Origin of the sequence: Streptomyces sp. NPDC059989, from assembly GCF_042736975.1 — a bacterium.
In the GTDB taxonomy this organism is placed as follows: Bacteria; Actinomycetota; Actinomycetes; order Streptomycetales; family Streptomycetaceae; genus Streptomyces.
Genome location: NZ_JBHWUO010000005.1, coordinates 130,621 through 243,246, shown reverse-complemented (window position 1 = coordinate 243,246; position 112,626 = coordinate 130,621). Strand labels below are relative to the sequence as shown.

Below are 112,626 nucleotides of genomic sequence, written 5' to 3'. Positions count from 1 at the left end.
GCCAACCAGTGGCCCGAGGACGTCGTCGACTACTTCGGGGACTTCGCGAAGGGCGGGGACGAATGCCACATGGCCTTCCACTTCCCCGTCATGCCGCGCATCTTCATGGCCGTGCGAAGAGAGTCCCGCTACCCCGTCTCCGAAATCCTGGCCAAGACCCCGGCGATCCCGGACCGCTGCCAGTGGGGCATCTTCCTGCGCAACCACGACGAGCTCACCCTCGAAATGGTCACGGACGAAGAGCGCGACTACATGTACGCCGAATACGCCAAGGACCCGCGGATGCGGGCCAACATCGGCATCCGGCGCCGGCTCGCCTCGCTCCTCGACAACGACCGCAACCAGATGGAGCTGTTCACCGCCCTGCTGCTGTCGCTGCCCGGCTCGCCGGTGCTGTACTACGGCGACGAGATCGGCATGGGCGACAACATCTGGCTCGGCGACCGCGACGGCGTCCGCACGCCCATGCAGTGGACCCCGGACCGCAATGCCGGTTTCTCCTCCTGCGATCCGGGCAGGCTGAACCTGCCGGTCATCATGGACCCGGTCTACGGGTACCAGGTCACCAATGTCGAGGCCGCGATGGCATCGCCCTCCTCACTGCTGCACTGGACCCGCCGGCTGATCGAGATCCGCAAGGCGAACCCCGCCTTCGGGCTCGGCTCGTACACCGAACTGCCCTCGTCCAACCCGGCGGTACTCGCGTTCCTGCGCGAGTTCGGGGACGACCTGGTGCTGTGCGTGCACAACTTCTCGCGCTTCGCGCAGCCCACCGAACTGGACCTGAGGTCGTTCAACGGACGGGTCCCGGTGGAGCTCACGGGTGATGTGCGCTTCCCGCCGATCGGCGAGTGGCCGTACCTGCTGACCCTGGCGGGCCACGGCTTCTACTGGTTCCGGCTGCGTACGGAGCAGCGCGCCGAGCAGTAGCCGGGTACGGGGCGGGCAGCTCGAACGGGTCAATCGCCCGCCCCTGTACGGACCATCCTGACCCGACACTCGCACTTACCGGAGAAGCAACTGCCGCGCATCCGGGACACTCTGCGCACTCTGTGACGGCCCGGGGAAAGGACGCGACGCCATGTCGGAGGCTGCATCCGCCCGGAGCCGGCTGACGGCCGACCGGGCCGCCGGGATCGGCCCGCTGGAACCGATGCTGCGGGCCTGGCTGCCCACCCAGCGCTGGTTCGCGGGCAAGGGCCGCCCCATCAGCAGGCTCAGGGCCGTCTCGACGGCCGACCTGCTGCCCCCGGGCTCCACCCCCGGACTGCTGCACCTGCTCCTCGACGTGGACGGGGACTGCTACCAACTCCTCCTGGGCATCCGGCCGTCGCTGCCGCCCGCCCTCGCGCCCACGCTGATCGGCCACGCCGGGGACGGCCCGTACGCGGGCCGCGCGGTGTACGAGGCGCTGGGCGATCCGCGCCTCGCGGCCATGCTGCTGGAACGGTTGCGCTCCCCCGGCGCCCTCGGCCCGCTGCGCTTCGACCGGGACCCGGACGCGCCGATCCCGGCCGGGCTCACTCCCCGGCAGCTGTCCGGCGAGCAGACCAACTCCTCGCTGATCTACGGGGATTCGTACATCCTGAAGGTGTTCCGGCGGGTCGGCCCCGGGGTCAATCCGGACCTGGAGCTGCCCAGAGCCCTGGCCGCCGCCGGCTGCGCCCGCGTCCCGGCGCCCGTCGCCTGGTACGAGGCCGAGCTGCCCGGGAGCGAGCCGCTGACCCTGGGCGTGCTCCAGCCCTACCTGCGCGGCTCCGACGACGGCTGGCAGCTGGCGCTGCGCCGGCTCGGCGCCGGGGCCGACTTCACCGCCGAGGCGCACGCGCTGGGGCGGGCCACCGCCGAGGTGCACAGTGCGCTCGCCGCCGCCCTGCCCACCCTCGCGCTCGGCCCGGAGCAGACGGCCCGGCTCGCCGCCGGGATGACGGCCCGGCTGGCCGCCACGGCCCGCGAGGTGCCCGCGCTGCGGCCCTACGAGTCGGGACTGCGGGGGGCGTTCGACGCGCTGGCCGCCTCCCGGGGCGCCGGGGTGCCCGCCCAGCGGATCCACGGTGACCTCCATCTGGGTCAGACCCTGCGCACCCTCGACGGCAGCTGGTCGTTGATCGATTTCGAGGGCGAGCCGGCCCGGCCCCTGGCCGACCGGCGCCGCCCCGAGCCGGCGGTGCGGGACATCGCCGGGATACTGCGCTCCTTCGACTACGCCGCGCGCTCGCACCGGCCGTTCGCCCCCGCCTGGGCGGACGACTGCCGGGCCGCCTTCTGCGAGGGCTACGCCCGCACCACGGGCCGCGACCCCCGCGAGGACCCCGTACTGCTGCGGGCGTACGAGACCGACAAGGCGGTGTACGAGGCGCGCTACGAGTCCCGGCACCGCCCCGACTGGCTGCACGTCCCGATGGCCGCGATCCGGCGGCTCTCGGAGCCGCAGCGGCCCGCCCACCGCATGCCGCCGACCCCGCCCGCCCCCGGCTCCATCGCCCCGCACACCACCCCCCATCAGAAGCCCCCGAGGAGGCCGCTCGCGTGAGCGCCGCACGACAGCCGTCACCGACCGTCCGCGACGAAGCCGCACCCACCGCCCCGGCCGCGGCGCGCAAACCGCGCGCGCCCCGGGCCCGCCGCGCCGCCCCTCCGCACGGGGTCCGGCGGGCGCCCGCGCTCGGCGGGGAGGAACGGGCCCGGCTGCTGGAGGGCCGGCACCACGATCCGCACGCGGTGCTCGGCGCCCGCACCCAGCGGGGCGGGGTGGCCTTCCGCGTACTGCGCCCGTACGCCAAGGCGGTCACGGTCATCGCCAAGGGGCTGCGGGCCGAGCTCTTCGACGACGGCGACGGGCTGTTCTCCGGGCTGCTGCCGCTGACCGGGGTGCCGGACTACCGGCTGCTGGTGGCGTACGACAGCGACGAGGTGGAGGTGCACGACCCGTACCGGTTCCTGCCCTCGCTCGGCGAGCTGGACCTGCACCTGATCGGCGAGGGCCGGCACGAGCAGCTGTGGAAGGCGCTGGGCGCCGAGCCGACCGAGCACCAGGGGGTGGCCGGGACCCGGTTCACGGTGTGGGCGCCGAACGCCCAGGGGGTCCGGGTCACCGGCGACTTCTCGTACTGGGACTCCGTCGCCTACCCGATGCGCTCGCTGGGCGCGAGCGGCGTGTGGGAGCTCTTCCTGCCCGGTGTGGGCGCCGGCGCGCTGTACAAGTACGACATCACGCGCCCCGACGGCAGCCACACCCTGCGCGCCGACCCGATGGCCCGCTCCGCGGAGGTGCCGCCGGCGAACGCCTCGGTGGTCACCGCCTCCCGGTACACCTGGGAGGACGCCGAGTGGATGGCGAACCGCGGCGCCCGGCCCCCGCACCAGGCCCCCTTCTCGGTGTACGAGCTGCACCTGGCCTCCTGGCGGCCCGGGCTCTCGTACCGGCAGCTCGCCGAGCAGCTCCCGGCGTACGTGAAGGAGCTCGGCTTCACGCACGTCGAGCTGATGCCGGTCGCCGAGCACCCCTTCGGGGGCTCGTGGGGCTACCAGGTCACCGGCTTCTACGCGCCGACCTCGCGGATGGGCACGCCGGACGACTTCCGCGCCCTGGTGGACGCGCTGCACCGGGCCGGGATCGGGGTGATCGTCGACTGGGTGCCGGCGCACTTCCCGCGCGACGACTGGGCGCTGGCCGAGTTCGACGGGCGGGCGCTGTACGAGCACCAGGACCCGCGGCGGGCGGCGCACCCGGACTGGGGGACGCTGGAGTTCGACTACGGCCGCAAGGAGGTCCGCAACTTCCTCGTCGCCAACGCCGTGTACTGGTGCGAGGAGTTCCACGTGGACGGCCTGCGCGTGGACGCGGTGGCCTCGATGCTCTACCTCGACTACTCGCGCGGCGAGGGCGAGTGGGTGCCCAACGAGCACGGCGGGCGGGAGAACCTGGACGCGGTGGCGCTGCTCCAGGAGATGAACGCGACGGTGTACCGGCGCTGCCCGGGCGTGGTGACGATCGCGGAGGAGTCCACGGCCTGGGAGGGGGTCACCCGGCCGACGGACTCGGGCGGCCTGGGCTTCGGCCTCAAGTGGAACATGGGCTGGATGCACGACACCCTGCGCTACATGTCGAAGGAGTCGGTGCACCGCAAGTACCACCACCACGACATGACCTTCGGGATGGTCTACGCCTTCAGCGAGAACTACGTGCTGCCGATCTCGCACGACGAGGTGGTGCACGGCAAGGGCTCGCTGGTGTCGAAGATGCCCGGGGACGACTGGTGGCAGAAGCGTGCCGCGCACCGGGCGTACCTGGGCTTCATGTGGGCCCACCCGGGCAAGCAACTCCTCTTCATGGGGCAGGAGTTCGCCCAGGGCTCGGAGTGGTCGGAGGTGTACGGCCCGGACTGGTGGCTGCTGGACTCCTCCTACGCGGCGGCCGGCGACCACCGGGGCGTACGGACGCTCGTGGGCGACCTGAACCGCACCTACACGGCGGCGCCCGCCCTGTGGGAGCGGGACAGCGTGCCGGAGGGCTTCGCCTGGGTGGAGGCCGACGCCGCGGAGGACAACGTCTTCGCCTTCCTGCGGTACGCGCAGGACGGCTCGCAGCTGCTGTGCGTGTCGAACTTCTCGCCGGTGGTCCGGCACGGCTACCGGATCGGGGTGCCGGAGGAGGTCCCGCTGTGGCGGGAGGTCCTCAACACGGACCGGGAGCAGTACGGGGGCAGCGGCGTGCGGCACCTGCAGCCGCTGCGCCCCGAGCCGGTCCCGGCGCAGGGCCGGCCGGCGAGCCTGCGGCTGACGCTCCCGCCGCTGGCCACGGTCTGGCTCAGGCCGTAGCGGTCGCCCCGGCCGGGGCGAGGTGCTCCTCCAGCTCCTGGAGCAGCTTGCGCTTGGCCCGGGCCCCGACCATCTGCCGGACGGGCTCTCCGTCGCGGAAGACGAGCAGGGTCGGCATGGACAGCACCCCGTACCGCGTGACGGTCCCCGGGTTGCTGTCCGCGTCGATCTGCACGACCTTGAGGCGGTCGGCCTCCTCGGCCGCGACGGCGGACAGCACCGGCGCGAGCTGGCGGCAGGGGCCGCACCAGTCCGCGGTGAACTCGACGAGGACGGGCCTCCCGCGCTCGCCGAGCACCTCGGCCTCGAAGTCCGCGTCGGTCACCTCTGCCACACCCTGTGCGTGGATCATGTCGTTCTCCCTCTCATGTCGTGTCGCGTCCCATGTCGTTCCGTGTCTCATGCCGTCGGCCCGTCGGCGGTCATCTCGCAGCGCGGCGCCGCGTCCGCCCCGGCGGTCTCCTCGGCCGCGGCCAGCTGCCGCGCGACCTGGTCCCGTACGTCGGCCAGCTGGCCGATCAGCCCGTCCAGCTCGGCGAGCTTGCGCCGGTAGACGGCCAGCGAGGCCGGGCAGGAATCCCCGGCCGGATGGCCCGCCCGCAGGCAGTCCACGAAGGGCCGGGTCTCCTCCAGCTCGAAGCCGAAGTCCTGGAGCATCCGGATCTGGCGCAGCAGGCGCAGGTCGTCCTCGTCGTACGTGCGGTAGCCGTTGTCCGCGCGCCGGGCGGCCAGCAGCCCGCGCGACTCGTAGTACCGCAGGGTCCGCGTGCTGGTCCCGGCCCGCTCCGCCAGTTCGCCGATTCGCATGCCCCGACGCTAATCCTTGACGCCGACGTCAAGGCAAGGCGGTCACAATGTGGAGGGGCTGTGAGGGGTCTTGCGCCGAGGGCTCCTGGCTGAAACCGTACGCAGTAATGGATCTTCAGTGCACCGATTACCGGACAGTCGCCCGGAAACCCGCGAAAAACCCCTAACTCCATAGGACGTTCCTACGAGTTATGGGCTTGTTTGTTTGGTCTGTAGTCGTCACGGCCTGGCCACTTCTACGGTGTGCCGTGTGCACTCCAGCCCACCTTTCAATGCCCCCGCCGCGCGTCGACTGCGCGCGGCCCTGGGCATGGCTCCCGGTCATGTCGCCTATGGCCTGCGCGCCCAGTACGGACTGATCGTCGCGCCCGAGACCGTGATGGCGTGGGAGCGTGGCGAGATTTCACCCACCCAGGCCGAGCTCACGGCGCTCGCCGGCGTCCTGTGGTGCTCGCCCGGGGAGCTGCTCGCCGAGCCGGTCACCCTGCGGGAGCACCGCATCTCCAGGGGGCTGTCCGCAGAGGACCTCGCCCGGCGTCTGGGTCTGGAGACGAACTCGTACCAGAAGATGGAGGACACCGGGCGCTGGAAGGGCAACGAGCGGCAGTCCGCCGCCCTCGCGACGGTGCTGGGGCTGACGCTGGCCCAGTTCGTGACGGCCACCGGCAAGGAGGACGAGCTGGCGGACCTGCTGCGCAGCGCGGTGACCACCCGCTGGCAGGCGTACGTCAAGCCGCTCGCCAAGCTGCTGCCGATCCCCAAGGGCCACCTGGAGTCCGTGCTGGAGCGGCTGCACGGCGACTACCAGTCGCGGATGGTGGCCACCCTGAGCTGGGGCGGCGGCGGGGGCGGGGCCGCAAGCGGGGACGCTGGGCGGGAGTTCCTCGCCGAGATCGTGGACCGCTTCTGGCACCTCGCGGGCGGTGCGTCGTAGGACACGTCCGGGCGGACCGGGCGCTCGCGCGAACGGCCCCGGACCGTCCGCGAGGGGACGGAGCCGGGGCCGTTCGGCCGGAGAATCGGGGGCGGAAGTCCCGGAAGTCCCGGGAGTCCCGAAGGTCCCGGGTGTCCCGCGTGTCCCGCCCCTGCTGCGCGTAGCGGGTGCCTAGAAGACCGACTCGGCCTCGTACATGCGGTTCTCGGGGACCGTCTTCAGCTCGGTGACGGCGGAGGCCAGCGGGGCCATCACGATGTCGGTGCCGCGCAGGGCGGTCATGTTGCCGAACTCTCCGCGGTGGACGGCCTCGACGGCGTGCCAGCCGAAGCGGGTCGCGAGCACCCGGTCGTAGGCGGTGGGGGTGCCGCCGCGCTGGACGTGGCCGAGGATGACCGGGCGGGCCTCCTTGCCCAGGCGCCGCTCCAGCTCGACGGCGAGGCGGTTGCCGATGCCGGCGAAGCGCTCGTGGCCGTACTGGTCGATGGCGCCCTTCTCGTACGGCATGGAGCCCTCGGCCGGGTGCGCGCCCTCGGCGACGCAGATGACGGCGAACTTCTTGCCGCGGGCGAATCGTTCCTCGACCATCTTCACCAGGGCGTCCACCTCGAAGGGGCGCTCCGGCAGGCAGATCCCGTGGGCGCCGCCGGCCATGCCGGACTCCAGGGCGATCCAGCCCGCGTGGCGGCCCATGACCTCGACGACCATCACGCGCTGGTGGGATTCGGCGGTGGTCTTCAGGCGGTCGATGGCCTCGGTGGCGACCATGACGGCGGTGTCGAAGCCGAAGGTGCGGTCGGTGGAGGAGATGTCGTTGTCGATGGTCTTCGGCACGCCGACGACCGGCATCCCGGCGTCCGACAGCATCCGGGAGGCGGTCAGGGTGCCCTCGCCGCCGATCGGGATGAGCGCGTCGATGCCGTAGCGCTTCGCCAGCTCCGCGGCGTTCTCGGCGGCCTCGTGGAGGCGGGCGCGCTCCATGCGCGCCGAACCGAGGATCGTGCCGCCGCGGGCGAGAATGCCACTGACGGCATTGATGTCGAGGGGGCGGAAGTTGCCGTCGAGGAGGCCCTTGAAGCCGTCTTCAAAACCGATGACCTCGTCCCCGTGCCCGACCAGGGCGCGGTGTACGACCGACCGGATGACAGCGTTGAGGCCCGGACAGTCGCCGCCTGCGGTGAGAACTCCGATACGCATCGTGCTGTGTCTCCTGCTCCTGGTCGTACCTGGCCGCATCCGTGGGTTGCGCGCGGCCGTGCAGCCGTACATATGAAGGGCGTATTGGTGAAGCCTGTCCGATTGTTCCACGGGCCGAGGGTGGGGCGCGCTCTGTGCTGCTCCGCCCCCAGGGCCTTTCGACCCCCGCGCACAGGCCCATTTTCCCGCGGGCGCCCTATCCAGCCACAGAGGTATTGTCAAGAGGTCAAGCCCACCCTAACTGGGTCAATCGACTCCCAGGCACACATGGACGGAGAGCACGCGTGACGCGCAGCGTGTACGTGACCGGTATCGAGCGGGGGGACGGCCGCCAGGTCGTCGAACTGGGGATCATGGAGCTCCTGACCCGGCAGACGGGCCGGGTCGGCGTCTACCGTCCGCTGCTCCACGACGGACCGGACCGGCTCTTCGATCTGCTCAAGGCGCGCTACCGGATCGACCAGGACGCCGCGACGGCCTTCGGCATGGAGTACCAGGAGGCCTCGGCGATCCTGGCGGAGAAGGGCACCGACGAGCTCGTCTCCCGACTGGTCGACCGCTTCCACCGGGTGGCCCGCGACTACGAGGTCATGCTGGTCCTCGGCACCGACTACGCCGACACCAACCTCCCGGACGAGCTGGCGCTCAACGCCCGCCTCGCCAACGAGCTGGGGGCGGTGGTCGTTCCCGTCGTGGGCGGCACCAAGCACCTCGCCGAGGCGGTGCGCGCCGAGGCCCGCAACGCCTACCGCGCGTACGAGAGCCTGGGCTGCCACGTCGTCGCGATGGTGGTCAACCGGGTGGCTCCCGAGGACCGCGACGTCATAGCCGAGCGGCTCGCCGCCCGGCTGCCCGTGCCCTGCTACGTGCTCCCGGACGACAAGTCGCTGTCCGCCCCGACCGTCGCCCAGATCACCCGGGCGCTCGGCGGCGAGGTGCTCCTCGGCGACGAGGCCGGGCTGGCCCGCGACGCCCTGGACTTCGTCTTCGGCGGTGCCATGCTGCCGAACTTCCTGAACGCCCTGACCCCCGGCTGTCTGGTCGTCACCCCCGGGGACCGCTCCGACCTGGTCGTCGGCGCGCTGGCCGCGCACACCTCGGGGACCCCGCCGATCGCCGGCGTGCTGCTGACCCTGAACGAGCGCCCGGCCCCGCACATCCTGGAGATGGCCTCGCGGCTGGCTCCCGGCACCCCGGTCGTCTCGGTGGCCGGCAACAGCTTCCCGACCGCCGCCGAACTCTTCGCGCTGCAGAGCCGGTTGAACTCCGCGACCCCGCGCAAGCTGGAGACCGCGCTCGGCCTCTTCGAGCGGCACGTGGACACCGGCGAGCTGCGCGACCTGCTGTCGGTGGCCCGCTCCGAGCGCGTCACGCCGATGATGTTCGAGCACGAGCTGCTGGAGCGGGCCCGGTCCGACCGCCGCCGCGTCGTGCTGCCGGAGGGCACCGAGGAGCGCGTGCTGCGCGCCGCGGACGTGGTGCTGCGCCGGGGGGTCTGCGACCTGACCCTGCTGGGCGAGGAGCAGGCGATCCTGAAGAAGGCCGGCGACCTCGGCATCGACATCTCGGGCGCCCAGCTCATCGACCCGGCCACCTCCCCCCTGCGGGAACGTTTCGCCGAGTACTACGCGAAGGCCCGCGCCCACAAGGGCATGACCGTCGAGCTGGCCAACGACGTGGTCACCGACGTCAATTACTTCGGCACCCTGATGGTCCAGGAGGGCCTGGCCGACGGCATGGTCTCCGGCTCGGTGCACTCCACGGCCGCGACCATCCGCCCGGCCTTCGAGATCATCAAGACCAAGCCCGAGGCGTCCATCGTCTCCTCGGTCTTCTTCATGTGCCTGGCCGACAAGGTCCTCGTCTACGGCGACTGCGCCGTCAATCCGGACCCGAACGCCGAGCAGCTCGCCGACATCGCCGTCCAGTCGGCCGCCACCGCCGCCGCCTTCGGCGTCGAGCCCCGGATCGCGATGCTCTCGTACTCGACCGGCTCCTCGGGCAGCGGCGCGGACGTGGACAAGGTCCGCAAGGCCACCGAGATCGTCCGCGCGCAGCGCCCCGACCTGGCCGTCGAGGGCCCGATCCAGTACGACGCGGCCGTGGAGCCCTCGGTCGCCGCGACCAAGCTGCCCGAATCCGATGTGGCCGGCCGGGCGACCGTGCTGATCTTCCCCGACCTCAACACCGGCAACAACACGTACAAGGCCGTGCAGCGCTCGGCGGGCGCGGTGGCGGTCGGCCCGGTCCTCCAGGGCCTGCGCAAGCCGGTCAACGACCTCTCGCGCGGCGCGCTGGTGCAGGACATCGTCACCACCGTGGCCATCACCGCGATCCAGGCGCAGGGCGCGCCCGCGCCGACCGCCTGACCGGACCGACCTCCCACCGAAAAGGAAAGACCCCCACCGTGACCGCATCGCGCGTACTCGTCCTCAACTCCGGCTCCTCGTCGGTCAAGTACCAGCTCCTCGACATGGCGGACCGCTCCCGGCTCGCCGTCGGCCTCGTGGAGCGGATCGGCGAGGAGACCTCCCGGCTGGTGCACGAGCCGCTGACCGGGCCGGGCGCCGCGGGCGGCAAGCGGGAGACGCTCGGCCGGATCGCCGACCACGAGGCGGCGCTCAAGGCGGTGGCGGCGGAGCTGGCCGCCGACGGGATGGGCCTGGACTCCCCGGAGCTGGCCGCGGTGGGGCACCGGGTGGTGCACGGCGGGACGAGGTTCACGCAGCCGACCGTCATCGACGACGAGGTGCTGGCGGAGATCCGGAACCTGATCCCCCTCGCCCCGCTGCACAACCCGGCGAACGTGACGGGCATCGAGGTGGCGCGCGAGCTGCGCGGGGACATCCCGCAGGTGGCCGTCTTCGACACCGCCTTCCACTCCACGATGCCGGAGTACGTGGCGCGGTACGCGATCGACGCCGCGACGGCCGAGAAGTACTCCATCCGGCGGTACGGCTTCCACGGCACCTCCCACGCCTACGTCTCGCGGGCGACGGCCGCGCTGCTGGGCCGTCCGGTGGAGGACGTGAACGTGATCGTGCTGCACCTGGGCAACGGCGCCTCGGCCTCGGCCGTCCGCGGCGGGGTGTGCGTGGAGACGTCCATGGGCCTGACCCCGCTGGAGGGTCTGGTCATGGGCACCCGGTCGGGTGACCTGGATCCGGCGGTCATCTTCCACCTGGCGCGGGTGGGCGGCCTCTCGGTGGATGAGATCGATTCGCTCCTGAACAAGAAGAGCGGTCTGCTGGGCATGTGCGGCGACAACGACATGCGCGAAGTGCTGCGGCGGGCGGGCGAGGGCGACGAGGCGGCGAGCACCGCCTTCGCGGCCTACGTCCACCGGCTGAAGAAGTACATCGGGGCCTACTCGGCGGTGCTCGGCCGGGTGGACGCGGTGGCGTTCACGGCCGGGGTCGGCGAGAACGCCCACCAGGTCCGGGAGGCTGCGGTGGACGGTCTGGCCGAGCTGGGCCTGGCGCTGGACCTGGAGGCCAACGCGGTGCGGTCGCCCGAGCCGCGGCTGGTCTCGGCGGAGTACGCGCGGGTGGCCGTCGCCGTGGTCCCGACGGATGAGGAACTGGAGATCGCCACCCAGGCGTACGCGCTGGTTACCCGTTAGTCACTTGGACTTTCCACCAGACGGAATATTCCGCTACGAAACAAACCGATAGGATCCGCTCCATGCGCCGTTCCAAAATCGTCTGCACGCTGGGCCCCGCCGTCGACTCGTATGAGCAGCTGAAAGCGCTCATCGAGGCAGGTATGAACGTGGCCCGATTCAACTTCAGCCACGGATCCCAGGCAGAACACCAGGAGCGGTACGACCGCGTCCGGAAGGTCTCCGAGGACACCGGGCGTGCCGTCGGCGTCCTCGCCGACCTCCAGGGCCCGAAGATCCGTCTGGAGACCTTCGCCGAGGGTCCCGTCGAGCTGGTGCGCGGTGACGAGTTCACCATCACCACCGAGGACGTCCCGGGCGACAAGTCCATCTGCGGAACCACCTACAAGGGCCTGCCGGGTGACGTCGCCAAGGGCGACCAGATCCTGATCAACGACGGCAACGTCGAGCTGCGGGTGACCGAGGTCGAGGGCCCGCGGGTCAAGACCATCGTCATCGAGGGCGGTGTCATCTCGGACCACAAGGGCATCAACCTGCCGGGTGCGGCCGTGAACGTCCCCGCCCTGTCGGAGAAGGACGTCGACGACCTCCGCTTCGCCCTGCGGATGGGCTGCGACATGGTCGCCCTGTCCTTCGTCCGCGACGCCAACGACGTCAAGGACGTCCACAAGGTCATGGACGAGGAGGGCCGCCGGGTCCCCGTCATCGCCAAGGTGGAGAAGCCGCAGGCCGTCGAGAACATGGCGGCCGTGGTCGACGCCTTCGACGCGGTCATGGTGGCCCGTGGCGACCTGGCCGTCGAGTACCCGCTCGAAAAGGTCCCGATGGTCCAGAAGCGGCTCATCGAGATGTGCCGCCGCAACGCCAAGCCGGTGATCGTCGCGACCCAGATGATGGAGTCGATGATCACCAACTCCCGCCCGACCCGCGCGGAGGCGTCCGACGTCGCCAACGCCATCCTCGACGGGGCCGACGCGGTCATGCTGTCCGCCGAGTCCTCGGTCGGCGCCTACCCGATCGAGACCGTCAAGACGATGTCGAAGATCGTCACGGCGGCCGAGGAGGAGCTCCTCTCCAAGGGCCTCCAGCCGCTGGTCCCGGGCAAGAAGCCCCGTACCCAGGGCGGCTCCGTCGCCCGCGCGGCCTGCGAGATCGCGGAGTTCCTCGACGGCAAGGCGCTCATCGCCTTCACCCAGTCCGGTGACACGGCCCGCCGCCTGTCGCGCTACCGCGCCACGCAGCCGATCCTGGCCTTCACCACGGACCCGCACACCCGCAACCAGCTCACGCTGAGCTGGGGCGTCGAGTCCTACATCGTCCCGCACGTGGACACCACGGACGCGATGGTCGACCTGGTGGACGGCGAGCTGCTCAAGCTCGGCCGCAACAACGAGGGCGACACCGTGATCATCACCGCCGGCTCGCCCCCCGGCGTCCCCGGCACCACCAACATGGTCCGGGTCCACCACCTGGGCGGCGGCGCCCGCGACTGACCTCGCACCACCGCCTCACACTCTGCCGCACAGAGGCCGAGGGCGGCACCCCGCAGCGATGCGGGGTGCCGCCCTCGGCGTTTTTCGTCTGTGCCCGGTCCGGTCGTACGGGACTACTCCGGCGGGCCGATGTAGTTCTTCAGGCCCGGCACCGTGAGGGTGCCGCCGAACTGGCCGGCCTGGACGACCTTGACGTCCGTGAAGAAGGCGAACGGGACGTTCAGGGGCGGCGGGCTGTTCGGGGTGAACTCGATCGGGATCAGGCCGAAGAGGTTGCCCTTGAGGCTCTCGGTGTACATCGTCACCGTGCCGCCGCGGATCTTGGAGGTGGAGCCCGGGCGGGACTTCAGGTGGGCGACGTTCCCCGTCGTTCCGACCGTCTGGTACAGGTCCTTGATGTCCAGCGAGTCCGCGGTGAACTTCAGGACCTTCTTGGTCTTGCCGCCGGCCGTCTTCACCTCGACGATGCCGTGGTAGTCCAGGCCGTAGAGGGTCAGCAGGGAGCTGTCGAGGTACCAGGGCTCGTCCGGCAGGAGCGGGATGCCCGGCTCCAGTTCGGCGTCGGCCAGGGCCTTGGCGTCGTAGGTCGGGCAGGGGAAGGGTTCCTTCCCGTTCGCGTCCTTCGTCGCCTCCGGCGTGGCCCCGTCCTTGTCGTCGGCCTCGTCGTCGGCCTTGTCCTCGTCCTCGTCGGCCGTCTTGCCCGTCTCGTCCTTCGGGGTCTTGGTGGTGTCCTTGACCGCGTCGGGGAGCTCCTCGACGGATGCGCCCGCCTTCTTCGCCGCCTCGCGGATCGCGTCCGCGGACGGGTCCGGGGCCGGAGTGGTCGGGGCGCCCGTCGTGGTGGGGGTGGGCGTCGGGGTCGCCGTCGGCTTCGGCGCGAGGGGCTTGCCCAGGCCGTCGACCAGGCCCTTGAGCGCGTCGCCGACGCCCAGCGGGTCCAGCGGGTTCGTGCTCTTGGTCGGCGTCGCCGTCGGCGCGGGGGCCTGGGCCGGGGCCTTGGGGTCCGCCGCGGGCTTGGTCGCCGTCGGGGACGGGGAAGTGCTCGGCTTCGGCTTCGCGGAAGTCGACGGCGAAGGGCTCGCGCCGGGCGCCGCACTGGCGCTCGCGCTCGGCGAAGGCGTCGTCGAAGCCGTCGGGGACGGCGACTGCGTCGGCTCGTCGGACCGCGTCACACACGGCCCGGGGGCGAACGGGATGTCCTTCTCGTCGGCCACGGCCAGCTTGGGCGCCATGCCCATCCCGACGAACACGGCCGTCGGCATGGCCGCCAGCGCCATCGTCTTGCCGACGGGTATCTGAAGCTTGTTCAGCAGCGATTTCCTGGGCGCCGCATGACGCGGCCCCTTGATCTCGCGGGACTCTGCGCCTGGGGCCACGCCCCGCTGCGTCTCGTCACCCCGCACTGTTCCTCCCGCCATCGGCGTGGGCAGTCGTCTCGCTCGCGTATGCCGGCGTGTCCGTTTCGCGCTGTCCCGGTACGCCGTGGGGGCCCGCCATCGTCTCCGTCTTGCCCAGGTCGACCGCGGCCGGCCGGCCGTCCGCCGGAGCCTCCTCCGACGGCTGCCCCGGGACCCAGGCGAGCGCGAGGGCACCGCCGAGGAGCGCCGGGACGAAGCCCAGCCCGAAACCGCCGAGGTTGGACACCGGCAGCGACACCAGGGCCAGCAGGATCGAGGCGACGCCCGCGAAGACCCGGATCGCCTGCTGGAACCAGAGCGCGAGCCCCAGCGTGATCAGCAGGATCCCGATGATCAGTGCGCCCGCGCCGCCGGTGGTGGCCATCGCGAGGCTGAGGTTGCCGAGCCGGAGGTCCGCGTACGGGAAGTACGCGATCGGGAAGCCGCTGATGAGGGTGAACAGCCCGGCCCAGAAAGGACGGCGGCCGCGCCAGGCGTAGAAGTGGTACCACACCATGGTCAGCCAGGCGTCGTCTTCGGCGCGAACGTAAACCGGGGCCTGGGGGTTCATGGACAACAGCTCCCTGGAAACGGTGGTACGGAAATCTGTGGAGCCCGGACGGGCGGGCGGCGACCCGGAATCGTGCCGCCGACCGCCCTCCGGTCACTCGCCGGGACGGACTACTTCTCGTCCTGGTAGCACGGCTGGTCGCCGCCGAGCAGGCGCAGCTTCAGGTCGGGCAGCTTGAAGGTGCCCGCCGTCGTCGCCCACGCCTTCTGGCGCACGTTCGTCAGCACGGCCTTGTCGGCGCGCTGCGAGAACGCGTACGGGCTCGCGACCGTACCGGCCTGCGGCTTGGTCTTGTGGCTCGCGTCGCCGACCGCGACACCGATGTCCAGGTTCTTGAACTCGGCGTCGGTGTCGAGCTCCGCAACATCCAGGTAGATGTTGTCGGCGACGGCCGGCTTGCCCTTGTGGCCCGTGCGCAGCTGCAGCGTGATGTTGCCGAGCGGCGTCGGGGTCACCAGCGACTGGCACATGTTGGTGATTTCCGCGTGGCTGAACCCGGAGATGGTGACCGGGTGGTGCTGCGCGTTGCCCTTGAGGTCGTGACCCTCGGCGATACCGCCGTACTGAATGAGGTTGTCACCGTCGAGCTTGTCGGCCGAGACCTTGAAGTCCTGGCCGGAGACGCTGAAGGACGCCGCGAGGGCACCCTGCGCCAGACCCACACCGACCGCGGCCGTGGCCGCGATGCTCGGCACCATGACGAGCGCGAAGCGCTTCCATCTGGTCCCGCCACGAACCTGAGAACTCATTTCGTTCCTCCTTCTCGGACGTACATCTCCGGTCCGGGCCGTGCCCGTCCTGGGATGGGAGAAGTGCTACGTCCTCGGGAAGGAGCGCAGGCGGCCGGGCCGCGGCTGTGCCACGTCCGATACACCGGCGATCACCCCCGAGCGACAACCACTGGGCCACGCGTTCGCGCAACCTGGAGGACAGGCCCCGCCGTGTGGCGGAGACCCCCCTGTCCCACACCCGGTGCCACTGCCACCGGGCGGCTCGGTGGGGACCCTCCACCGCGGCTCCGGATGAGCGGCTCTGCGGGAAGGACCGAGCGTCGCCGATCGTGGTCCATTCCCGGCCGGGGCACAAGGGGGTTCGTTACTGGCGGGTAACGGCCAGATAACCAGAGCACGACCCGCCGCCATCGGGCAGCAACACAGGGTGTAACCGAGGGCCACGACAGATCGGCGGAAGAGTGAACACACCGGACAGTTCACGGGGTTCGACTTACTACGAGTAACAGCGGCCGCGATTGCCAAGTTTTGGCAAAGCGCGGCCGCTGTTTGTCTCCGTGTCAACAAATCGTCGGCACTCCGCCGACGCCCGGGTGTCCCCGGAGGCCCGCCCCTAGAAGAGCACCCGGGCCAGCGCCGTACGCGCCGCGGTCACCCGCGGGTCGTCCGTTCCGATGACCTCGAACAGCTCCAGCAGGCGCACCCGCACGGCGTCGCGTTCCTCACCGAACGTCACCCGCACGGTGTCCACCAGACGCCCGAAGGAGTCCTCCACGTGACCGCCGGCCAGGTCCAGATCGGCCGCGGCCATCTGCGCCGCCGGGTCGCGGGGGTTCTCGGCGGCCGCGGCGCGCACCGTCTGCGGGTTCATGTCCTGGACCCGGACCAGGAGCTCGGCCTGCGCCAGGCCCAGCTTGGCCTCGGTGTTGCCCGGGTCGTCGGAGAGCACGTTCTTGTACGCCTGCACCGCACCGCCCAGGTCACCGGCGTCGAGCGCGACGACGGCCGCCTCCAGCAGGGCGTCGTACGGGCCGGCCGGCGCCTCGGCCGGAGCCGCCGGGGCGGCCCCTTCGGCGCTCGGGTCCACCTCGACGCCGATGATCCCGAAGCGCTCCTCGGCGACCTGGACCAGCTGGGCCAGGGTCTCGCGGATGTGCTGCTCGGGGGCCCCGCCCTGGAAGAGCGGCAGCCCCTGGCCGGCGACGACGGCGAAGACGGTCGGGACGTTCTGGACGCCGAACTGCTGCAACAGCGCCGGGTTGGCGTCGACGTCGACCCGGCCGAGCACGAGGCGACCGGCGGCCTCGATGATCAGGCGCTCCAGGAGCGGCGTGAGCTCCTGGGACTGCTCGCTCCACTGGGCGCGGAAGTCCAGGACGACCGGAACCTCGGCGGAGAGCTGGATCACGCGTTCAAAGCCGGCCTCGTCTACGTCGATGACGAGCGCGGAGGTCGGCAGGGCGCCGGCGGCCGGACCGGCGCCGCCGCCCTGGGCCGCCTGTCGTGCCGCTTCGGCGCGGGCCTGCTCGGCCTTGGCCTTGGCCTCGCCGGCCGCCTTCACCGCGGCGAGGTCGACGACGCCGCTCATGGACATGTTTCTGGGCTGCATGCGTACATCCTCCCCCGTGTGCGCGCGCCGATGAAAAAGATCGCGTGAATTGCCGTGGTCTCGCGGCCGTCCTGCGTTGCGGCACCGGGTCCCCACCTGGTGCCTGTAGCCCTTCGCGTGGTTGTCGCTCTTACGCTACGAGCCGTAGCGTAACTCCTCGCGGGCCTCCGGCGCCCCGTGATCTGAACCACAGCCCTCGGGAATCCGGCCCGTCGGCTACCGGCGGGTATGGTCTCGGCCATGCGCAACCCCAGTCCCGGCTCCAGCCCCGCCCGCACCGGCCGCCCCCGCAGCGCCGCCGCGGACGCCGCCATCCTCGCCGCGACGCGGGACGCGCTGGTGGAGCTGGGCTGGTCGAAGCTGACGATGGGCGACGTCTCGACCCGGGCAGGCGTCGCCAAGACCACCCTCTACCGGCGCTGGGCGGGCAAGAACGAGCTGGTCGTGGACGCGGTCGCGGAACTCTTCGACTCCCTCGAACTCCCGGACCGTGGCTCCCTCGAAGCCGACATCGAGTACGTGGTCCTGCAGTTCGCCTCGCTGCTGCGGCGCCCGGAGGCCCGTACGGCCCTGATGGCCGTGGTCGCCGAGTCCACCCGGGACGAGGCGCTGCGCGACCGTATCCGGTCGGCCATCGTGGACCGGCAGAAACGTCTCGTCGTACTGGGTCGCGAACGGGCCCAGGCCCGCGGGGAACTCCCGTACGAGGAGGACGAGGACCTGGCGTGCCGCACCACCGACCTGATATTCGACGTGATCGCGGGCACGGTGGTGCACCGCGCCCTGGTCAGCTCCGAGCCGGTGGACGAGCTGTGGGTGGCCACCTTCACGGCCCTCCTGATGCACGGCCTGCGGGGGCCGGCCACGGCCTGAACGCCCGAAGGCCGCTCGCGTCCGCCACCGTACGGGGCGGACACGAGCGGCCTTCGTGAGTCCGTTCGCGGGTCTGTTCGCGGGGTCTCAGAAGCCCGGCGGCTCGGTGTAGGTGCCCCACTCGTCGCGCAGGACGTTGCAGATCTCGCCGAGGGTGGCCTCGGCCCGCACCGCGTCCAGCATCGCCGGGATCATGTTCGACCCGTCCCGGGCGGCGTCGAGCATCGCGGCCAGCGACTCCGACACCTTCGCGTCGTCGCGCCGGCCCTTGCGCTCGGCCAGCTCCCGCACCTGCACCTTCTCCACCTCGTGGCTGACCCGCAGGATCTCCAGGTCCCCGGTGACCGAGCCGTGGTGGACGTTGACGCCGACGACCCGCTTGTCGCCCTTCTCCAGCGACCGCTGGTACTGGAAGGCCGATTCGGCGATCTCCCCGGTGAACCAGCCGTCCTCGATGCCGCGCAGGATGCCCGAGGTGATCGGCCCGATGGGGTGCTGCCCGTTCGGGTGGGCGCGCAGGCCGCGCTCCTTGATCTGGTCGAAGATCTTCTCGGCGTCCGCCTCGATGCGGTCGGTGAGCTGCTCGACGTACCAGGAGCCGCCCAGCGGGTCGGCCACGTTGGCGACGCCGGTCTCCTCCATCAGCACCTGCTGGGTGCGCAGGGCGATCTCGGCGGCCTGCTCGCTCGGCAGTGCGAGGGTCTCGTCGAGGGCATTGGTGTGCAGGGAGTTCGTGCCGCCGAGGACGGCCGCGAGGGCCTCCACGGCGGTGCGCACGACGTTGTTGTACGGCTGCTGCGCGGTGAGCGAGACCCCCGCGGTCTGGGTGTGGAAGCGCAGCCACATGGACTTGTCGCTCTTCGCCCCGTAGACCTCCTTCATCCAGCGGGCCCAGATGCGGCGGGCGGCGCGGAACTTGGCGATCTCCTCGAAGAAGTCGAGGTGCGCGTCGAAGAAGAAGGAGAGCCCGGGGGCGAAGTGGTCCACGTCCATGCCGCGGGAGAGGCCCAGCTCCACGTAGCCGAAGCCGTCCGCCAGGGTGTACGCGAGCTCCTGCGCGGCCGTCGCCCCGGCCTCGCGGATGTGGTAGCCGGAGACGGAGAGCGGCTTGTAGGCGGGGATGCCCTTGGCGCAGTACTCCATGAGGTCGCCGATGAGGCGCAGGTGCGGCTCGGGTTCGAAGAGCCACTCCTTCTGGGCGATGTACTCCTTGAAGATGTCGGTCTGGAGCGTGCCGTTGAGGAGGGCGGGGTCCACGCCCTGCCGCTCGGCGGCGACCAGGTACATGCAGAAGGCGGGCACGGCGGGGCCCGAGATGGTCATGGAGGTGGTCACGTCGCCGAGGGGGATGTCCTTGAACAGGACCTCCATGTCGGCGGCGGAGTCTATGGCGACCCCGCAGTGGCCGACCTCGCCGAGGGCGCGGGGGTCGTCGGAGTCCCGTCCCATGAGGGTCGGCATGTCGAAGGCCACGGAGAGCCCGCCGCCGCCGGCGGCCAGGATCATCTTGTAGCGCTCGTTGGTCTGCTCGGCGTTCCCGAATCCGGCGAACTGCCGGATGGTCCAGGTCCGCCCGCGGTAGCCGGTGGCGTGCAGGCCCCGGGTGTAGGGGTACTCCCCCGGCCACCCGATGCGCTCGAACCCCTCGTACGCGTCGCCGGGCCGGGGCCCGTAGACCGGATCGACGGCATCGCCGGAGAGCGTGGTGAAGTCGGCCTCGCGCTTGCGGGCCTTGTCGTAACGGGCCTGCCAGCGAAGGCGGCCTTCTTCGATGGCGTCTGCGTCCATACCCATGAATTTACTAGGACGTCCTAGTAAATGTCGATGGGCAACCCCCGGGGAGATGTCCCCGGGGGAGATTCGCCCTAGTGGCGCACTAGGCCTTCGCGGTCGCGAGACCGTCGGCGACCAGCGGTTCGACCTCGGCGCGGACCTTGCGCTCGACGAAGAACGCGGCCAGGGGGATGGTGCCGCTGACCATGACCCAGAGCATCTTGCCGAAGGGCCACCTGGCCTTGGAGCTCAGGTCGAAGGCGAAGACCAGGTAGATCATGAAGAGCACACCGTGGGCCTGGGACACCACGAAGGTCAGATCGGCGCCCTTGTCGAAGCCGTACTTGAAGACCATGCAGGTGCAGAGCACCAGCAGCATCACGGCGGTCGCGAAAGCCATCACCCGGTAGCGGGTCAGCACACTGCGTTTCATGGCGTCGAGCCTAACCGTCCGCTTTGCGCGATCTTGAGCGGGGCCGCCGGTCCGTAGCGGGCTCAGCTCTCCTCGAAGTCCGCGGCGGCGACGCGCAGGGGGCGCAGCAGGGCGAAGATCTCCGCGCACTCCTCGGCGTCGTAGGCGCCGAGGCCGAAGTCGATCTCCATCAGGTCCCTGGTGGCGGCCTCGACGACCTCGCGCCCCTTGTCCGTGATGGAGGCGAGGGTGCCGCGACCGTCGTTCGGGTTGGGCCGCTTGTCGACGAGCCCGGACCTCACCAGCCGGTCGACGGTGTTCGTCACCGACGTCGGGTGGACCATCAGGCGCTCGCCGATCTTCGACATGGGCAGCTCGCCGGCCTTGGAGAAGGTGAGCAGCACCAGGGCCTCGTAGCGCGCGAAGGTCAGTCCGTACGGCTTGACCACCGCGTCGACCTCGCCGAGCAGGATCTGGTGCGCCCGCATGATCGAGGTGATGGCGGCCATCGAGGGCACCGGCCCCCAGCGCTGCTGCCAGAGCTCGTCGGCGCGGGCGATGGGGTCGAAGGGAAGGCTGAGCGGCTTGGGCACGCAACAGACCCTACCGGGCGGTCATATGACCGGGAGCCCCGTCTCACGCCTCGGCCGCCGCTGCCTTCGGGGTGGTGGCGCGGAGTTCGGCGAGGAGCAGCAGGACGACGACCGTGCCGGTGATCCCGGCCCCGGTGACGACCACGTGCACCGGCAGGAACTCGGCGGCGAGACCGGCCAGGGCCATGCCGACGCCCTGGAGGGTCATCAGACCGGTGCCGAGCAGGGTCATCGCGCGTCCCCGCAGGTCATCCGGGACCGCGTCGACGTACCACTGGTCGAGCCCGAGGGTGTGGGCGTGGGCGAGGCCCGCGAGCAGCAGGGCGGCGAGGACCACGGGCACGCCGGGCCGGGCGGCGTACAGGAGCAGCGGCAGCAGCCCGACGGCGGCGAGCGGTGCCGTGATCCGGGAACGCGTTCGGGCGGTGAGTGCGGAGCCGGCCCAGAGTTCACCCGCGATGGTGCCGACGGGCAGGGCGCACATCAGCAGTCCGAGCACGGCGGTGCTCGCGCCGGTGCCGGCGGCGTACGGGGCGAGCAGGGCCTCCGGTACGACGACGAAGACGGGCGGCAGCCAGAAGAGGAGGGTGAGCGCGCGGATCCGGCGGTCGCCGAGAACGGCCCGCAGCCCGTGGAGCGGGGACTCGCGGGAGCCCCCGCGGGCGGGGCGGGTGGTGGTGCCGAGACGCAGGAGCAGGGCCGATCCGAGGAATCCGGCGGCGGTCAGGGCGATGGCGCCGCGCGGCGCGAGGACGGTGAGCAGCAGCCCGCCGAGGCCGAAGCCGATGAGCTGGGCGCTCTGGGCCACCATGCGCAGGAGCGAGCGGCCGAGGACGAAGGCGTCGCCGGATCCGAGGACGTCGGCGAGGGAGGCACTGCGGGCGCCCTGGAACAGCGGGGCGACGAAGGCCATGGCGCAGCGCAGTACGAGGAGCAGCGCGACGGGCGTGCCGGGCAGGGCCATGGCCGCCGCACAGGCGGCACAGACCAGATCGCACCCGACGAGCACGCGCCGCGCGGGGTACCGGTCGGCGAGCCCGGCGAGCAGGGTGCCGCCGAGGGCGTACGGGAGGAACCCGAGGGCGAAGGTGAGGGCGCTCATCAGGGGCGAACCGGTGGCGCGGTACACGAGGACGGTGAGCGCGATCTCGGCGACGACCACCCCGAGCACGGACACCAGATGCGCGGCGAAGACGGCCCGGAACTCCCGTATCCGGAACACGGTCCGGTATCCGGCGGCGGCCGGGGCGCTGATCTGCTGAAGGTTTGCCATGCGGGGCAGCTTCGCGGCGGCCAGCCCGACCCCAGTAGAGATTCGCCCTGATCCGAATCTCCCGAGGTGCGCCGGCGAGGCCCGGTTCGCCTCCGGCGGCGCCTCAATCGCCGGCGGGGCTGAAATTGCCCTGCGGGCAATCCAGCCCGCCTGAACGCAAGGCAGCGCTACGCGCACTCACAGGCTGAGGCCGCCCACATCCAGCCCCGCCGGCGATTGAGGCGCGGGGTCCGGGGCGGAGCCCCCGATCATTAAGGCCCGCCGGCCCACCAGGCCGGGCCACACTCCAGCCCCGCCGGCGTTTGAGGCGCGGGGTCTGGGGCGGAGCCCCAGGTCTTTGAGGCGCGCGGGCCCACCCGGCCGCACCACCCCCAGCCCCGCCGGCGATTGAGGCGCAGGGGCCCGGGGGCTGTGACCCCGGCGGCGGGGCCGGACACGACGGAGGAGCAGACGCATGGGGTACCACTTCCGCTTCGGCGCCGCCGACCTGCTCCGCTGCCGCTTCTCCCTCTCCCCCCGCTGGGAAACCCAAGAGGCCGTCCGCGTCCTCCTCCGCCCCCACCGCCAGACGTACCACCTCCCCTGGCTCCGCCAGGTCCGCGCCGCCGCGGAAGGCCTCGACCTGCGTCCCCTGTGGCTCCTGATGCCGAAGAAGGGGCACAATCCGGACTTCCTCAGCCCACCCCCGCTCGGCCCCTCCGTCACCTTCGAGGAGGAGCTGGCCCGGGTACGGGCCGCCGATCCCGAGCCGGTCCAGGAGGACCTGCGGCGCTCCCTGGCCTGCACCCCCGGCGCCCTCGACAGCGACATCGGGCAGCGGATGCTGGCGGATCCGGCCCGGGCCGTCCGGGAGTTGGCCGATCTCTACGAGCAAGCCTGGGCGGCCCTGATCGCCCCCCACTGGCCCCGGCTGCGCGCGCTCCTGGAGGCCGACATCCTGTTCCACTCCCGCCGGCTGGCGGCCGGCGGCCTGGAGTCGCTGTTCGACGGCCTGCATCCGGAGCTGCGGTGGCAGGGGGACAGCGACACCCTCACCATCGACAAGCACGGCCACCACGACCGCACCCTCGACGGGCAGGGCCTGCTGCTGATGCCGAGCGCCTTCGTCTGGCCGGAGGTGGTCGGCGGCTACGACCCCCCGTGGCAGCCCACCCTCGTCTATCCGGCGCGCGGCATCGGCGCGTTGTGGACGGCCCCGACGGCGGGGACCCCGGACGCGCTGGCCCGCCTGCTGGGCCGGGCCCGGGCCGACGTGCTGTGCGCGCTCGGCGAACCGGCCTCCACCACGACCCTGGCCCACCGCCTGGGCCTGGCGCCCTCCTCGGTCTCCGCGCACCTGCGGGTCCTGCGCGGGGCGGGCCTGCTCGTCTCCGCCCGCCACGGCCACCAGGTCCTGTACGAACGCACCCCGCTGGCCATCGCCCTGACCACGGGCGGCTCCGCCGCCTGAGGCGCCCGGTGTCGTACGGGGATGCCAACTGCCCCTTATGTCACGATATCCCGAGTCCGCTGCCCGACCCTTCGTCCCGAGGAAGCCGGATGCCGAACGCCGCCGCCGTCCGTAGACGCCGCCCCGCCACCGCCCTCGGCCTCCTCCTGCTCCTCGCGGCCGCCCCCGCCTGCACCGGCGGGCCCGCGCCCGGAGCCGGGAGCCCCGCCGCCTCGTCCACGGCTCCCGCCGCCGACGCCGCGGCCGGCGAATCCCCGTTCTGGGTGGACCCGAAGAGCGCCGCCGCCCGGCAGGTCGCCGCCTGGGAAGCGGCGGGCCGCAACAGCGACGCCCAGGTGCTGCGCAGGATCGCGGACCGGCCGATGGCCCTGTGGGGACCGGGCGGCGATCCCGGCCCCGAGATCCGCCGGGCCGGGGCCGGCGCCAAGGCCGCCGGGCGGACGATGGTGCTCACCGCGCACAACATCCCGTACCGCGACTGCGGGCAGCGCGCGGCCGGCGGGGCCAAGGACGCCCGCGCCTACCGCAGCTGGATCGGCGCCTTCGCCGGCGCCATCGGCGACGGCAAGGCCGTCGTCATCCTGGAACCGGACGCCGTCCCGCACATCGTGGACGGCTGCACCCGGGCCGACCACCACGCCGAGCGCTACCGGCTGCTCTCCGAGGCCGTCGACCGGCTCAAGCGGAACCGGAACACCAAGGTCTATCTGGACGCGGGCGATCCGGCCCGGATCCCGCATCCGGCGGACCTCGTGGCGCCCCTGCGCAAGGCGGGCCTGGAGCACGCGGACGGCTTCGCCGTCAACGTCTCCGGCTTCCAGTCCGAGGCGGCCGCCCGGGCGTACGGCGCCGAGATCTCCCAGGGGACCGGGAACAAACACTTCGTCATCGACACCGGCCGCAACGGCGACGGCCCGCTGCCGGGCGGCCTCGGGCAGACCCGGTGCAATCCGCCCGGCCGCTCCCTCGGGGTGCCGCCGACCGACCGGACGGGCGACCCGCTCGTGGACGCGTACCTCTGGATCAAACGGCCCGGCGAGTCCGACGGGCCCTGCCGCGGCGGCCCGGCGGCCGGCACCTGGTGGCCGGACTACGCCCTGGGGCTGGCCCGCCGGGCGCGGGACTGACGCGGTACCGGCCATTCCGGCGCCGTGGGGCGGGGCGCCCCCGTGTGCGCCCCGCCCCCGCGGCCTCCCCAGGGGTCGTGCCGGCCGTGCTCAGTGCCAGATGGTGCAGGCGATGTTGTAGCCCCACTGGGGGTTGTTGTACGGATTGCCGATGTTCGGGTTGGCCGCACAGGCCCGGATCCAGTAACCGGGGCCGTCGTAGTGGCTGTTCGAGGTGCTCGCGTACACCCCGGTGGGCACCTGGTAGTCGACGAACGGCGTCCAGTTGGCGCCGCCGTTGCGGGAGACGTCCAGGTACAGGGCCTCGCCGACGCCGTTCAGCCAGGCCTCGCCCCACGCCCAGTCGTGGCCGTCGGAGCCCTTGAAGATGTTCATCCGTACCGTGCTGGTCCAGCCGCCGGGCGAGAACGAGGCGCTGTAGCTCGCGTTGACGGCCGCCCCGGAGGCCAGCAGCCTGTCGGCGACGCCCGCCGCCAGCTCCTTCGGCTTGGTCGTCACGTGCCGCAGCCCGGACGGTCCCGCCTCCCCGGTCGGGGCGGGCACGCTCACGCCCGCCAGTGCCGCGGCCTCGGCCTCGGACCCCTTGACCGGGCCGCCGCCGGCGGTGTCGGTGGCGTGGACCGGGCCCGTCAGGGCGATGCCGGCGATCAGTGCGGCCCCGAGGGCCAGCGCGCCGGTGCGTTTCAGGGACATGGTCGCTCCTTCTTCTCTCATTGCCTGTTTCGAGACACCGAGCCAACTCGGCTGTGGACGGTGGACGGCCGCCGGTGTTCCCTGGCCGGTCCGGGGCACACGCTGCCCCGCGGCGGATTTGACCGGCCGGGCCGGAACGGATCCGCGCAGGTCACCGGGTACGCAGGGGGCGGACAACCCCGTTGTCCGCGGACATCAGGGGGGCACCATGGGGAAGGCAGGCCGTCCACAGGGGGCGATGAAGGGGCAGACGGACGCGGCGAACGCACTGGCGCGCTTCCTGCGGACCATGACCGACTCGCTGACGGTCCGTGAGCTGGCGGAGCGCTACGGCGGCGGCAAGACGCTGTGGGGCGAGTACCGCTCCGGAGCGCGGATCATCCCGCTCGGCCGGCTCAACACCGTCGTACGGGACCGCGTACGCGACGTGCGCGGGCGCGAGGCCATGCTGGAGCAGGCCCGGCGGCTGCACGACGGCGCGCTGACCGCGGAGGTGGCGCGCACCCCCGCACCCGCGCTCGACGAGGCGCTGCACCGGGCCGAGCGCGATCTGGCCGAGTCGGGGCTGCTGGTGAACCGGCTGCTCGCCATCATCACCATGCTGCTGAAGATGCCCGCGCCCGTCGGGCCGCCCGCCCCGGAGCCGCCGGGGCAGCGGGTGCGCGAGCACCTGGACGAGGCCTTCGGCCAACTGGACACGGCCTGGTCCGTGCAGACCGCGGCGCGGCGGGCCTACGCCGGGGCACGGGCGGAATCCGCCGCCGGCGCCGGACCGGAGGCGACGGCGGGCCCGGAACTGTCGCTCGCGCTGGCGCTGGTGGGCAGCGCCCTCGAACACCGGCGGGCGGAGGCCCTGCGGCTGTGGGAGGGGATACGGGAGGACGGCTACGACCGGGCCGCCCCCGGCCTCGACGACGTAGCCGAGGTCGAGGTCGAGGTCGAGGTCGAGGGGATAGTCCTGGAACGCACGGACACCGCAACCACGGCGGCGGTCACCGTCACGGCCCCCGCCCCCGAGCCCGACCCCGGCGACGCGGCGGCCCCGGTCGGGGCGGCTGGAGCCGTCGGGGCGGTAGGGCAGGTCGGGGAGGTCGACAGACCGGGGCCGGCCCTGCCGGTGCCCATGCCCGCGCCGACCCGACCGCGCCGGTTCCCGCTCGCCGCCGTGGCCGCGGCCGCCCTGGTCGGCATCACCACCATCGCCGCCGCGGCCACGGTCGTCCTCGTCACCCGGCATGCCGCCCCCGCGCCCGCCGGGAACGCGGCGCCGCGCTGGGAGCTGTCCCCGGTCCCCCTCCCCTTCTCCGTTCCCACGCCCACCCCCTCGCCCACGCCCACCACCAGCCCGGCCCCCACGACCGCGAGTCCGACGGCCCCGCCGCCGGCCGGCCCGTCCACGCCTGCCGCTCCCCCACCAGCACCTCCGTCCCAGTCCCCATCCCCGTCCCCGGCCGACGGCGGCCGCTCCCCCGCCCCCACCCCGTCCGATCCCGCCCCGGGATCCCCGAAGGACCCGCCGGCACCGCCGAAGGGGCCGTTCCGGCTGACGAACACGGGCAGCGGGATGTGCCTGGCCCCCGACGGCGGGTCCACGATGCCCTCCGAGGGGCTCGTACAGACCGAATGCGCGGAGAACTCCGCCCAGTTCTGGACGCTCACGGCCGAGGCCTCCGGCCCCGAGGGAACCGTCTACGCGGTCCGCAACCGCCACAGCGGCCTGTGCCTGTCGGTCGACGCGGCGCGCACCACGGACGGCGTCCCCGTCACCCAGTACCTGTGCGGGGACGAGGACGGCCTGTTCGCGGACCAGTTCTGGACCTTCCGCTACCACGCGTCCTCGCAGGCCTGGCAGCTGGTCAACCGCAAGAGCGGCAAGTGCGCCTCGGTACGCCCGGGCGAGGGCCAAACGGAGCCGGTCCTCCAGAACGGCTGCGTCACCGCCCCCTCGATGCTCTGGCGCGCGTAACGCCGGCCCGCGCGGGTGAGCCGGTCAGTCGCGGCCGCCGCGCCGCAGGCCGTGCCGGACCGCGCGCCGGCTCACCGGGCCGAGGCCCTCCAGCGCCTGGGCGAGCCCGGCGAGCTGCTCCAGGGCGTCGAGCGCCCGGCCGGCGCCCTGCGGGTCCACGCCCTCGTAGAGCTCGATGCCGACGAAGGAGGCGGCGGCGGCCCGGGCCAGTCCCGACGGGTCGGTGAACCCGGCCAGCGGGGTCGCCGCGAGCAGCCGGGTGAGTACGGTCTCCAGCTCCTCGATCCACAGCGCGAGCCCGGCGGCGGTGGCCGCGGCGAGGGCGGGCGAGGTCTGGCCCGCGGCCAGCAGCTGCCCGAGCACGGCGACCTGTCCGGCGGCCCGCTCCTCGGCGTGCATCTCCCGGCCGAACTCCAGCAGCTCGGCGAGGCTGCCCAGCTCCGCGAGCCGGTCGCGGTAGACCGCGACCCGCCGCTCGGCGCCGAACCGGCAGGCGGCGGCGAGCAGTTCGTCGACGGAGCCGAAGTGGTAGAAGATCAGTCCCTGCCCCACCCCGGCGGTGGCGGCGATGGTGCGGGCGGAGGTCTTGGCGATGCCCTGCTCGACCAGGGTGCGCAGGGCCCCTTCCAGGAGCTTCTCCTTGGTGGCGGCGCTCACGCCCTGGCCTCCTCGCGCACGGGCCGCAGGTCGCGGCGGATCCCGTGCGTGCGGGCGTCGACGTACTCGGCGGTGAAGGAGCCCTCGTAGCCGAAGAGCGGGCCGAAGCGGCGGTTGACCACCCGCACCCGGATCCGGAAGCGGCCGGTGGCCTCGTCGAAGGACTCCCGCACCTCGGCATCGCCGCCGATGAGCTCGGGGACGCGGACGTCGACGGGACCCTCGCGGAAGCGGTGCTCGCCGGAGCGGATGAGCAGCGAGCCGTCCGGCTCGGCGCTCATGTGGAGGTCGCTGGCGAGGTGCTGGTGCGTGCCGAGGTAGTCGAGGACGCAGTCCCGCTCCGGACTGTGGACCATCGTGGCGTCGAACCGGTGGGGCCCGTCGGGCAGCTGGAAGGTGCGCACGAAGGTGACGGTCTCGCGCCCGAAGGAGTCGAGGTACGGGAGGTTCTCGATGACGAACGGCACGCTCCGGCCCTCCCGGGGCACCAGGATGTTCCGCTTCCCGCCGATCCGCAGGAAGGGCTTCACGAAGCCCGGCCCGTGCCAGATCCGGTCCATGGTGCCGCGCCCCACGCAGCCCTCGCCGCTCTCCAGCCCGACGGAGAACCGGCGCTGGATCTGCGGGTGCAGGCGGTCGAAGTCGGCGCCCATGTGCGTGCGAAATATCGAGGTCATGACGGCTCCAGGGTGCTGAGCAGGCCGGGGGCGGAGGCGGGGATGCGGCCGGGCGGGGTGCGCGGACAGCGGCGGGCGGCCGGGGTCCCCGGCAGCGGAGGCAACAGCAGGACGGCGGCCCACGCCCGCCCCCTCCTGTTTGAGCGGTCGCTCAAACAGGACCTTAGGATAATTTGAGCGATCGCTCAAGAGTGACCCCGGCCGTGGCCGCCGGCCGCCCCGGCCACGGCGCCGCACGCGAAAGCGCCCCCGGCCGGGAGGTCGGGGGCGCTTCGGGAGTCGGGGGCGGGGCGGGTCAGCCCTCGGCCAGGTGGCGTTCCACCGTTTCGATCTTCGATGTCATCCCGTCGGAGACGCCGGGGCGGATGTCGGCCTTGAGGATGAAGGAGACCCGGGGCGCGCGCGCCTCCACCGCTGCCACCGCGCGCCGGACCACGTCCATGACCTCGTGCCACTCGCCCTCGACGGTGGTGAACATGGCGTCGGTCCGGTTCGGCAGTCCCGACTCGCGGACCACGCGGACCGCGTCGGCGACGTACTCGCCGACCTCTTCGCCGACGCCCAGCGGGGTCACCGAGAAGGCGATGATCATGCGCCGGCCGCCTCGCGCGCGCGGGCCGCGATCACGCTGTCGGCCTCGTCACGCTTGAGCAGCTTGTCGCCGTACAGGCCGCCGAAGGGCAGCAGCGCCAGCAGGAAGAACAGCGCGACCTTCTTGAGCGGCCACTTGGCCTTGTTCCAGACGTCCAGCAGGAACACCGCGTAGATGACGAACAGGATCCCGTGGATGATGCCGAGCGGCATCATCAGGTAGTCGATGTCCGAGATCCGGCTCAGCAGCGAGCCGAAGATCAGCAGGGCCGGGAACGAGAGCGCCTCCGGGACGGAGATGAGGCGCAGCCGGTGCAGGGCGGAGGCGGTCTTGATGTCCACGGAGAACCTTCGGGGTGGAGGCCAGAGTCCGTCCCAGTGTCTCAGCCGCTTTGCGGGATCTTGACCCGGGCCCCTGGATGCCCCCGAGCCCCCGCGGCCGCCCGTATCGCGCCCTTAACGCCCGGGTGTGGCATATATCGGCCACGGGCCCCTGTTCGGGTCCGCCCGCTGCCGATAACGTCTTCCCGTGGCTCAGTTCCGACTCCAAGGCAGCAAGGTGCTCGCCGTCGACCTGACCGGGGATGCCGTGAAAGCGAAAAACGGCTCCATGGTCGCGTACGACGGTCAGATGGCCTTCAAGAAGATGACCGGCGGCGGCGAAGGCATCCGCGGGATGGTGACGCGCCGGCTGACCGGCGAGCAGATGACCGTGATGGAAGTGCAGGGGCACGGCACCTGCTTCTTCGCCGACCGCGCGAGCGAGATCAATCTGGTCAACCTGCGCGGCGAGAAGCTCTACGTCGAGTCCAGCAACCTGCTGTGCACCGACGCCGGTCTGCGCACCGGCACGACCTTCACCGGCCTGCGCGGCGCGACGACGGGCAACGGCCTGTTCACGACGACCGTCGAGGGCTCCGGGCAGGCGGCGATCATGTCCGACGGCCCGGCAGTGGTGCTGCGCGTCAGCTCCCAGTACCCGCTCTCCGTGGACCCGGGGGCGTACATCGCGCACACCGGCAACCTCCAGCAGTCCTTCCAGTCCGGGGTCAACTTCCGCACGCTGATCGGCGAGGGCTCGGGCGAGTCCTTCCAGATCCGCTTCGAGGGCGAGGGTCTGGTGTACGTGCAGCCCAGCGAGCGCAACACCATCGGGGGCGACATCTGATGCCGTTCCGCGAGATCAACTCGAAGATGGTCGAGGCCCAGGTCGTCCCCGGGCAGAAGATGTACAGCCAGCGCGGCGCGATGCTCGCGTACCGCGGCGAGGTCTCCTTCACCCCGAGCCTGACCGGCGGTCAGGGCGGGGTGATGGGCATGATCGGGCGCCGCGTGGCGAACGAGCAGACCCCGCTGATGACGGTCGAGGGCAGCGGCACCGTGATGTTCGGCCACGGCGGCCACCACATCCAGGTGATCAACCTGACCGGCGAGACCCTCTACGTCGAGGCCGACCGGCTGCTCGCCTTCGACGGCACCCTCCAGCAGGGCACGATGTTCATGGGCTCGCAGGGCGGGGTCATGGGCATGGTCCGCGGCCAGGTGACCGGCCAGGGCCTGTTCACCACCACCCTCAAGGGACACGGCTCGGTCGCCGTGATGGCCCACGGCGGGGTCATCGAGCTCCCGATCCACCCGAACCGCCCGGTCCACGTGGACCCGCAGGCGTACGTCGCCCACCACGGCGAGGTACGCAACAAGCTCTCCACCGCGCTCGGCTGGCGCGACATGGTGGGGCGCGGCTCGGGCGAGGCGTTCCAGCTGGAGCTGTCCGGCCAGGGCGCGGTGTACGTACAGGCCTCGGAGGAGAAGCTGTGAACTTTGGTCCCGTGACGGGCGGACCCGGCGGCCCGACCGTCTTCGACCCGTACACCCTGCCCTCCGACGACAACGTCAACGCGTACACCTTCTGCGTGGAGCTCAAGGGGAGCCAGTGGTTCCTGCAGAAGGGCAAGATGATCTCGTACTACGGGAGCATCGAGTTCAACGGCATCGGCAACGGCCGCTTCGACCGGCTGCTGCGCACCAGCTTCCACTCACCGCTCCACGCGAGCGACTGGGTGGTGGCCGAGGGGCAGGGCAAGATGCTGCTGGCCGACCGGGCCTTCGACGTGAACTCGTACGACCTGGACAACGGGAACCTGACGATCCGGTCAGGCAATCTGCTCGCGTACCAGCCCTCCCTCGCCCTGAAGCAGTCGATCGTCCCGGGCTTCCTGACCCTGATCGGAACCGGGAAGTTCGTCGCGGCGTCCAACGGACCGGTGGTGTTCATGGAGCCGCCGCTGCGCGTGGACCCGCAGGCCCTGGTGGGCTGGGCCGACTGCCCCTCCCCGTGCCACCACTACGACCACGGCTACATGTCCGGCGTGATCGGCGGACTGCGCTCGCTGACGGGCATCGGGGGCTCCTCGGGCGAGGAGCACCAGTTCGAGTTCGTGGGCGCGGGAACGGTGCTGCTCCAGTCGTCGGAGATGCTGATGGCGGAGCAGGCGGTGGGCGCGGTCGGGGCCGGCGCGGCCACGGGCAACGCGCAGGGCGTTCCGGGGGCCGGCCAGGGTCCGCTGGGGCAGCTGGGCGTACCGCGGATGCCGGGGCAGCTGGGTGATCTCCAGCGCCGCTTCGGACTGTGACCACCCGAGCCATCTTTGTACGTAATTCAACTTCTTAGGTAGAGTTCATTCATGGAGACCATGGAGACCGAGACGGCCACGCGCTGGCTGACCGATTCCGAGCAGTGCGCGTGGCGCACCCACCTGGACGTCAGCAGACTGCTGATGCACCAGCTGGAAAAGGATCTCCAGCCCTTCGGACTCACCAACAACGACTACGAGATCCTCGTGAACCTCTCGGAGTCGGAGGCCCACCGGATGCGGATGAGCGATCTCGCGACCGCCACCCTGCAGTCCAAGAGCCGGCTGTCCCACCAGATCACGCGCATGGAGGCGGCGGGCCTGGTCCGTCGCGTCAACTGCGAGTCCGACCGCCGCGGCCTCTTCGCGGTGCTCACGGACGAGGGCATGGAGACCATGCGCAAGGTCGCCCCGCACCACGTGGCGTCCGTCCGCAAGCACTTCATCGACCTGCTGCCGCCGGAGGCCCTGGCGGCGCTGCGCGCCTCGCTGACCCCGGTGGCCGACCACCTGCGCGGCACCCGCGGCAAGGTCTGAGGCCGGGCCGGCGCCCGATCCGGGGTGCCGTCCCCGGCGGCAGCCCGGACAATGTGGGTGGTAACGCTCGCTCGCCGGCCGCCCGCCGAGCAACCGTAAGCGCATGGCCGGCCTGAGGAGGTCAGCCATGCACTGCAAGCACAAGGCGTACGTCTCGTCGGCCGCGGCCGTGGTCCTGATGATCGGGGGCCCGGTGGCGGCCGCCGCCGCGAACACGGCCGACGCGGCGAGAACCGTCCCCGCGGCCACGGCGGCCCAGTCCGACATCGACGCCGACGGGGCGGCCGCCGCCGCGCTGAAGAGGTACCCCGGTGTCGTGGAGTCCCTGAACAAGGACGACGCCGTCTGGCACGTCGACGTCATCGGCAAGGACGGCAAGCACGCGGAGCTGACGGTCGACACCCGCAGCGGCAAGGTGTTCACCGAGAACGCGGACGACGACAGCGACGACAACGGCGGGAACAAGGCGCTGCTCGCCGCGAAGGTCACCGCCCAGCAGGCGATGAAGGCGGCCCTCGCCGCCCACCCCGGCCAGGTCTGGTCGGTGGAGTGGGACGACGATGACGACAACGGCGCCCGCTACTGGCACGTCGAGATCAAGTCCGGCGACAAGACCACCGACGTGCACGTCGACCCCACGTCCGGGAAGGCGACGGTGTCCCCGTCGGACTCGAACGACCACGGCGACGACCACGGTGACGACGACAACGACAACAACTGACACCCGCCGGCCCGCGGGTTCTGATGCGGAGCGGATCGGGCGCCCCTAGACTGGCGAGCGCCCGGATTACCCCGATCTTCGAGGGAGTGGCGTCATGGCCAAGCGCGGCAACAAGAAGCGAGCACGCAAGAAGAAGAAGGCGAACCACGGCAAGCGTCCCAACGCCTGACCGGTCCGCCCACAGACGCAGGCGAGAGCCGCGCCCCGGAAGACCGGGGCGCGGCTCTCGCGTACGGCGTACGGCCCTCTCAGGCCTCCGTCAGCGTCTCCAGGAGCACGTCGGCGGCCGCGTACGGGTCCAGTTCACCCGCGGCGACCCGGGCCGCCAGCGCTTCGAGCCGGGCGTTCCCGTGCAGATCGGCCATCCGCGCCCGCAGGGCCGTCACCGCGATCGTCTCCACCTCGCGCGCGGCACGCGCCGTACGCCGCTCGGCCAGCACCCCGTGCTCGTCCATCCAGGCCCGGTGCTTCTCCAGCGCCTCGACGAGCTCGTCGATGCCCTGCGCCCGCGCGGCGACGGTCTTGATGATCGGCGGACGCCAGTCCCCCGGGCCCCGGGACTCCCCCAGGCCCAGCATGTGGTTCAGCTCCCGCGCGGTGGCGTCCGCGCCGTCCCGGTCGGCCTTGTTGACCACGTACACGTCGCCGATCTCCAGGATCCCCGCCTTCGCAGCCTGGATCCCGTCGCCCATCCCGGGGGCCAGCAGCACCACCGAGGTGTCCGCCTGCGCGGCGATCTCCACCTCCGACTGCCCGACCCCGACCGTCTCGACCAGGATCACCTCGCAGCCGGCCGCGTCCAGCACCCGGATCGCCTGCGGGGCGGACCAGGCGAGGCCGCCCAGGTGGCCGCGGGTGGCCATGGAGCGGATGTAGACCCCGGGGTCGGAGGCGTGGTCCGACATCCGCACCCGGTCGCCGAGCAGCGCCCCGCCGGAGAACGGCGAGGACGGGTCGACGGCGAGGACGCCGACCCGCTTGCCCGCCTTGCGGTACGCGGACACCAGCGCCGAGGTCGAGGTCGACTTGCCGACGCCCGGCGACCCCGTCAGCCCCACCACGTACGCGTTGCCCGTCAGCGGCGCCAGCGCCGCCATCACCTCGCGCAACTGCGGGGACGCCCCCTCCACCAGCGAGATCAGCCGGGCCACCGCTCTCGGCCTGCCCTCACGTGCCTGGGCCACCAGCTGGGGGACGTCCACCGCCGTCATACGTGCTGCGCTCCTCGGTTCTCGTACGGGTACGGGCGGGTGCTGGACCCTCGCTACGCCTTGGGGACGCGGACGATCAGGGCGTCGCCCTGGCCGCCGCCACCGCACAGGGCGGCCGCGCCGACCCCGCCGCCGCGGCGCTTGAGCTCCAGCGCCAGGTGCAGCACCACGCGGGCGCCGGACATGCCGATCGGGTGCCCCAGGGCGATGGCGCCACCGTTGACGTTCACCTTTTCCGGGGTCACGCCGAGGTCCTTCATTGACTGCACGGCGACCGCCGCGAAGGCCTCGTTGATCTCGATGAGGTCCAGGTCGGAGACCTCCAGGCCCTCCTTCTTCAGGGCGTGCAGGATCGCGTTCGACGGCTGCGACTGCAGGGAGTTGTCCGGGCCGGCCACGTTGCCGTGGGCGCCGATCTCGGCGATCCACTCCAGGCCCAGCTCCTCGGCCTTGGCCTTGCTCATCACGACCACGGCGGCCGCGCCGTCGCTGATCTGCGAGGAGGTGCCGGCGGTGATCGTGCCGTCCTTGGCGAAGGCCGGGCGCAGCTTGCCGAGGGACTCCACCGTGGTCTCCGGGCGGATGCCCTCGTCCTGGGAGAAGACGACCGGCTCGCCCTTGCGCTGCGGGATCTCGACCGGGGTGATCTCGGCCTCGAAGACGCCGTTCTTCTGCGCGGCCGCGGCCCGCTGGTGCGAGCCGGCGGCGAACTCGTCCTGCGGGGCGCGCTCGATGCCCAGGCGGGTGTTGTGCTTCTCGGTGGACTCGCCCATCGCGATGTTCTCGAAGGCGTCGGTGAGGCCGTCGTAGGCCATCGCGTCCAGCATTTCGATCGCGCCGTACTTGAAGCCCTCGCGGGACTTCGGCAGCAGGTGCGGGGCGTTGGTCATGGACTCCTGGCCGCCCGCGACCACGATGTCGAACTCACCGGCGCGGATCAGCTGGTCGGCCAGCGCGATCGCGTCCAGGCCCGAGAGGCACACCTTGTTGATGGTCAGGGCGGGCACGTTCATCGGAATGCCGGCCTTGACGGCGGCCTGACGCGCCGGGATCTGGCCCGCGCCGGCCTGGAGCACCTGCCCCATGATCACGTACTGCACCTGGTCGCCGGCGATGCCGGCCCGGTCCAGCGCGGACTTGATGGCGAAGCCGCCGAGGTCGGCGCCCGAGAAGGACTTCAGCGAGCCGAGCAGCCGCCCCATGGGCGTGCGGGCCCCGGCGACGATCACTGAGGTGGTGTTGTTCGTTCCGGACATGAGGCACAGCCCCTTGAGGATGAGGAGTGAACGAGGGTTTACCTGAATGTACTGAGCGGTACCCGCGGCGTCACCGGGCTGTCGGTGTGATCGCTGGCACGTTGCGTAACCACCCTCTTCGGCAGTGCACTGGTCCCATGCTGACAAGGATCGACCACATCGGGATCGCCTGCTTCGACCTGGACAAGACCGTCGAGTTCTACCGTGCCACGTACGGCTTCGAGGTCTTCCACACCGAGGTCAACGAGGAGCAGGGCGTCCGCGAGGCCATGCTCAAAATCAACGAGACGTCCGACGGCGGCGCCTCCTACCTCCAGCTGCTCGAACCGACCCGCGAGGACTCCGCGGTGGGCAAGTGGCTGGCCAAGAACGGCGAGGGCGTCCACCACATCGCCTTCGGCACCGAGGACGTCGACGGCGACGCGGAGGCCATCCGCGGCAAGGGCGTCCGCGTCCTCTACGACCAGCCCCGCATCGGCTCCATGGGCTCCCGGATCACCTTCCTGCACCCCAAGGACTGCCACGGAGTCCTGACCGAGCTCGTCACCTCCAACCCCGACCACTGATGCCGCCATTCCCCGGCCGGTAGAGTGGCCATGGCTCGGCCGGGGTTCGGTGCGGAGACGGGGTCGGGGCCTGTGACCCCTGCCCCGGTATCTGACACCATTCCCCCGGGGGCGTCGTTCAGCGGGCGAGCGATGCTCATTGGGAGTGAGCTTGCGACCAGGGGACGGATGGGACCGCGCTGTGCGGGGCTACGAAAGCCAGGAGAGCCATCAGGCCGAGGCCGACCATCTCTCGCGCTTCGAGGCCGAGATGGAGCGGCTGAAGAAGGAGCGCGGGAAGGCCGTCCAGCACGCTGAGGACCTGGGATACCAGGTCGAGGTGCTGCGTGCCAAGCTCCACGAGGTGCGCCGATCTCTGGCGTCCCGCCCCGCCTACGACGGCGCGGACATGGGCTACCAGGCGGAGCAGCTGCTTCGCAATGCCCAGATCCAGGCCGACCAGATGCGCTCGGACGCCGAGCGCGAGCTGCGCGACGCCCGGGCGCAGACCCAGCGCATCCTCCAGGAGCACGCCGAGCACCAGGCGCGCCTCCAGGCCGAGCTGCACGCCGAGGCCGTCAACCGGCGCCAGCGCCTGGACCAGGAGCTGGGCGAGCGCCGCCAGACCGTCGAGGCCCACGTCAACGAGAACGTGGCCTGGGCCGAGCAGCTGCGCGCCCGTACGGAATCCCAGGCCCGCCGGCTCATGGAGGAGTCCCGCGCCGAGGCCGAGCAGTCCCTGAACGCCGCCCGCGCCGAGGCCGCCCGCGTCGCCGAGGAGACCCGGCGCCGGATGGCAGCCGACGCGGAGGCCGCGCGCGCCGAGACCGAGGCCACCCTGCTGCGCGCCCGCAAGGAGGCCGAGCGGCTGCTGACCGCCGCCTCCGCGCAGGCCCAGGAGGCCAGCGAGCACGCCGAACGGCTGCGCTCCACCACCTCCGCCGAGGCGGAGCAGACCCGCCAGCAGACCCTCGACCTGGGCCGGGTCGCCGAATCCCGCGTGCAGGAGGCCGACGCGGCCCTGCGCGAGGCCCGCGCCGCGGCCGAGAAGCTGCTCGCCGAGGCCAAGGAGAGCGCCGCCCGCCAGCTCGCGTCGGCGGAGTCCGTCAACGAGCAGCGCACCCGTACCGCCAAGGAGCAGGTGGCCCGGCTGGTCGGCGAGGCCACCAAGGAGGCCGAGGCCCTCAAGTCGGAGGCCGAGCAGGCCCTGGCGGACGCCCGCGGGGAGGCCGAGCGGCTGCGCACCGAGGCCGGCGAGCAGGCCCGTACGGCGGCGGCCGAGGACACCGCGGCGCAGCTGGCGAAGGCCGCCCGCACCGCGGAGGACGTACTGAACAAGGCTTCGGAGGACGCCCGGGCCACCACCCGCGCCGCCTCCGAGGAGGCCGAGCGGATCCGCCGCGAGGCGGAGGCCGAGGCCGAGCGGCTGCGCGCCCAGGCCGCGGCCACGGCCGATGAGCTCAAGGGCGCCGCGAAGGACGACACCGAGGAGTACCGGGCCCGTACGGTCGAACTCCAGGAGGAGGCCCGCAGGCTGCGCGGCGAGGCCGAGCAGCTGCGCGCCGAGGCCGTCGCCGAGGGCGAGCGGATCCGCGGCGAGGCCCGCCGCGAAGCGGTCCAGCAGATCGAGGAGGCGGCCCGGACCGCCGAGGAACTGCTCGGCAAGGCCAAGGCGGACGCGGACGAGCTGCGCGGCGGGGCGACCGCCGAGAGCGAGCGGGTCCGCGCCGAGGCCGTCGAGCGGGCCGGCACCCTGCGCAAGCAGGCCGAGGAGACCCTGGAGCGGACCCGCGCCGAGGCCGAGCGGCTGCGCGCCGAGGCCGAGGAGCAGGCCGAGGCCGTACGGGCCGAGGCGGACGCGGCGGCCCTCGCCCGGCGCGAGGAGACCGAGCAGGCGGTGGCCGCGCGGCGCGCGGAGGCCGACGAGGAGCTCGTACGGCTGCACACGGACGCCGAGAGCCGGCTGACGACGGCCGAGCAGACGCTGCGCGACGCCCGCGCGGCCGCGGAGAACATCCGCAAGGAGACCACCGAGGAGACCGACCGGCTGCGCGCCGAGTCGGCGGAGCGGATCCGCACCCTCCAGACGCAGTCGGAGGCGGAGGCCGACCAGCTGCGCACCGACGCGGCGCAGGACGCCGGCCGGGTCCGCGCGGAGGCCGAGCAGGTCGCCGTACGGATGCGCGGCGAGGCCGAAGCCGAGGCGGAGCGGGTGCGCTCCGAGGCGCAGGAGACCGCGGACCGGCTGCGCGCCGAGGCGAAGGCGGCGGCCGAGCGGGTCGCCGCGGAGGCCGCGGAGGCCCTGGCCGCCGCGCAGGAGGAGGCCGCCCGGCGCCGCCGGGAGTCCGAGGAGACCCTGGCGTCGGCCCGGACGGACGCGGAGCAGGAGCGGGCGCAGGCCCGCGAGCAGAGCGAGGAGCTGCTGGCCGCGGCCCGCCGCCGCTCGGAGGAGGCGCAGGCCGAGGCGGCCCGCCTGACCGAGGAGGCCGAACGGCGCGCCTCGGAGCTGGTGTCGGCGGCCGAGGCCACCGCCCAGCAGGTACGGGACTCCGTCGCCGGTCTGCACGAGCAGGCCGAGGAGGAGGTCGCCGGACTGCGCAGCGCGGCCGAGCACGCGGCGCAGCGCACGAAGACGGAAGCCGAGGAGGAGGCCGAGCGGGTCCGCGGCGACGCGTACGCGGAACGGGAGCGTGCCACCGAGGACGCCAACCGGATCCGCAGCGAGGCGCGTACGGAGACGGACGCGGCGAAGGCGCTGGCCGAGCGGACCGTCGGCGACGCGATCGCCGAGGCGGAGCAGCTGCGCAGCGACACCGCCGAGTACGCGCAGCGGGTGCGTACGGAGGCCACGGACGCGCTGGCCGCGTCCGAGCGGGACGCGGCCCGCACCCGGGCGGACGCCCGCGACGACGCGAACCGGATCCGCGGCGAGGCGGCGGAGGCCCTGGAGGCGTCGCGCGCCGAGGGCGTCCGGATCACCGGCGAGGCGACGGCGGAGGCCGAGCGGCTCGCCGCCGCGGCGGAGGAGGCCGCGGAGGCCACCCGTGCCGAGGCCGCCGGCACCTTGGACGAGGCGCGTGCCGAGGGCAACCGGCTGCGCACCGAGGCCGCGGAGCAGGCCGACCGGCTCGTCACCGAGGCCGCGTCGGAGGCCGAGCGCCTCACCGCGGAGACCTCGGCCGCGAACGCCGCCACCATCGCCGAGGCCGAGGCGGCCGCGGAGGCGCTGCGCGTGAAGGCGGAGCGGCTGACGGCGCAGGCGGCCGAGACCCTGGTCGCGGCCGAGCGGGACGCGACGCGCGTGCTGGTCGATGCCCGTACCGAGGGCGACCGGCTGGTCGACGAGACGCGCGCGGCCAATGAGCTCACGGTCGGCGAGGCCGCGGCGGAGGCCGAGCGGCTGCGTGCGGAGGCCGCACAGGCACTGGAGGACGCCCGGGCGGAGGGCGGCCGGATCATCGGCGAGGCCACCGCGGAGGCGGACCGGGTCACGGCCGCGGCGAACGAGACCCTGGAGAGCGCCGAGCAGGAGTCCGCGAGGACCCTCGACGAGGCCCGCGAGGAGGCCAACAAGCGCCGCAGCGAGGCGGCGGAGCAGGTCGACCGGCTCATCACCGAGGCCGCGGCGGAAGCCGACAAGCTCATCGCCGACGCCACCGCGGAAGCGGACCGGCTCACCGCCGAGACCCGCAAGGCGAACGAGCGGACGGTCGGCGAGGCCGCGAACGAGGCCGAGCGGCTGCGCGCGGAGGCGTCGGAGGCGCTGTCCTCGGCGCAGGAGCACGCGACCCGTACCCGGTCGGAGGCCGAGCGGGTCAAGGCGGAGGCGGCGACCGACGCGGAGCGCGTGCGCGCGGAGGCCCGTACGGAGTCCGAGCGGCTGCTGGACGAGGCCCGCGAGGAGGCCAACAAGCGCCGCAGCGAGGCGGCGGAGCAGGTCGACCGGCTCATCACCGAGTCGGCGGCGGAGGCCGACAAGCTCACCTCCGACGCGCAGAAGCAGGCCCTCGCCGCCACCACGGCGGCCGAGGAGCAGGCCGACGCGATGGTCGACGCGGCGCGCAAGGAGGCCGCGCGGATCACTTCGGAGGCGACCGTCGAGGGCAACTCCATGGTGGAGAAGGCCCGTACGGACGCGGACGAGCTGCTGGTCGGCGCGCGGACGGACGCCGCTGCCATAAGGGAGCGGGCGGAGGAGCTGCGCGGCCGCGTCGAGGGCGAGGTCGAGGAGCTGCACGAGCGGGCCCGCCGGGAGTCGGCCGAGCAGATGAAGTCGGCCGGCGAGCGCGTGGACAAGCTGGTGCGCGCGGCGACGGAGCAGAGCGTGGAGGCCGAGGCGAAGGCCAAGGCGCTGGTGTCGGACGCGAGCAGCGAGGCGAGCAAGGTCCGCATCGCGGCGGTGCGCAAGGCGGAGGCGCTGCTCAAGGAGGCCGAGCAGAAGAAGGCCGAGCTGGCCCGGGAGGCCGAGAACGCCCTCGCGCAGGCCAAGGCGGAGGCCGAACGGCTCGTCGACGAGGGCCGCCGTGAGCTGGAGGTCCTGGTGCGCAGGCGCGAGGACATTCAGGCGGAGATCTCCCGTGTCCAGGACGTTCTTGAGGCGTTGGAATCATTCGAGGCGCCTTCGGGTGGCGGAAAGCCTGCGGTCGGCGGTCAGGGCGCGGGGGGCGTGAAGGCCGGCGCGGCAGCGGGTTCCACTCGTTCGGGTGGCAAGACGTCAGAGGGGTAGTCAGTGCGCACGGATGTGTGCCTCTGATGGAGGTTCAGGCGAACGAGTGACAAGCATTCTGTCGCCTTGCCACTCAAAAGGGGTGTCATTGTCCAGATCAAACGTGGATTGACTCGATGACACGCCGCTCGGGCGCCTAGGATTCCCCTTAACACCTCACGTAGCACCTCATCGGTCTCATTCGACAGGAACCCCATGAGCGACACTTCCTCCCCCTTCGGCTTCGAGCTCGTGCGGCGTGGTTACGACCGTGGTCAGGTGGACGACCGCATTACCAAGCTGGTCTCCGACCGCGACAGCGCCCTTGGACGTATCAACTCTCTGGAAAAGCGGATCGAGGAGTTGCACCTCGAGACGCAGAACGCCCAGGCCCAGGTGAACGACGCCGAGCCGTCGTACGCCGGTCTCGGCGCCCGGGTCGAGAAGATCCTGCGGCTGGCCGAGGAGGAGGCGAAGGACCTGCGCGAGGAGGCCCGTCGCGCGGCCGAGCAGCACCGTGAGCTCGCCGAGTCGGCTGCCCAGCAGGTGCGCAACGACGCCGAGTCGTTCGCCGCCGACCGGAAGTCGAAGGCGGAGGACGAGGGCGTCCGTATCGTCGAGAAGGCCAAGGGCGACGCGTCGACCCTGCGCGCCGAGGCCCAGAAGGACGCGGCCTCCAAGCGCGAGGAGGCCGACGCCCTGTTCGAGGAGACCCGCGCCAAGGCCGCCCAGGCCGCCGCGGACTTCGAGACCAACCTGGCCAAGCGCCGCGAGCAGTCGGAGCGCGACCTGGCCTCGCGCCAGGCCAAGGCCGAGAAGCGCCTCGCGGAGATCGAGCACCGCGCGGAGCAGCTGCGCCTGGAGGCCGAGAAGCTGCGTACGGACGCGGAGCGCCGGGCCCGCCAGACCGTGGAGACCGCGCAGCGCCAGGCCGAGGACATCGTGGCCGACGCCAACGCCAAGGCGGACCGTATCCGCAGCGAGTCCGAGCGCGAGCTGGCGGCGCTCACCAACCGCCGCGACTCGATCAACGCGCAGCTGACCAACGTCCGCGAGATGCTGGCGACGCTGACCGGTGCGGCCGTCGCGGCGGCCGGTTCCCCGATCGACGACGAGCCGGTCACCCGTGGTGTCCCGGCGCAGCAGAGCCGCTAGTGGTCGGCAGTACGCAGCTGTCTACTCGCTGGTAGCGAAACGGGCAGATCCGGGGCCGTATGTCACCTGTTTGAGGTGGCGTACGGCCCTTGGGCGTTCTAGCGTGGCCGCATGATCGAGCTTGAGGGCCTTACGAAACGATTCGGCGCCAAGACCGCCGTGGACAACCTCAGCTTCCAGGTCAGACCGGGGGTGGTGACGGGCTTCCTCGGCCCCAACGGGGCGGGCAAGTCCACGACCATGCGCATGATGCTCGACCTCGACAACCCGACCAGCGGTACGGTCCGGATCGACGGGAAGCACTACCGGGACCTGCCGGAGCCACTGAAGTACATCGGGGCGCTGCTGGACGCGAAGGCCATGAACGGTGGCCGGAGTGCATACAACAACCTTCTCTGCCTTGCCCAGTCGAACCGGATCCCCGAGAGCCGGGTCGCCGAGGTGTTGGACCTGGTGGGGCTGACGCCCGTCGCCAAGAAGAAGTCGAAAGGTTTTTCGCTCGGCATGGGGCAGCGGCTGGGAATCGCCTCCGCGCTGCTCGGTGATCCGGAAATCCTGATGTTCGACGAACCCGTCAATGGTCTGGACCCGGAGGGAATTCTCTGGATCCGCAATTTGATGAAGGCGCTGGCGGCGGAGGGAAGAACGATCTTCGTCTCCTCCCACCTGATGAGTGAAATGGCGCTGACGGCAGACCATTTGGTCGTCATCGGACAGGGAAGGCTGCTGGCAGACCTGTCGATGGCCGATTTCATCCAGCAGAACTCGCGCAGTTACGTGCGGGTGCGCTCGCCGCAGCAGGAGCGGCTCAAGGACGTCCTGCACGAGGCCGGGATCGACGCCATCAGCGTTCCGGCCACCGGCACGCTGGAGATCGACGGCGTGGGCCCGGAGCAGCTCGGCGAGCTGGCCGCCCAGCACCAGATCGTGCTGCACGAACTCAGCCCGCAACGGGCTTCACTGGAGGAAGCGTTCATGCGGATGACGGCGGACTCCGTCGAGTACCACGCCCACGCACCGGGCGCCCCCGGCGGCTTCCCCCCGGGCGCGGCCACCGACAACCCGTCCCGGCCGGCCGACGTCCCCGCGTGGGGCGCCGGCTTCGAGACGACGCGCAAGGGCGGCGAGTGACCATGTCCTCCTTCCCCGCCGTCCTCAAGTCCGAGTGGACCAAGATCCGTACGGTCGCCTCCACCACCTGGACCCTGGTCTCCGCCCTGGTGGTCACGGTCGGCATCAGCGCCGCGCTGTGCGCCTTCTTCAACGCGTCCTTCAAGGACATGCCCGCGGAACAGCAGGCCACCTTCGACCCGACCCTGGCGAGCTTCGCCGGCATGAGCCTCGGCCAGCTGGCGATGATCGTCTTCGGTGTCCTGGTGGTCGGCACCGAGTACAGCTCGGGCATGATCCGCACCTCGCTGGCCGCCGTGCCGAACCGCGCGAGCTTCCTCTTCGGCAAGCTCCTCGTCGCCACCGGGCTGGCGCTGGTCGTGGGGCTCGCGACCAGCTTCCTGTCCTTCTTCCTCGGGCAGGCCATCCTGGGCGACCGCTCCATCGGCATCGACGAGGACAACGTGCTGCGCGCGGTGATCGGCGCCGGCCTCTACATGGCCACGATCGCGCTGTTCTCCATGGGCGTGGCCACGATCCTGCGCAGCTCGATCCTGGCGCTCGGCATCCTGATGCCGTTCTTCTTCCTGGTCTCGAACATCCTCGGGGCCGTCTCCGCCACCCGCAAGGTGGCCCAGTACTTCCCGGACCAGGCCGGCTCCAAGATCATGCAGGTGATCCCCGGCGCCATGGACAGCGGCACCTCGCCGTACGGTCCCTGGGGCGGCTTCGGGATCATGGTCCTGTGGACGCTGGCCGCCGTGCTGGGCGGCTACCTCGTCCTGAAGAAGCGGGACGCCTGAGGTACTACGGGTGATCCCCGGGTCGGTCTCAGGGGTACCTCAGGGATCCGGCCCGGGACGGAACCGTAGGAACCTCGTTATCCTCTTAACCCTTACGCGGGCGAAAGTCGTCCCGGCCTGGTAAGGGGCAGCAAAGATGATCGAGGCAGTCGGCCTGACCAAGCGCTTCGGCGCCAAGACCGCCGTCGACCAGCTGTCCTTCCAGGTCAGGCCGGGTCACGTGACCGGCTTCCTGGGGCCCAACGGCTCCGGGAAGTCCACCACCATGCGCATGATCGTCGGCCTCGACCGGCCCACATCGGGCCGGGTCACGATCAACGGCCTCCCCTTCCGGGAGCTGCCGAACGCCCAGCGGCTCGTCGGGGCCCTGCTCGACGCCAAGGCCGTGCACGGCGGCCGCCGGGCCCGCACGCACCTGCTCTCCATCGCCCAGCTCTCCGGGATCCCCGAGAAGCGGGTGGACGAGGTACTGGCCGTGGTCGGCCTCCAGGACGTCGCCCGGCAGCGCACGAAGGGCTTCTCGCTCGGCATGGGCCAGCGGCTCGGCATCGCCACCGCCCTGCTCGGCGACCCCCAGGTGCTGCTGTTCGACGAGCCGGTCAACGGGCTGGACCCCGAGGGCATCCTCTGGGTCCGCAATCTGATGCGCCGGCTGGCCGCCGAGGGCCGCACCGTCCTGGTCTCCTCGCACCTGATGAGCGAGATGGCGCTGACCGCCGACCACCTGATCGTGATCGGCCGCGGCCGGCTCCTGGCCGACATGGGCACCCAGGAGTTCATCACGCACAATTCGGCCGGATTCGCTCGGGTGCGCGCGGCCGACACCGATCCCGATGGCCGGGACGCGCTGGGTACCACGCTCACCAAGGCGGGCGGGCGGGTCCTCCAGGAGCCCGACGGAGCACTGCGCGTGACCGGGCTGGAGCTCCCCCGCATCTCGGACCTGGCGCACGAGGCCGGCGTACGGCTGTGGGAGCTGTCACCGCACCGGGCCTCGCTGGAGGAGGCGTACATGCGGATGACCCAGTCCTCCGTCGAGTACACCTCCACCGACGACCCGCGGGCCGAGCTGTGGGAGCCCGAACCGCACACCGTCCCGGCCTGGGAGGACGAGCCCGCGGCCCCCGAGGTCCCGCAGACGGGCTTCTACGCGCCGCCGCCGCCCGAAGCGGGCGGCCGGCCCTTCCTGATGCCCAGCGACCCCGGCGAGCTCGCGAGCGCCGCCAAGAACAACCCCGAGGAAACCCGATGACTCCGACGAGGACGACGCCGGAGGCGGCAGCGGAGCAGCCGGAGGGCTACACCTCTCCCCTGCCCACGCCGCGGCCGCACCTGGGGCACGCCCTGGCCTCGGAGTGGACCAAGATGGTCTCGGTCCGCTCGACCCTGTTCACCCTCGGCGCGCTCGTGCTGACCGTCATCGGCTTCGGGCTGCTCTTCGTCTCGCAGAGCAGGGACGAGTCGTTCGTCGACATCTCCTTCACCACGCCCGCGCTCTTCGGCCTGCTGATCGGTCAGCTCGCGGTGATGGTCCTCGGCATCCTGACCATCACATCGGAGCACGCGACCGGGCTGGTGCGGACCACCTTCACCGCCGCCCCCGACCGGTACCGGGTGCTCACCGCCAAGTACCTCGTCTTCAGCGTCACGGCCCTGCTCTCCACCACCATGGCGGTGTTCGTGGTCGGGGTGGCCGCGGCGATCGTGCGCGGCGGCACCGGCGCCGGGCGGCACGCGGCGCACGAGTGGCTGGGCGCGCTGCTCGGCTGCTTCTACGTCACCCTGCTCGGCGTGCTCGCGCTCGCGATCGGGGCACTGCTGCGGCATTCGGCCGGGGCGATCGCCGTGATGCTGGGCGTGGTCACGCTGCCGCCGGTGATAGGCGCGATGCTCAGCGTCTGGGAGACGGCCGCGCCCCTCGGGCGGGTGGTCATCCAGCACAACGCGCCGGTGGCGCTCATGCAGCTGTTCGGCCTGCCGGGCGGCAGCGACATGGGCGCGCAGCCCAGCGGCACGTCCCACATGGCGCTCATCCTGTTCGTCACGGGCGCCGCGGTGGCCGCCTCGTACGTGACGGTCGGCCGCCGGGACGTGTAGGCGCGGCTAGTACTTGGGAGCGTTGCGGGACCGCTGCACCTTCGAGGTGCGGCGGTCCTTCGCGTTCCAGCACGCCTTGTGCCAGTGGCGCCGGTCGTCCACGCCGCCGTACTCCGGCCAGGCCACCAGGTGCGGGGTGCCGGAGGGGATCTCCTGATCGCAGCCGGGGCAGCGGTAGCGCTTGCCGGCCGCGCTCGCACCCGCGACGTGCCGGACCTTCCACTCCTCGCCCTGGTACTCCTCCGTGCGCTCCAGCCCGTAGCGGTCGAGGCCGGTGCCGGGACGTTCTTCCGGAGTCTCGCCGCCCCTGGGGCGGTTGTGGCGCGGTGACACGTATACCTCACGGATGGGCGGACGGCAGTGACTTTCTCCCAGACTACGCGCAGCGAGACCGGGTACCCGCAGGGTGGTTGGGGAAGGGCGGCTCCGCGAAGAGGAATGGCCCGACAATCCCAATAACTTTCCTGTCAGCCCGTGCCTTTGGCACGTGTCAGACGTTGTTGCCATAGGAAGAACCGGTCCACCTGGGGGAGGCCGCGTCAGCCGCGAGGAGGCTAAAGGCGATGCGCGTAGGAGCGTTTGTACTGGCGGCCCAGTTCCCGGGTCAGGGACAGGGAGAGGCACTGCACCGGGCGGTGCGGACCGCCGAGGTGGCCGAGGAGGCCGGGCTCGACTCGGTCTGGCTCGCCGAGCACCACTTCGTCCCGTACGGGGTGTGCCCCTCGGCGGTGACCCTGGCGGCCCTGCTGCTGGGCCGGACCCGGCGGCTGCGGGTGGGCACGGCGGTCAGCGTGCTGCCGAGCACGCACCCGGTGGCCCTCGGCGAGCAGGCGGCGCTGCTGCACCTGACCTCGGGCGGCCGGTTCACCCTCGGGGTGGGACGCGGCGGGCCGTGGGTGGACCTGGAGGTCTTCGGGGGCGGCCTGGACTCGTACGAGAACGGCTTCCCGGAGGCCCTGGACCTGCTGCGGCGCTGGCTGACGGAGGCCCGGGTGGGAGCCGCCGGCGAGCGGTACGGCTTCCGCGAGGTGGCCGTCGTACCGCGGCCGTCGGAGGCTCTGGACGGGGACGGGACGGGCCCGGAGGTCATCGTGGCCTGCACCTCCCCGGGGTCGGTACGGATGGCCGCGCGGCGGGGACTGCCCATGCTGCTCGGCATGCACTGCGGGGACGAGGACAAGGCCGCGATGGTCGCGCTGTGGCGCTCGACGGCGCTGGCCGCGGGCCACTCCCGGGAGTACGTGGCCGGCGCCGGCCACGTATCCGCGGGGGTGTGCCAGCTGGCGGACCGCACGGCGGACGCCCGCGAGACGCTGCTGAAGGCGATGCCGGGGTGGCTCAAGCAGGGCCTGGACGCCCACGTCACCGTGGACGGCCGCGTACGCGCGATGCGCGACCCCGTCGCCTACACGGAACTCCTCTGCGACCTGCACCCGGTGGGCACCCCGCGACTGGCGGCGGACCGGCTGGCGGCCACCTCCGAACGCACGGGCATCACGCGCTTCGCCCTCCTGACGGAGGGCTCCGGCGATCTCGCCGCGACGGAGGAGAACGTACGGCGCCTCGGCGCCGAAGTCCTGCCCCGCCTCGGCTGAGACCGACCGGCCGTACTAGCAGTCCCGCAGTTCCGGCGACTGGTTGAGCAGCTGGCCGCGGATCGAAGTGAACTTGGCGAGCCGGTCGTCGACCGAGGGATCCAGCGGGAACACCGCCACCCGGTGACAGTTCTGGAATGCCAGGCGCACTCCGAAGTGCCGCTGCAGCGCACCGCGTATCGCGTCACTCGCGAGCGCGCGCAGCAGCTGCCCGCGCGCCTGCTCGTCGGGCGGCGGCGTCTGGTTGTCGGCGAACTGTCCGCCGTCCACCTTCAGCTGGGCCACCAGCGAGCTGATCATCTCCCATGCGAAGGGCAGGGAGGTCCGGACGCAGTCGACGAAAGCGGCTTCGTCGACCTCGCCTCGCTCGGCCTGTTCGAGTAGGGCCGGTGAGACGTCGAGCGACATGGGTTCTCCTCTCGCGACCCCGTCCGATCGGGTGGACGGAGTCTTACGGGCAGGGAAGGAGGCCGCGACGCAGAGTGCACGCTTGGCAACCTCCCGCTCACCACGGTAGGCGCCCCATGGGTGGCGCACCAGGAGAATGCGCATACAACGCGCCATCGGCGAACGGGGCTTTCAGGGGCGAATCGCGTGGAGGCCTTCTCGTCGAGTAGCGTTGCCGACCATGCGTCTCGTCATTGCCCGCTGCTCCGTCGACTACGCGGGCCGGCTCACCGCCCATCTGCCCTCGGCACCCCGTCTGATCCTCGTGAAGGCCGACGGCAGTGTCTCGATCCACGCGGACGACCGGGCGTACAAACCGCTCAACTGGATGTCGCCTCCGTGCACCCTCAAGGAGGGGAGCGGGGACGAGGCCGGTGTGTGGACGGTCGTCAACAAGGCGGGCGAGAAGCTCATCATCACGATGGAAGAAGTCCTGCACGACTCCTCCCACGAGCTCGGCATCGACCCCGGGCTCATCAAGGACGGCGTGGAGGCGCACCTCCAGGAGCTCCTCGCCGACCGCATCGAAACGCTGGGCGAGGGCTACACGCTGATCCGGCGCGAGTACATGACGGCGATCGGCCCGGTGGACATCCTGTGCCGGGACGCCTCCGGCGCGACGGTGGCGGTGGAGATCAAGCGGCGCGGCGAGATCGACGGCGTCGAGCAGCTGACCCGCTACCTGGAGCTGCTGAACCGGGATCCGCACCTGGCGCCGGTGCGCGGCGTCTTCGCGGCCCAGGAGATCAAGCCGCAGGCGAAGGTCCTGGCGACGGACCGGGGGATGGACTGCGTGGTCCTGGACTACAACGCGATGCGCGGCATCGAGGACGACAAGCTCCGCCTGTTCTGACCTATACGGGCGCTCCGCGCCCGTGCCCTCAAACGCCGGCGAGGCTGGATATATCCAGCCTCGCCGGCGTTTGAGGCGCGGGGGTCTGGGGGCGGAGCCCCCCACGCGGCGGAGCCGCATATCGGTACTGCCGGGAAGGGGCGGGGTGGGGAAAGCCCCGCAGGGCCCCACCCCCGGTACCCCCTAGCTGGCCGTCGGAGACTGCGGTATCGCAGTCTCGGTGGGCGGAGTCGTAGGGGTCGGCGGAACGGTCGGGGTCGGCGTAGGCGTCGGCGTCCCCGGGTCCGGCGGCGTGGGCGTCGGCGTCGCCGACGACGGCCGGGTCGGGGGCGGCGTCGGGGACGGCTTGCGCGACGGAGTGGTGCGCGGCGGCGCCGTCGTACCGGGGCCGGCGGTCGTGCCCGGCTCCGCGGCCTCCGGGTCCGACGGCGCGGCCGGATCCGCCGGCGCCGACGACGCAGGATCGTTCCCGCTCGTACCCGGCACCACCGGCGGAGCCGCCCCCGTCGGGGTCGAGGACACCGCCGGGCCCCGCGTCGGCGCCGGGGTGTCCGAGGAGCTCATGGCCAGGCTCACGACCGTACCCAGTGCCACCACCGTCAGCGCGCCCGCACCGGCCAGCAGGATCCGGCGCCGCCGGACGGAATCCGCGGCCGGTCCGGCGTACGGCAGGGGGGCCGGGACGGGATCCGCGGCCGGCTTCGGGGTGAGCGGGAAGGCGTCCTCGAACACCTCCGACAGCGTCGAGGGAGCCTCCGGACGCCGGATCACCGGCACGACGGGGTGTGCCGGGGTCACAGGAGCCACCGGGGTCACGGGAGCCACCCGCTTCACCGCCGCCGGGGTCACGGGAGCCACCCGCTTCACCGCCGCCGGGGGCTCGGGGGCCACCACGCCGGTCACTCCGGGCACAGCGGGCACGCCGCCGGGTACCGCCCCCGGAGTCACCGGAAGCGCCGCCGTCACCGCCTCCGGACCCGCCGGCAGGGCAGGCGCGCCGACAGCAGGCGGGGGCGGGGCAGGCAGAGCAGGCACGGCAGCGGCGGCGGCGGCCGCGGCAGCCGGGGCCTCCAGCCGCAGCGGCGGCGACGCCGCCACCCCCGCCGCCTCGCGGTCCACGACCAGCGCCAGCGCCCGCCGGCCCGCCACCGTGCCCCGCTTGTCGGCGAGGGCCCCCTTCAGCCCGATCGAGGTCTCCAGCTCGGCCCGCGCCCGGTCCACGCGCCCCTCGCACAGGGCGAGCACGCCGAGTTCGTGGTGGAAGTACGCCTGCTCGGCGACCTCCCCCGCCTTGCGCGCGGCCTCGGCGCCCGAGCGCAGCACCCGCTCCCACGCCTCCCAGTTCAGCGAGGCGGCGAACGCCGGAGCCGCCGTCCGCGCCAGCAGCACCGCCGCCACCACGTCCGCACCGGCCAGCGCGGCCAGCACCGCGTCCGCCTCCGCCGCGACCCGGTCCGGGGTCACCGAGGTGTGCCCGGTCCACCAGGCGTAGTGCCGGGCGGCCGTACGGGCCCCCTCCGCCGCGGTCTCCCCGTACCCGACCTCCTCCAGCTGTCGCGCGACCCCCGCGGCGAGCCGGTAGCGGGTCCCGACCGGGGTCAACAGCCCGCAGACCAGCAGTTCCGTCACAGCCGAGTCCGCGTGGGTGTCCCCCACCAGCGCCGGCAGGTGCGCGTGGTGCGGCATCTCCCCGCCCAGCGCGCAGGCGATCCGCAGGGCCGCGCGCGCCGACTCGCTGACCCGGGAGGCCAGCAGCTCCGCGGGGGCCGCGCCCTCGGCGAGCGTCGGCAGCGGCACCTCCACGGCGTCGCGCGGGCGCTCCTCGAAGACGCCGGGCTCCTCATCGTCGTCGTCCGCGTCGGTGTGGTTGAGCTCGTCGCGCTGCCGCAGCAGCGCGGCGGCCTGTACGAAGCGCAGCGGCAGCCCTTCGGAGGCGAACCGCAGGTCTCCCGCCCAGGCGGTCTCCAGGTCCGTCAGGGGCCGTCCGATGCCCGCTTCGAGGAGCTCCAGGCAGTCGGCCTTGCCGAGTCCGCCGAGGAAGACCTCCTCCAGGTGCGAGTCGTCGGAAGGGGCCCGCGTCTCGGGGGTCGCGGCGAGCAGGTAGGCGCACTCGGGGGTGGCCCGCAGCAGTTCGTCGAGGGCGGGCCCGCCCATCTCCAGGTCGTCGAGGAGGACGACGGCGCCGATGTCCCGCACCCGGGAGAGCAGTTCGATGCGGTCGGGCCGCTGGTCCGAGGCCTCGTACACGGTGGCGTACAGGGCGTGCAGCAGCTCGCCGGGCTGCTGGTGGCCGTGGCCGGAGAGCCGTACGACCCCGTCGGGGGCGAGGCCGGCGCACTGGGCGGCGACCGCGTCGAGGAGAGCGGTACGGCCCGATCCGGCGGGCCCGGTCAGCCGGACGGACCGGCCTCGGGCCAGCAGCCGTACGAGCCGCTCCCGCTCCTCCTCGCGCGCTCTCAGGGGCGGGGCGGACGCGGGGGCTCCCGGCAGTACGGGCGGGCGCGCGGCGGCGTCCCGGGCGCTGCGGGCGGCCGCGTCGCGCTTGGCGGGGCGGCCGGGGGCGGTGCCGGGCCGGACCGGCTCTATCTCGCTGCCGTCGACGGGGTTGACGGTGAGGGTGTAGTCGCCCGCGGTCAGCCTGACGATCCGTGCGGGTGCCACGGCAGGGTTCCCGGCGGCCCCGGACTGTTCCTCCGGGTGGGTCTGCCCCTGTGTTCGGTCCATGACCAAGTCCCCCGATCGCGGGCCGTGCGCCTCGCCGTCGTACCGCCCGGCCTTCGCACGCCGCTATCGCTACTGGTCCGGTTTTCCGCCCGAACCCTAGACCGTGGCCGGGCGCGCCGGAACCGCAGGGTGGCCATCACCACCGGACCGTTACGTTTCCGCAGGAAAACGGAACGCTACGTTCACACCCGGGGCAGGGACTCCGCCTCCAGGCCGCCCTCGATCGCGAGGATCCGGTGCAGCCGGGTGGCGACGAGCAGCCGCTGCATCTGCGGGGGCACCCCGCGCAGGACGAGCCGCCGTCCGGTCCGGCCGGCCCTCCGGTGCGCGCCCATGATCACGCCGAGGCCGGTCGCGTCCCAGGAGTCGAGCCCGGTGAGGTCGAGCACGAGGTCGCCGTGGCCGTCGTCGAGGGCGGTGTGGAGGGCCGTACGGGCGTCCGCCGCGCTGCGCACGTCGAGGCGGCCCCCGACAGCGAGTTCGGCGTGGTCGCCCCTGATGTGCATGTGTACTCCCGGCAGTACTGCGTACGTATGGTCCGACTGGTCCGTGGTCGGCAACTCTCACTGCAACTGACTGCCGCGCGGGCAGGGAAGTTGCCGACCGTGAGCGAACCGATACCTAATTCACCCCGTGGGGTGATGGCATTCGAACGGTGGTGCTCAGTGGTCCGGCCCGGTGCGGCCTCAGTGCTTGTAGAAGCCCTGTCCGCTCTTGCGGCCGATGTCGCCCGCGTCGACCATCCGGCGCATGAGCTCCGGCGGCGCGAACTTCTCGTCCTGGGATTCGGTGTAGATGTTGCTGGTGGCGTGCAGCAGGATGTCGACGCCCGTGAGGTCCGCCGTGGCCAGCGGGCCCATCGCGTGCCCGAAGCCCAGCTTGCACGCGATGTCGATGTCCTCGGCGGAGGCCACGCCCGATTCGTAGAGCTTTGCGGCCTCGACGACGAGGGCGGAGATCAGACGGGTCGTCACGAAGCCGGCGACGTCGCGGTTGACGACGATGCAGGTCTTGCCGACGGACTCGGCGAACGCGCGGGTGGTGGCGAGGGTTTCGTCGCTCGTCTTGTAGCCGCGCACGAGCTCGCAGAGCTGCATCATCGGGACGGGCGAGAAGAAGTGCGCGCCGACGACCCGCTCCGGGCGCTCCGTCGCGGCCGCGATCTTGGTGATCGGGATGGCGGAGGTGTTGGAGGCGAGGATCGCGTCCTCACGGACGATCTTGTCGAGGGCGCGGAAGATCTCGTGCTTGATCTCGATCTTCTCGAAGACGGCCTCGACCACGATGTCCACGTCGGCGACGGCGTCGAGGTCGGTGGTCGTCGTGATGCGGGCGAGCGCGGCCTCGGCGTCCTCGGCCGTCATCTTGCCCTTGGAGACGAACTTGTCGTACGAGGCCTTGATCCCGTCCGTGCCACGGGTCAGCGCGGCATCGGTGACGTCCCTCAGTACGACGTCCCAGCCCGCCTGAGCGGAGACCTGAGCGATTCCGGACCCCATCAGTCCGGCACCGATGACGGCGAGCTTCCCAGCCACTTCACACCCCACGTTCTTCACACTTCAAACGGCCAGTCCCGATTCGGCCCGGTCATGCGGCCTCTCCGGCGGAGACTAGCGCCCGAGGGGTGCGGTGTGACCGCGAAGTAACACGCGTCACGTCTCAGATGACGGACATCACACCGGGACGGCCCACCGGTCCCCGAGGGCCTCGCAGTTGGGCGCGCACTACCCTGGCGGCATGGTGAACCTCACGCGCATCTACACCCGGACCGGCGACCAGGGCACGACCGCCCTCGGCGACATGAGCCGCACGGCCAAGACCGACCTGCGGATCTCCGCGTACGCCGACGCCAACGAGGCCAACGCGGCCATCGGGACGGCGATCGCGCTCGGCGGGCTGCCGTCGGAGGTCGTGAAGGTCCTGGTCCGGGTGCAGAACGACCTGTTCGACGTGGGCGCGGACCTGTGCACCCCGGTGGTCGAGGACCCCCAGTACCCGCCGCTGCGCGTGGAGCAGTTCTACGTGGACAAGCTGGAGGCGGACTGCGACGCCTTCAACGAGGAGCTGGAGAAGCTGCGCAGCTTCATCCTCCCCGGCGGCACCCCCGGCGCGGCCCTCCTCCACCAGGCCTGCACCGTGGTGCGGCGTGCCGAGCGCTCCACGTGGGCGGCGCTGGAGGTGCACGGCGAGGTGATGAACCCGCTGACGGCGACCTACCTGAACCGCCTCTCCGACCTCCTGTTCATCTTGGCGCGTACGGCCAACAAGGAGGTCGGGGACGTGCTGTGGGTGCCGGGCGGCGAGCGCTAGCGCTCCGTCTTCGCGAGCGCGGGCGGCTCTTCGGCGCCCGCCGGGGCCTTCTTCGGCCAGATCGTGTAGGTCGCGGCGATCAGGGCGTGGATGCCGACCGCCCGCAGGGCGCCGAGCTGCCACGCCTCGAGCGAGCTGACGTCGCCCGCGTCGCCGACGTACCAGATCGCCGTCTGGAGCAGGCCGAGGGCGACGGCCGCGGCGACGACGGTACGGATCCACAGCTTCCACTCGTGGACGGCCCGCGCCTTCCCGTAGCCGGGGCCGGCCGGCTTGGGCCCCCCGGCCAGCCGGTGCGCGACGTGGCCGTCGAGCCACTTGATCGTGTAGTGCCCGTAGGCGACGGTGTAGCCGATGTACAGGGCGGCGAGACCGTGCTTCCAGTCCGGCGCGGCGCCGTTCTTGAGGTCGAGCGTGGTGACCACCAGCAGGACGAGCTCCATCAGGGGCTCGCACAGCAGGACCGCCGCGCCCAGCCGGGGCTTCTTCGCGAGGTAGCGCAGGGCCAGGCCGAGGGCCAGAAGCACCCAGAAGCCGACCTCACAGGCGATGATCAGCGCGACGATCACGGGACTCTCCGTTCCGCTCAGGGGGGCGACGTACTCCCGGCTTCCGTCCGGGTACTCCCAGACTCCCGTCCGGCCGGGCCCGATGCGTCGTCACCGTTGACGACGTGCGACTGCATCCTTCGATGTACCGGGAACTCGGCCTCTCCGCCGAGGTCGGCGCCCCGCACACCCTGTTGGATGGGACCCGTGACCAAGAAGAGCCTGCGCCCCCACCGCCACGACGTGCTCCTGGCCGTGATCGGCCTCCTCGCGGGCCTGGTGATGTGGTCGCTGGGCATCTACAGCAGCTCGAACCGGCACCTCCTGCCCGAATGGGCCGCCCTGGTCCCCCTCGTGGTCCTCAGCGCGATGGAGCTGCTGCGCCGCTCCAGGCCGGCGGCGGCCCTGGCCGTGGGCACCCTGGGGGTGGTCGCCAACGAGTTCACGGTCGGCAGCCTCACCACGGTCCTGATCTTCACCGACCTGATGTACGCGGCCGTCGTCTACGGGAAACCCTCCACGGCCCGGCGGCTCCCGGTCAGCACCGGCCTGATCACCGTGGCCGTCACCATCGGCTTCCTGGCGTGGCTGCGCACCCCGGAGGCCCTGCTGATCGGCGTGGTCACCGGCCTGGTCAGTTTCGCCCCGGCCCTGACCGGCGCCACCCTGCGCAACCACCGCGAGGCCGCCGTGGCCGCCCGGCTGCGCGCCGAGCAGACCGCGCTGCTGGCCGAAATGGACCGCAGCCAGGCCGTCGCCGCCGAGCGCGCCCGGATGGCCCGGGAGCTGCACGACATGGTGGCCAACCACCTCTCCGCCATCGCCATCCACTCCACGGCCGCGCTCTCCATCGACCGGGCCGACACCAGCCGCGAGGCGCTCGGGGTGATCCGCGAGAACAGCGTCCAGGGCCTGGCCGAGATGCGCCGGCTGATCGGGCTGCTGCGGGACGCCGGCGCGGAGCAGGAGCCCGTGGCCGTGCCCTCGCTCGACGGTCTGGAGGCCCTGCTCGGCCAGGCCCGTACGAACGGCTCGGCGAGCGGGCTGGAGTTCGTACTGCACGACGACCGGCCGTCCGGGGAACGGGTGCCGGCCCCGGTGGAGCTGGCCGCGTACCGGATCCTGCAGGAGTCGCTGACCAATGCCCTCAAGCACGCGGCGGCGGGCACGGTCACGGTCCGCGTGGCCCGGGTCGACGGGCAGCTGACCGTCGCGGTGGACTCCCCGTACGGGGAAGGCCCCGGCCCGCGGGCCCCCGGCTCCGGGTCCGGGCTGATCGGCATGCGGGAACGGGCGGAGCTGCTGGGCGGGGAGTTCACGGCGGGCCGGTCCGGCCGGGAGTGGCGGGTGCGGGCGACCCTGCCCGCGGAAGAGAAGGCGGTGGAGGCGTGACCATCAGGGTCGTGGTGGCGGAGGACCAGAGCGCGGTACGGGCCGGGCTGGTGCTCATCCTGCGCAGCGCGGGCGACATCGAGGTGGCGGGCGAGGCGGGCGACGGGGAGGAGGCGGTGCGCCTGGCCCGGGAGCTGCGGCCGGATCTCGTCCTCATGGACGTGCAGATGCCGAGGCTCGACGGGGTGTCCGCGACCCGCCAGGTGGTGGCGGAGGGCCTGGCCGACGTCCTCGTGCTGACCACCTTCGACCTCGACGAGTACGTGTTCGGGGCGCTGCGGGCGGGGGCCGCGGGCTTCCTCCTGAAGAACGCGGAGGCGGCGGAGCTGATCGAGGCGGTACGGACGGTCGCGCGCGGGGAGGGCCTGATCGCCCCGGCGGTGACCCGGCGGCTGATCGCCGAGTTCGCGGCTCCGGCGAAGCCGGCCAGACCGGCCGCCCCGCCGGCCCTGGAGACGCTGACGCGCCGCGAGCGCGAGGTCCTGTCCTGCCTGGGCGAGGGGCTGTCGAACGCGGAGATCGCCGTGCGCCTGGACATGGCGGAGGCGACGGTGAAGACGCACGTCAGCCGTCTCCTGGGCAAACTGGAGCTCCGCAGCCGCGTCCAAGCAGCCGTACTGGCCCAGGAGTTGGGGATCTAGCGGCCACCGGAGGCTACCGGTCTGGACCTCTTGACGGTTGGTCCAGACCTTTCTAATCTCACCGCAACACTGTGGTGAGCGTGCCATGACAAGCGTGCTCACGGGCGGCGCAGGTCCCACCCCCATGCGGCAGTCGGCCCCACGACTGCCGCGGACCTACGGAGGAGCACCCTTGAGCACAGCATCCCCACCCCGTACCGGGCGCACCCGGCGCTCCCGGTTCTTCACGCGGGTCGCGGCGGTCGTGGCAGCCCTCGCCGTCCCCGTCACCGGGCTGGTCGCGCTGGCCGGCCCCGCGCAGGCCGCCGCTTCCGCGACCGCGACGTACACCAAGGTCTCCGACTGGGGCACCGGCTTCGAGGGCAAGTGGACGGTGAAGAACACCGGCACCACCACCCTCACCAGCTGGACCGTGGAGTGGGACTACCCGGCCGGCACCACCGTCACCTCGGCCTGGGACGCCACCGTCACCAGCTCGGGCACCCACTGGACCGGCAAGAACGTCGGCTGGAACGGCACCCTCTCCCCCGGTGCCTCCATCAGCTTCGGCTTCAACGGCGCCGGCTCCGGCGCCCCCAGCGGTTGCAAGGTCAACGGCGGCTCCTGCGACGGCACCACCCAGCCCGGTGACAACCCGCCCTCCGCCCCCGGCGCCCCCACAGCCGGCGGCATCACGGACACCGGCTTGACCCTGAGCTGGTCGGCGGCCACCGACGACAAGGGCATCAAGAACTACGACGTCTACCGCGGCGGCGCCAAGATCGCGACCGTCACGGGCACGAGCTACGCCGACTCCGGCCTGACCAAGGGCACGACGTACACGTACAACGTCGTCGCGCGCGACACCGCCGACCAGACCGGCGCGTCCTCCGCCCACGTCTCGTTCACCACGACCGGCGGCACCGTGCCCCCGGACCCGGGCGGCAAGGTCAAGCTCGGCTACTTCACCGAGTGGGGCGTCTACGGGCGCAACTACCACGTGAAGAACCTGGTCACCTCCGGCTCCGCCGCGAAGATCACCCACATCAACTACGCCTTCGGCAACGTCCAGAACGGCGCGTGCACCATCGGTGACGCCTACGCCGACTACGACAAGGCCTACACCGCCGACCAGAGCGTCGACGGCGTCGCCGACACCTGGGACCAGCCGCTGCGCGGCAACTTCAACCAGCTGCGCAAGCTCAAGGCCAAGTACCCGAACATCAAGATCCTCTGGTCCTTCGGCGGCTGGACCTGGTCCGGCGGCTTCGGCCAGGCCGCGGCCAACCCGGCCGCCTTCGCCCAGTCCTGCTACAACCTGGTCGAGGACCCCCGCTGGGCGGACGTCTTCGACGGCATCGACATCGACTGGGAGTACCCGAACGCCTGCGGCCTGTCCTGCGACACCAGCGGCGCCGCCGCGTTCAAGAACCTGATGTCGGCGCTGCGCACCAAGTTCGGCGGCTCCAACCTGGTCACCGCCGCGATCTCCGCGGACGGCTCCAACGGCGGCAAGCTCGACCTCGCCGACTACGCGGGCGCCGCCCAGTACGCCGACTTCTACAACGTCATGACGTACGACTTCTTCGGCGCCTGGGACGCCAAGGGCCCGACCGCCCCGCACTCCCCCCTCACCTCGTACGCGGGCATCCCGATCGCCGGCTTCAACTCCGAGGCCGCCATCACCAAGCTCAAGGGCAAGGGCATCCCCGGCTCCAAGCTCAACCTCGGCATCGGCTTCTACGGCCGCGGCTGGACCGGAGTCACCCAGGCCGCCCCGGGCGGCACCGCCACCGGACCCGCGCAGGGCACCTACGAGCAGGGCATCGAGGACTACAAGGTCCTCAAGAACAGCTGCCCGGCCACCGGCACCGTGGCCGGCACCGCCTACGCCAAGTGCGGCAGCAACTGGTGGAGCTACGACACCCCCGCCACCATCGCCGGGAAGATGACCTGGGCCAAGCAGCAGGGCCTCAAGGGAGCCTTCTTCTGGGAGTTCAGCGGCGACACCACGAACGGTGAGCTCGCGAACGCGATCCACACCGGACTCCAGTAAAGGCCGAAGCCGGGGAGACGGGTCCGCCCCCGTCTCCCCGGCTTCCTCATGTCTGAAGTCGATCAGGCCACATTCACCCTCCCCCAGACTTCGTCCGGGGGGACCCCCATCCAACGGGCAAGGAATTCAGGCGACATTCACCCGTTGCCCGGGCGGCGCCGCCTCCAGCCAGGCCAGGAAACCGGTCAGCGCGTCCTCGCTCATCGCCAGCTCCAGGCGCGTCCCCTGATGGACACAGCCGAGCACAACGGCGTCGGAGAGCAGGGCCAGCTCCTCCTCGCCCTCGGGGGCACGGCGGGCGACGACCTCGATGGAGGACCGCTCCAGCATCCGGCGCGGGCGGGGCGAGTAGCTGAAGACGCGGAACCAGTCGATGCGGTCACCGCTGTAGCGCGCGACCCCGTACACCCAGCCCTTGCCGGAGATGTCGGGCTCTTCGGCCACGCCCCAGCGCATGCTGCAGTCGAAGGTGCCGCCGGAGCGCTGGATCAGTCTGCGGCGCAGCCCGAAGACAAACAGCCCGATCACCACCAGGGCTACGACCAGGCCGCTCACAAGCAGAGCGAGGAGCATCTTCACCGACCTCCTCGCTCATCGAATACAGACGAAAAACAGACCTGCATCGCCTCAGCCGCGACCCGCTCCGGAAAATTCCGGAACGGACCGCGGCTGAGGTTTCACACTTTTGGTACGGCGCTCAGTGCCCCGCGACCGCACGCAGACGGACTTCGGCGCGCCGCTCGGAGGCCGCGTCGGTCTCCGACTTGGCGCGCTCCAGTGCCCGCTCCGCGCGCTGGACGTCAATCTCGTCGGCGAGCTCGGCGATCTCGGCCAGCAGGGACAGCTTGTTGTCCGCGAACGAGATGAAACCGCCGTGCACCGCGGCGACGACAGTGTTGCCCTCGCTGGTACGGATGGTCACAGGGCCCGATTCCAGCACACCGAGAAGCGGCTGGTGACCGGGCATGACGCCGATGTCGCCGGACGTGGTGCGGGCGACAACAAGGGTGGCCTCGCCGGACCAGACATTGCGGTCCGCCGCGACCAGCTCGACGTGCAGCTCAGCAGCCAAGGTGGCTCCTCGGGTCACCACCCGGCGGTTCAGCCGGGTGTTGGGTCAAATTCTAATGGGCGTGGGGAGAGGGACGGGACATACCCGCCCCTCTCCGTCTGCAGACACTGTCAGCGTTCACTGGTGGCCTGCGAACCGGATGCGCTCCGCGAGGAGCACGCCGGATCAGGAGACGCCCAGCTCCTTGGCGTTGGCCTTCAGGTCCTCGATGCCACCGCACAGGAAGAACGCCTGCTCGGGGAAGTGGTCGTAGTCACCGTCGCAGATCGCGTTGAACGCGGTGATCGACTCCTCGAGCGGAACGTCCGAACCGTCCACGCCGGTGAACTGCTTGGCGACGTGGGTGTTCTGCGACAGGAAGCGCTCGACACGACGGGCACGGTGGACAACGAGCTTGTCCTCCTCGCCCAGCTCGTCGATACCGAGGATCGCGATGATGTCCTGGAGGTCCTTGTACTTCTGGAGGATCCCCTTGACGCGCATCGCCGTGGCGTAGTGGTCCGCCGCGATGTACCGCGGGTCGAGGATGCGGGACGTCGAGTCCAGCGGGTCCACGGCCGGGTAGATGCCCTTCTCGGAGATCGGACGGGAGAGAACCGTCGTCGCGTCGAGGTGGGCGAAGGTGGTCGCCGGCGCCGGGTCGGTCAGGTCGTCCGCGGGGACGTAGATCGCCTGCATCGAGGTGATCGAGTGACCACGGGTCGAGGTGATGCGCTCCTGGAGGAGACCCATCTCGTCGGCCAGGTTCGGCTGGTAACCCACCGCGGAGGGCATACGGCCGAGCAGGGTCGACACCTCGGAACCCGCCTGGGTGTACCGGAAGATGTTGTCGATGAAGAACAGCACGTCCTGCTTCTGCACATCGCGGAAGTACTCCGCCATGGTCAGACCGGCAAGGGCGACGCGCAGACGGGTGCCCGGGGGCTCGTCCATCTGGCCGAAGACAAGCGCCGTCTTGTCGATGACGCCCGAGTCGGCCATTTCCTCGATGAGGTCGTTGCCCTCACGGGTACGCTCACCGACGCCCGCGAAGACCGACACACCGTCGTGGTTGTTGGCGACGCGGTAGATCATTTCCTGGATCAGAACGGTCTTGCCGACACCGGCACCACCGAACAGACCGATCTTTCCACCCTTGACGTACGGGGTGAGAAGGTCGATGACCTTGACGCCGGTCTCGAACATCTCGGTCTTCGACTCGAGCTCGTCGAAGCGGGGCGCCTTGCGGTGGATCGGCCAGCGCTCGGTGACCTCGGCGTTCGCCTCGGGGTAGTTCAGCACCTCACCCAGCGTGTTGAACACCTTGCCCTTGGTGAAGTCACCGACGGGGACGGTGATGCCCTCGCCCGTGTCGGTCACCGCGGCCTGGCGGACCAGACCGTCGGTCGGCTGCATCGAGATGGTACGGACGATGCCGTCACCCAGGTGCTGCGCGACCTCGAGGGTCAGGGTCTTGAGCTTGCCGTCCTCGGCCGGGTCTGCGACCTGGACCTTGAGGGCGTTGTAGATCTCGGGCATGGCGTCGACGGGGAACTCCACGTCGACGACCGGGCCGATGACCCGGGCGACGCGGCCCGTGGCGGCGGCCGTCTCAACAGTGGTCGTCATTACTTGTCACTCCCCGCGGTCGCGTCAGCCATGGCGCTCGCGCCACCGACGATCTCGCTGATTTCCTGGGTGATTTCGGCCTGGCGGGCCGCGTTGGCAAGCCGGGAGAGGCTCTTGATGAGATCCCCGGCGTTGTCGGTCGCCGACTTCATCGCGCGGCGGCGGGCGGCGTGCTCGGAAGCGGCCGACTGCAGCAGTGCGTTGTAGATACGGCTCTCGACGTAGCGCGGCAGCAGGGCGTCGAGGACGTCCTCCGCCGACGGCTCGAAGTCGAACAGCGGAAGGATCTCGCCCTTCGTACCGCTCTCCTCCACAGCCTGGTCGAGGCTGAGCGGCAGCATCCGACCGTCCACCGGGTTCTGCGTCATCATCGACACGAATTCCGTGTAGACGATGTGCAGCTCGTCGACGCCGCCCTCGGCCGTCTCCGTCTGGATGGCCTCGATCAGCGGCCCGGCGACGCGCTTGGCGTCGGCGTAGGCCGGGCTGTCGGTGAAGCCGGTCCACGAATCCGCGACCTTGCGCTCGCGGAAGCCGTAGTAGGCCAGACCCTTGCGGCCGACGATGTAGGTGTCGACGTCCTTGCCCTCAGCGCGCAGCCGCTCGGTGAGCCGCTCCGCCTGCTTGATGGCGTTCGAGGAGTAGCCGCCGGCCAGACCGCGGTCGCTCGTGATGAGCAGAACCGCGGCACGCGTCGGCGTCTCGACCTCGGTGGTCAGGGCGTGCTTGGTGTTCGAGCCGGTCGCCACCGCGGTCACCGCACGGGTGAGCTCGGTCGCGTACGGCATCGATGCCGCCACCTTGCGCTGCGCCTTGACGATGCGCGAGGCGGCGATCATCTCCATCGCCTTGGTGATCTTCTTGGTCGCCGTGATGGCACGGATGCGACGCTTGTAGACCCGGAGCTGCGCTCCCATGAGTCAGGTCCCTTCCGTCGTCACTTGGAGACGTTGACGGCCGGTGCGTCCTCGCCGAGGAGCTTGCCGTCCGAGGTCTCGAACTGGCGCTTGAAGGCAGCGATGGCGTCCGCGACCGACGTCAGGGTGTCGTCCGACATCTTGCCGCCCTCGGCGATGGAGGTGAGGAGGTCCTTGCGCTCGCGGCGCAGGTGCTCCAGCAGCTCCGACTCGAAGCGACGGATGTCGTTGACCGGGACGTCGTCCATCTTGCCGGTGGTGCCGGCCCAGACGGAGACGACCTGCTCCTCGACGGGCATCGGCTGGTACTGGCCCTGCTTCAGCAGCTCGACCAGACGCTTGCCGCGTTCCAGCGAAGCCTTCGACGCGGCGTCCAGGTCGGAACCGAAGGCGGCGAACGCCTCCAGCTCGCGGTACTGGGCGAGGTCCAGGCGCAGACGGCCGGAAACCTGCTTCATGGCCTTGTGCTGGGCGGAGCCACCGACGCGGGAGACCGAGATACCGACGTTCAGCGCCGGGCGCTGGCCCGCGTTGAACAGGTCGGACTCCAGGAAGCACTGGCCGTCGGTGATGGAGATGACGTTGGTCGGGATGAACGCCGACACGTCGTTCGCCTTGGTCTCGACGATCGGCAGACCGGTCATCGAACCGGCACCCATGTCGTCGGAGAGCTTCGCGCAGCGCTCCAGCAGACGGGAGTGCAGGTAGAAGACGTCACCCGGGTAGGCCTCGCGGCCCGGCGGGCGGCGCAGCAGCAGCGAGACGGCGCGGTAGGCGTCGGCCTGCTTCGACAGGTCGTCGAAGATGATCAGGACGTGCTTGCCGGCGTACATCCAGTGCTGGCCGATGGCGGAACCGGTGTACGGCGCCAGGTACTTGAAGCCGGCCGGGTCGGACGCCGGGGCGGCGACGATCGTCGTGTACTCGAGCGCACCGGCGTCTTCCAGGGCGCCGCGAACGGACGCGATGGTCGAGCCCTTCTGGCCGATGGCGACGTAGATGCAGCGAACCTGCTTGTTCACGTCGCCCGAGCGCCAGTTGTCGCGCTGGTTGATGATCGTGTCGACGGCAAGAGCGGTCTTGCCGGTCTGACGGTCACCGATGATCAGCTGACGCTGGCCACGGCCGACCGGCACCATCGCGTCGATCGCCTTGTAGCCGGTCTGCATCGGCTCGTGCACCGACTTGCGGACCATGACGCCCGGGGCCTGCAGCTCGAGGGCGCGGCGGCCTTCGGTCGCGATCTCGCCGAGACCGTCGATCGGGTTGCCGAGCGGGTCGACGACGCGGCCGAGGTAGCCCTCGCCTACGCCGACGGAGAGAACCTCACCGGTGCGCTGCACCGGCTGGCCCTCCTCGATACCGCTGAACTCGCCGAGGACGACCGCACCGATCTCGCGCTCCTCGAGGTTGAGGGCGAGACCGAGGGTGCCGTCCTCGAACTTCAGCAGCTCGTTCGCCATGGCGGAGGGCAGGCCCTCCACCTTCGCGATGCCGTCGCCGGCAACGCTGACCGTTCCGACCTCCTCGCGCGAGGCCGCGTCCGGCTGGTACGACTGGACAAAGTTCTCCAGTGCGTCCCGGATCTCCTCCGGCCGGATCGTGAGCTCCGCCATCTGGGTTCCCTGCTCTCCTTGTTGGGCCTGAAGCTTCTTAGGGGTCTGGGGGCGACCCCCAGGAATCTTCTGCAAGTTCTGCACGGCCCAACCGGGCCGCTAGGAATGCGTTGTTCTATTGGTGGCTGGTCAGCCGGCCATGCGGCGGGACGCCTCGGCGAGGCGGTCCGCGATGGTGCCGTCGATGACCTCGTCGCCGACACGCACCGAGATCCCGCCGAGGACCTCGGGGTCCACGTCGAGGTTCAGGTGCATCTGGCGGCCGTACAGCTTGGCCAGGACCGCGCCGAGACGCGCCTTCTGCACGTCGCTGAGCGGAACCGCGCTGGTCACGGTGGCGACCATGCGGTTGCGGCGCTCGGCGGCGAGCGTGGAAAGGGACTCGAGTCCCGCTTCCAGGCTACGTCCACGCGGCTGGGTGACAAGACGGATCACCAGGCGCTCGGTGACGGCGTTCACCTTGCCGCCGAGCAGGCTGCGCAGCAGCGTGCTCTTGGCGGAGGCGGTGGCCGCCCGGTCGGTCAGCGCGGAACGCAGCTCGGTGCTCGAGGAGACGATCCGGCCGAACCGGAACACCTCGTCCTCGACGTTGTCGAGCGCGTCGCCCTGCTGGGCCGCCGTGAGGTCGGCGGTGGCCGCCAGCTCCTCCAGCGAGTCCACCAGGTCGCGGGACTGCGACCAGCGGGACCGGGCCATGCCGGACACCAGGTCGAGGGTTTCCCCGCCCACCTGGCCGGACAGCAGTCGGCCCACCAGCTCGGCCTTGGCCTCACCGGACTGCGCCGGGTCCGTGATGACCCGACGCAGCGAGACCTCACGGTCGAGCAGCGCGGTGACGGCTGCCAGCTCACCGGCGAGCTTCGCCGCGTCGACGGACGTGTTGTCCGTCAGCGCGTCGAGACGCTCACGCGCGGAGGCCAGCGCCTCGCGGCTCGCTCCGTTCATCGGGCCGCCTCGGCCTTCTCCTCAAGCTCGCTGAGGAAGCGGTCGATCGTGCGGCTCTGCCGGGCGTGGTCCTCAAGGGACTCGCCGACGAGCTTTCCGGCCAGGTCGGTGGCGAGCTTGCCCACGTCCTGACGCAGCGCCTGAGAGGCGGCCTTGCGGTCCGCCGCGATCTGGGCGTGGCCGGCAGCGATGATCTCCTCACGCTGCCGCTGGCCCTCTGCGCGCAGTTCTTCCTTGAGCGCAGTGCCCTGCTCCAGCGCTTCCTGGCGCAGGCGCGCGGCCTCGTGCCGGGCCTCGGCGAGCTGGGCCTTGTACTGCTCCAGCACGCTCTGAGCCTCGGTCTGAGCGGCCTCAGCCTTCTCGATACCGCCTTCGATCGCCGCGTGGCGCTCGTCCAGAACCTTGTTGATGTTCGGGAGGAGCTTCTTCGCGAGGAAACCGAAGACGATGACGAAGGCGATCAGACCGATGACGAGCTCGGGGATCGGCGGGAAGAGCGGGTTTTCCGTCTCTGCCGCGAGAACCAGGAGGTTCACATCAGTGCCTTTCGTCTAATGGGCTGTTCGTCGAGACCGAGGATCAGGAGCTCGGGTAGACGAACGGCATGACCAGACCGATCAGGGCGAGCGCCTCACAGAAGGCGAAGCCGAGGATCTGGTTGGCGCGGATCAGGCCGGCAGCCTCGGGCTGGCGGGCAAGGGCCTGGGTGCCGTTACCGAAGATGATGCCGACGCCGACGCCGGGGCCGATGGCCGAAAGACCGTAACCAACGGAGCTGAGGGAGCCGGTGACGGCGGCAAGGGTCTGGGACATGCCAGTTCTTCCTTCTCTTTCACGGACCGGTGGGGGTTGGCCACCGGACGAATACGGGGGGGCTGAGCGGGGCGGGCCTGGCTCAGTGGTGCTCGGCGAGCGCGCCCTGGAGGTAGCTGCAGGCCAGGAGGACGAAGACGTACGCCTGGACAGCCTGGATGAAGAGCTCGAAGGCGGTCATCACGATGACCATCACGAACGAGACACCCGCGTAGGCGATGCCGATGCCGTTCAGCAGGTACCAGCTGGCGATCGTGAAGAGCAGCAGCAGGGTGTGACCGGCGAACATGTTCGCGAACAGTCGGACCGCGTGGGTGAAGGGCCGCACCAGGACGTTCGAGAAGAACTCGATGACCATGACGAGCGGCAGCACGCCGCCGAGGCTCTTGTCGTAGCCCGTCAGGTTCTTGAGGCCGCCGACGAAGCCGTGGCGCTTGAACGTGACGCTCATCCAGATCGCGTACACGATCAGAGCCAGGGCGGCGGGGTACGCGATGATCGAGGTCACCGGGAACTGAGCCAGCGGGATGATCGACCAGAGGTTCAGGATCCAGACGAAGAAGAACAGCGAGACCATGAAGGGGACGTACTTCTCGCCCTCCTTCTTGCCCAGCGTCTCGTACACGATGCCGCGGCGCACGAAGTCGTAGCCGGCCTCGGCGACCATCTGGAGCTTGCCGGGGACGACCTTCGGCTTACCGAAGGCGGCCCAGAAGAAGCCCACGATGATGACGGAGCCCAGGAGGGCCAGCAGCATCGGCTTGTTGAAGTACGTGCTGGTCAGGCCAGGCTCGCCCCACAGCGGCTCGAAAAGGAACGAGTGCAGGCCCGGGCCGGGGAAGCCACATCCGTCGAAGATGTGACAGTCGGTCTCGAAAGCGAGGACCTGCGTCGGGTCAGCACTCACCGCGGGCTCCTTCAGCGTGGCGCATAGGTACGGCAACCTCGTTGTGTCGGCGCGGCGAGCAGCCGCGGTTCGGCACTGGACTGGTGTTACGGATGGTGGGGCGGCGGTCAGGCATCGAGCCTCGCGATGGAACAGGCGTCAGCTCAGGTGCCCGAGCCCGCAGTGCCGCATATGGCACCGGACGATAGCAGCATCCCGAACGCGCACTTATCCCGCCCCTACCCCTCACGACTTCGACCCCGGATTTTCGGGCTTGTCACCCTTCACCGAGTCCGGTTCGACGTAAAGGATCTTGGCCTTCATGTGAGCACGCGTCTGTGCGCCGATCCACACGAGGGTGGTGGCGACGAGCGTGATCGCGAACGCCCTGGGATGGAACAGCGTGGTGTTCTTGAACACGGCGAGAAAGACGAAGAGCAGCAGAATCTGGGCCGCGTAGAGCATGAGCCCCATGGCCTGGAAGAGATGCGGAAGTGATTTCGCCGTGCGCTGCAGAACGACGAATCCGATGCCCATGAACAGGATCACGACCAGCGTCGCGACAACGGAACCGACCGCTCCCTTACCGCCGACCACAAAACCACTGATCACGGCGGCTACAGCGCCGGCGGCAGCGGTGGGTACGGCTGTTTGCAGGAGGGATCGGACGTCATCTGACCGCATGGCGGTTTGCTCCGCGTGGTGGTGGGGGCAAGGAACTCGTACGGGACGAGCGTAAGCCCGGTCCGAGAGGGAACCTCGGGCCAAGGGACCGTCGCACTACGGTCCTTCGGCTCTGTCGCCGGGTTTAGTGAACGGTATCACAAACTATTTGATGAGAGCTTTACCTGCCGGGTGTGCTGACTGTCACACATGAGAGGGACCCTGCGCGTGTGTGCGCGACAGCGAACCACCTTGTCTGGTAAAGGGGGTTCATTTCCGACATGCGCCCCCGCCGTCAGCGGGCCGATCCGGCCTTACGCCGGTCGGGGAAGCGCGAACGGGGGCCTACGGCGGTCGCCCCGTTGACGCCGGAGACACCCACGGCGATCGGCCTGGCGGGCTCCGGCTCGGTGCCCGAGGCGTCCCGCGCGGCCGCCTCCGCCGCGGCCTCGGCGGCCCGTGTGGCGTGCCGGTAGCGCGGCGGCACCAGGCCGTAGGCCCAGCGCGGAGCACGCGGGGTGAAGCGCGGCAGGAGCAGCAGGGTCAGGCCCACCGCGCTCAGCCCGGCGATCGCCAGCACGATCCACATCGAGGCGGAATGCACTGAATAGGCCACCGTGCCGAAGGCGATCAGTCCTGACCAGAAGTACATGATGAGGACCGCGCGGCTGTGCGAATGCCCGAGTTCCAGCAGCCGGTGGTGCAGGTGCCCGCGGTCCGCGGCGAAGGGCGACTGGCCCTTCCACGTACGCCGCACGATGGCCAGGACCAGGTCCGCCATCGGGATCGCGATGATCGTCAGCGGCAGGATCAGCGGGATGTAGGCGGGGAGCATCGCGTGCGTCGCGTTGCGCTCGCCACCCGCGAAGAGGGCCAGCGCGTCCGGGTCCACCTGCCCGGTGAGGGAGATCGCGGAGGCGGCCAGCACCAGGCCGATGAGCATCGAGCCGGAGTCGCCCATGAAGATCCGGGCGGGGTGCATGTTGTGCGGCAGGAAGCCCAGGCACATGCCCATCAGGATCGCGGCGAAGAGGGTCGCGGGCGCGGCCGACTCGATGCCGTAGCCGAACCAGATCCGGTACGCGTAGAGGAAGAGCGCGGCGGCGGCGATGCAGACCATGCCGGCGGCGAGGCCGTCCAGTCCGTCCACGAAGTTCACGGCGTTGATGGTGATCACGACGAGGGCCACGGTGAGCAGGTTGCCCTGCCACTGGGTGAGCGGGACCGTGCCGATGCCCGGGACGGGGATCCACAGGATGGTCAGACCCTGCATGACCATCACGCCGGCGGAGATCATCTGCGCGCCGAGCTTGATCAGGGCGTCGAGCTCGAACTTGTCGTCGAGTACGCCGACCAGCCAGATCAGGGCCGCGCCGGAGAGCAGCGCGCGCGGTTCGTTCGACAGCTCGAAGACGCCGTTGAGGTTCCGCAGGTGGTCGGCGACCAGCAGGCCGGCACAGAGTCCGCCGAACATGGCGATGCCGCCCAGCCGTGGCGTGGGCTCGCGGTGCACGTCGCGGGCGCGGATCTCCGGCATGGCCCCGGCCGCGATCGCGAACTTCCGCACGGGCCCGGTCAGCAGGTAGGTCACCGCGACCGTGACGCAAAGCGTCAGCAGATATTCACGCACGGGCTGCCCCAGATGTATCGCCGGCCATCTCAGCCCCACACATTAGCTGCGATGTCCCCTCCACCGAGGACGCGAGGGGCCCGATCCCGGTTCCAGTACGCCCCTCTTGTCCCGCTTACTCCCCGTAAGGGGGAAATCCCTGCGTCAGCTCGTTGACCTCCCTGCGTGTCTTCGCGGCGTCCCCGTGCAGTGCGGCGGCGAACAGCCCGGCGATCCGGCGCATCTCCGCCTCCCCCATCCCCTGGGTGGTCACGGCCGCGGTGCCGAGGCGGATGCCGCGCTGGTCCCCGTACGGGAGGGCGCAGGTGTCGAGGACGATCCCCGCCGCGGCGAGCCGGCCGCGGGCGGTCGGGCCGTCGACGCCGAGCGGTGCCGGGTCGGCGGTGATCAGATGCGTGTCGGTCCCGCCGGTGGTGATGGTGAAGCCGTACCCCTCCAGCGCCTCGGCGAGCACCCGGGCATGGGCGACGACCCGGTGGGCGTAGGTGGTGAAGGCGGGCCCCGCCGCCTCCCCGAAGGCCACGGCCTTGGCGGCGATGGTGTGCATCTGGGCGCCGCCCTGGGTGAAGGGGAACACCGCCCGGTCGATGCGCTCGGCGAACTCGTCGCCGCACAGGACCATCCCGCCGCGCGGCCCGCGGAGCACCTTGTGGGTGGTCGCGCAGACGACGTCGGCGTACGGGACGGGACTGGGCGCGGCCCCGCCCGCCACGAGCCCGATCGGGTGCGCGGCGTCGGCGATGAGATAGGCCCCCACCTCGTCGGCGATCTCCCGGAAGGCCGAGTACTCGGGGTGCCGGGGATAGGAGATGGACCCGCAGACGATCGCCTTGGGGCGGTGCGCGCGGGCCAGCTCCTGCACCTGGTGGTAGTCGATGAGACCCGTCTCGGCGTCGACCCCGTACCCGACGAAGTCGAACCAGCGGCCGGAGAAGTTGGCGGGCGAGCCGTGCGTGAGGTGGCCGCCGTACGGGAGCCCCATCGCCAGCACGGTGTCCCCGGGCCGCAGCAGCGCCGCGTAGGCCGCCAGCACGGCGGAGGACCCGGAGTGCGGCTGCACATTGGCGTGCTCGGCTCCGAACAGCGCCTTGGCCCGCTCGACGGCGACCCGCTCGGCCACGTCCACGTACTCGCAGCCGCCGTGGTAGCGGGAGCCGGGGTATCCCTCGGCGTACTTGTTGGAGAGCGTCGACCCGAGTGCGGCGCGCACGGCGGGCGAGGTGAAGTTCTCGGCGGCGATCAGCTGCAGCGTGGTCGCCTGCCGCTGCCGCTCCCCTTCGAGGACGTCGGCCATCTGCGGGTCCTGCTGGCGCAGGGCATCCGTGGCCTGGGTGATGAGGCTCATGGCACGACTCCAGGGGGTACCGGGTACCAGCCACTGTAGGCCGCCCCCGCCGATCCCGCCTGTGGGCTCCGCCGGAGCGCTGGATTCGCTCCTGCCGTCCGCCTGGCGCGGCTGGATTGCCCAGAGGGCAATTTCAGCCTCGCCGGCGTTTGAGGCGCGGGTCCGGGCAGGGCCCGGTTTCGGGAAGGGGCGGGGTGGGGGAAAGGCTCCGCGCAGCGGCCCCCGGCACCCGCACGGCAAGGGTCAGCGGGAAGCGGTGACGCCCGTCAGGGCCGTGACCACCGGGTCCAGCGCCTGGTTGATCTCGTCGCCGATCGAGCGGAAGAAGGTGATCGGCGCCCCGTACGGGTCGTACACCTCGTCCGCGTCGGGGGAAGGTGCCAGCAACCAGCCCCGCAGGGCAGCCGCGGCCCGGACAAGGGCCCGCGCCCGCTCCGCCATGCCGTCGTCCAACGGCGGCAGCGTGGCCGGGTCTATGGCCCGCACCAGCCGCGTGAACTCCTTCAGCGTGAAGGTCCGCAGCCCCGCCGAGTGGCCCATCGAGATGACCTGCGCCCGGTGGTCCCGGGTGGCGGTCAGCACCAGGTCCGCCCGGATGACGTGCTCGTCCAGCAGCTCCCGCCCGGTGAAACCGGAGGCGTCGGCCCCGAAGTCCGCCAGCACGGCGGCCGCGTTCGCCTCCATCGGGGCGCCCTCGTGCCCCCACGTACCGGCGCTCTCCACGATGAGGTCACCGCTGACGAAGCCGCCGAGGCGGTGCGAGAGGGCGTGCCGCGTCAGCCGCTCGGTGATGGGCGAGCGGCACACGTTGCCGGTGCTGACGTGGAGTATGCGGAAAGAGTCCCTCGCTATGCCACGCCCCTCAGGGCTCACGGGGCGACCTCGAGGTCGGGTACGACCTCCCGCAGCTGGTCCGCGGTGAGCGCGCCCTCGCGCAGCAGGACGGGAACCTTCCCGGTGACGTCGACGATCGACGACGGCTGGATGCCGGGCGTCGGCCCGCCGTCCAGGTACACGGACACGGAGTCCCCGAGCATCTCGCGCGCCGCGTCGCAGTCCTCCGGCGCCGGCTGCCCCGACAGGTTGGCCGAGGACACGGCCATCGGGCCGACCTCGGTCAGCAGCTCGATCGCGACGGGGTGCAGGGGCATCCGTACGGCCACGGTGCCGCCGGTGTCGCCGAGGTCCCACGCCAGCGAGGGCTGGTGCTTGGCGACGAGCGTCAGCGCACCCGGCCAGAAGGCGTCGACGAGCTCCCACGCCTGCTCGGAGAAGTCCGTGACCAGGCCGTGCAGGGTGTTCGGGGAGCCGATGAGCACCGGGGTGGGCATGCCGCGGCCCCGACCCTTGGCGGCGAGCAGGTCGTGGACGGCCTCCGGGCTGAAGGCGTCCGCGCCGATCCCGTACAGGGTGTCGGTGGGCAGCACGACGAGCTCGCCGCGGCGCACGGCGGATGCGGCTTCACGCAGACCCGTCTTGCGGTCCGTCGCGTCGTTGCAGTCGTATCGCCGGGCCATCAGCGGGCCTCCTCGTGCAGCAGGGTGGTGGCAGGAACGGTCGCGCCGGTCACGGCAGCGCCTTGCGGGCGGTCGCGAAGCGCGGGCGGTTGTTGAGGTCCGGGTGGTCGGCCGCGTCGGCCCAGCCCCGCTCCTCGGCGAAGATCCAGGGGACCTGGCCGCCCTGGGTGTCGGCGTGCTCGATGACGACGATGCCGCCGGGCCTGAGCAGCCGGTGGGCGGTGCGCTCGATGCCGCGGATGGTGTCGAGGCCGTCCTCGCCGGAGAAGAGCGCCATCTCCGGATCGTGGTCCCGGGCCTCGGGGGCCACGTACTCCCACTCGGTGAGCGGGATGTACGGCGGGTTGGAGATGACCAGGTCGACCTGTCCGTCGAGCTCCGGCAGGGCGCTGAGCGCGTCGCCCTGGTGCACGCTGACCCGGGAGCCCTCGGCGTTCTTGCGGGTCCACCGCAGGGCGTCCTCGGACAGCTCGACGGCGTGCACGCGCGAGCGCGGCACCTCCTGCGCCATGGCCAGCGCGATCGCGCCGGAGCCGGTGCACAGGTCGACGATCATCGGCTCGACCACGTCCATCGCCCGGACGGCGTGTATGGCCCAGTCCACGACCGACTCGGTCTCGGGCCGGGGCACGAAGACCCCGGGCCCGACCTGGAGCTCCAGGTACCGGAAGAAGGCGCGGCCGGTGATGTGCTGGAGCGGCTCGCGCGCCTCGCGGCGGGCGACGGCCTCCCAGTAGCGGGCGTCGAAGTCCGCGTCCTTGACGTGGTGCAGTTCCCCCCGCTTGACGCCGTGCACGAAGGCCGCGAGCTCCTCCGCGTCGAAGCGCGGTGAGGGCACGCCGGCGGCGGCCAGCCGCTGGGTGGCCTGGGCCACCTCGGCAAGCAGCAAGTTCACGCTGGTCCTCCGGGCTGCTGTCGTACGGGGGGTGGTACGGGGATCGTTGCGGCTCTACTTCGCGGCGGCGAGCTTGGCCGCGGAGTCGGTGTCGACACAGGCCTGGATGACCGAGTCGAGGTCGCCGTCGAGCACCTGGTCCAAGTTGTACGCCTTGAATCCGGTGCGGTGGTCCGAGATCCGGTTTTCCGGGAAGTTGTACGTACGGATCTTCTCGGAGCGGTCCACGGAGCGCACCTGGCTGCGGCGCACGTCGGAGGCCTCCTGCTCGGCGGCCTCCTGGGCTGCTGCCAGCAGACGCGAGCGCAGGATGCGCATGGCCTGCTCCTTGTTCTGGAGCTGGCTCTTCTCGTTCTGGCAGGAGGCGACCACACCGGTCGGCAGGTGCGTGATGCGCACGGCCGAGTCGGTGGTGTTGACGGACTGGCCGCCGGGGCCCGACGAGCGGTACACGTCGATGCGGAGGTCGTTCATGTTGATCTCGACCTCGACCTCCTCGGCCTCCGGGGTGACGAGCACGCCGGCGGCGGAGGTGTGGATGCGGCCCTGGGACTCGGTGGCCGGAACCCGCTGGACGCGGTGCACGCCGCCCTCGTACTTCAGGCGGGCCCACACGCCCTGGCCGGGCTCGGTGGCGCCGTTGCCGCCCTTGGTGCGGACGGAGACCTGGACGTCCTTGTAGCCGCCGAGCTCGGACTCGGTGGCGTCGATGATCTCGGTCTTCCAGCCCACGCGCTCGGCGTAGCGCAGGTACATGCGCAGCAGGTCGCCGGCGAACAGCGCCGACTCGTCGCCGCCCGCGCCCGCCTTGACCTCGAGGAGCACGTCCTTGTCGTCACTGGGGTCGCGCGGGACCAGCAGCAGGCGGAGCTTCTCGGTGAGCTCCTCGCGCTGCGCCGTCAGCTCCTTGACCTCGGCCGCGAAGTCGGGGTCGTCGGCCGCGAACTCCTTGGCCGTCTCGATGTCCTCGGCCGCCTGCTTCCACGCACGGAAGGTCGCGACGATCGGCGTCAGCTCCGCGTAGCGCTTGTTCAGCTTGCGCGCGTTGGCCTGATCCGAGTGGACCGAAGGGTCGGCGAGCCTCTTCTCAAGATCGGCGTGCTCGCCGATCAGTTCCTCGACCGCCTCGAACATCGGGGGCTCCTGTGGTGAAAGTACGAAACAACGGCATGGGGTGACGGGGCTGGACGACGACAAAGGCGCCGGTCCGGCCACCCCCGTATGGACAGGGAGCGGCCGGTGACCGGCGCCTGGGTCGCGCTACTTCTTGGCCGCACCCTTGCCGAAGCGAGCCTCGAAGCGGGCCACGCGGCCACCGGTGTCGAGGATCTTCTGCTTGCCCGTGTAGAACGGGTGGCACTCGGAGCAGACCTCGGCACGGATGGTGCCGTTGGTCAGCGTGGAGCGGGTGGTGAACGACGCGCCACAGGTGCAGCTGACCTGGGTCTCGACGTACTCGGGGTGGATCTCGCTCTTCAAGGTGTCTCCTAGATTCGGGAGGGCGCCGGGTCGCAGGAGCCGAATTGCGCGCTGCGTGAACCGGGGCCGACAGACCAGTCTGCCAGGACCGGGCTGCCTGTCAAAATTCTGAGGACGCCTCCCTCAACGGAGGAGGGCCCGCGTCTATTCCGCACCCGGCTCCGGTCGCCCCTACTGGACGATCCCGCCGACCGTGCCCTTGTCGCCCATCGAGTTCTCTGTGGCCTCGGCGGGTACGGGCTGGTCGGCCAGCAGGGCGTCCCAGACCAGCTTGGACTGCTTGGTCAGCGGAGCCACGCGGTCGGAGTCGAGCGGATCCGCGGTCACCGGCAGCGTGATCATCTGCAGGTTGTGGGCGTCGATGCCCTGGAGGCTCTGGGCGAAGCCCATGAGGGACTTCACATCGCCGAGCGCCTTGTCGGTGGTGATCGCCTTGGTGCCGGTGTCGGCGAGGTCGAGCAGCTTCTTGGGGTTGTCGAACAGGCCGATGGTCTTGACCTGCTTGATCAGCGCCTTGATGAAGGCCTGCTGGAGCTGTATTCGGCCCAGGTCGCTGCCGTCGCCGACGCTCTTGCGGGTACGGACGAGGCCGAGGGCCTGCTCTCCGTTGAGCTTGTTGGGGCCGGCCGCCAGGTCGAGGTGGCTGGCGCCGTCCTTGATGGGCTTGGTGGTGGTCACCTCGACCCCGCCGAGGGTGTCGATGATCTTCTTGAAGCCCGTGAAGTCGACCTCGATGTAGTGGTCCATGCGGATCCCCGAGATCTTCTCGACGGTCTTGACCGCGCAGGCCGCCCCGCCGATGGTGTACGCCTCGTTGAACTGCTTGCGCGTCCCGCCGGGGTCGGTCTTCCCCTTGCCCGTGGTGCAGGCGGGGCGGACGGTCATGGTGTCGCGCGGGATCGATATGACGCTGGCCTTCTGGTGGCCCTCGTACAGGTGGACGATCATCGCGGTGTCGGAGCGCGCGGAGCCGCCGTCGTCCTTGCCGTACTCGCCGTTGGCGCCGCCGCGGGAGTCGGAGCCGAGGACGAGGATGTCCATCGAGCCGTTGTCCACGTTCTGCGGGCGGTCGGTGCCGAGCGCCTGGTCGATGTCGACGGTCTTCAGGTTGCCGTTGAGCTTGAAGTAGAAGTAGCCGAGGCCCGCCCCGCCGAGCAGGACCACGCCTGCGGCGCTCCACGCGGCTATGGCGAGGGCTCTGCGGCGCGCCGGCGGTTTCCGTCGGCGCCGGCCCGCGGCGCGTCGGCCGCGGCCGTTGCTTTCCTCGCTCATGCTCTCCTCAGTCCTGCTGGGTCCGTTCCCGGTTCTCTGCATGCTCTGCGTCCTCTGACACAGACGGGGGAACGCGCTCCAGGGTTCCACGGCCGGCGCACCCCTCCGACCTGGGCGAACGCGTCCGCCTCCCGGAGGAGCGCCGAGCAGTACCGCGTCCACCTGCGGTTTTGCCGCGGGACTCCGTACGGCGGGCAAAGGTTCGTCCGGCGCCGCCGTGTGCGCAAACGCACAGCCGCCCCCGCCGCGGGTGCGGCGGGGGCGGCTGTGGTGATGCCGGGGACTACCGTCAGTCGTCGTTCTTGCCCGACGGGGTCGTCTTCGCGATCTGCATCAGGAACTCGGCGTTCGACTTCGTCTGCTTCATCTTGTCGAGAAGCAGCTCGATCGCCTGCTGCGAGTCGAGCGCGTGCAGCACCCGGCGCAGCTTCCAGACGATGGCGAGCTCCTCCGCGTTGAGGAGGATCTCCTCCTTGCGGGTGCCCGACGGGTCGACGTCGACGGCCGGGAAGATGCGCTTGTCGGCGAGCTTCCGGTCGAGCTTGAGCTCCATGTTGCCGGTGCCCTTGAACTCCTCGAAGATCACCTCGTCCATGCGCGAGCCGGTGTCGACCAGCGCGGTGGCCAGGATGGTCAGCGAGCCGCCGTCCTCGATGTTGCGCGCGGCACCGAAGAAGCGCTTCGGCGGGTACAGCGCGGTCGAGTCGACACCACCGGACAGGATGCGGCCGGAGGCGGGCGCCGCGAGGTTGTACGCGCGGCCCAGACGGGTGATGGAGTCCAGCAGGACGACCACGTCGTGACCCAGCTCGACGAGGCGCTTGGCGCGCTCGATGGCCAGCTCGGCGACGGTGGTGTGGTCCTCGGCCGGGCGGTCGAAGGTCGAGGAGATGACCTCGCCCTTGACCGACCGCTGCATGTCGGTGACCTCTTCCGGACGCTCGTCGACCAGGACGACCATCAGGTGGCACTCGGGGTTGTTCGTGGTGATCGCGTTGGCGATCGCCTGCATGATCATGGTCTTGCCGGTCTTCGGCGGGGCCACGATCAGGCCGCGCTGGCCCTTACCGATCGGCGACACGAGGTCGATGATGCGGGTGGTCAGCACGCCCGGGTCGGTCTCCAGGCGGAGCCGGTCCTGCGGGTAGAGCGGGGTCAGCTTCTGGAACTCCGGTCGGCCGCGGCCGGATTCGGGCGCCATGCCGTTCACCGAGTCCAGTCGCACAAGGGCGTTGAACTTCTCGCGGCGCTCGCCGTCCTTGGGCTGGCGCACGGCACCGGTGGTGTGGTCGCCCTTGCGCAGACCCGCCTTGCGGACCTGGGCGAGGGAGACGTACACGTCGTTGGGGCCGGGCAGGTAGCCCGAGGTCCGGATGAACGCGTAGTTGTCGAGGATGTCGAGGATGCCCGCGACGGGGATCAGGACGTCGTCGTCGGCGACCTGCGGCTCGTTCGGCGCGAACTCGTCGCGGCCACGACGGCCACGGCGGTCGCGGTAACGGCCGCGACGGCCACGGCGGCCGCCCTCGTCGTCGAAGTCGTCCTGCGGGCCGTTGTCCTGGCGGTCCTGACGACCCTGCTGGCCCTGCTGCTGGCGGTCCTGACGGCCGCCCTGCTGCGGACGGTCCTGGCGGTCCTGACGACCGCCGCCCTGGCCAGCCTGGCCGCCGGCCTGAGCGCCCTGGCCCTGACCCTGGCCGCCCTGGCCCTGGTCGTCGGCCTTGGCACCGCGGTCACGGCGGTCGCGCTGGCGCTCCCCGCGCTCCGCGCGGTCGCCGCGCTCGGCACGGTCACGGCGGTCGCGACGGCCGCGGCCCTCGCCGTCCTGCGCCGGTGCGGAGACGGCCGTGGCCGCTTCCGCCTTGGCGTCGGCCTGCGGGGCGGCGGTGACGGTCTCGGTCTTCTCCTCGACCTGCACGGCGGCGGGGGCCGAGGACTCCGGGCTGCCGGAGGGGGCGGTGGCCCGACGGCGGCGGCGCTCGCCGACCGGGGCGTCCTCGCTGGCCGGCTGCCCGGGGATCTCGATCTGCGCCGGAGCGGCGGCGGGCTTCTCGGCGGGCGCCTCGACGGCGGCCTCGCCCGTACGGGCCTTGCTGGTGGCGCGGCGCTTCGGCTTGGCCTCGGCGGTGTCGGCGGCGCCCGCGGCGGAGGACGCGGCCTTGGGGGCGCTGCCGCCACCCGCCTGCGTCTCCTTGATGACCTCGATCAGCTGGCTCTTGCGCATCCGCGCGGTGCCCCTGATGCCGAGGCCCGACGCGACCTGCTGCAGCTCGGCCAGGACCATGCCGTCGAGGCCGGTGCCGGTGCGGCGGCGCTTGGGTGCGGCGCCCGCGGCGGGGGCACTGGCGTCGACAGAGGTGTCGGCAGCGCCCATCAGATCGGTGGTGTCGCTCACGAAGGGTCCTTCCCTGGAGCGGACGTCGGCCTGTCTGGCTCGGCGACCGGTTGTGCTGTCCGACAACAGTCCTACGTGTGCGAACTGTGCCGGGGCGGTGGTCCGCCGATAGAGATACGGCGGAGAGAAACGTGCATGGGTGGTTCCGGCGAGAAGCCCCCGAGCTGGAAGCGTGGGAATGTCACGCCGATTCCGGAGCGTGCTCGAAACTGCTGGAAGTGATCAAAGCAGTCGGGGAGGCTCCCGGAAGAAAGGTGGTCCCGAATGGGGACACTGAGCACCGAGCCATGGCGGCTTCGGATACGCACTTGAGGTTAACACTACCGGATCCAACAGACATTCCCCCTCTCAATCACCGGCAATCGCGCCCTTCCGCGCGGGCGGCCTGCCCTGGCCGCCCGCTCTGACCAGCCCCGGCTCAGCCGCCCTGGGTGCCCAGCGGAAGTACGCTCGCGCCCGCGGCGTCGAGTGCGAGCCGGTTTGCCGCCCACCCCTCGCCCGCGAGCTGCGCGACCTTGTCGGCCGCGCCGTTGTCGACCAGCGCCAGGACCGTGGGGCCCGCGCCGGAGATGACCGCGGGGATGCCGTCCGCCCGCAGTCGGTTGACGAGTGCCACGCTCTCGGGCATCGCCGGGGACCGGTACTCCTGGTGGAGCCGGTCTTCGGTGGCCGGCAGCAGGAGCTCGGGACGCCTGGTCAGGGCTTCCACGAGCAGGCCCGCGCGGCCCGCGTTGACGGCCGCGTCCACGTGCGGGACGGTGCGCGGCAGCAGGCCGCGCGCGGTCTCCGTCAGGACCGGCTTGGAGGGGACGAAGACCACCGGAACGATGGAATCGGCGGGCTCCATCCGGATCGCCTTGGCGCTGCCGCCGTCCATCCACGCCAGGGTGAAGCCGCCGAGCAGACAGGCGGCGACGTTGTCGGGGTGTCCCTCGATCTCGGTGGCGAGCTCGAGGAGCGCCGTGTCGTCGAGCTTGGCCTCTCCGCCTATGGTCACGGCGCGGGCGGCGACGATGCCGGCGCAGATGGCGGCGGAGGAGGAGCCGAGGCCGCGGCCGTGCGGGATGCGGTTGGCGCAGACGACCTCGAGGCCGCGCGGCTGTCCGCCCAGCAGGTCGAAGGCGGTGCGCATGGAGCGTACGAGCAGGTGGCTCTCGTCCCGCGGGAGGGTGTCGGCACCCTCACCCGCGATGTCGATGTTCAGGCCGGAGTCGGCCACCCGGACGACGACGTCGTCGTAGAGCCCCAGGGCCAGGCCGAAGGCATCGAAGCCCGGGCCGAGGTTGGCACTGCTGGCGGGGACGCGCACCCGTACGGCGGCGGCGCGGAACGCTGGACCGGCCATCGTCCGATGACACTCCTTGTTACTGTGCGAGATCTTCGCTCTTCGCTGGCTCGCTGCGAATGTACTGGAGAACGTACGACACCCGAAGGCCCTCGGGGCAGCACCGCGGTCATATGCACGGTGGCGGATGTAAGTACAGCGTATCGAAGGAAGGTTCTCTCGCGACATAGGGCGCACAGGAGGCGCACGATGCGTGTCGCGGGTGCCGCGGGCTTCGGCCGCACTTTTGTCTTCGTACGGGGTGAGTTGCCGGGTTCCGGAGGGTCTCCGGAGGGCCCGCGGAGGGTCTGGTGAGCCCTCCGGAACCCGGCTCTCGGGTGGTGCGTCAGACCAGGCCGAGGCGGATGGCCGCGGCTTCGGCGTCCACCGGAACGGTGACCGGCTGCGGAGCGCCGGCGATCGCCCAGTCGGGGTCCTTCAGGCCGTTGCCGGTGACGGTGCACACGATCGTCTGGCCGGGGTCGACCAGGCCCAGCTCGGCGGCCTTGAGCAGGCCGGCCACGGAAGCGGCCGAGGCGGGCTCGACGAAGACGCCCTCCTGCGCGGCCAACAGCCGGTAGGCGGCGAGGATCTGGCGGTCCGTCACCTCGTCGATGAAGCCGCCCGACTCGTCGCGCGCCTGCAGGGCGTAGTCCCAGGAGGCCGGGTTGCCGATCCGGATCGCGGTGGCGATGGTGTGCGGCTCCTTGACGACCTCGCCGCGCACGATGGGCGCGGAACCGGAGGCCTGGAAACCCCACACGCGGGGCGTACGGGAGGCCAGGCCGTCGGCCTTGTACTCCTTGAAGCCCTTCCAGTACGCGGTGATGTTGCCGGCGTTGCCGACGGGCAGCACGTGGATGTCGGGGGCGTCGCCGAGCGCGTCGACGATCTCGAACGCGGCCGTCTTCTGACCCTCGATGCGGACCGGGTTGACCGAATTGACCAGCGCGACCGGGTAGTTGTCGGACAGCGCGCGGGCCAGGTTCAGGCAGTCGTCGAAGTTGCCGTCCACCTGGAGGATCTTGGCGCCGTGCACGAGGGCCTGGCCCATCTTGCCGAGCGCGATCTTGCCGCGGGGCACGAGGACGGCGGAGACCATCCCGGCGCGCACCGCGTACGCGGCGGCGGAGGCCGAGGTGTTGCCGGTGGAGGCGCAGATGACGGCCTTCGCGCCCTCCTCCTTGGCCTTGGAGATGGCCATGGTCATGCCGCGGTCCTTGAAGGACCCGGTGGGGTTCGCTCCCTCGACCTTGAGGTGCACCTCGCAGCCGGTGCGCTCGGAGAGCACCTGCGCGGGGACGAGGGGCGTACCGCCCTCACGGAGTGTGACCACGGGAGTCGTGTCCGTGACCGGCAGGCGGTCCCGGTACTCCTCGATGATGCCGCGCCACTGGTGGGTGCGATTGCTGCTCATGGGTCCTTACTCCCCTTCAACACGCATGATGCTGGCGACACCGCGGACGGTGTCCAGCTTCCGCAGTGCCTCGACGGTCCCGGAGAGGGCGGCGTCGGGCGCGCGGTGAGTGACGACGACGAGGGAGGCCTCGCCGTCCTTGCCCTGCTGGCGGACGGTGTCGATGGAGACCCCGTGCTCCGCGAAGGTGGTCGCGACCTGGGCGAGGACGCCCGGCTTGTCGGCCACATCGAGACTGATGTGGTACCGCGTCACGACCTCGCCCATCGGGCTGACCGGCAGCTGGGTGTACGCCGACTCGCCCGGCCCCGTTGCCTCGGCGAGCTTGTTGCGGCAGACGGCGACGAGGTCGCCGAGAACCGCGGACGCGGTCGGCGAACCGCCCGCGCCGGGCCCGTAGAACATGAGCCGGCCTGCGGCCTCCGCCTCGACGAAGACCGCGTTGTACGCCTCGCGGACGGAGGCGAGCGGGTGGCTCAGCGGGATCATCGCGGGGTGCACGCGGGCGGTGACGGACTCGCCGTCGGCGGCGCGCTCCAGGATCGCCAGGAGCTTGATGGTGCAGCCCATCCGCTTGGCGGAGGCGAAGTCGGACGCGCTGACCTCGGTCATGCCCTCGCGGTAGACGTCGTCGAGGCGGACCCGGGTGTGGAAGGCGATGCCGGCCAGGATCGCGGCCTTGGCGGCGGCGTCGTAGCCCTCGACATCGGCGGTGGGGTCGGCCTCGGCGTACCCGAGGGCGGTGGCCTCGTCGAGCGCCTCCTGGTAGCCGGCGCCGGTGGAGTCCATCTTGTCGAGGATGAAGTTCGTCGTGCCGTTGACGATGCCCATGACGCGGTTGATCTTGTCGCCCGCGAGGGACTCGCGCATCGGGCGGACCAGCGGGATGGCGCCGGCGACGGCGGCCTCGTAGTACAGGTCCAGCCCGTGCGTCTCGGCGGCGGCGTGCAGCGCGGCGCCGTCCTGCGCGAGCAGCGCCTTGTTCGCGGAGACGACGGAGATGCCGTTCTCGAAGGCGGTGGTGATGAGGGTGCGGGCGGGCTCGATGCCGCCGATCACCTCGATGGCCACGTCGATGTCGCCGCGTTTGAGGAGGGCGGTCGCGTCGGTGGTGACGAGCGCGGGGTCGATGCCCTCGCGCACCTTGGAGGGCCGGCGTACGGCCACACCGGCGAGCTCGACGGGGGCGCCGATCCTCTGGGCGAGGTCGTCGGCGTGCGTCGTCATGATGCGCGCCACCTCTGAGCCGACCACTCCACAGCCCAGCAGCGCCACCTTCAGCGGACGCGTACGCATCATTCGACCTACGCCTTTCGTCTTCCTTCGGTACCCCGCACGCGGTTTGTGTGCGGGGTGAGAACCAGTCTCACTCAATGGACATCAGTTTCCACCCTCGGTCCATTGAGTGAGACACCTATTTTGGGGGTCTGGGGGCTTCTCCCAGAAATATGCGGATCATCCGAGGTCGAGACGCAGGAGATCTTCCTCCGTCTCGCGTCGGACGATCACACGGGCCTGACCGTCACGCACGGCGACGACGGGCGGACGCAGCGCGTGGTTGTAGTTGCTGGCCATGGAGCGGCAGTAGGCGCCGGTGGCCGGGACGGCGAGGAGGTCGCCGGGGGCGAGGTCGGCGGGCAGGAAGGCGTCCTTCACGACGATGTCGCCGCTCTCGCAGTGCTTGCCGACGACGCGGACGAGCATGGGCTCGGCGGTGGAGGTGCGGGAGACGAGGGTGACGGAGTACTCGGCGTCGTAGAGGGCGGTCCGGATGTTGTCGGACATCCCGCCGTCGACGCTCACGTACGTCCGCAGGCCCTCCAGCGGCTTGATCGTCCCGACCTCGTAGAGGGTGAAGGCGGTGGGCCCGACGATGGCACGGCCGGGCTCGACGGAGATCCGGGGCGCGCGCAGGCCCGCGCTCTCGCACTCCCGCGCGACGATCTCGGTGAGCGCCTTGGCGATCTCGTGCGGCTCGCGGGGGTCGTCGTCGGAGGTGTAGGCGATCCCGAGCCCACCGCCGAGGTCGATCTCGGGAAGCTCGACGCCGTGCTCGTCGCGCACGGCGGCGAGCAGCCGCACGACGCGCTTGGCGGAGACCTCGAAGCCGGCCATGTCGAAGATCTGCGAGCCGATGTGCGAGTGGACGCCGAGCAGCTCGAGCGAGTCGTGCCCGAGCGCGCGCCGCACGGCTTCGGCGGCGGACCCGTCGGCCACGGCGATCCCGAACTTCTGGTCCTCGTGCGCGGTGGCGATGAATTCGTGCGTGTGCGCTTCGACGCCCACCGTCACACGGATCTGGACGGGCTGGCGCACGCCCAGCTCACGGGCGATGTGCGCGACGCGGGCGATCTCCTGGAAGGAATCCAGCACGATCCGCCCCACGCCGGCCCCGATGGCCCGGCGGATCTCCTGCTCGGACTTGTTGTTCCCGTGGAAGGCGATGCGCGAGGCGGGCATCTCGGCGGCGAGCGCGGTGGTCAGCTCCCCACCGGAGCACACGTCGAGATTGAGCCCCTCCTCCTTGAGCCACTTCACGACGGCCTTGGAGAGGAACGCCTTCCCGGCGTAGAAGACATCCGCCTCCTTGCCGAAGGCGTGCGCCCAGGCCCGGCACCGGGCCCGGAAGTCCTCTTCGTCGAGGAAGTAGGCAGGGGTCCCGAACTCCTCGGCGAGCTTCGTGACTTCGATGCCGCCCACCACGACCACACCGTCGGCGTTGCGCTCGACGGTCCGGGCCCAGACCTTCTCGTCGAGGGCGTTGAGGTCGGCCGGGGGCGGGGAGTAGTGCCCCTCGGGCAGGACGTCGGCGTGACGGGGCCCGGCGGGGTGCGCGGAGCGGCTCATCGGTATCTCTCTTCACTGTTCACAGGCGTTCAGGTGCGTCTATGCCGAGGAGGGCCAGGCCGCCGGCCAGCACCGTCCCGGCGGCTTCGGCAAGAGCCAGCCGGGCGCGGTGGGCGGCCGAGGGTTTCTCGTCCCCCTTGGGCAGGACGCGGTACTGGAAGTCGAGCAGCGCGTCCGCCGGCTCGACGAGGTGCCGGACGAGCCGCTCGGGCGCGCGGTGGTGCGCGGCGGCCTCGAGTACGAGGGGGTGGTCGGCGAGGGCGCGGATCAGCTGCGGGGCGTCGGACACGTCCCCGGCCTCCGGGCCGAACCCCAGATCGGCGGCGTTGCGCGACAACGCCCGGCTCCGGGCGTGGGCGTACCGGACGCGGAAGAACTCACTGCTCTCCCCCTGCACGAGCAGCTCGTCGGAAAACACGGGGGTCTCGCGCGCGGGAACGGACAGCATGGCCCACAGCGCGGCATCCGCCCCGTACCGCGCCACGACATCCCCGTCGCGCCGCGCGACGGGCGCGATCTTGAGCGGCTGCGGCGACCCGCCGGTTCCCCGTGCCCCCTGACTGGCCTCGATCCGGCGGACGGCCTCCCGCACGGCCCGCTCCCGCGGCCCGACCGTGGGCACCCAACAGAACGGCTCCACTTCCACGGCACCGCGCTGAAGTACGTCCTCCACCACCTCGGCGGCGGAGCGGGGTGCCAGGACGAAGTTCAGGAAGCCGGCTCCGGTGATCTCGACGTTCTCGATCCCGGGCTCGCCGCCGAGCCGGTCCGCGAGCACCCGGGCGACATCCCGCGGGGCGCGTCGGGCCGCCTTCGCCACGTGGAAGGCGACGGGGGTGGCGTACTCCCCCACTCCCCCGGGCCGGGTCCGCTCGACGACGACCCGCTCGGGCACGGCCGCCTCCGCCGGCAGCTCCCCGTCCTCGACGGCGCAGCGCACGGCGCGTACGACGCAACGGGAGAGGTCGGCGGGGGTCACGGGACCAGCCTAGGGGAGACGCCCTCGCATCACGCGAAGGGTTTCGCCATGTGAACAGAGGAGAGGAGCCGCCCACCCGAAGAGGAGGGAACTCACCCCCTCCCCCTGCCGGCGGGAGCCCCTTTCCTCCCATCGCGCCGGTCCTTGCGCTCGACCAGCCGCCGCACGACCCGTACCAGCTCGGTGGGCTCGAAGGGCTTGGCGACGAAGGCGTCCACCCCGGCCGCGATCCCGGCCTCCACCTCGTGCTGCGTACAGGCACTCACGATCGCAACGGGCACGTCCCGGGTCCGAGGATCGGCCCGCAACTGCGCGGCGGCCCCGAACCCGTCCAGCCGGGGCATGACCACATCGAGGGTGATCACATCAGGACACACGCGATGCACGACATCCAGGCACTCGGCACCATCGTTCGCGGTCACGACCTCGAAGCCCTCCAGCTCGAGATTGACCTTGATCAGCTGCCGGATGACCTTGTTGTCGTCGACAACAAGCACCCGGCCCGAGACGCCTGGCACAACTCGAGAGTAGGTCGAGCCAAGCCCCCGCGTCCGGGTTTTTGCCACTTCCACCCCCTCCGAGCGACCCACCTCCCCCTCCCCCACAAACCGGTTCCTGATCACCCCGCGGAAGCTGGTAGTGTTCAACCCGTCGCCGCACAGCGAACGACACGCCCCCGTAGCTCAGGGGATAGAGCAACGGCCTCCGGAGCCGTGTGCGCAGGTTCGAATCCTGCCGGGGGCACTTCTGCCGGACCAGCACGATCACGCTGCTGACCTGCACGAGTGCCAAGCATGAAGACCTGGACCCAGTCCCACTGAGTCCAGGTCTTTGTCGTTTCTACGCGCTGATCCCGATAGACCTGCGATCGACATCAACCCGGCTCCGACCGCCGCGCAGCACGAGCGCCAGCCCGATGAGTCCCTTTGCCAGGACCCTCAAAGTACGTCTCCCGACCGCTCGTTCAACTGCTCGGGACAGCTCTGGCTCGCTGGAGGGAGTCCCGGCCCGATGTCCGGGCGACGGGCTGGTCCGGTCGGGGCGGCGTGAAGCGCCGTGGTCAGACTGGTGGCTTCTCGACGGTCACCACCCCTGTCACGTTCGACCGGGCCGAGCCGACCGCGAAGAACCAGTTGGGGTCCGCCCCTGGGAGAAGGAGTAGTCCTCGCTCCGTGTCTCGACGGGCATGACGACCGGGCGGCCACCGTTCTTCTCATATTCCGCCAACGCCTCCTCCCGCCACGTGACCTCGTTGTTCTGGAGGAGCACCTGGTCCACGTGAGCCCGGAAGCCCTTGTTGTCGGAGAGCATCTTGTCGACCGGGAGCTCCATGGGGGTGCCGGTGTTATCCAGGTAGTGCTTCATGTGGCGGGAGGCGTCGTTCAGGTCTCCCCCGTCAGCGCCGACGACGAGCAGCTGCATCTTCGTCCTGGTGCTCCAGTCGCTCCAGCCGGGATCTTCTGCTCCGTGCTTGCCGGACCCCCGGTCGGGTGCCACCTGCTTGACCGACGGGTTGAACAGTCCGGCGGCGAGCAGGTCGTCCTTGTGGGCGGTCCACAGCTGCGCCCGGGCGTCGGGGCTGAGCGACTGCCAGAGCCTTCGCAGCTCGGCCTGCTGGGCCTGTTTGACGTCCTCACTCAGGGCGGCCAGTTTCATGGCCCGCGGCAGCTGGTCCTGGTCGAGCGAGGTGTACTCGGCGTGCCCGGCGTTGTACGGGTCGGCGCCGTGCGAAGCGCGCGGGGCCCGGGTGACGGCGGCGTCCACCTCGGCCGCGTGTGCTCTTGGCCTCACGCTGGAGGTCGTCCACCTCCTTCGCGGCACTGCGGACGAATTCCCGGGTGACGGTGGCGTTGCCCCCCTCCCACCGCGCTGCCTCCGACTTCTTCACCAGGCCGTCGCGCACGGTGTCGTGCGGCTTCGCGAGTTCCTCCGCGGCCGTCTTCCGCTCCGTGACGGCTCGTTCGGCTTGCCCAGGTCGAGCGTGATGAGGTCGGTCCAGGTGAGGGTCACTTCACGTACCTCTGTATCTCGGAGACCGACATCGCGGAACCGTCGCGGTGGCGCAGGCTTGCCGCGATGACCTCGTCGTTGTTGGAGCATTCGGCCGCGGCACGGGCGGTCGCCCCGGTGCCGGCGATGTCCGTCTTGCCGCGCAGGTGGCCGTGGACGATGAACGCCTCATGCCCGACGGCGCCCAAGTCGTCCTGCGTGACGACCAAGTCGTACGAGGAGCCGCCTGACACCGTCACCGTCCGCTTGGCATCCGCCCATTCCTCGTCGAACGCCACCGGGCCCCTCCGTAGCTGCACGACACAGGAAGAATCGCCCTAACAAGCAGTACATCAGCGGGCGTTCAGTACGGCGCCCTAGTGATCGAGTTGGCCAACGAGGCGAACGGGATCGTTGTCACCAATGACAACTTCGCCCCGTTCCAGTCAGCCAACCCATGGTTGCGGGCGGACGGCCGCGTGCTCGGTGCCACGATGTCCGGCGGCATGTGGGTATTCAATCCTCGGGTGCCTCCTGCATCAGGTGGTGTGCGGCACCCTCGGTAACTCCTCTGGGTTCGGCACCCGCACGGCTCGGCGCCCTGAGCGGCTTCCAGGCCCGAGGTGGAACCGATCCGGTGGTCTGTACGAGGGAGGTGGGGTTGGGTCTGTGGGTTTGGGGGGTGGGTGGGGGGTGGGGGCGTGCGTAGGGTGGTTGTGAGGCCGCATAGTGCCGTTGACCTGGCGCTTTGCGGGGAGTGAGCTCGCAGAGGATGGGGCGGCGAAGATGCGTGAGCTGGTGGAGACGGCGCGGCAGTGGGTGGCCGAGGGGCGGGCGGGGTATTTGGCCCGGCCCGTGACCGAGCAGGGGTTCGGGCCTCGGGATCCGGCCGGGGCCGTGCTCGTCGATGCGCGGGGGGAGTGCGTCGGGGCGCTGTACAACGGGGTTTTCGACCCCCAGCTCGTTGCGGAGGCGGGGGCCATGGCGCCCGGGGACACCGCTCGGGTGTGTCAGGTGTCCGTCGGGGCGGGTGAGGCCGTCGAGGCCCGGTTGACCTGTGGCGGGCAGGCGGAGGTGCTGGTCCAGCCGCTGGCGGCGATTCCCGCCGAGTGGTGGGAGCTGCTCGGGGAAGGGGCCGGGGTGGCGCTCGTTACTCGGCTGAACGACGCCGCCGACCGGGCCGTCAGTGAGGTCGTACGGGCCACCGAGCCCGCCCGCGACGATGCCGGGCGGCGGGCCGGCGAGCTGCTGGGCACCCGCCGGCCCGGGCGGGACGCGCTGTACGGGGAGTCCGGGCTGGTGCTCGTCGAGGCGTATCCGTCGGCCCCCTACGTCGTGATCGGCGGGGGCGGCGAGCTCGCGGAGATCATCGGGCGGCAGGCCGTCCTGCTGGGCTGGGGCGCGCAGACCGTGGAGGCCGCGGCGGACGCCCTGAAGGTGCTCACGGACCACCGCGACGCGGCCTGCCTGGTGCTGCTCAGCCACGATCCGGAGTTTGATGTTCCGACGCTGCGGGGTGCGCTGGACCTCGGGATCCCGTACGTCGGGGCGCTCGGGTCGCGGCGCACCACCGCGCGGCGTCGCGAGGGGCTCGCCGCCGCCGGGGTGAGCGAGGCCCAACTGGCCCTGGTACACGGGCCGATCGGGCTCGACCTCGGTGCGCGGACCCCGGCGGAGACGGCGTTGGCCATCTGCGCCGAGATCCTGGGCGTGCTCGGCGGCCGCGAGACCCGGGCGCTGCGCGACTCGGACGTGCCGCTGCGGGGGTAGGCCCCCGGGTCGGTCGTCGGTCAGCTACCGGTCAGCTGCTGCCCAGGGCTCGTTTGAGTTGGGCCTTGTTCATGTCCGAGCGGCCGTGGACGTTGCGGCGCCGGGCCTCCGCGTAGAGCTGGTCGTACGTGGGGCCCTGCGCGCCGGAGTGGGAGTGCAGGCCGCCGCGGCGGGACGAGGACATGTCCTCCAGGGACTCCTTGCTCGCGGTCTTGGACTCGCCCGCGCGGGCGCGCTCCTTGTTGACCGTCCGGGCGGCGATCTCCTTGGCCCGTTTCTCGGATTCGCCGCGCTGCTCGGCGCTCTCCTTGATGTGCTCGTACTGGCGTTCTCGTTTGGGGGAAGATCCGCGGGGCGTCATGGCCGCCGGCCTCCTTGCCTGTGCGAGTGTCGCGTGCCCTTGGCGCGTACCCCGGTCGGGGCAAGGTATCCCGGCCTGAAGTGCGCATATCACACCGAAGTGCGGGAAAATGGTGTGTATGGACATGATCCTGAGCGTGGACGCGGTCCTCTCCGACATCGCGTGGTTCTTCGTCGTCGGACTGATCGTCGTCGCAATGCTGCTCGGCGGCTTCAAGCTGGGCCAGCGGGTCAGGGCCAAGGAGCCCCCGCCCCCCACCGCCGAGAGCCAGCCCCACCTGCCGAACGGAGGCGCGGTCCACGAGGTCCGCGAGGAACGGGACGCGGTGGAGATCCCCGAGGGCGGCCTGCGGCCGCACGAGATGCAGGGCTACGGAAACTTCGGGTCCACCACCTCCAGCCATCCGGACGAGGTCCGCAAGGAGCGCGAGTCCGGGTACAAGCCCGTGGAGGGGCCGGGTCCGCACGTACAGCCCGGGGCTCCCCCGGACGCCGGGCGCGGCGCCCACGCCTGAGTCCACCCGATCCCCCTACCCGCCTCTGACCTGCGCCTCCCGCGCAGGTCAGAGCTCTGTCCGCAGTCGGAGCACCTCTGGCGGCGGATGCCGGGCCGAGGTGTGCCGGACCTCCGCCGTGAGCGGCGGGTCCAGGGATCGGAAGGGGACCTCGCCAAGTCCGATCGCGGTGACCGTGGCCGTGGCCACGGTCACCGCCCGGGAGGACGCGACCTCCGCCACCTCCGCGCGCAGCGCCGCCGTCAGCGGGCTCGACACCAGCGGCGTCTCGTCCCCGACCGGCAGGACGAGGACCAGGGCCAGCGGGCGGCGCGGGGTGCCGGTGTAGCCGACCACCGCCGCGTCGCGCACGTCCGTGTGCCGCAGCTTCTGCCAGCCGCGCCGCCCGGCCGGGTAGGTCTGGTCCAGCCGCTTGACGACCAGCCCCTCGATGCCGCTGGCGGGCAGGGTCTCGTACCAGGTGGCGGCCAGCTCCGGGTCCGTCGTCATCGGTACCGGCTGGAGGGGCGGGCCCAGCGGGAGGAGGAGGTCGACCAGGAGCGCCCGGCGGCGCTCGTACGGGCGCCCGCGCAGGTCGAGCCCGGCCAGTTCCAGCACGTCGAAGGCGGCGTACGAGGCCGGCAGGCTCTGCGCCAGTACGGCGGCCCGCGCGGCCGTGGCCGCCGCCCGCCGCTGCACGAGGGCGAAGTCCGTACGGCCCTCGTGCCAGACCACCACCTCGCCGTCGAGTACCGTCCCGGCCGGCAACTGCCGTGCCGCCGCCGCCAGATCGGGGAACGCGCTGGTCACGATCCGGCCGGAGCGGGCCTGGAGCGCCACCTCGGTCTCGGAGCGCAGCACGACCAGCCGGTGCCCGTCGAACTTCGGCTCGTACGCCAGCCCCGCCCCCCGCGGGAGGGTGCGTATGGCAGTGGCCAGCGCTACGCGGATCACGACCGCCCCCCGGGGAGTCTCCCGGCCCGGTCGGGGTCGCTCAGCGGGCCGAAGAGGTCTCCGTCGCGGGCCAGCCGCGGCGCGATGTCATCGGCGAGGAAGACCAGGTCGGCGGGGTTGCGGCAGCCCTCGACCTCCGCCCAGGACACCGGCGCGGACACGGTCGGGCGGGCCCGCGCGCGCAGCGTGTAGGGGGCGGCGGTGGTCTTGGCGGCGGCGTTCTGGCTGTGGTCGACGAAGACCTTGCCGGGGCGCAGGGCCTTGGCCATACGGTGCACGACCAGGTCGGGGAGCTCGCGCTCGGCCTCCTGGGCGAGCTGCTTCGCGTACGCCGACACGTGCTCGGAGGGGGTCGGCTCGAGCGGTACGGCCAGGTGCATGCCCTTGGAGCCGGAGGTCTTGGCGTAGGCGTGCAGGCCGTCGGCGGCGAGCCGGTCGCGCAGCCAGAGCGCGGCGGCGCAGCACTCGACGACGGTGGCGGGCGGGCCGGGGTCGAGGTCGATGACCATCCGGTCGGCGACGGCCGGGCTGCCGGCGGGCCACTGGGGGGTGTGGAACTCCACGACGAGGTTGGCGGCCCACATGAGGGAGGGCATGTCCGCGACGACCACCTGCTCGGCGGAGAGGTCCTCGGAGCGGGGCACGGGGGTGGTCTTCACCCAGGCGGGCGTGCCGGGCGGCGGGTTCTTGGTGAAGAAGAGCTGCCCGTCGGGGCCGTCGGGATAGCGCAGGAAGGACACCGGCCGATTGTGGATGTGGGCGAGGAGCGGCTCCGCGACGGTGGCGTAGTAGTGCAGCACCTCGCCCTTGGTGAAGCCGGTCTCCGGGTACAGGACCTTGTCGAGATTGCTGAGCGCGATGCGACGGCCATCCACCATTGTGATCGGCGTCATACGATGAGACTGCCACGAATCAGGAGGAACCGTGCGATCCATTTGGAACGGGGCGATCTCCTTCGGCTTGGTCAGCATTCCGATCAAGCTCGTGAACGCCACCGAGAGCCACTCGATCTCCTTCCGCCAGATCCACCTCGCCGACGGCGGGCGGGTCCGCTACCGCAAGGTGTGCGAGCTGGACGGCGAGGAGGTGTCGACCGCCGAGATCGGCAAGGGGTACGAGGAGGCCGACGGGTCGATCATCCCGATCACGGACGAGGACCTGGCGCAGCTGCCGATCGCGACCGCGAAGACGATCGAGATCGTTTCGTTCGTACCGGCCGAGGAGATCGATCCGCTGCAGATGGACGCGGCCTACTATCTGGCGTCGAACGGGGCTACGGCGGCGAAGCCGTACACGCTGCTACGGGAGGCGCTGAAGCGGAGCCGGAAGGTGGCGATCGCGAAGTACGCGCTGCGCGGGCGGGAACGGCTGGGCATGCTGCGGGTCGTCGACGACGTGATCGCGATGCACGGGCTGTTGTGGCCGGACGAGATCCGGGCGCCGGAGGGGGTGGCGCCGGAGGAGTCGGTGTCGGTGCGTGATGCCGAACTGGACCTGGCCGATGCGCTGATGGCCACGCTGGGGGAGGTGGAGATGGCCTCGCTGCACGACGACTACCGGGAGGCCGTGGAGGCGATGCTCGCGGCGAAGGCGGGTGGGGCGTTCGAGCCGGCGGAGGCGGTGGTGGAGCCGGCGGGTGGGCAGGTGATCGACCTGATGGCGGCGCTGGAGAAGAGCGTGCGGGCTGCGAAGGCTTCGCGGGGGGAGGGGGGTTCGGGTGCCGAGTCCGGGGCGGAGGCGGAGGTGACGCCGATTCGGCGGAAGGCGGCGGCGGCCGCGCCGAAGGCGGTGGGCGGGAAGAAGTCGACGGCGGCGTCGGCGAAGAAGACGGCTTCGGCCGCGACGAAGAAGAAGACGGCTACGGCGGCCTCGAAGTCGACCAAGTCCGCGGCGAAGAAGTCCGCGTCGGCGGCTGGGGCCGCGAAGTCCGCTTCGGCGGCGACCTCGAAGAAGTCGGCTTCGGCGAAGAAGGCTGCTCCGGCGCGGAAGCGGACGTCCGCCTGACGGGGGTGGGGGTGGCCGGCCGGGCGAGCCGGGGGCGCCGGTTCGGGTGGCTCGGCCCCTCCCCCCGCGCCTCAACCGCCGGCGGGGCTGGGGGTGGCCGGCGGGGCTGGGGGGGTGGTCGGCGGGGCTGGATGTGCCCGGCGGGGGCTGCGTGGGTGCAGGGCCGGAGGGGTGGGCTAGCGGCGGCGGAGCCAGGTTCGTAGGTCTCTGGCCGTTGTGAACAGGGCTTCGACGTCCGGCGGTTTGAGGGTGGTCGGGGATCCGGTGAGGTCTCGGGCGGCCGTCAGGGGCTGGAGGATGCGGATGTCGCGGAGCGTGGGGGCGACCTCCAGGCGGGAGGGTTCGACCAGGGCCAGGGCCGGGGTGACGGGTGCGGTCAGGGCCGCGGTGGCGCGGGCCGCCGCGCGGCGGGTCCAGCGGGGGTCCGGGCGGGGTTCGGCGCGGCCGACCGTGAGCAGGAGGTCGCCGACCACGGCGCGTTGGCGGCGGCCCGGGACCGTACGCACGCAGAAGATCCCGGCGGGGCCGATGAGGAGGTGGTCGATGCGGCCCGCCCCGGGGAGCGGGACGCAGTGCAGGATCCGCCAGCCGTCGGCTTCCAGGGCGTCGAAGGCGTCACCCATGCGCTGCTGGGCCGCCAGGTCCTGGCGGAGCCGGTGGCGGGCCCGGGTGCCTGCGGGGCCGTGTTCCAGTTCGCCCAGCAGGGTCTCGCCCGGGCGGTTCGGCGCCAGGTCCGCGTCTGGGGGCATGGCGAGGCCGAGCAGGTCGGCCGCGGTGGGGACGGGCGGCGGTCCGATGGCGACCGTTCCGCTCAGGTACGGGCGCAGCACCGTCAGGATCGCCTCGCGGTGATCGTCCGCGAGGACGCTGATCCGGTTCGCCTGCCGGTCGTACCACGCCACCGCCTGCCCGTCGGGCAGGTTGACATACAGCCGGCCCCGGCCGGGCCGGCCGCTCGGCAGCACCTTGAGTCCCCGCATGGCCCTCACCCCCGCCGTCCATGGGAGCAGCCCCGGCGCCGCACGGCAATCCCCCGGCGGTGTAACGACTCCGACGGCACCCTGCGACACCGCTGTTACATGAACGGGGCTCTGCCGCAACGGCCGCCGCATAGGTTTGACCCGCCTGGACCCGCCAGGGCTCGAAGACCAGCACCGAAGGACCTCCGTGAGCACCGTCAGCCGCCGCACTCTCGTTCGCGCCGCCGCCGTGACCGCATGCGCCGGAAGCCTGCTGGCGCTGCCCACCGCCGCCGCTCTGGCCGAAGGGGTGCCCGCGGCCTCGTCCGCGCACTCCGCCGCGCCGCAGCGGATGCTCGTCAAGAGCCTCTCCCTCGCCGACGGCGTCTCCACCGCGAAGGTCTACCGCGTCGCCAAGGACGCGTACCAGGCCGACATCCTCACCGCCGACGGCCACAAGGCCACCACGCTGACCAGCCGTGACGGCGTCACCGCCGTCGGCGGTGCCGGGGACCTGCACGCCGCGCTCCGGTCCGACGGGCGGCTGACGTCCTGGATCGGGGACGCCCCCGCGACGGACGCCGCCCACGACGTGGCGGGCGACGGCCACAAGACCGGCACCCGCAGCGGCGGCCAGGTCGTGCCCGCCTCGGCACCGAAGGGGTCGCGTACCGTCGCCGACGGGCCGGCCGACGTACAGCGCCTGAACTCGCTGGCCGACGGGCCGGGCGACGGCATGCTGCTGCTCGCCGCGGGCGGCGGCATCGCGGCCGTCGGCGCCGCCGGACTCGGCTTCGCGATGCTGCGCCGCGGGCGTACGGACGGCTGACGTACGGCTGACGTACGGCCGCGGGCAAAAAGGGCGTACCTCCGCATAAGGTTGACGTGATCGCCGTCGTCGGTCGTCGGTCGTCGTGGCCGGCCGGTCGTCTCGGCCGTTCGCCGTAGTCGTCATCGGCCGGAATCGCCGTCGTACCGTCGCGGGCAGGAGGACGCTGGGGCCGTGAAGACCTTTCCCTTCCGTGCGGGCGCGCTGCTGGCCCTGGTGCCCCTCGTCCCGCTGCTGGCGGGCTGCGGCGAGAGCGGCGGGCTGGCGAGCGCGGGCGCCACCGCGACCGCGAGCGGGCCCGTGCACCTGTGGCCCGACCGCCAGGGCGCCGCGGTGCCGCCGGCCGATCCGGGTGGTGCCCCGCCGGAGTACGTCCAGGGGATCCCGCCCGTCCCGGAGCAGAACGTGCACGCGGTCGACCCGGTGGGCCTCGTCCAGGCGGAGCTGCGGGCTCACCCGGACACCGATGTCGGCGCCGACGGGATGCCGCCCGAGACCGCCGCCGCGATCAGGGCGTGCGGCGGGGAGGGCGCCGCGCCGGGGGCGTGCCCGGTGCTGACGCCGTACTACCGGGACCTCACGGGGAACAACAAGGACGAGCTGATCGTCGGCATCGAGTTCCCGGACAAGATGATGTCCGTACGGGTGTACACGGCGGATGCCGACGGCCGGCTCAACCGGATCATGGCGACCACCGAGACCGTCGTCTCGGTGGAGCTCGCCGGGCGGGACGTGGTCCTGCGCGTGCCCAGCGGGAACAACGGCTACGAGCTGATCACCGCGTGGTCCTGGGACGAGAAGCAGCTGACCATGCTGCCGACGCGCGAGCAGATCGTACGGGTGCCGGCGCAACCGCAGACCCCGGTGAGCCCGGGTCCCACCACCAGCGCCGGCGCGGGCGCGGGCGCGTCGCCGTGAGGCTCCGGCTGCCCGCGTGGACGGCCACGCTGACCTGGAAGTCCGCGTGCTTCATCGTGGTGATGTGCTGTTCCCTGGCCGCCGTCCTGGGTGCGCTGGTGCACGTGGAGGTGACCCGGCAGACCGTGGCCACGGCGCGCGAGAAGGCACTCGCCAAACTGCACGACGCCTCGCGCGCGTACGAGGCGGGCGAGGCCCTGCCGCCCGAGTCGGGGCTCGATCCGGAGGGGCTTCCGCCGCGGCTGCGGGCGCTGGCCGTCGGCGGGCACCGCGGGACGGTCGTCGGCGAGTACCGGGGCCGCCCGACGATGTGGGCGGCGGCGCCGGCGGACGGGCGGGCGCTGGCCACCGCCATCGACTACGGGCAGAGCGCGGGCACGATCAGCGGCCTGGACAACGCGATCATCGGCTCGTCGGTCCTGGCGATCGGCGGGACGCTGCTGGTCGGCGCCTTCGCGGTGACGCGCGTGACGCGGCGGCTGCACCAGACGGCGACCGTGGCCCGGCGGATCACGCAGGGCGACCTCGACGCGCGGGTGGCCGACCCGCGGACGAAGGACCCCTCGCGGCGCCAGGACGAGGTGGCGACGGTGGCCGGGGCGCTGGACACGATGGCGGGGACCCTGCAGGCGAAGCTGGAGAGCGAGCAGCGGTTCACGGCGGACGTGGCGCACGAACTGCGCACTCCGCTGACGGGTTTGCAGGCGGCGTCGGAACTGCTGCCGGAGGGGCGGCCGACGGAGCTGGTGCGCGAGCGCGTACGGACCATGCGGCAGCTGACGGAGGACCTGCTGGAGATCTCGCGGCTGGACTCGGGGAGCGAGGCGGTCGAGACCGACCTGCACCAGCTGGGGCGGCTGACGAAGCGGGTGGTGCGGGCGTCGGGGACGGCGACGGAGGTCGTGATCGTGCGGGACGCGCACGTGGAGACGGATCGGCGGCGGCTGGAGAGGGTGCTGGGGAATCTGGTGGCGAACGCGCACAAGCACGGGCGGCCGCCGGTGGTGCTGACCGTGGACGGGCCGGTGGTGACGGTACGGGACCACGGGGACGGCTTTCCCGACTACCTGGTGGCGCACGGGCCGCAGCGGTTCCGGAGCGGGGGGAAGGGGCACGGGCTGGGGCTGACCATTGCGGTGGGGCAGGCCGGGGCGATCGGCGCGACGCTGGCGTTTCGGGGGGCGGAGGGGGGTGGGGCGTTGGCGGTCCTGACCCTTCCCTTGGCCGGGGGCTCGGCGGGGTAGGGGTCGGGGTGCGGGCAGCGGCCTGCCGGCCGCCCCGGGGCTCTGCCCCGGACCCCGCGCCTCAAACGCCGGCGGGGCTGGGTTTGGCTCCGGCCGGTCCCCTGGCGGGGGGGCTCGGCGGTTCCCGTGCCGGGCTTCGCGGGGCCGGTGCCGGGGCCGGGGTGGGGTGTCGGCCGGGACTGCATGATTTATGGCGCCTCATGCGGATTGACCTGTACGGGCTTGGTGCGCGCCACAAATCACGTTTTACGTCCCGGCCAACACCCCACCCCGTCCCCGACCCCGGCCAACCCCTCCCTCGGGCCGATCCCACCCGCCCATTGCCGTGCACGTTCCAGCGCCGCCGGGCACATTCAGCCCCTCCGGCGTTTGAGGAGCGGGGTACGGGGCGGAGCCCCGAATCCTTGAGCCGCACCTGAGCGGCGGCGCCGGGCACAGTCCAGCCCCGCCGGCGATTGAGGCGCGGGGACGTCAGGGGCGGGGTGGCTTCGTCCAGGGCCAGCGCGGCTTCGGCTTCGGTTTGCGGCCCGTCGGGACGTGGAGGTACTTCCAGCCCTTCTGGAGTCCCAGCCGCTTCGTGTAGCCCGACGGGACGCGTTCGTAGAGGAGCACCGTCGGGGGGCCGCCGTCCGGGGCCGGGACCGGGATCTCGTACCACTTCGGCGGGTGGCCGGTCGGGCCGAGGAGGATCGGGAGGACCCGACCGTCCATCGGGCCGCCCTCGAAGGGGGTGGGTTGGCTTCTCACCCCACCAGTGTCACAGCAGGTGGGCCGCCTCGGAGACCACCGGGATCACCCGGCGGGCCAGGACCCCCACCGGCCCGTCCGCCGATTCCAGGGCGAGGGCGGCGCGGGCGGCGGCCGCGGTCTCCGGGTCCGTGGCCGCGGTGGCGGTCAGCAGGGCGATGAACTGGTCCACCAACCAGTCCCTGAGGGAGTCGACCTCCGGCTGCTTGCCCTCGTCGATCCAGATGAGGGACGCCGCCTCGACGGCGGTGATCCACGTACGGACCATCATGCGCAGCCGTGGGCCCGGGTTGGGGACCCCCAGGTGGACCAGGATCTGCGCGGCCGCGGCCCGGCGGATGCCGTCGACGGTCGCCGTCGTGCGGGAGGTCTCGACGACGCTGCCGCCCTGGAGGAGTGCCGCGAAGCCGGCGTCGTGCTCGTCGACGAAGGCCAGGTAGCGGTCGAGGGCCCGGGTCAGGCGCTGGGTCAGGGGGCCCTGCTGCGGCTCGGCGAAGCACAGTTCGAGGAGGTCGGCCGCCGAGCGCAGGGCGGCCTCGTAGAGCTGCTGCTTGCCGCCCGGGAAGTAGCGGTAGACGAGCGGGCGCGAGACTCCGGCGGCCTCGGCGACGTCGTCGAGGGAGACCTCCTCCGGCGCCCGGTGCGCGAACAGCGAGAGGGCGGCGTCGAGGAGTTGGGCTCGGCGCTCCTCGACGCTCAGTCTGCGGTAGGCGCGTACGGTCATGCCCGCAGAGTAGACGACGCCCATGTCTAGTGCTGTGGCCGGAAAGGTTTGCCGGGTCGCGGCGTCCGGTGCGGTGCATCGCAAGGCGGAGGACCGCGGCTCGTACTGGACGTACTTGCGTGGTCCGACAACGCGGCGAGGTGCCGTGCCGGGCGCCGCGACCCGGTGAACCTTTCCGGTCACAGCACTAGGCGAGGAGGCCCGAGCTCTTCCACAGCTTGCGGCCGACCCCGCGCATCACGCCGATGTCGTCGAGGAAGTCGGTGAGCCGCTTGGCGCCGGTCTGCATGATCTCGCGCCGGTGTCCGCTCGCCTTGACCTGGGCGACGGCCTCGCGCCGGTCCAGGCCGATGTTCTCGTAGACGGCCGGGTTGACGAAGGCGAGCGAGAAGACGCGCGCGGCCTCGCCGCAGCTGATCCGGGTGAGTTCCTGCTCCCAGCGCGGGGCGGTGAGCATCTGGCGGCGCAGTTCCTCGCGGGCGTACCGGACGTGGCGCGCCTCCTCGATGACGTGGATGCGGGTCACGCCGCGGACGAGGGGCTGGACGCGCTCGTCGGGGAAGGTCAGGCGCTGCATCCAGTCGAGGATCTCCTCGCCGAGGAGGGTGCAGGCGAAGGAACCGGGGGTGGTGGAGATGGTCTTGAGGACGCGGGCCAGGTTGTGGTTGACGCGGGAGACCGGGTAGGCGGGGGCGCCGGCCTTCTGGATCATGCGGGCGAACATCATCGAGTGGCGGCACTCGTCGGCGATCTCGGTGAGCGCGTACCGCACGTGGTTGCTGGTCAGGGACTTGTCGTAGATGTGCCGGACCAGGAGCTGCATGAGGATGATCTCGAACCAGATGCCCAGCGAGCCGAGCGCCGCCGCCTCGTGGCGGGAGAGGTCGATGCGCTGCTCCTCCCCCATCTTCTTCCAGAGCGGGGTGTCGTAGAGGGAGAGCAGCTCCGGCGGCCAGTAGTACTTGCCCTCGATCGCCGGGGCGTCCCAGTCGAGTTCCTTGTCGGGGTCGAAGGAGTGCTTGGCGGAGGATTCGAGCAGCCGTTCGGCTATCTGCTCGCGGTCCTTGAGCAGGCCGAGTGCGTCCCTCAGCGCGTTTCGATCGGTCGCGGTCGTCATGGCTCGGGATACCTCGCTCATCGGGTTACCTGCGGTCACTGCTTATGAGACTGCCTGTCAGCAAGGTCGTCAATCCCCCGCGCACGACTTGTTGACCGCGCGTCTACCAACGTGTGACGCTGCCAACTGTCCAGTCCTGCACGGCAGTACGCGAGACGAGGAGGCGTCAGTGTCGACGCACGAGCTCTACACCAAGGACCCGGGCGAGGGCGTCTGGCAGATCCCCGCCTCCGGCTCGGCCCGCTTCAGCTGGGAGTACGACGGGGGCCGCGAGCGGCTCCTCGCGCTCTACCAGAAGGGCAAGGACAAGCAGTGGGACGGCGCCAAGCGCATCGACTGGGACATCGAGGTGGACCCGTACGATCCGCTGGGCACCCCGGACGAGGTGCTCACGCTGTACGGGACGCGGCACTGGGCCAAGCTCACCGAGAAGGACAAGGGCGAGCTGCGACGGCACTACAGCGCCTGGCAGTTCAGCCAGTTCCTGCACGGCGAGCAGGGCGCGATGGTGTGCGCGGCGCGGATCGTGGAGTCGGTGCCGGACCTGGACGCGAAGTTCTACTCCGCCACCCAGACCATGGACGAGGCGCGGCACGCGGAGATCTTCGGGCGCTTCCTGCACGAGAAGGTCGGGATGCTCTACCCGATCAACGACAACCTGCAGGCGCTACTGGGCGACACCCTGCGCGACTCCCGCTGGGACATGCCGTACCTGGGCATGCAGGTGCTCATCGAGGGGCTGGCGCTGGCCGCCTTCGGCATGATCCGCGACACGACGGACAAGCCGCTGCCGAAGCAGATCCTGGCGTACGTGATGCAGGACGAGGCCCGGCACGTGGCCTTCGGGCGGATGGCCCTGCGCGACTACTACAAGCAGCTGACGGACGCCGAGCTGCGCGAGCGCGAGGAGTTCGTGATCGAGGGCTGCTACCTGATGCGGGACCGGCTGCGCGGGGTGGAGGTGCTGGAGAACTTCGGCATCCCGAAGAAGGAGGCGGAGCAGTTCAGCGAGCAGTCGGAATTCCTGCACCTCTTCCGGAAGCTGCTGTTCAGCCGGATCGTGCCGTGTGTGAAGGACATCGGGCTGTGGGGGGAGCGGCTGCAGAAGGCGTACCTGGACATGGGGGTCTTCGAGATGGGCGACTCGAATCTGGATCTGCTGATGAGGCAGGACGAGGAGATCGCGGAGGCGCTCGACCGGGAGCGGTTCGCCTCCGAGGAGGCGGAGCGGGTGGCGGAGGTGCGGGCCGCCATCGCCGAGGGGGAGGTGGCCTGAACCCGTGGGCTCCGCCCCCAGCCCCCTGCGCCTCAATCGCCGGCGGGGCTGAATGTGCCCGGCGCCGCTGGCCAGGTGCGGCTCACAGACCTGGGGCTCCGCCCCAGACCCCGCTCCTCAAACGCCGGAGGGGCTGGATGCGCCCGGCGGCGCTGGATTTTGCCTGGGGACCGGCCGGAGCCAAACCCAGCCTCGCCGGCGATGGAGGCGCGGGGTACGGGGCGGAGCCCCGGGGCGGCCGGCAGGCCGCTGCCTGGGCTCCGAGCCCCCCGGTCAGGGAACCGGCAGGGCCGCCTCCATCACCGCCCTCGCGATCGGCGCAGCCGCCAGGTTCCCGCTGATGTCACCCCGGTTCGCCGCCGCGTCCTCGACCACCACCGCCACCGCGACCGCCGACAGGGGGGCGGACTCCGCCCTGGCCCAGGAGATGAACCAGGCGTACGGGGTCCCCGCGTTGCCGACCCCGTGCTGGGCGGTGCCGGTCTTGCCGCCGACCACCACGCCCGGGATCGCCGCGTTCTTCCCCGTGCCGTTCTCCACCACCCTCACCATCAGCTCCTGCATCCGCAGCGCGGTGGCCGGGTTCATGGCCCGGCCCAGGCTGCGCTGGTCGCCGCGCCGGACCGGGGATCCGTCGTCCTGCGTGGTGCGGTCCACCAGGTAGGGGGACTTCAGCTCCCCGCCGTTGGCGACCGCCGCCGCGACCATCGCCATCTGGAGCGGCGTGGCCTTGGTGTTGAACTGCCCGATCGAGGACAGCGCCAGCTGGTCCTGGCTCATGTCGGTGTCGAAGTCCGACCGGGACACCCACGACGGCACCCGCAGCCCGTCGTCGTTGAACCCGAACCGCTGCGCCGCCTCCACCATCCCGCGCAGCCCGACCCGCACCCCGATCTTCGCCATCACCGTGTTGCAGGACCACTGCACCGCGTCCGCCATCGAGGCGTCCCGGCAGCCCGTGGCCGCGTTCGGCAGCAGGGTGCTGGTCCCGGGCAGCGGGTAGGGGTCGGGGGTCTCGGTCGGCGCGTCCACATCGGAGACCACGCCCGCGTCGAGGGCGGCCGCCGCGGTCACGATCTTGAAGGTGGAGCCGGGCGGGTAGGTCTCGCGCAGCGCCCGGTTGAGCATCGGCTTGGCGGGGTCGGCGTTCAGCCGCGCCCAGGCCTCCTTGACCCGCGTCCCCGTACCGGAGAGCACCGAGGGATCGTACGACGGGCTGCTGACCAGCGCGAGGATCTTCCCGGTGGCCGGCTCCACGGCGGCCACCGCGCCCCGCTTGCCCGCCAGTCCGGCGTACGCGGCCAGCTGCACGCGCGCCCGGATGGTGGTGGCGGCGTTCCCGCCGGCCGGGCGGCCGCGGGCGAGGTCGTACCAGAGCGGGAAGGCGGACAGCCCCGGGTCGGTGCCCGACAGGATCCCGTCCTCGGCGCGCTCGATGAAGCTGGTCCCGTACGTCTGGGAGGAGAAGCCGGTGACGGGCGCGTAGAGCGGGCCGTTCCCGTACGTGCGCTCGTAGCGCAGGAGTTGGCCGCTGTCGCGGGAGCCGGTGACGGGCCGGCCGTCGACCAGGATGTCCCCGCGCGGCTCGGCGTACCGCTCGATGGCGGGGCGTTTGTTGGCCGGGTTCGCGCCGTAGGCGGCGGATTCCCAGAGCTGGACGCGGGCGACGTTGACGAGCAGGGCGACGAGGAGGGCCGCGCAGAAGTACGCGCACCAGCGGATGTAGCGGATCACGCGGGGGCCTCCTGCGGCTCCGGTTCGGGCCTGCGGGCGCTGTCGCCGAGCCGGACCAGGAGCGCGACGATGATCCAGTTGGTGACGACGGAGGAGCCGCCCTGGGCGAGGAAGGGCATGGCCATGCCGGTGAGCGGGATCAGCCCGGTGACGCCGCCCGCGATGACGAACACCTGGAGCGCGACGATCGAGGCGAGGCCGGTGGCGAGCAGCCGGCCGAAGGGGTCGCGCAGCGCGAGGCCGGCGCGGAAGCCGCGGGCGACGAGGAGCCCGTAGAGGAGCAGGATCGCGGCGAGGCCGACGAGGCCGAGCTCCTCGCCGGCGGTGGCGAGGATGAAGTCGGACTTGCCGGCGAAGCCGATGAGGAAGGACTGGCCGTGCCCGAGCCCGGCGCCGAGCAGGCCGCCGGCGCCGAAGGCGAAGAGGGACTGGGCGAGCTGGCCCGGGCCCTCGCCGCGGTCGATGGAGGCGAAAGGATTCAGCCAGTCGTCCACGCGGCTGTGCACGTGCGGTTCGAAGGTCCCGACGGCGTACGCGCCCACGCCGGCCAGGACCAACCCGATCGCGATCCACCCGATCCGCCCGGTGGCGGTGAACAGCATGATCACGAACAGCCCGAAGAACAGCAGCGAGGTCCCCAGGTCCCGCTCCAGGACCAGCACCCCGACGCTGAGCAGCCAGATCGTGAGGATCGGGCCGAGGACGCGGCCCGGGAGCAGGCGCAGCTTCCAGAAGAGCCGGCGCCCGGTGAGGGCGAGGGCGGTGCGGTTCGCGGCGAGGTAGGAGGCGAAGAAGACGGCGAGCAGGATCTTGGCGAACTCCCCCGGCTGGAACGACAGTCCGGCGAACCGGATCCAGATGTGCGCGCCGTTGACCGCCGGGAAGAACACGGGGACGAGCATCAGCACCAGGGCGGCGGCGACGGAGAGGTACGCGTAGCGCTGGAGCACGCGGTGGTCGCGCAGGACGGCGACGACGAGCACGAAGAGCGCTATGCCGAGGGCGGACCAGAGGAGTTGGCTGCCTGCGGTGAGGTGGGCGGGGGTGGTCGCGTCGAGCCGCTGGATGAGGACGAGGCCGAGCCCGTTGAGGAGGACGGCGATCGGCAGCACGAGGGGGTCGGCGTACGGGGCCCGCAGGCGGACGGCGAGGTGCGCGATCAGGGCGGCGGCGGCGAGGCCGGCGGCGTAGTGGGCGGTGGAGGGCGGGATGCGGCCGGCGGTCGCGAGCCCGACGTGGAGGTGGCCGATCACCGAGATCAGGACGGCGCCGGCGAGGAGGGCCAGCTCGACCCCGCGACGTCTGGGCGCGCCGGCGTCGGGGGGTGGTGGCGGGGCGGGCTCCGCCACCTTCGCCGTCAGAGCGCTCATGGGGGAAACGTAGCAAGCAAACGGACGACATGTCCGCTTATGTCATAGTGTGCCGAAGAGTCGTCACAAACGGTCGGAATCAGGAGCCGAGCCTTATGGGACCTGTGGAATTCATCGTCCTCGCCTTCCCCGAAGAACAACTGCGGGTACCGGCGGTCGAGGCCGTGATGGGACTGAGGAAGACCGGGGTGGTCCGGCTGATCGACGGGCTCGTGGTGACGCGGACCGCGGGCGGGGAGGTGCTGTCGGCGGAGTTCGACGAGTTCGTGGAGCTGCACGGCCTGCTGACGGGCCGGGACGTGGCGCGGCTGATCGGCCCCGAGGACGTACGGGAGGCGGCGGGCCTGCTGGAGCGCGGCAGCTGCGCCCTGCTCCTGCTGGTCGAACACGTATGGGCCGAGGACGCGGCCATCGCCGTACGGGCGGCGGGCGGCCGGATCGTGGGCTCGGTCCGCATCCCGCCGGACCGGATCCCGGCGGACCCCCGGGCGGGGGTGGCGTGATGTTCATCCGGCCGGTCGGAGTAACGGTCCACTCGGCGCAGCGCCCGGCGGGCCACCCCCTGCTGCGCGGCCTGCTGGCCCGGGCGGCGGGCGCGGCGGAGTCCACGGCGGGCGCGGTGGGCCCTGACGAACCACCCCGCAGGGGCCTGCTGGCCCGAGCGGTCCAGGCGGCGGAATCCCCTCCGGAACCCCAGCCCGAGCCTGAGCCGGAACCGTCGACACCGGAGCCGGCGGAGCCACCCACGGCCACCATCGCCCCGGAACACCCCCACCCGGGCGAGCCCGTCCCCCCGGCCGACCTGGTGGCGGAACTCACCCAACTGGCCGACCTGACCCGCGAGGGCCTCCTGACCCCGGAGGAGTTCACCGCGGCCAAGACGAGGCTGCTGCGCGGCTGACCGCGGCGCGGGCCCGCGCCATCGCCCCATCGCCCCATCGCCCCATCGCCCCATCGCCCCATCGCCCCATCGCCCCATCGCCCCATCGCCGACCGGAGCGTGACGCCGTACCGGTACCGGGTGCACAGCCGCCAGGCACAAGATCCCACTAATGTCGGCCATGATGAACCGACGACGGCAAAAGACCCTGTCACGGCAACTGGTCGAAGCATCGATGCTCGGACGTACCGCCCGCGCCCGAGCACTTCTACGCGCCGGCGCCCACCCCGAAACGGCCAACTCCGAGGGCACCACCCCTCTGTACGCGGCCGCCGTTCAGGGATCCCTTGAGGCGGTCCGCTGCCTACTGACGGCCGGCGCCTCCCCCGACACGGAAAGCGGACACGGCACCGAGGGCACACCCTTGTGCGCGGCAGCGTGCTGGGGCCACACCTCCGTGGTGCGCGAACTCCTGGCCCACGGCGCGGATCCGAACCTCCGGGAGGACCACGGCACGGGCCGCACCCCCCTCGACTGGGCCCTGGCCGGCCCGCACCCGGAGACGGCCGACGCCCTCATCGCCGCAGGAGCACACCCGCCCCCATCCGGGTGACCCCCCGCGCCCCGCCGACTCCCCTGGCGGATTTGTCATACCGGGCGTGGCAGCATCGGCCGCCTTGGAGGTGATCACATGTCACATCGGCCGCTTCGTGCCGCCTGCATCGCCGCGGTGCTGGTCATGGCCGCGCCCGCCCCCGGCGCCCACGCCGAACCCGGTGCGCCCGCCGCACCCGCCGCACCCGCCGCGCCCGCCGCATCCGCGGAGAACGTCGGTGTCCTGCTCACCCGCCTCCAGGGGCTCTACCAGAAGGCCGAGGAGGCCTCCGAGGCCTACAACGCCACCGAGGAGGCCCTCAAGGCCGGCCAGGGCGAGGAGCAGCGGCTCAACACCGAGCTCGGCAAGGCCCGTACCGCCATCGGATCCGAGAAGGCCCTGCTCGGGCGGCTGGCCCGGGAGCAGTACCAGGGCGGCCGCGGCTTCTCCCCGTACGCCCGGATGCTGCTCGCCAAGGACCCCCAGGCCGCCATGGACCAGCGCCGCCTGACCACCCGCGAGGGCGCCCGGCGGGCCGGCGTGCTCGACCGGCTCGCGCGCGGCGAGAAGGAGGCCGACGCGCTCGCCGCCCGGGCCCGCAAGGCCCTGGACACCCAGCAGACCCTGGCCGTGCGGCAGAAGCAGCACAAGGACGAGGTGAGCCTCCAGCTCAAGGAGGTGGAGCGGGTGCTGGCCTCGCTCACCGCCGAGCAGCTCGCCCGGCTCGGCGCGCGCGAGGCCGAGGACACCGCCACCGCGCAGCGGCAGCTGGTGGACTCCGGCCGGCTGCCCGCCCGCACCGGTACGCCCACGGCCGCCGGCGGCGCGGCCCTCACCTACGCGGCGGCGCAGATCGGCAAGCCGTACGTCTGGGGCGCCGAGGGCCCGGCGTCCTTCGACTGCTCGGGGCTGACCTCGCAGGCCTGGGCGCACGCCGGCCGCAGCATCCCGCGGACCAGCCAGGAGCAGTGGGCGCAGCTGCCGAAGGTGCCGCTGGACCAGCTCCGCCCCGGGGACCTGGTGGTCTACTTCCCCAAGGCCACGCACGTGGCCCTCTACGTGGGCGAGGGCAAGGTGATCCAGGCGCCGCGCCCGGGGGCGAAGGTGAAGGTCTCGCCCCTGGCCGCCAATCCGCTGCTCGGCGCCGTACGCCCGGACCCCGCCGGCACCCCGCTGGCGGAGTTCACTCCCCCGCCCCTGCCCGGGGCGGACGCGACGGACACGGCAGGCACGGCGGGCACGGCGGAGGACGACGACACCGGCTACTCCTCCGAGGAAGCCCCCGAAGCCGCCGAGGCGGACGCCGAAGCCTCGACCGCCCCCGAGACCTCCGCCAGGTAATCCGCCGCGTCCTCGGGGTCGTAGAAGTACGAGTCGAAGTCGGCCGGGTTGTCGAAGCCGTTGGCGAATCGATCCGCCACCGGCTGCAGCTGCCCGGCCGCGCCGATCAGGTTCAGCACGTGCTCGGGCGGAACGCCCAGCATCGCGTTCGTCCACTGGGTCACCGGCTTGCCGGTGGTGAACCAGTACTTGTCGAAGGTCGCCTTCATCCACGCCTCGTCGAACGGGTTGTCCCCGTGCATCAGGATCGAGGAGAGGTACGAGGCCGCGCACTTGGCGGCGGAGTTCGAGCCCTGCCCGGTGATCGGGTCGTTGGCGACGACCACGTCCGCCACACCCAGCACCAGCCCGCCGCCCGGGAGCCGCCCGACCGGGTTGCGGACCACCGGCGCGTAACGCCCGGCCAGCGTCCCGCCCGCGTCCGTGAGCTCCACCTTCGTCGCCCGCGCGTACTCCCACGGCGTGAACTTCTCCATCAGCTCCAGCGTGAGCGCCAGGTGCTCGGCCGGGTCCCTGACCCCGTTGAAGACGTCCAGCGGACCGCCCGGGACGCCCTCCCAGAACAGGATGTCCGCCCGCCCCGAGGTGGTGAGGGTCGGCATGACGAACAGCTCGCCGACGCCCGGCACCAGGTTGCAGCGGACCGCCTCGGTCTCCGGGTGCTCGGGGCGCGGGCCGAGCCCGTGCACGTAGGAGACGGCCAGCGCGCGCTGCGGGGCGTCGTACGGGGAGCGCGCCGCGTCCCGCTCGAACATCGACACCAGCTCGCCCTTGCCGGCGGCGACCAGCACCAGGTCGTACGTGCGGGAGAAGAAGTCCAGATCGGCGACCGAGGCCCCGTGGATGACCAGCTGGCCACCGCGCTGCGCGAAGGTGTCGAGCCAGCCCGCCATCTTCACCCGCTGGTCCACGGACTGCGCGTAGCCCTTGAGGCTGCCGAGCCAGTCGACGGCGCGGCTGGTGTCGGGGGCGGCGACGGACACGCCGACGCCCTCGATCTTCGGGGCCTGCTGCTCCCAGAAGTTGATCTGGAGGTCGCGCTCGTGCCGGAGGGCCGTGTCGAACATGCACTGCGTGGACATCACCCGCCCGGTGCGGATCTCGTCCGCCGTCCGGTTGGACATGAGGGTGACCTCGTAGCCCTTCGACTGGAGTCCGAGGGCGAGCTGGAGGCCGGACTGGCCGGCTCCGACGACGAGTATCTTGCGCATGCGGTTCTCTACTCCGGTGTGGTGTCGAGGGCGTGGCCCACAAGGGTCAGCAGGGCTTCGATGACCGTGAGGCGGCTCCGCGCGTCCATGATCACGACGGGTACGTCCGGCGGGATGGTGAGCGCCTCGCGCACGTCCTCCGGCTCGTACGGGTCCGAGCCCTCGAAGTGGTTGACGGCGACCGCGTACGGCAGTCCGCAGCTCTCGAAGTAGTCGAGGGCCGGGAAGCAGTCGCGCAGCCGGCGCGTGTCGGCCAGGACGATGCCGCCGATGGCCCCGCGCACCAGGTCGTCCCACATGAACCAGAACCGCTCCTGGCCCGGGGTCCCGTACACGTAGAGGACGAGGTCGTCGTCGAGGGTGACGCGGCCGAAGTCCATGGCGACGGTGGTGGTGTTCTTGTCCGGGGTCCCGGTCAGGTCGTCGGTGGGGACGCTCGCCTGGGTCATCACCGCTTCGGTGCGCAGCGGCGTGATCTCGGAGAGGGAGGAGACGAAGGTGGTCTTGCCGACGCCGAAGCCGCCCGCGACCAGCACCTTGACGGCGACGGGTGCGCGGGAGCGGTCGTACTGCCAGGGCTGGACGGGCTCCTCGTCCACGGCCGGCGGCACCGGACGGTCAGAGACGGCGAAGGCCACCGAGCACCCTTTCCAGCAGCGCGCGTTCGGGGCGGCCCGAGCCGTGGCCCGTCCCGTAGACGCGGATCCTTCCCTGGTCGGCGAGGTCGCTGACCAGGACGCGGACCACACCGAGCGGCAGCTTCAGCAGCGCCGCGATCTCGGCGATCGTGCGCATGCGGCGGCAGACCTCGACGATGGCGGGCATCTCGGGCATGCGGTCGGGCTTCTGCGGCTGCGACGCCTTGGTGTCCAGGGCGGCGACGAAGGTCTCGACGTGCAGGACCTGCGTGAAGCGGGTGCGGCCGCCCGTGAGGGAGTACGGGCGGACGCGGGCGGGGCGGCGCTCGGCGCCGCGTATCGGCAGCCGGTCGGAGGCCGGACTCCTCACGGGGTTTTCTCCATCGACTGGCGCAGCTCGCTGCGGACTTCGGGGGTCAGGACGTGGCCGGCGCGGCCGACGAACAGGGCCATGTGGTAGGCGACGACGCTCATGTCGCAGTCGGGGGTGGCGTGCACGCCCAGCAGTGAGCCGTCGCTGATGGCCATGACGAAGACGGAGCCGTGCTCCATCGCCACCATGGTCTGCTTGACGGAGCCGCCGTCCATGAGGGCGGCCGCGCCGGTGGTGAGGCTGCCGAGGCCGGAGACGATGGTGGCCAGGTCGGCCGAGGCGCCCCGCGGGCCCTTGGTGCGGGGCTCCCGGGGGGATTCCGCTCCGGGGTCGGAGGACAGGAGCAGCAGCCCGTCCGAGGAGACGACGGCGACGGAGTTGACGCCGGGTACCTCCTCGACCAGGTCGGTCAGCAGCCACTGCAGGTTGCGGGCCTGGGTGCTCAGTCCGTACGTACTGGGCGCGGTCATGTGCGTGCCTCCTGTGCGGTGTCCCCCTGGTCGGTGTTCCCCTGCCCCCGGTCCTGCCGCCGGTCGTGCTCCTGCCCCTGGTCCTGCGCGTGCTCCCGGTCCCGTTCGAGCTCGGCGGCGACGACGCGCCGGCCGTCCTGGGCGCCCTGGTAGAAACCGCCGAGGCGGCGCCGCAGTTCGTCGGCGTCGACGCGGCGCGGCGGCTCGGCCGGCGCCTCCTCCGCGCGGGCGGTGGCGGCCACGGAACGCGGGGTCCGCTTCGGCAGGCCCTTGTCGGTGACGGCTTCGACGGGGTCGGCGGGGTGGCTGCCCTGGCGGGGGAGCCAGTTCCCCTCGGCGGCGGCGTGGGAGTGCGGCTCCGGCTCGGGCTCGTTTTCCCGTACGTCGGCCACGGGTGCGGCATCGGGCAGCGCGGCCGCATCCGCCGGGTCGGGGTCGGACGCCGCCGGAGCGGCCGGTTCCGCGTCGGGGACGACCCGCGCGAGGAGCTGCTCTTCGGGACCGGGCCCGGCCGGGACCTCCGCCGCCGGGGCCGCGGGGGCCGCCGCCGGGGCCGGGACCGTGAACACCTGCTCGGCGGGCGGCAGCTGGCCGTCCACCGGCGCGGCGTCCGCGACCTCGGGCACCACGCGGGCCAGCAGCTCGGCGGTCGGCTCCCCGGCGGGAGCCGGGCTCGGCTGCCGCCCGGCGGCACCGTCGGACGCCTCGGCAGCCGCCGTGTCCACCGCATCCGGCTCGGCCAGGACGGCCGGGTCCGGCAGGCCGAACTCATCGGCAGCCGCGTCCAGGGCCGCGTCGGCATCCACGGCCGGGTACGGGCCGGCGTCCGCGTCCGAGCCGGCCTCCGCCGCCTCCGGCACCACACCGGCCGACATCTCCTCGGCCGAAGTCGAAGCCGCAGCCGATTCCGGCGCGTCCGCAGCCGCCGCCGACTGCCCGGCTCCGCGCAAGCGGCTCGGCAGGGTGTTCTCGTTCGCCTCCGCGATCACGCCCGGCAGGTGCAGCGCGGGCGCGCCCGACGCGCCCAGCGTGTGCACCGGGGCGGCCGGCGGGGTGGCGGGCAGGAGGGCCGCCGGGACGACGACCAGGGCCTCGGTGCCGCCGTGCCGCGGGGCGCGCAGCTCCGCGGTGACCCCGTGCCGCGCCGCGAGCCGCCCGGCCACGTACAGGCCGAGGCCCAGGCCGTGTTCCGACTCGGGTTCCTCGTCGTAGGCCTCGGGCGTGGACAGCCGGGCGTTCAGCGCCTCCAGCCGGTCCTCGGTGACCCCGATGCCCTCGTCGACGACGGACAGCACCACGTCGCCGGAGTCCAGCAGCCATCCGGACACCTTGACCTTGGCGTCCGGCGGCGAGAAGGTCGTCGCGTTCTCCAGCAGCTCGGCGAGCACGTGCGAGAGGTCGTCGGCCGCGTGCCCCGCCACCTGGGTGTACGAGGGCAGCGCCGCGAGGTCGACGCGCTCGTAGCGCTCGATCTCGCTGACGGCGGCCCGCATGACGTCGACGAGCGGGACGGGCAGCCCCTGCCCGTGGCCGTGTTCCTGACCGGCCAGGACCAGCAGGTTCTCGTTGTGGCGGCGCATCACGGTCGCCAGGTGGTCCAGCTTGAAGAGGGTCGCGAGCCGGTCCGGGTCCTGCTCCTTGGACTCCAGCTCCTCGATGACCGCGAGCTGCCGCTCCACCAGGCCCAGGGTCCGCAGCGACAGCGAGACGGAGGTCGTCGACATGACGCGGCGGTGTTCCGCCAGACCGGCGCGCAGCGCCGTCAGCTCCTCCTCCAGCACCTCGCGGCTGGAGGTGAGGGCATCGTTGCGGCCGATGATCCGGCGCCGGTCGGCGTCGAGCCCGGCGATGCGGGTGTGCAGGGAGACCGTCTGGTCGCGCACCGCGTTCAGGTGGCGTACGACCTCGGCGAATTCGTCGTTGCGGCCGGTGAAGCGCACCGGCTCGACCGAGCCCTCGGGCGTCGCCAGCCGCTCCGCGCCGCGGCGCAGGACGGACAGCGGCCGGGTCAGCGAGCGCGCCACACCGGTCGAGAAGCCCACGGCGACGAGGAACAGCACGCCCATGAGCGCGACCATCGCCTCCAGCCGGGTCACGTCGTCGTCGCGCTGCGAGGCGAGCGCGGAGGCGCGCTGGCCGGCGAGGGTGGACTCGACGGACCGCATCCGGTCGACTCGGGCGGTGAGCGCGGAGCCGACGGCGGCCCCGTCGGTCTTGCGGTCGGCCGCCGACAGCGTGGGCCGCTCGGTGAGCCGCTTGAGGTAGTCGTCGGCCGCCTTGACCTCGGGGCCGGTGACGGTGGCGGCGAGGGTCTGGCGCACGTCGGGGCGCGCGGCCCGCGCGAAGTCGTCCAGGGCGGCCTGCTCCCGTACGCGCGCCCGCTGGGCGGCGGTGGTGAGTTCGTCGACCACGGCGGAGTTGGGGAGCTGATCGCCGCGGGGCACGGCCAGCGCGGCGAGGAGCAGTCCGCGGGTGGCGGAGGCCTGCTCGACGGCCTGGCCCAGCGGGGCCAGCGGGCGGGTGGTGGCGAGGGCGGCCCCGGCGCGCGGCGGGGTCAGTTCGGCGAGCCGGTCGCCGGGGGCGAGGAGTTCCGCGATGACGCCGGCGTAGGCCTGGTGGGCGGCGAGGGCGCTGCCCTTGCCGTCGACGGACTCGGTGCGGACGGCCTGGATGCGGCCGAGGGCGCGGGCGGTCTCCTCGTCGGCCTCGGCCTGGACCTCGGCGAGCTGCCGGTCCGTTCGCGCGGTGCGCTCCTGGACGGGGCCCTTGGCTCCGCCGGGGCGGCCCTTGGCTGCGTACTCGACGACGGCGTCGCGCTCGTCGCCGAGGAGGTGCGCGAGGGTGAGGGTCTGGCTGCTCTGTTCCGCGAGGGTGACCAGGCGCTGGGAGTCGCTCAGTTCCCGGGTCGCGGAGACGACGGCGGGGGCCCCTGCCGCGAGGACGGTGAGGCCGGCGACGGCTACGCCGACGACCAGCCTGCGGCGCACGCGGACGCGGCGTCCTGCGGGGGCCGGGCCGTCGATGGCGGTGCCGTTCTTCCGAGACCGCTTCTTCTGCACCGGTGCTCGCAATCCTGTACGTGTGCTTTTGCTCGTCTACTCGTGTGGCCGAGGTAACGGCCGGTCAACAAGTAAACGCCCCCTGCCCCCTCGTACCGCCACAGACCTTTGCAGTGTGATGGGGAGAGAGCCGCACAACGCCCACCCGGCCACTCGAACGAGTGAACATCACGGATGAGTTGGCAACCAACTCGGACACCTGGTGCCAGAGCGGTTCCGTGGACAGGCGGTTGAAAGATCGATGCGGGCTTTGGCAGTATGCCCGCCCACATTCCGGCTGCGGCCCGAGCGGGCCTCGGACGGCCCCGGGCCGCCGGTCGGACGGACAGGGCCGCCCTCTTGCTTCATTGGTACGGACCTGCCCGCGTGCGGAGTGCCCCGGCGGGCAGAATGTCCGCATGCGCATCGACCTCGCCTCGGCCCCCGGCAACCCGGAACGCCCCAATGAGGACTGGCTGTCGGCCGCGATCCCCGCCTCGGGCGGGGGTGTGCTGGTCGCGCTGGACGGGGTCACCCCGCCGCGCGGCGAGGACGGGTGCGTGCACGGGGTGCCGTGGTTCGCGGCCCGGCTCGGCGGCCGATTGACCGAACTGTCCGGATCGCGGCGGGACATGCCGCTGGACCGGATCCTGGCGGAGGCCGTCCGCGCGACGGCCGACGCGCACCGGGACACCTGTGACCTTTCTCACGTACGGACGCCGCAGGCGACGGTGGTCGTGGTCCGGTGGGACGAGGCGTACGTGGAACACCTCGTGCTCTCGGACTCCGTACTGCTCCTGGAGGGGCCCGGGGGCGAGGTGACGGCGGTGCTCGACGACCGGCTGGACCGGATCCCGCGGGAGGCGCTGCGGTCGGCGGCCGCCGCGGACGCCCTGCGGAACGCGGAGGGCGGCTTCTTCACGGCGGCCGCGGACCCGGCGGTGGCGGCCCGGGCGGTGACGGGGCGGACGCCGCGCGAGCGGGTCCGGGCGGTGGCCGCGCTCACGGACGGGGCGAGCCGGTGGACGGACACGTTCGGGGAGGGCGACTGGGCGCAGTGCCTGGCGGTGCTGCGGAAGGAGGGCGCGGAGGGGCTGATCGCCCGGGTCCGCGCCATCGAGTCCGACCCGGCCAGGCCGGCGGCGCGGCACAAGCGGCACGATGACGCGTCGGCGGCGTACGCGGAGCTGTAGGGGCTGGGCGGGGGCGGTTCCGGCGGGGCCGGTTCGAGCGGGGCTGGTTCCGGCGGGGCCGGTTCCGGTGGGGTCAGCACCGGCGGGGTCAGCACCGGCGGGGCCGGGCGCGCGCCGGGGCACCTCCTCGGGCGCCGAACGTGGCCAGGGGTCGGGGAGTGACAGCCTTGTTGTGTTCGGCGCCCTGCGGGGG

General features: G+C 71.7%; 108 protein-coding genes and 1 tRNA gene (1 of these 109 only partly in view). 43 read left to right on the top strand and 66 right to left on the bottom strand.

Features of this window, described 5'->3' with window-relative positions:
* The 3 genes from treS to glgB all read left to right on the top strand — a co-directional run.
* Positions 1–930, top strand: partial view of a maltose alpha-D-glucosyltransferase gene (treS, locus tag ACFWBN_RS07190; RefSeq protein ID WP_385171837.1) — the 3' portion only. Its footprint begins 780 nt before the window's first position; 930 of the gene's 1,710 nt are visible here — the last part of the coding sequence; its start codon lies beyond the left edge, outside the window; its stop codon occupies positions 928–930.
* A gap of 151 nt (positions 931–1,081) precedes the next feature.
* Positions 1,082–2,533, top strand: a complete 1,452-nt coding sequence (locus ACFWBN_RS07185; RefSeq protein WP_385171834.1) for a maltokinase — start codon at positions 1,082–1,084, stop codon at positions 2,531–2,533.
* The gene (glgB, locus tag ACFWBN_RS07180; RefSeq protein ID WP_385171831.1) at positions 2,530–4,821 is read left to right on the top strand and encodes a 1,4-alpha-glucan branching enzyme; all 2,292 of its coding nucleotides are present in this window, start codon (positions 2,530–2,532) and stop codon (positions 4,819–4,821) included. Before ACFWBN_RS07185 ends, glgB begins: the two co-directional genes overlap by 4 nt.
* On the opposite strand, the gene ACFWBN_RS07175 is transcribed toward glgB, so the two are convergent.
* Entirely contained in the window at positions 4,811–5,224 is a 414-nt protein-coding gene (locus tag ACFWBN_RS07175) for a thioredoxin family protein (RefSeq protein WP_385171828.1), read from the bottom strand. The genes glgB and ACFWBN_RS07175 overlap by 11 nt on opposite strands.
* A complete protein-coding gene (locus tag ACFWBN_RS07170; protein ID WP_385171825.1) occupies positions 5,221–5,628 on the bottom strand; it encodes a MerR family transcriptional regulator in 408 nt (135 codons plus the stop codon). Before ACFWBN_RS07170 ends, ACFWBN_RS07175 begins: the two co-directional genes overlap by 4 nt.
* Before the next feature lie 241 nt (positions 5,629–5,869).
* On the opposite strand from ACFWBN_RS07170, the gene ACFWBN_RS07165 reads away from it, so the two are divergent.
* Complete coding sequence (locus ACFWBN_RS07165) at positions 5,870–6,562, top strand: helix-turn-helix domain-containing protein (protein WP_385171822.1); 693 nt, start codon at positions 5,870–5,872, stop codon at positions 6,560–6,562.
* 171 nt (positions 6,563–6,733) lie between these two features.
* Here the strand turns inward: ACFWBN_RS07165 and ACFWBN_RS07160 are convergent, their stop codons facing one another.
* Positions 6,734–7,759, bottom strand: a complete 1,026-nt coding sequence (locus ACFWBN_RS07160; RefSeq protein WP_385171819.1) for an ATP-dependent 6-phosphofructokinase — start codon at positions 7,757–7,759, stop codon at positions 6,734–6,736.
* Between the two features lie 284 nt (positions 7,760–8,043).
* Here ACFWBN_RS07160 and pta point away from each other — a divergent pair, with 284 nt between their 5' ends.
* The 3 genes from pta (at position 8,044) to pyk (ending at position 12,874) form a co-directional block, all read left to right on the top strand.
* Entirely contained in the window at positions 8,044–10,128 is a 2,085-nt protein-coding gene (pta, locus tag ACFWBN_RS07155) for a phosphate acetyltransferase (protein WP_385171817.1), read from the top strand.
* Positions 10,129–10,166: 38 nt separating this feature from the next.
* On the top strand, positions 10,167–11,381 hold the full coding sequence (locus ACFWBN_RS07150) for an acetate kinase (RefSeq protein WP_385171814.1): 1,215 nt from the start codon (positions 10,167–10,169) through the stop codon (positions 11,379–11,381).
* Positions 11,382–11,443: 62 nt separating this feature from the next.
* On the top strand, positions 11,444–12,874 hold the full coding sequence (gene pyk / locus ACFWBN_RS07145) for a pyruvate kinase (protein WP_385171812.1): 1,431 nt from the start codon (positions 11,444–11,446) through the stop codon (positions 12,872–12,874).
* A 113-nt stretch (positions 12,875–12,987) separates the two neighbouring features.
* On the opposite strand, the gene ACFWBN_RS07140 is transcribed toward pyk, so the two are convergent.
* The 4 genes from ACFWBN_RS07140 to ACFWBN_RS07125 all read right to left on the bottom strand — a co-directional run bounded on the left by ACFWBN_RS07140 (position 12,988) and on the right by ACFWBN_RS07125 (position 17,182).
* On the bottom strand, positions 12,988–14,277 hold the full coding sequence (locus tag ACFWBN_RS07140; protein WP_385171810.1) for a hypothetical protein: 1,290 nt from the start codon (positions 14,275–14,277) through the stop codon (positions 12,988–12,990).
* Positions 14,267–14,842, bottom strand: coding sequence for a DUF6114 domain-containing protein (locus tag ACFWBN_RS07135; RefSeq protein ID WP_385171808.1), 576 nt, complete (start codon positions 14,840–14,842; stop codon positions 14,267–14,269). The genes ACFWBN_RS07140 and ACFWBN_RS07135 overlap by 11 nt, the downstream gene beginning before the upstream one ends.
* Positions 14,843–14,952: 110 nt before the next feature.
* Positions 14,953–15,591 carry a DUF6230 family protein gene (locus ACFWBN_RS07130; protein ID WP_385171805.1) on the bottom strand — a complete coding sequence of 213 codons (639 nt, stop codon included), beginning with the start codon at positions 15,589–15,591 and terminating at the stop codon, positions 14,953–14,955.
* A gap of 595 nt (positions 15,592–16,186) precedes the next feature.
* Positions 16,187–17,182, bottom strand: a complete 996-nt coding sequence (locus ACFWBN_RS07125; protein ID WP_385171802.1) for a co-chaperone YbbN — start codon at positions 17,180–17,182, stop codon at positions 16,187–16,189.
* A 240-nt stretch (positions 17,183–17,422) separates the two neighbouring features.
* On the opposite strand from ACFWBN_RS07125, the gene ACFWBN_RS07120 reads away from it, so the two are divergent.
* Entirely contained in the window at positions 17,423–18,055 is a 633-nt protein-coding gene (locus ACFWBN_RS07120; RefSeq protein ID WP_385171799.1) for a TetR/AcrR family transcriptional regulator, read from the top strand.
* A gap of 87 nt (positions 18,056–18,142) precedes the next feature.
* Here ACFWBN_RS07120 and ACFWBN_RS07115 read toward each other — a convergent pair whose 3' ends face one another.
* The 4 genes from ACFWBN_RS07115 to ACFWBN_RS07100 form a co-directional block, all read right to left on the bottom strand.
* Positions 18,143–19,843, bottom strand: a complete 1,701-nt coding sequence (locus ACFWBN_RS07115) for a methylmalonyl-CoA mutase (RefSeq protein WP_385171797.1) — start codon at positions 19,841–19,843, stop codon at positions 18,143–18,145.
* An 88-nt stretch (positions 19,844–19,931) separates the two neighbouring features.
* Complete coding sequence (locus tag ACFWBN_RS07110) at positions 19,932–20,261, bottom strand: DUF3817 domain-containing protein (RefSeq protein WP_385171794.1); 330 nt, start codon at positions 20,259–20,261, stop codon at positions 19,932–19,934.
* A 62-nt stretch (positions 20,262–20,323) separates the two neighbouring features.
* A complete protein-coding gene (locus tag ACFWBN_RS07105) occupies positions 20,324–20,833 on the bottom strand; it encodes a MarR family winged helix-turn-helix transcriptional regulator (protein WP_385171791.1) in 510 nt (169 codons plus the stop codon).
* Positions 20,834–20,876: 43 nt separating this feature from the next.
* Positions 20,877–22,106 carry an MFS transporter gene (locus ACFWBN_RS07100; RefSeq protein WP_385171788.1) on the bottom strand — a complete coding sequence of 410 codons (1,230 nt, stop codon included), beginning with the start codon at positions 22,104–22,106 and terminating at the stop codon, positions 20,877–20,879.
* A 454-nt stretch (positions 22,107–22,560) separates the two neighbouring features.
* Between ACFWBN_RS07100 and ACFWBN_RS07095 the strand changes: the two genes are divergently transcribed.
* Together ACFWBN_RS07095 and ACFWBN_RS07090 are read left to right on the top strand one after the other, a co-directional pair.
* Positions 22,561–23,556 (top strand): DUF5937 family protein, encoded by a 996-nt coding sequence (locus tag ACFWBN_RS07095; protein WP_385171785.1) that lies wholly within the window; start codon positions 22,561–22,563, stop codon positions 23,554–23,556.
* Between the two features lie 89 nt (positions 23,557–23,645).
* The gene (locus ACFWBN_RS07090) at positions 23,646–24,683 is read left to right on the top strand and encodes a glycoside hydrolase family 6 protein (protein ID WP_385171782.1); all 1,038 of its coding nucleotides are present in this window, start codon (positions 23,646–23,648) and stop codon (positions 24,681–24,683) included.
* Between the two features lie 90 nt (positions 24,684–24,773).
* Here ACFWBN_RS07090 and ACFWBN_RS07085 read toward each other — a convergent pair whose 3' ends face one another.
* A complete protein-coding gene (locus tag ACFWBN_RS07085; protein ID WP_385171779.1) occupies positions 24,774–25,376 on the bottom strand; it encodes a hypothetical protein in 603 nt (200 codons plus the stop codon).
* Positions 25,377–25,614: 238 nt separating this feature from the next.
* Here ACFWBN_RS07085 and ACFWBN_RS07080 point away from each other — a divergent pair, with 238 nt between their 5' ends.
* Complete coding sequence (locus ACFWBN_RS07080) at positions 25,615–27,342, top strand: RICIN domain-containing protein (RefSeq protein ID WP_385171776.1); 1,728 nt, start codon at positions 25,615–25,617, stop codon at positions 27,340–27,342.
* A 24-nt stretch (positions 27,343–27,366) separates the two neighbouring features.
* Here the strand turns inward: ACFWBN_RS07080 and ACFWBN_RS07075 are convergent, their stop codons facing one another.
* The 5 genes from ACFWBN_RS07075 to ACFWBN_RS07055 all read right to left on the bottom strand — a co-directional run bounded on the left by ACFWBN_RS07075 (position 27,367) and on the right by ACFWBN_RS07055 (position 29,609).
* Positions 27,367–27,999: a TetR/AcrR family transcriptional regulator gene (locus ACFWBN_RS07075; RefSeq protein ID WP_385171774.1), complete on the bottom strand. Its 633-nt coding sequence runs from the start codon at positions 27,997–27,999 to the stop codon at positions 27,367–27,369.
* The gene (locus ACFWBN_RS07070; RefSeq protein ID WP_385171771.1) at positions 27,996–28,676 is read right to left on the bottom strand and encodes a DUF4166 domain-containing protein; all 681 of its coding nucleotides are present in this window, start codon (positions 28,674–28,676) and stop codon (positions 27,996–27,998) included. Before ACFWBN_RS07070 ends, ACFWBN_RS07075 begins: the two co-directional genes overlap by 4 nt.
* Positions 28,673–28,831: a hypothetical protein gene (locus ACFWBN_RS07065; RefSeq protein WP_385171768.1), complete on the bottom strand. Its 159-nt coding sequence runs from the start codon at positions 28,829–28,831 to the stop codon at positions 28,673–28,675. The genes ACFWBN_RS07070 and ACFWBN_RS07065 overlap by 4 nt, the downstream gene beginning before the upstream one ends.
* Before the next feature lie 140 nt (positions 28,832–28,971).
* Positions 28,972–29,268 (bottom strand): MTH1187 family thiamine-binding protein, encoded by a 297-nt coding sequence (locus ACFWBN_RS07060; RefSeq protein ID WP_385171765.1) that lies wholly within the window; start codon positions 29,266–29,268, stop codon positions 28,972–28,974.
* A complete protein-coding gene (locus ACFWBN_RS07055; protein WP_385171763.1) occupies positions 29,265–29,609 on the bottom strand; it encodes a DUF3817 domain-containing protein in 345 nt (114 codons plus the stop codon). Before ACFWBN_RS07055 ends, ACFWBN_RS07060 begins: the two co-directional genes overlap by 4 nt.
* Positions 29,610–29,796: 187 nt before the next feature.
* On the opposite strand from ACFWBN_RS07055, the gene ACFWBN_RS07050 reads away from it, so the two are divergent.
* The 6 genes from ACFWBN_RS07050 to ACFWBN_RS07025 all read left to right on the top strand — a co-directional run bounded on the left by ACFWBN_RS07050 (position 29,797) and on the right by ACFWBN_RS07025 (position 33,327).
* Complete coding sequence (locus ACFWBN_RS07050; RefSeq protein ID WP_385171760.1) at positions 29,797–30,435, top strand: AIM24 family protein; 639 nt, start codon at positions 29,797–29,799, stop codon at positions 30,433–30,435.
* Complete coding sequence (locus ACFWBN_RS07045; RefSeq protein ID WP_385171757.1) at positions 30,435–31,085, top strand: AIM24 family protein; 651 nt, start codon at positions 30,435–30,437, stop codon at positions 31,083–31,085. Before ACFWBN_RS07050 ends, ACFWBN_RS07045 begins: the two co-directional genes overlap by 1 nt.
* Before the next feature lie 11 nt (positions 31,086–31,096).
* Positions 31,097–31,900, top strand: a complete 804-nt coding sequence (locus ACFWBN_RS07040; protein ID WP_385171900.1) for an AIM24 family protein — start codon at positions 31,097–31,099, stop codon at positions 31,898–31,900.
* 60 nt (positions 31,901–31,960) lie between these two features.
* Positions 31,961–32,437 (top strand): MarR family winged helix-turn-helix transcriptional regulator, encoded by a 477-nt coding sequence (locus ACFWBN_RS07035; protein WP_385171897.1) that lies wholly within the window; start codon positions 31,961–31,963, stop codon positions 32,435–32,437.
* Between the two features lie 127 nt (positions 32,438–32,564).
* Positions 32,565–33,158 (top strand): PepSY domain-containing protein, encoded by a 594-nt coding sequence (locus tag ACFWBN_RS07030; RefSeq protein WP_385171754.1) that lies wholly within the window; start codon positions 32,565–32,567, stop codon positions 33,156–33,158.
* 94 nt (positions 33,159–33,252) lie between these two features.
* Positions 33,253–33,327 (top strand): 50S ribosomal protein bL37, encoded by a 75-nt coding sequence (locus ACFWBN_RS07025; RefSeq protein ID WP_099895366.1) that lies wholly within the window; start codon positions 33,253–33,255, stop codon positions 33,325–33,327.
* Between the two features lie 79 nt (positions 33,328–33,406).
* On the opposite strand, the gene meaB is transcribed toward ACFWBN_RS07025, so the two are convergent.
* The gene (meaB, locus tag ACFWBN_RS07020) at positions 33,407–34,369 is read right to left on the bottom strand and encodes a methylmalonyl Co-A mutase-associated GTPase MeaB (RefSeq protein ID WP_385171750.1); all 963 of its coding nucleotides are present in this window, start codon (positions 34,367–34,369) and stop codon (positions 33,407–33,409) included.
* A gap of 53 nt (positions 34,370–34,422) precedes the next feature.
* Complete coding sequence (locus ACFWBN_RS07015) at positions 34,423–35,625, bottom strand: acetyl-CoA C-acetyltransferase (RefSeq protein WP_385171747.1); 1,203 nt, start codon at positions 35,623–35,625, stop codon at positions 34,423–34,425.
* 137 nt (positions 35,626–35,762) lie between these two features.
* Between ACFWBN_RS07015 and mce the strand changes: the two genes are divergently transcribed.
* From mce to ACFWBN_RS06980, 7 genes are all read left to right on the top strand, one after another.
* The gene (mce, locus tag ACFWBN_RS07010) at positions 35,763–36,191 is read left to right on the top strand and encodes a methylmalonyl-CoA epimerase (RefSeq protein WP_069921985.1); all 429 of its coding nucleotides are present in this window, start codon (positions 35,763–35,765) and stop codon (positions 36,189–36,191) included.
* Between the two features lie 181 nt (positions 36,192–36,372).
* Complete coding sequence (scy, locus tag ACFWBN_RS07005) at positions 36,373–40,896, top strand: polarized growth protein Scy (protein ID WP_385171744.1); 4,524 nt, start codon at positions 36,373–36,375, stop codon at positions 40,894–40,896.
* A gap of 195 nt (positions 40,897–41,091) precedes the next feature.
* The gene (locus tag ACFWBN_RS07000) at positions 41,092–42,030 is read left to right on the top strand and encodes a cellulose-binding protein (RefSeq protein ID WP_385171741.1); all 939 of its coding nucleotides are present in this window, start codon (positions 41,092–41,094) and stop codon (positions 42,028–42,030) included.
* Between the two features lie 111 nt (positions 42,031–42,141).
* Complete coding sequence (locus ACFWBN_RS06995) at positions 42,142–43,161, top strand: ABC transporter ATP-binding protein (protein ID WP_385171738.1); 1,020 nt, start codon at positions 42,142–42,144, stop codon at positions 43,159–43,161.
* A gap of 2 nt (positions 43,162–43,163) precedes the next feature.
* The gene (locus tag ACFWBN_RS06990; protein ID WP_385171893.1) at positions 43,164–43,943 is read left to right on the top strand and encodes an ABC transporter permease subunit; all 780 of its coding nucleotides are present in this window, start codon (positions 43,164–43,166) and stop codon (positions 43,941–43,943) included.
* 136 nt (positions 43,944–44,079) lie between these two features.
* Entirely contained in the window at positions 44,080–45,195 is a 1,116-nt protein-coding gene (locus ACFWBN_RS06985; protein ID WP_385171735.1) for an ABC transporter ATP-binding protein, read from the top strand.
* Positions 45,192–46,040, top strand: coding sequence for an ABC transporter permease (locus ACFWBN_RS06980; protein WP_385171732.1), 849 nt, complete (start codon positions 45,192–45,194; stop codon positions 46,038–46,040). Before ACFWBN_RS06985 ends, ACFWBN_RS06980 begins: the two co-directional genes overlap by 4 nt.
* 6 nt (positions 46,041–46,046) lie before the next feature.
* Here the strand turns inward: ACFWBN_RS06980 and ACFWBN_RS06975 are convergent, their stop codons facing one another.
* Positions 46,047–46,373, bottom strand: coding sequence for an ATP/GTP-binding protein (locus ACFWBN_RS06975; RefSeq protein WP_385171729.1), 327 nt, complete (start codon positions 46,371–46,373; stop codon positions 46,047–46,049).
* 230 nt (positions 46,374–46,603) lie between these two features.
* Here ACFWBN_RS06975 and ACFWBN_RS06970 point away from each other — a divergent pair, with 230 nt between their 5' ends.
* Positions 46,604–47,635, top strand: coding sequence for an LLM class flavin-dependent oxidoreductase (locus ACFWBN_RS06970; protein ID WP_385171726.1), 1,032 nt, complete (start codon positions 46,604–46,606; stop codon positions 47,633–47,635).
* A gap of 15 nt (positions 47,636–47,650) precedes the next feature.
* Here ACFWBN_RS06970 and ACFWBN_RS06965 read toward each other — a convergent pair whose 3' ends face one another.
* Positions 47,651–48,043 carry an SCO5389 family protein gene (locus ACFWBN_RS06965; protein ID WP_030037139.1) on the bottom strand — a complete coding sequence of 131 codons (393 nt, stop codon included), beginning with the start codon at positions 48,041–48,043 and terminating at the stop codon, positions 47,651–47,653.
* A 220-nt stretch (positions 48,044–48,263) separates the two neighbouring features.
* Here ACFWBN_RS06965 and nucS point away from each other — a divergent pair, with 220 nt between their 5' ends.
* Complete coding sequence (nucS, locus tag ACFWBN_RS06960; RefSeq protein WP_376678576.1) at positions 48,264–48,935, top strand: endonuclease NucS; 672 nt, start codon at positions 48,264–48,266, stop codon at positions 48,933–48,935.
* 183 nt (positions 48,936–49,118) lie between these two features.
* On the opposite strand, the gene ACFWBN_RS06955 is transcribed toward nucS, so the two are convergent.
* From ACFWBN_RS06955 to ACFWBN_RS06945, 3 genes are all read right to left on the bottom strand, one after another.
* Positions 49,119–51,659: an ATP-binding protein gene (locus ACFWBN_RS06955; RefSeq protein WP_385171722.1), complete on the bottom strand. Its 2,541-nt coding sequence runs from the start codon at positions 51,657–51,659 to the stop codon at positions 49,119–49,121.
* Between the two features lie 182 nt (positions 51,660–51,841).
* Complete coding sequence (locus ACFWBN_RS06950; protein ID WP_030153791.1) at positions 51,842–52,165, bottom strand: STAS domain-containing protein; 324 nt, start codon at positions 52,163–52,165, stop codon at positions 51,842–51,844.
* Positions 52,166–52,345: 180 nt separating this feature from the next.
* Positions 52,346–53,194: a 3-hydroxyacyl-CoA dehydrogenase family protein gene (locus ACFWBN_RS06945; protein ID WP_327416478.1), complete on the bottom strand. Its 849-nt coding sequence runs from the start codon at positions 53,192–53,194 to the stop codon at positions 52,346–52,348.
* A 202-nt stretch (positions 53,195–53,396) separates the two neighbouring features.
* Between ACFWBN_RS06945 and ACFWBN_RS06940 the strand changes: the two genes are divergently transcribed.
* Positions 53,397–53,969 carry a cob(I)yrinic acid a,c-diamide adenosyltransferase gene (locus ACFWBN_RS06940; protein WP_385171717.1) on the top strand — a complete coding sequence of 191 codons (573 nt, stop codon included), beginning with the start codon at positions 53,397–53,399 and terminating at the stop codon, positions 53,967–53,969.
* Here ACFWBN_RS06940 and ACFWBN_RS06935 read toward each other — a convergent pair.
* Positions 53,966–54,538: a hypothetical protein gene (locus tag ACFWBN_RS06935; RefSeq protein WP_385171713.1), complete on the bottom strand. Its 573-nt coding sequence runs from the start codon at positions 54,536–54,538 to the stop codon at positions 53,966–53,968. The genes ACFWBN_RS06940 and ACFWBN_RS06935 overlap by 4 nt on opposite strands.
* 186 nt (positions 54,539–54,724) lie before the next feature.
* Between ACFWBN_RS06935 and ACFWBN_RS06930 the strand changes: the two genes are divergently transcribed.
* The 3 genes from ACFWBN_RS06930 (at position 54,725) to ACFWBN_RS06920 (ending at position 58,585) form a co-directional block, all read left to right on the top strand.
* Positions 54,725–55,909, top strand: a complete 1,185-nt coding sequence (locus ACFWBN_RS06930) for a sensor histidine kinase (protein WP_385171708.1) — start codon at positions 54,725–54,727, stop codon at positions 55,907–55,909.
* Entirely contained in the window at positions 55,906–56,550 is a 645-nt protein-coding gene (locus tag ACFWBN_RS06925) for a response regulator (RefSeq protein ID WP_385171705.1), read from the top strand. Before ACFWBN_RS06930 ends, ACFWBN_RS06925 begins: the two co-directional genes overlap by 4 nt.
* Before the next feature lie 124 nt (positions 56,551–56,674).
* Complete coding sequence (locus ACFWBN_RS06920; RefSeq protein ID WP_385171890.1) at positions 56,675–58,585, top strand: glycosyl hydrolase family 18 protein; 1,911 nt, start codon at positions 56,675–56,677, stop codon at positions 58,583–58,585.
* Positions 58,586–58,711: 126 nt separating this feature from the next.
* On the opposite strand, the gene ACFWBN_RS06915 is transcribed toward ACFWBN_RS06920, so the two are convergent.
* The 25 genes from ACFWBN_RS06915 to ACFWBN_RS06795 all read right to left on the bottom strand — a co-directional run bounded on the left by ACFWBN_RS06915 (position 58,712) and on the right by ACFWBN_RS06795 (position 84,777).
* Positions 58,712–59,158 (bottom strand): DUF2550 domain-containing protein, encoded by a 447-nt coding sequence (locus ACFWBN_RS06915; protein WP_385171702.1) that lies wholly within the window; start codon positions 59,156–59,158, stop codon positions 58,712–58,714.
* A 124-nt stretch (positions 59,159–59,282) separates the two neighbouring features.
* Positions 59,283–59,657, bottom strand: coding sequence for a F0F1 ATP synthase subunit epsilon (locus tag ACFWBN_RS06910; protein ID WP_215018162.1), 375 nt, complete (start codon positions 59,655–59,657; stop codon positions 59,283–59,285).
* A gap of 165 nt (positions 59,658–59,822) precedes the next feature.
* On the bottom strand, positions 59,823–61,265 hold the full coding sequence (atpD, locus tag ACFWBN_RS06905; protein ID WP_243631448.1) for a F0F1 ATP synthase subunit beta: 1,443 nt from the start codon (positions 61,263–61,265) through the stop codon (positions 59,823–59,825).
* Complete coding sequence (locus ACFWBN_RS06900) at positions 61,265–62,182, bottom strand: F0F1 ATP synthase subunit gamma (protein ID WP_385171696.1); 918 nt, start codon at positions 62,180–62,182, stop codon at positions 61,265–61,267. Before ACFWBN_RS06900 ends, atpD begins: the two co-directional genes overlap by 1 nt.
* A 20-nt stretch (positions 62,183–62,202) precedes the next feature.
* Entirely contained in the window at positions 62,203–63,798 is a 1,596-nt protein-coding gene (gene atpA / locus ACFWBN_RS06895) for a F0F1 ATP synthase subunit alpha (protein ID WP_385171694.1), read from the bottom strand.
* A gap of 129 nt (positions 63,799–63,927) precedes the next feature.
* Entirely contained in the window at positions 63,928–64,743 is an 816-nt protein-coding gene (locus tag ACFWBN_RS06890) for a F0F1 ATP synthase subunit delta (RefSeq protein WP_385171691.1), read from the bottom strand.
* On the bottom strand, positions 64,740–65,279 hold the full coding sequence (locus tag ACFWBN_RS06885; RefSeq protein WP_385171688.1) for a F0F1 ATP synthase subunit B: 540 nt from the start codon (positions 65,277–65,279) through the stop codon (positions 64,740–64,742). The genes ACFWBN_RS06890 and ACFWBN_RS06885 overlap by 4 nt, the downstream gene beginning before the upstream one ends.
* A 43-nt stretch (positions 65,280–65,322) precedes the next feature.
* Positions 65,323–65,556 (bottom strand): F0F1 ATP synthase subunit C, encoded by a 234-nt coding sequence (locus ACFWBN_RS06880; RefSeq protein WP_385171685.1) that lies wholly within the window; start codon positions 65,554–65,556, stop codon positions 65,323–65,325.
* Between the two features lie 82 nt (positions 65,557–65,638).
* Complete coding sequence (gene atpB / locus ACFWBN_RS06875) at positions 65,639–66,478, bottom strand: F0F1 ATP synthase subunit A (protein ID WP_385171887.1); 840 nt, start codon at positions 66,476–66,478, stop codon at positions 65,639–65,641.
* 210 nt (positions 66,479–66,688) lie between these two features.
* Positions 66,689–67,126, bottom strand: a complete 438-nt coding sequence (locus ACFWBN_RS06870; RefSeq protein ID WP_385171682.1) for a hypothetical protein — start codon at positions 67,124–67,126, stop codon at positions 66,689–66,691.
* A 274-nt stretch (positions 67,127–67,400) separates the two neighbouring features.
* The gene (locus tag ACFWBN_RS06865) at positions 67,401–68,735 is read right to left on the bottom strand and encodes an MraY family glycosyltransferase (RefSeq protein ID WP_385171679.1); all 1,335 of its coding nucleotides are present in this window, start codon (positions 68,733–68,735) and stop codon (positions 67,401–67,403) included.
* A gap of 115 nt (positions 68,736–68,850) precedes the next feature.
* The gene (glyA, locus tag ACFWBN_RS06860) at positions 68,851–70,080 is read right to left on the bottom strand and encodes a serine hydroxymethyltransferase (RefSeq protein ID WP_385171676.1); all 1,230 of its coding nucleotides are present in this window, start codon (positions 70,078–70,080) and stop codon (positions 68,851–68,853) included.
* A 243-nt stretch (positions 70,081–70,323) separates the two neighbouring features.
* Entirely contained in the window at positions 70,324–70,953 is a 630-nt protein-coding gene (locus tag ACFWBN_RS06855) for a protein-tyrosine-phosphatase (protein ID WP_385171673.1), read from the bottom strand.
* Positions 70,950–71,597, bottom strand: a complete 648-nt coding sequence (locus ACFWBN_RS06850; RefSeq protein ID WP_385171670.1) for an L-threonylcarbamoyladenylate synthase — start codon at positions 71,595–71,597, stop codon at positions 70,950–70,952. Before ACFWBN_RS06850 ends, ACFWBN_RS06855 begins: the two co-directional genes overlap by 4 nt.
* 49 nt (positions 71,598–71,646) lie before the next feature.
* Positions 71,647–72,492 (bottom strand): peptide chain release factor N(5)-glutamine methyltransferase, encoded by an 846-nt coding sequence (prmC, locus tag ACFWBN_RS06845; protein WP_030708130.1) that lies wholly within the window; start codon positions 72,490–72,492, stop codon positions 71,647–71,649.
* A gap of 54 nt (positions 72,493–72,546) precedes the next feature.
* Entirely contained in the window at positions 72,547–73,626 is a 1,080-nt protein-coding gene (gene prfA, locus ACFWBN_RS06840) for a peptide chain release factor 1 (RefSeq protein WP_385171666.1), read from the bottom strand.
* Between the two features lie 126 nt (positions 73,627–73,752).
* Positions 73,753–73,971, bottom strand: a complete 219-nt coding sequence (rpmE, locus tag ACFWBN_RS06835) for a 50S ribosomal protein L31 (protein WP_385171663.1) — start codon at positions 73,969–73,971, stop codon at positions 73,753–73,755.
* A gap of 171 nt (positions 73,972–74,142) precedes the next feature.
* Entirely contained in the window at positions 74,143–75,243 is a 1,101-nt protein-coding gene (locus ACFWBN_RS06830; RefSeq protein ID WP_385171660.1) for an LCP family protein, read from the bottom strand.
* Between the two features lie 289 nt (positions 75,244–75,532).
* Complete coding sequence (rho, locus tag ACFWBN_RS06825; RefSeq protein WP_385171657.1) at positions 75,533–77,638, bottom strand: transcription termination factor Rho; 2,106 nt, start codon at positions 77,636–77,638, stop codon at positions 75,533–75,535.
* A gap of 418 nt (positions 77,639–78,056) precedes the next feature.
* Complete coding sequence (thrB, locus tag ACFWBN_RS06820) at positions 78,057–78,983, bottom strand: homoserine kinase (RefSeq protein WP_385171654.1); 927 nt, start codon at positions 78,981–78,983, stop codon at positions 78,057–78,059.
* 325 nt (positions 78,984–79,308) lie between these two features.
* A complete protein-coding gene (thrC, locus tag ACFWBN_RS06815; RefSeq protein ID WP_385171651.1) occupies positions 79,309–80,379 on the bottom strand; it encodes a threonine synthase in 1,071 nt (356 codons plus the stop codon).
* A gap of 6 nt (positions 80,380–80,385) precedes the next feature.
* On the bottom strand, positions 80,386–81,675 hold the full coding sequence (locus ACFWBN_RS06810) for a homoserine dehydrogenase (RefSeq protein ID WP_385171884.1): 1,290 nt from the start codon (positions 81,673–81,675) through the stop codon (positions 80,386–80,388).
* Positions 81,676–81,834: 159 nt separating this feature from the next.
* Positions 81,835–83,226, bottom strand: coding sequence for a diaminopimelate decarboxylase (gene lysA / locus ACFWBN_RS06805; protein ID WP_385171647.1), 1,392 nt, complete (start codon positions 83,224–83,226; stop codon positions 81,835–81,837).
* A gap of 19 nt (positions 83,227–83,245) precedes the next feature.
* Complete coding sequence (nrtL, locus tag ACFWBN_RS06800; RefSeq protein ID WP_385171644.1) at positions 83,246–84,205, bottom strand: ArgS-related anticodon-binding protein NrtL; 960 nt, start codon at positions 84,203–84,205, stop codon at positions 83,246–83,248.
* Positions 84,206–84,297: 92 nt separating this feature from the next.
* Positions 84,298–84,777 carry a PleD family two-component system response regulator gene (locus ACFWBN_RS06795; RefSeq protein WP_385171882.1) on the bottom strand — a complete coding sequence of 160 codons (480 nt, stop codon included), beginning with the start codon at positions 84,775–84,777 and terminating at the stop codon, positions 84,298–84,300.
* 100 nt (positions 84,778–84,877) lie between these two features.
* On the opposite strand from ACFWBN_RS06795, the gene ACFWBN_RS06790 reads away from it, so the two are divergent.
* Positions 84,878–84,949 (top strand) — tRNA-Arg (locus ACFWBN_RS06790).
* Positions 84,950–85,300: 351 nt separating this feature from the next.
* Here ACFWBN_RS06790 and ACFWBN_RS06785 read toward each other — a convergent pair.
* Positions 85,301–85,996, bottom strand: a complete 696-nt coding sequence (locus ACFWBN_RS06785) for a hypothetical protein (protein ID WP_385171642.1) — start codon at positions 85,994–85,996, stop codon at positions 85,301–85,303.
* Between the two features lie 215 nt (positions 85,997–86,211).
* A complete protein-coding gene (locus tag ACFWBN_RS06780) occupies positions 86,212–86,493 on the bottom strand; it encodes a hypothetical protein (protein ID WP_385171640.1) in 282 nt (93 codons plus the stop codon).
* A gap of 487 nt (positions 86,494–86,980) precedes the next feature.
* On the opposite strand from ACFWBN_RS06780, the gene ACFWBN_RS06775 reads away from it, so the two are divergent.
* A complete protein-coding gene (locus tag ACFWBN_RS06775; RefSeq protein ID WP_385171637.1) occupies positions 86,981–87,964 on the top strand; it encodes an XdhC family protein in 984 nt (327 codons plus the stop codon).
* 31 nt (positions 87,965–87,995) lie between these two features.
* Here ACFWBN_RS06775 and ACFWBN_RS06770 read toward each other — a convergent pair whose 3' ends face one another.
* Positions 87,996–88,325 carry a plasmid stabilization protein gene (locus ACFWBN_RS06770; protein WP_385171633.1) on the bottom strand — a complete coding sequence of 110 codons (330 nt, stop codon included), beginning with the start codon at positions 88,323–88,325 and terminating at the stop codon, positions 87,996–87,998.
* A gap of 118 nt (positions 88,326–88,443) precedes the next feature.
* On the opposite strand from ACFWBN_RS06770, the gene ACFWBN_RS06765 reads away from it, so the two are divergent.
* Positions 88,444–88,839, top strand: coding sequence for a DUF6479 family protein (locus ACFWBN_RS06765; protein ID WP_385171630.1), 396 nt, complete (start codon positions 88,444–88,446; stop codon positions 88,837–88,839).
* Between the two features lie 48 nt (positions 88,840–88,887).
* Here ACFWBN_RS06765 and ACFWBN_RS06760 read toward each other — a convergent pair whose 3' ends face one another.
* A complete protein-coding gene (locus ACFWBN_RS06760) occupies positions 88,888–89,769 on the bottom strand; it encodes an ATP-dependent DNA ligase (protein WP_385171879.1) in 882 nt (293 codons plus the stop codon).
* Positions 89,769–90,665 (bottom strand): non-homologous end-joining DNA ligase, encoded by an 897-nt coding sequence (ligD, locus tag ACFWBN_RS06755; RefSeq protein WP_385171627.1) that lies wholly within the window; start codon positions 90,663–90,665, stop codon positions 89,769–89,771. The genes ACFWBN_RS06760 and ligD overlap by 1 nt, the downstream gene beginning before the upstream one ends.
* Positions 90,666–90,696: 31 nt before the next feature.
* Between ligD and ACFWBN_RS06750 the strand changes: the two genes are divergently transcribed.
* Positions 90,697–91,776, top strand: a complete 1,080-nt coding sequence (locus ACFWBN_RS06750; RefSeq protein ID WP_385171624.1) for a Ku protein — start codon at positions 90,697–90,699, stop codon at positions 91,774–91,776.
* A 176-nt stretch (positions 91,777–91,952) separates the two neighbouring features.
* Here ACFWBN_RS06750 and ACFWBN_RS06745 read toward each other — a convergent pair whose 3' ends face one another.
* Entirely contained in the window at positions 91,953–92,756 is an 804-nt protein-coding gene (locus ACFWBN_RS06745) for a nuclease-related domain-containing protein (RefSeq protein ID WP_385171619.1), read from the bottom strand.
* Between the two features lie 187 nt (positions 92,757–92,943).
* Between ACFWBN_RS06745 and ACFWBN_RS06740 the strand changes: the two genes are divergently transcribed.
* The 3 genes from ACFWBN_RS06740 to ACFWBN_RS06730 all read left to right on the top strand — a co-directional run bounded on the left by ACFWBN_RS06740 (position 92,944) and on the right by ACFWBN_RS06730 (position 95,726).
* Entirely contained in the window at positions 92,944–93,564 is a 621-nt protein-coding gene (locus tag ACFWBN_RS06740; protein ID WP_385171616.1) for a hypothetical protein, read from the top strand.
* Between the two features lie 174 nt (positions 93,565–93,738).
* Positions 93,739–94,482, top strand: a complete 744-nt coding sequence (locus tag ACFWBN_RS06735; protein ID WP_385171613.1) for a hypothetical protein — start codon at positions 93,739–93,741, stop codon at positions 94,480–94,482.
* Entirely contained in the window at positions 94,479–95,726 is a 1,248-nt protein-coding gene (locus tag ACFWBN_RS06730) for a histidine kinase dimerization/phospho-acceptor domain-containing protein (RefSeq protein WP_385171610.1), read from the top strand. The genes ACFWBN_RS06735 and ACFWBN_RS06730 overlap by 4 nt, the downstream gene beginning before the upstream one ends.
* A 471-nt stretch (positions 95,727–96,197) precedes the next feature.
* On the opposite strand, the gene ACFWBN_RS06725 is transcribed toward ACFWBN_RS06730, so the two are convergent.
* The 3 genes from ACFWBN_RS06725 to ACFWBN_RS06715 form a co-directional block, all read right to left on the bottom strand.
* Positions 96,198–96,473, bottom strand: a complete 276-nt coding sequence (locus ACFWBN_RS06725) for a hypothetical protein (RefSeq protein WP_385171607.1) — start codon at positions 96,471–96,473, stop codon at positions 96,198–96,200.
* Positions 96,474–96,483: 10 nt separating this feature from the next.
* Positions 96,484–97,197 carry a TetR/AcrR family transcriptional regulator gene (locus tag ACFWBN_RS06720; protein WP_385171604.1) on the bottom strand — a complete coding sequence of 238 codons (714 nt, stop codon included), beginning with the start codon at positions 97,195–97,197 and terminating at the stop codon, positions 96,484–96,486.
* Between the two features lie 187 nt (positions 97,198–97,384).
* Positions 97,385–98,314 (bottom strand): diiron oxygenase, encoded by a 930-nt coding sequence (locus tag ACFWBN_RS06715; RefSeq protein WP_385171601.1) that lies wholly within the window; start codon positions 98,312–98,314, stop codon positions 97,385–97,387.
* A 169-nt stretch (positions 98,315–98,483) separates the two neighbouring features.
* Here ACFWBN_RS06715 and ACFWBN_RS06710 point away from each other — a divergent pair, with 169 nt between their 5' ends.
* Positions 98,484–99,590, top strand: coding sequence for a ferritin-like domain-containing protein (locus ACFWBN_RS06710; protein ID WP_385171598.1), 1,107 nt, complete (start codon positions 98,484–98,486; stop codon positions 99,588–99,590).
* A gap of 273 nt (positions 99,591–99,863) precedes the next feature.
* On the opposite strand, the gene ACFWBN_RS06705 is transcribed toward ACFWBN_RS06710, so the two are convergent.
* Both ACFWBN_RS06705 and ACFWBN_RS06700 read right to left on the bottom strand, forming a co-directional pair.
* On the bottom strand, positions 99,864–101,324 hold the full coding sequence (locus tag ACFWBN_RS06705) for a penicillin-binding transpeptidase domain-containing protein (protein ID WP_385171595.1): 1,461 nt from the start codon (positions 101,322–101,324) through the stop codon (positions 99,864–99,866).
* Positions 101,321–102,694, bottom strand: coding sequence for an FtsW/RodA/SpoVE family cell cycle protein (locus ACFWBN_RS06700; RefSeq protein ID WP_385171593.1), 1,374 nt, complete (start codon positions 102,692–102,694; stop codon positions 101,321–101,323). The genes ACFWBN_RS06705 and ACFWBN_RS06700 overlap by 4 nt, the downstream gene beginning before the upstream one ends.
* Before the next feature lie 95 nt (positions 102,695–102,789).
* Here ACFWBN_RS06700 and ACFWBN_RS06695 point away from each other — a divergent pair, with 95 nt between their 5' ends.
* From ACFWBN_RS06695 to ACFWBN_RS06680, 4 genes are all read left to right on the top strand, one after another.
* Positions 102,790–103,197, top strand: coding sequence for a DUF6325 family protein (locus ACFWBN_RS06695; protein ID WP_385171590.1), 408 nt, complete (start codon positions 102,790–102,792; stop codon positions 103,195–103,197).
* Complete coding sequence (locus ACFWBN_RS06690) at positions 103,197–103,595, top strand: SHOCT domain-containing protein (protein WP_385171588.1); 399 nt, start codon at positions 103,197–103,199, stop codon at positions 103,593–103,595. Before ACFWBN_RS06695 ends, ACFWBN_RS06690 begins: the two co-directional genes overlap by 1 nt.
* 163 nt (positions 103,596–103,758) lie before the next feature.
* Positions 103,759–104,187 carry an ankyrin repeat domain-containing protein gene (locus ACFWBN_RS06685; protein WP_385171877.1) on the top strand — a complete coding sequence of 143 codons (429 nt, stop codon included), beginning with the start codon at positions 103,759–103,761 and terminating at the stop codon, positions 104,185–104,187.
* 78 nt (positions 104,188–104,265) lie between these two features.
* The gene (locus ACFWBN_RS06680) at positions 104,266–105,510 is read left to right on the top strand and encodes an NlpC/P60 family protein (RefSeq protein WP_385171585.1); all 1,245 of its coding nucleotides are present in this window, start codon (positions 104,266–104,268) and stop codon (positions 105,508–105,510) included.
* On the opposite strand, the gene ACFWBN_RS06675 is transcribed toward ACFWBN_RS06680, so the two are convergent.
* Genes ACFWBN_RS06675 through ACFWBN_RS06655 form a run of 5 tightly spaced genes read right to left on the bottom strand, consistent with a single transcriptional unit; the run spans position 105,432 to position 111,261 of the window.
* The gene (locus ACFWBN_RS06675; protein WP_385171581.1) at positions 105,432–106,721 is read right to left on the bottom strand and encodes a styrene monooxygenase/indole monooxygenase family protein; all 1,290 of its coding nucleotides are present in this window, start codon (positions 106,719–106,721) and stop codon (positions 105,432–105,434) included. The genes ACFWBN_RS06680 and ACFWBN_RS06675 overlap by 79 nt on opposite strands.
* Positions 106,722–106,729: 8 nt before the next feature.
* The gene (locus ACFWBN_RS06670; protein ID WP_385171577.1) at positions 106,730–107,359 is read right to left on the bottom strand and encodes an ATP/GTP-binding protein; all 630 of its coding nucleotides are present in this window, start codon (positions 107,357–107,359) and stop codon (positions 106,730–106,732) included.
* Positions 107,340–107,729 carry a DUF742 domain-containing protein gene (locus ACFWBN_RS06665; RefSeq protein WP_385171574.1) on the bottom strand — a complete coding sequence of 130 codons (390 nt, stop codon included), beginning with the start codon at positions 107,727–107,729 and terminating at the stop codon, positions 107,340–107,342. Before ACFWBN_RS06665 ends, ACFWBN_RS06670 begins: the two co-directional genes overlap by 20 nt.
* A complete protein-coding gene (locus tag ACFWBN_RS06660) occupies positions 107,726–108,202 on the bottom strand; it encodes a roadblock/LC7 domain-containing protein (RefSeq protein ID WP_385171571.1) in 477 nt (158 codons plus the stop codon). The genes ACFWBN_RS06665 and ACFWBN_RS06660 overlap by 4 nt, the downstream gene beginning before the upstream one ends.
* Positions 108,199–111,261, bottom strand: coding sequence for a nitrate- and nitrite sensing domain-containing protein (locus ACFWBN_RS06655; protein ID WP_385171568.1), 3,063 nt, complete (start codon positions 111,259–111,261; stop codon positions 108,199–108,201). The genes ACFWBN_RS06660 and ACFWBN_RS06655 overlap by 4 nt, the downstream gene beginning before the upstream one ends.
* A gap of 398 nt (positions 111,262–111,659) precedes the next feature.
* Between ACFWBN_RS06655 and ACFWBN_RS06650 the strand changes: the two genes are divergently transcribed.
* Positions 111,660–112,433: a protein phosphatase 2C domain-containing protein gene (locus tag ACFWBN_RS06650; protein WP_385171565.1), complete on the top strand. Its 774-nt coding sequence runs from the start codon at positions 111,660–111,662 to the stop codon at positions 112,431–112,433.
* Positions 112,434–112,626 lie beyond the last annotated feature (193 nt).

Excerpts from the sequence above, each read along its gene's own strand:
- ACFWBN_RS07060 (WP_385171765.1), bottom strand. The coding sequence starts at position 29,268 with ATGATCATCGCCTTCTCGGTGACCCCGCTGGGCGTCGGCGAAGAGGTC.
- ACFWBN_RS06650 (WP_385171565.1), top strand. The coding sequence starts at position 111,660 with ATGCGCATCGACCTCGCCTCGGCCCCCGGCAACCCGGAACGCCCCAAT.
- ACFWBN_RS07100 (WP_385171788.1), bottom strand. The coding sequence starts at position 22,106 with ATGGCAAACCTTCAGCAGATCAGCGCCCCGGCCGCCGCCGGATACCGG.
- ACFWBN_RS06870 (WP_385171682.1), bottom strand. The coding sequence starts at position 67,126 with ATGCGGTCAGATGACGTCCGATCCCTCCTGCAAACAGCCGTACCCACC.
- ACFWBN_RS07125 (WP_385171802.1), bottom strand. The coding sequence starts at position 17,182 with ATGCAGCCCAGAAACATGTCCATGAGCGGCGTCGTCGACCTCGCCGCG.
- ACFWBN_RS06660 (WP_385171571.1), bottom strand. The coding sequence starts at position 108,202 with ATGACCGCGCCCAGTACGTACGGACTGAGCACCCAGGCCCGCAACCTG.
- ACFWBN_RS07000 (WP_385171741.1), top strand. The coding sequence starts at position 41,092 with ATGAGCGACACTTCCTCCCCCTTCGGCTTCGAGCTCGTGCGGCGTGGT.
- ACFWBN_RS06900 (WP_385171696.1), bottom strand. The coding sequence starts at position 62,182 with ATGGGAGCGCAGCTCCGGGTCTACAAGCGTCGCATCCGTGCCATCACG.
- ACFWBN_RS06980 (WP_385171732.1), top strand. The coding sequence starts at position 45,192 with ATGACTCCGACGAGGACGACGCCGGAGGCGGCAGCGGAGCAGCCGGAG.
- ACFWBN_RS06830 (WP_385171660.1), bottom strand. The coding sequence starts at position 75,243 with ATGAGCGAGGAAAGCAACGGCCGCGGCCGACGCGCCGCGGGCCGGCGC.
- ACFWBN_RS07090 (WP_385171782.1), top strand. The coding sequence starts at position 23,646 with ATGCCGAACGCCGCCGCCGTCCGTAGACGCCGCCCCGCCACCGCCCTC.
- lysA (WP_385171647.1), bottom strand. The coding sequence starts at position 83,226 with ATGAGCCGCTCCGCGCACCCCGCCGGGCCCCGTCACGCCGACGTCCTG.
- ACFWBN_RS06775 (WP_385171637.1), top strand. The coding sequence starts at position 86,981 with ATGCGTGAGCTGGTGGAGACGGCGCGGCAGTGGGTGGCCGAGGGGCGG.
- ACFWBN_RS06965 (WP_030037139.1), bottom strand. The coding sequence starts at position 48,043 with ATGTCGCTCGACGTCTCACCGGCCCTACTCGAACAGGCCGAGCGAGGC.
- ACFWBN_RS07175 (WP_385171828.1), bottom strand. The coding sequence starts at position 5,224 with ATGAGACACGGAACGACATGGGACGCGACACGACATGAGAGGGAGAAC.
- ACFWBN_RS06950 (WP_030153791.1), bottom strand. The coding sequence starts at position 52,165 with ATGCACATCAGGGGCGACCACGCCGAACTCGCTGTCGGGGGCCGCCTC.
- ACFWBN_RS06890 (WP_385171691.1), bottom strand. The coding sequence starts at position 64,743 with ATGAACGGAGCGAGCCGCGAGGCGCTGGCCTCCGCGCGTGAGCGTCTC.
- ACFWBN_RS07110 (WP_385171794.1), bottom strand. The coding sequence starts at position 20,261 with ATGAAACGCAGTGTGCTGACCCGCTACCGGGTGATGGCTTTCGCGACC.
- ACFWBN_RS06680 (WP_385171585.1), top strand. The coding sequence starts at position 104,266 with ATGTCACATCGGCCGCTTCGTGCCGCCTGCATCGCCGCGGTGCTGGTC.
- ACFWBN_RS06970 (WP_385171726.1), top strand. The coding sequence starts at position 46,604 with ATGCGCGTAGGAGCGTTTGTACTGGCGGCCCAGTTCCCGGGTCAGGGA.
- ACFWBN_RS06955 (WP_385171722.1), bottom strand. The coding sequence starts at position 51,659 with ATGGACCGAACACAGGGGCAGACCCACCCGGAGGAACAGTCCGGGGCC.
- ACFWBN_RS06720 (WP_385171604.1), bottom strand. The coding sequence starts at position 97,197 with ATGACCGTACGCGCCTACCGCAGACTGAGCGTCGAGGAGCGCCGAGCC.
- ACFWBN_RS07080 (WP_385171776.1), top strand. The coding sequence starts at position 25,615 with ATGAAGGGGCAGACGGACGCGGCGAACGCACTGGCGCGCTTCCTGCGG.
- ACFWBN_RS07015 (WP_385171747.1), bottom strand. The coding sequence starts at position 35,625 with ATGTCCGGAACGAACAACACCACCTCAGTGATCGTCGCCGGGGCCCGC.
- ACFWBN_RS06685 (WP_385171877.1), top strand. The coding sequence starts at position 103,759 with ATGAACCGACGACGGCAAAAGACCCTGTCACGGCAACTGGTCGAAGCA.
- ACFWBN_RS06850 (WP_385171670.1), bottom strand. The coding sequence starts at position 71,597 with ATGGCCCGGCGATACGACTGCAACGACGCGACGGACCGCAAGACGGGT.
- ACFWBN_RS06675 (WP_385171581.1), bottom strand. The coding sequence starts at position 106,721 with ATGCGCAAGATACTCGTCGTCGGAGCCGGCCAGTCCGGCCTCCAGCTC.
- ACFWBN_RS07135 (WP_385171808.1), bottom strand. The coding sequence starts at position 14,842 with ATGAACCCCCAGGCCCCGGTTTACGTTCGCGCCGAAGACGACGCCTGG.
- ACFWBN_RS07035 (WP_385171897.1), top strand. The coding sequence starts at position 31,961 with ATGGAGACCGAGACGGCCACGCGCTGGCTGACCGATTCCGAGCAGTGC.
- ACFWBN_RS07070 (WP_385171771.1), bottom strand. The coding sequence starts at position 28,676 with ATGACCTCGATATTTCGCACGCACATGGGCGCCGACTTCGACCGCCTG.
- thrC (WP_385171651.1), bottom strand. The coding sequence starts at position 80,379 with ATGAGCAGCAATCGCACCCACCAGTGGCGCGGCATCATCGAGGAGTAC.
- ACFWBN_RS06715 (WP_385171601.1), bottom strand. The coding sequence starts at position 98,314 with ATGACGACCGCGACCGATCGAAACGCGCTGAGGGACGCACTCGGCCTG.
- ACFWBN_RS07185 (WP_385171834.1), top strand. The coding sequence starts at position 1,082 with ATGTCGGAGGCTGCATCCGCCCGGAGCCGGCTGACGGCCGACCGGGCC.
- pyk (WP_385171812.1), top strand. The coding sequence starts at position 11,444 with ATGCGCCGTTCCAAAATCGTCTGCACGCTGGGCCCCGCCGTCGACTCG.
- meaB (WP_385171750.1), bottom strand. The coding sequence starts at position 34,369 with ATGACGGCGGTGGACGTCCCCCAGCTGGTGGCCCAGGCACGTGAGGGC.
- nucS (WP_376678576.1), top strand. The coding sequence starts at position 48,264 with ATGCGTCTCGTCATTGCCCGCTGCTCCGTCGACTACGCGGGCCGGCTC.
- thrB (WP_385171654.1), bottom strand. The coding sequence starts at position 78,983 with ATGGCCGGTCCAGCGTTCCGCGCCGCCGCCGTACGGGTGCGCGTCCCC.
- ACFWBN_RS07045 (WP_385171757.1), top strand. The coding sequence starts at position 30,435 with ATGCCGTTCCGCGAGATCAACTCGAAGATGGTCGAGGCCCAGGTCGTC.
- ACFWBN_RS06745 (WP_385171619.1), bottom strand. The coding sequence starts at position 92,756 with ATGCGGGGACTCAAGGTGCTGCCGAGCGGCCGGCCCGGCCGGGGCCGG.
- ACFWBN_RS07120 (WP_385171799.1), top strand. The coding sequence starts at position 17,423 with ATGCGCAACCCCAGTCCCGGCTCCAGCCCCGCCCGCACCGGCCGCCCC.
- ACFWBN_RS06985 (WP_385171735.1), top strand. The coding sequence starts at position 44,080 with ATGATCGAGGCAGTCGGCCTGACCAAGCGCTTCGGCGCCAAGACCGCC.
- ACFWBN_RS07130 (WP_385171805.1), bottom strand. The coding sequence starts at position 15,591 with ATGAGTTCTCAGGTTCGTGGCGGGACCAGATGGAAGCGCTTCGCGCTC.
- mce (WP_069921985.1), top strand. The coding sequence starts at position 35,763 with ATGCTGACAAGGATCGACCACATCGGGATCGCCTGCTTCGACCTGGAC.
- ACFWBN_RS06915 (WP_385171702.1), bottom strand. The coding sequence starts at position 59,158 with ATGCTCCTCGCTCTGCTTGTGAGCGGCCTGGTCGTAGCCCTGGTGGTG.
- ACFWBN_RS07170 (WP_385171825.1), bottom strand. The coding sequence starts at position 5,628 with ATGCGAATCGGCGAACTGGCGGAGCGGGCCGGGACCAGCACGCGGACC.
- ACFWBN_RS07095 (WP_385171785.1), top strand. The coding sequence starts at position 22,561 with ATGGGGTACCACTTCCGCTTCGGCGCCGCCGACCTGCTCCGCTGCCGC.
- ACFWBN_RS06940 (WP_385171717.1), top strand. The coding sequence starts at position 53,397 with ATGGTGAACCTCACGCGCATCTACACCCGGACCGGCGACCAGGGCACG.
- prfA (WP_385171666.1), bottom strand. The coding sequence starts at position 73,626 with ATGTTCGAGGCGGTCGAGGAACTGATCGGCGAGCACGCCGATCTTGAG.
- ACFWBN_RS06880 (WP_385171685.1), bottom strand. The coding sequence starts at position 65,556 with ATGTCCCAGACCCTTGCCGCCGTCACCGGCTCCCTCAGCTCCGTTGGT.
- ACFWBN_RS07085 (WP_385171779.1), bottom strand. The coding sequence starts at position 25,376 with ATGTCCCTGAAACGCACCGGCGCGCTGGCCCTCGGGGCCGCACTGATC.
- ACFWBN_RS07160 (WP_385171819.1), bottom strand. The coding sequence starts at position 7,759 with ATGCGTATCGGAGTTCTCACCGCAGGCGGCGACTGTCCGGGCCTCAAC.
- ACFWBN_RS07115 (WP_385171797.1), bottom strand. The coding sequence starts at position 19,843 with ATGGACGCAGACGCCATCGAAGAAGGCCGCCTTCGCTGGCAGGCCCGT.
- atpA (WP_385171694.1), bottom strand. The coding sequence starts at position 63,798 with ATGGCGGAGCTCACGATCCGGCCGGAGGAGATCCGGGACGCACTGGAG.
- ACFWBN_RS06770 (WP_385171633.1), bottom strand. The coding sequence starts at position 88,325 with ATGACGCCCCGCGGATCTTCCCCCAAACGAGAACGCCAGTACGAGCAC.
- ACFWBN_RS06810 (WP_385171884.1), bottom strand. The coding sequence starts at position 81,675 with ATGCGTACGCGTCCGCTGAAGGTGGCGCTGCTGGGCTGTGGAGTGGTC.
- ACFWBN_RS06765 (WP_385171630.1), top strand. The coding sequence starts at position 88,444 with ATGGACATGATCCTGAGCGTGGACGCGGTCCTCTCCGACATCGCGTGG.
- ACFWBN_RS06690 (WP_385171588.1), top strand. The coding sequence starts at position 103,197 with ATGTTCATCCGGCCGGTCGGAGTAACGGTCCACTCGGCGCAGCGCCCG.
- ACFWBN_RS06990 (WP_385171893.1), top strand. The coding sequence starts at position 43,164 with ATGTCCTCCTTCCCCGCCGTCCTCAAGTCCGAGTGGACCAAGATCCGT.
- ACFWBN_RS06995 (WP_385171738.1), top strand. The coding sequence starts at position 42,142 with ATGATCGAGCTTGAGGGCCTTACGAAACGATTCGGCGCCAAGACCGCC.
- ACFWBN_RS06920 (WP_385171890.1), top strand. The coding sequence starts at position 56,675 with ATGCGGCAGTCGGCCCCACGACTGCCGCGGACCTACGGAGGAGCACCC.
- atpD (WP_243631448.1), bottom strand. The coding sequence starts at position 61,265 with ATGACGACCACTGTTGAGACGGCCGCCGCCACGGGCCGCGTCGCCCGG.
- ACFWBN_RS07030 (WP_385171754.1), top strand. The coding sequence starts at position 32,565 with ATGCACTGCAAGCACAAGGCGTACGTCTCGTCGGCCGCGGCCGTGGTC.
- glyA (WP_385171676.1), bottom strand. The coding sequence starts at position 70,080 with ATGAGCCTCATCACCCAGGCCACGGATGCCCTGCGCCAGCAGGACCCG.
- ligD (WP_385171627.1), bottom strand. The coding sequence starts at position 90,665 with ATGACGCCGATCACAATGGTGGATGGCCGTCGCATCGCGCTCAGCAAT.
- ACFWBN_RS06695 (WP_385171590.1), top strand. The coding sequence starts at position 102,790 with ATGGGACCTGTGGAATTCATCGTCCTCGCCTTCCCCGAAGAACAACTG.
- ACFWBN_RS06700 (WP_385171593.1), bottom strand. The coding sequence starts at position 102,694 with ATGAGCGCTCTGACGGCGAAGGTGGCGGAGCCCGCCCCGCCACCACCC.